The sequence below is a fragment of the Stenotrophomonas bentonitica genome, from assembly GCF_013185915.1.
GTDB lineage: Bacteria > Pseudomonadota > Gammaproteobacteria > Xanthomonadales > Xanthomonadaceae > Stenotrophomonas > Stenotrophomonas bentonitica.
In genome coordinates, this window is sequence record NZ_JAAZUH010000002.1 from 163,241 (window position 1) to 277,826 (window position 114,586).

Consider the following 114,586-nt stretch of genomic DNA (forward strand, 5'->3'; position numbering starts at 1 on the left):
ATCAGCAGCGCGCTCTGGTCGCCAGGCTGCAGCGGAATGGGTTGGGTGCGTTCCTTCTTCAGGTCGCCCAGCCACTGCGCGGTGCCGGCCTTCCAGTCGTAGGTGCCGGTGACCTTCTTGCCCAGGAACAGGCCCTTGCGCACGGTGGCCTGGCTCAGCGGCACGTAGGTGGCGCCCTGCTTTTCGAAGACCGTGCTCTGTTCCAGGTTCAGGCCCAGCACGCTGGCAAAGCCATGCCGGCCCACCACCTGCATGTCCACCCGCCACTGGTCGCCACCGGTGTGGGTGACGCGCATGGTGGCATCGCCGGCTTCCTTGCCCTTGTACAGGGCCTGGTAGGTGGCGGTGAACGGCTCCAGCGGGGGCGGTTCCCACGCGGCCGGCGGCGGCAGCACGGTCAGTTCCGGCGCGGGCGGCGCAACGGGTGCGGGCGTTTCCTGCGCCTGGGCGATGGCCACGGTGCAGAGCAGGGACGCAAGCAGCAGCACGGGCTTGGACAGGATCTTTTTCATACGCGCGCAGGAGCGGGGGAGTGGGGAGGATGCCAGCGCCCGGGTCAGCGGCGCGTGTGCGCCAGTGCTAACGGGTATGCATTCCGGCGCAATCTAGGCGGAGAGGACTGAACAGGGGGTTGCCATCGACCTCGAGCTGTCCCTCCCGTTCAGCTACGCGACCGGCCACCAGCCACTGCAGGCTGGCGATCAGCAGCGGGTGTTCGACCGCGAGTACCCGCTGGGCCAGCGTGTCGGCCGTGTCGCCGGGCAGCACCGGCACCCGGGCCTGGGCCAGCACGGTGCCGGCATCCAGTTCGGGAACCACGAAGTGCACGCTCGCCCCGGCCTCGGCGTCGCCGGCCTCCAGCGCCCGCGCATGGGTGTGCAGGCCCTTGTACAGCGGCAGCAGCGACGGGTGGATGTTGATCAGGCGCCCGCTGAAGCGCTGCACGAAGGCCTCGCCCAGGATGCGCATGTAGCCGGCGCACACCACCCAGTCCGGCGCGAACCCGGCCAGCGCATCGCCCAGCGCGGCATCGAAGGCGGCGCGGTCGGCGTACGCCTTGGGCGACTGCGCCCAGCGCCGCTCCGGCGGCACCTTGTTCAGTGCCGAGGCGTCGGGCTTGTCGGACAGCACCGCTACCACTTCGGCGTGCAGTGACCCCGCAGCGATCGCGTCCACGATCGCCTGCAGGTTGCTGCCACGGCCCGAGGCCAGTACCGCGATGCGGCTGCGCGGCGGGAGGGCAGACACCACGGGGTGCCTCAGCCGATCCGCACGCGCTCGGTGCCGCTGGCGGCGGTGACCTTGCCGATGGTCCACTGGGCCAGGCCCTCGGCTTCGACGGCCGCCGAAACGGTGGCGACCTGGTCCGGGGCGACGATCAGCACGAAACCGATGCCGCAGTTGAAGGTGCGCCACATCTCGCTGTCGGCCACGGCGCCTTCCTTCTGCAGCCACTGGAACACCGGCGGCAGGGTCCAAGAGGCGGCGTCGATGTCCAGGCCCAGGCCTTCGGGCACCACGCGGATGATGTTCTCGGTCAGGCCGCCACCGGTAATGTGGGCCATGCCGTGGATGGCCGGGCCGTGCGCCTTGAGCAGGGCCAGGATCGGCTTGACGTACAGGCGGGTCGGCGCCATCAGCGCGTCGACCAGCTTGACCCCGCCTTCCAGCTCCAGCTCGGCCGGCTGGCCGGCGCGGTCGTAGATGCGGCGCACCAGCGAGTAGCCGTTGGAATGCGGACCCGAGGAGGCGATGCCGATCAGCACGTCGCCTTCGGCCACGCTGGCGCCGTCCTTCAGCTCGCTCTTTTCCACGCCGGCCACGGTGAAGCCGGCCAGGTCGTACTCGCCCGGGGCATACATGTCGGGCATTTCAGCGGTCTCGCCGCCGATCAGCGCGCAGCCGGCCTCGGTGCAGCCGTTGGCGATGCCGCCCACGACCGCCGCGGCGGTGTCGATGTCCAGCTTGCCGGTGGCGAAGTAGTCCAGGAAGAACAGCGGCTCGGCGCCCTGCACCAGCACGTCGTTCACGCACATGGCGACCAGGTCGATGCCGATCGTGTCGTGGCGGCCCAGCTGTTGTGCCAGCTTCAGCTTGGTGCCGACGCCGTCGGTGCCCGAGACCAGCACCGGTTCGCGGTACTTGCTGGACAGGTCGAACAGGGCGCCGAACCCGCCCAGGCCACCCATCACTTCCGGCCGGAAGCTCCGCTTCACCAACGGCTTGATGCGCTCGACCAGTTCGTTGCCCGCGTCGATGTCGACGCCGGCGTCGCGGTAGGTCAGGGGGGAGGGGTTGGACGGGGAATTGGTCACGGGCGTCGGGCTGCGCTGGGGTGAAAGCGGGATTTTAACAGGCCACGTTGGCGCGCAGGCCCTATTCGGGCAACAATTCCCCCCGTATACGCTCAATGGAAGTCCTGATGCGCCGCAGCCTATTAGTAATGATGATCCTCGCGCTTTGCCTTCCGGTGGCCACGATGGCCCAGAGCGGCCTGCGCACCGAAGGCGACGTGGCCACGGCCAGCGGTGCCTACGAGGCCGAAGTGCCGGTCAACAGCCAGGGCGAAGCCGACCGCAACGGGGCCCTGGCCCGCGCACTGGGCAACGTGCTGGCCAAACTGTCCGGCGACCGCAGCGTGATCACCCGCCCGGGTGTGATGCAGTCCCTGCGCGACGCCAGGAACTACGTGGCCAGCTACGACTACCGCCAGGACCAGAGCACCTCGGCCAGCGGCGCGCCCAGCTACCGCACCATGCTGGTGGCCCGGTTCCGCCAGGACGACGTGGACGGGCTGATCTCGGCCCTGGGCCTGCCGCTGTGGCCGCAGCCGCGGCCCAAGCCGGTGGTCTGGCTGGCCATCGACGACGGCAGCGGCCCGCGCCTGGTCACCGTGCAGCAGGCCAACGCGGCCCGGCCGCTGCTGAACCGCGCCATCGAGCGGGGCTACAAGCTCGGCCTGCCCACCGGCAGCGCCGCCGAGCAGGCCCTGGTCGGCGCGATCTGGCGCCAGGACACCGCCGCGGTGGCCCGTGCCTCCTCGCGTTACTCCCCGCCGATGCAGCTGGTCGGCAAGCTGTACCGCGACAAGACCGGCGGCTGGGTGGCCGACTGGGTGTTCGTGGATGGCGGCAGGGAGCTGAACAAGTGGACCACCAATGACAGCGACGCCCGCCGCGCGATGGCCGGCGGCGCCGACGGCACCGCCGATGCATTGGTGCGCCGCTACGCCAAGGCCGGTGCCGCCACTGGCGCGGCCGGCACCTACACCATCGTGGTGACCGGGCTGAACAGCGCCGAGGACTACCTGCGCCTGGCCGCCGGCCTGCGCGAGAGCCCGGTGGTGCGCAACATCACCCCGGTCCGCGCCTCGGGCAACCGCCTGGAGCTGGCGCTGGAGCTGACCACCGGCCTGCCCGGGCTGAACCGCATGCTCGGCGAGAACGGCGTGATCGTGCCGCTGGCGCCGCTGCCGGTGCCGATCGACGAAGATGCCGCGCCCGGCACCCCGCCGCCTCCGGCCAGCAATGAGTACCGCCTGCGATGATCCTCACTCCGGAAGCCGAGATCGCGCAGTTCCTGCGCCGTATCAAGTACATCCTGTTTGCACTGGCGGTCGGTTGGGTGGTGTGGCTGCTGGCCCCGATCCTGACCCCGTTCGTGCTGGCCTTGGCTCTGGCCTGGCTCGGCGACCCGCTGGTCGACCGGATCGAGGCCACCGGCCGGTCGCGCAACACCGGTGTGATCCTGGTGTTCCTGGCCATGGTGCTGGTGATCACCGCCGCGCTGCTGATTCTGGTGCCGATGATCGAGCGGCAGATCTCGACCCTGATCGCGGCCATTCCGCAGGTCCAGCAGTGGCTGATGCAGAACGCCATTCCCTGGTTCGAGCAGAAGACCGGGATGGAGATCATGCCGTGGCTGGAACCGGACCGGCTGATCGACTGGGTGCGCAGCCACTGGGAACAGGCCGGCGGCGTTGCCAAGACCTTCTTCGGCTACGTCTCGCGGTCGGGCTTTGCGATGGTGACCTGGGTGGTCAACATCCTGCTGCTGCCGATCCTGGCGTTCTACTTCCTGCGCGACTGGGACAAGCTGGTCGAGCGCGTGGCTTCGACCATTCCGCGCAACCACGTGGGCACCATCACCAAGCTGGCGCGTGAGTCCAACGACGTGCTGGGGGCGTTCATCCGTGGCCAGTTCCTGGTCATGGTGGCGCTGGGCCTGATCTACGCGATCGGGCTGTCGCTGGTGGGCCTGAAGCTGGGCCTCTTGATCGGCCTGGTTGCCGGCCTGATCAGCTTCATTCCGTACCTGGGCGCCACCACCGGCATCGTCATGGCGGTGTTGGCCGCGCTGGTACAGGCGCAGGGCTTCGACCTGAAGCTGCTGATCCTGGTCGGCGTGGTGTTCACCGTGGGCCAGCTGCTGGAAAGCTACGTGCTCACCCCGCGAATCGTCGGCGACAAGATCGGCCTGCACCCGGTGGCGGTGATCTTCGCAGTGATGGCCGGGGGCCAGCTGTTCGGCTTCCTCGGCATGCTGCTGGCGTTGCCGGTGGCGGCGGTGAGCAACGTGCTGCTGCGTTATGCGCACCTGCGCTACCGCGAGAGCGAGCTGTACGCCGGTGAGCCGAACGCGATCGTGATCGAAACGCATGTCGACCGGCAGACCGTGATCATCGACACGTCCAAGGGCCAAGACCTGAAGTGAGTGTTGTTCCGCAGCTGCCGCTTGCCCTGCGCTACCCGCAGGACGAGCGACTGGAAACCTTCATCGGCGCACCCGACGGTGCGCTGGCGCAGCTGCGCGCGATCGCCGTGGGCGCGGACCAGCACTGGGTGTACCTGGAAGGTGCGGCCGGCACCGGCAAGACCCACCAGGCGCTGGCGATGTGTTCGCTGGCCGAACAGGCCGGGCGGCAGCCGACCTACCTGCCGTTGAAGGCGGTGGTGGGGCGCACCCGCGCGGCGCTGGAGTCGCTGGAAGGTCGCGACCTGGTCGCGCTGGACGGGCTGGATGCGGTGGCGGGGCATCGCGAGGACGAAGTGGCGCTGTTCGATTTCCACAATCGTGCGCGCAGCGCCGGCATCACCCTGTTGTACACCGCACAGCACGCGCCGGACCGGCTGGGACTGGTGCTGCCGGACCTGCGCTCGCGCCTGCAGCAGTGTGTGCGCGTGGTGCTGCAGCCGCTGGACGACGAAGGCCGCGCGGCGGTGCTGCGCGAGCGCGCGGCGCGGCGTGGCTTGTCGATCGATGAAGCGGCCATCGAATGGCTGCTGACCCGCACCGGCCGCGAGCTGGGCAGCCTGGTCAGCCTGCTGGACTGGCTGGACCGCGAATCGCTGGCCGCGCAAAGGCGGATCACGGTGCCGTTCTTGCGGCAGGTGGTGGAAGAGGGTTCGCATATCCGGTAGAGCCACGCCCTGCGTGGCTGGGTTTTGGTCGGATGTCGCAGCCACGCAGGGCGTGGCTCTACCGCAGGGATTCGTCCAACTTGGCCAGGCGCTCTGGCGTCCCGACATCGGTCCAGCGCCCGTCGTGATGCTGCCCGGTCACGCGGCCGTGTTTCATCGCATGCCGCATCATCGGTGCCAGGCCGAACTGCGGCGGGGTGGCTGCCGCACCTTCGGTGGGGCCGATCACGTCGCGCCATCCATTGAGGATGGTGGGGCGGAAGATTCCCACGCCCGCATAGGTGAGCCGCGGCGCATCGCCGGTGTCACTGACATGGCTATCGGCGTGCAGGATGAAATCACCGCGCGGGTGCTGCACGGGGTTGTCGACCAGCACCAGGTGCGCGTCGCCTGCAGGGTCGCGGGGCAGGGTGGCGAAGTCCACGTCCGTCCACACGTCGCCATTAACGACCAGGAACGGTGCGTCGCCCAGCAGCAGCAATGCGTTGAGGATGCCGCCACCGGTCTCCAGCGGCACCGCGCCTTCGTCGACGAAATGCAGGCGCACGTTCCAGCGGCTGCCGTCGCCCAGCGCCGGTTCGAACTGGTCGCCGAGCCACGACGTGTTGATCACCACGTCGTCGACACCCGCCGCCGCCAGCCGTTCCAGGTGCCATACGATCAACGGTTTGCCACCGGCCACCAGCAGCGGCTTGGGCGTGGTGAGCGTCAGCGGACGCATGCGTTCGCCCTTGCCGGCGCTGAAGATGATCGCCTTCATGCGCGGCTGGACACCGGCAGCGCCAGTGCCGCCATCGCGGGTTTGATCCGCTCCTGCAGCAGCGTGTTCAACCCGGCAAGCTCCGGGTGGCGCGGCAGCACTTCGTCCAGGTAGCGGATGAAGCGCGGCGCGTCGGCGAAGTAATGACCCTTGCCGTCGCGGTCGCGCAGGCGCACGAACAGGCCGAGGATCTTCAGGTGGCGCTGCACGCCCATCCAGTCGGCGTCGCGCAGGAACTGCGGCCACGGGCGCACCGGCAGCCCGGCGGCCAGCGCCTGTGCGTGATAGCGCGCCAGCCAGGCGTCGACCTTCTCCAATGGCCAGCTCAGGAACGCATCCTTGAACAGGCTGACCGGGTCATAGGCAATCGGCCCCCGCACCAGGTCCTGGAAGTCGAGCACGGCCGGGCCGGGCTCGACCGGCATCAGGTTGCGTGGCATGAAGTCGCGGTGGGTGAGCACCTGCGGCTGCTGCAGCGCGTTGTCCATCAGGCGCCGATGCGCCAGCTGCAGCTGCTCGATCTCGCCGCAGTCCAGCTGCAGGCCGAGGTGGCGTTGCAGGAACCACTCGTCGAACAGGCCGGCGTCGCGTTGCAGCAGCGCCTCACCGAACGAGCCCATGCCCTCCGGCACCGGGATCGACTGCAGGCGGATCAGCTGCGCGAAGGCGGCGTCGAACCACGCGTCGGCGTTGTCGTCGTCGATATGCCGGGCCAGGGTGGGCCCACCCAGGTCTTCCAGCAGCAGGAAGCCCTGCTCTTCATCGCGGGCCAGCACGCGCGGCACGCGCACGCCGTTGGGTTCCAGCAGGTCGTGCATGCGCAGCCACGGGCGCACATCTTCCAGCCCCGGTGGCGAGTCCATCACGATGTGGCTGCCGTGCGCGCTGGTGGCGCGCCAGTAGCTGCGGAAACCGGCATCGACCGAGGCCCGGTCCAGATGCAGATCGGGGTCGCCCAGCGCGGTGGCGGTCCACTGCCGGCGGAGTTCGGCGCGCAGCGGGTCGGAAGCGGGATCGTTCATGGACAGGTACGTCGAAGCGGCGCCGGGAGGCGCGCGTGGAAGGAAAGGGGAGGGGGATCAGCGTTTGCCGCTGAACAGCCGGAGCACGGCCAGTACCGCGATCGCACCGAGGATGGCGCCGACGAAACCGGCCGGTTCACCGCGCGAGTACCAGCCCATGTACTGGCCGAACCAGCCGGCGACCAGTGCACCGACGATGCCGAGCACGATGGTCAGCAGGCAGCCCATGCGGTTGTTGCCGGGCATGAAGAAGCGCCCGAACAGGCCGACGATGAAACCGACCAGGATGATGTAGAGCCAGCTGGAGCTGCCGAACAGACCGTCCATCGTGTGATTCCTGCGGGAGATGGACGCAGCCTATCAAAAGGCTGCGTCCCTCCGCGTCTACCTGTCAGCAGCAACCATGCCCACCGTGGCGGGTACCGCTGTCGGCCGCCACCGGCGAACCGCTGGTCTCACCGCGCAGGCTGGCCGCGTAGTGCTCGCTGATCACCTTGGACACGCACGCGGTCACGCGCTTGCCCATCGGGATGTGCAGGAACTCGTTCGGGCCGTGCGCGTTGGAATGCGGGCCCAGCACGCCGGTGATCATGAACTGCGCACCCGGGAACTTCTCGCCCAGCATGCCCATGAACGGGATCGAGCCGCCTTCGCCCATGTACATCGCCGGCTTGCCGAAGAAGGTCTGGCTGGCATCGTCGATGGCCTGGGTCAGCCACGGCGCCATCGCCGGTGCGTTCCAGCCCGACGAGGCCTTTTCCAGGTCCAGCTTCACTTCCGCGCCGTTCGGCGGGTCGCGCAGCAGTGCTTCCTTCAGCAGCTCGCCGCAGGCCTTGCCGTCGGCGGTCGGCGGCAGGCGCAGCGACAGCTTCACGGCGGTATGCGGGCGCAGCACGTTGCCGGCCGAGGCCAGCGGCGGCATGCCGTCCACGCCGGTCACCGACAGCGCCGGGCGCCAGGTGCGGTTGAGCACCAGCTCGGTCAGGTCGTCGTTCATCGGACGCAGGTCGTCGACCATCGGGAACTTCTCGAAGATCTCGGTATCCACCACCTCGGCGGCGCGCTTGGCCTGGGCCTGGCGCTCTTCCGGAATCTCCACGTGCATGCCGTCGAGCAGGATGCGGCCGGTGTTCTCGTCCTCGATGCGCGAGAGCAGCTGGCGCAGCAGGCGGAAGCTGGACGGCACCACGCCGGAGGCGTCGCCGGAATGCACGCCTTCGTTGAGCACCTTCACCGAGAAGTTGCCGCCGGTCAGGCCGCGCAGCGAGGTGGTGCACCACAGCTGGTCGTAGTTGGCGCAGCCCGAATCCAGGCACACCACCAGCGACGGCTTGCCGATGCGGTCGGCCAGGTGGTCCACGTAGGCCGGCAGGTCGTAGCTGCCCGATTCCTCGCAGGCTTCGATCAGCACCACGCAGCGCGCGTGCGGCAGGTTCTGCGCCTGCAGCGCCAGCACGGCGGCCAGCGAGCCGAAGATGGCATAGCCGTCATCGGCGCCGCCACGGCCATACAGCTTGTCGCCGCGCAGCACCGGCAGCCACGGGCCCAGGTCGTCGTCCCAGCCGGTCATTTCCGGCTGCTTGTCCAGGTGCCCGTACAGCAGCACGGTGTCGTCGCCGGTTTCGGCGCCGGTGGCGGGAATTTCCAGCAGCAGAAGCGGCGTGCGGCCTTCCAGGCGCACCACCTCGACCTGCAGGCCCGGCAGGTTCTGGGCCTTGGCCCAGCTTTCCATCAGGGTGACGGCCTGCTCCATGTAGCCGTTTTCGACCCAATTAGCGTCGAACATCGGCGATTTGTTGGGAATGCGGATGTATTCGACCAATTGCGGAACGATCTCGCTGTCCCACTTGTCATTGACGAATTGGCCGAGCTTGGCGCTGTCCATCAGGTAACTCCGAGTGCATGTGGCTGATTCCGCCATTCTACGCCTGAGCGAGGGGTAGGGATTTCCCTACACGACGTCAGGTATTTAGCTGGCTGTGTGAAGGTGATGTCGACGATAGGCTGTGTGCATGTGGCGAGGGACACTGATTGCTCCGACGGGATGCCGGCAGCAGAGGGGTCCGAAGTCACAGGGAGCTACACGGTGGGGCCTTGGTTTTCGTGGAAGGCGCTGGTGCTGGGACTGATGTTGGCGGGAACCGCTTCGGCGGCCGACCGGATCGACATCAACACCGCCGATGCGTCGACGCTGCAGCAGGGATTGACGAACGTGGGGCCCAAAAAGGCCCAGGCGATCGTCGCGTACCGGCGACAACACGGACCTTTCCTCCGGGTCGAGGACCTGGCACGGGTGAAAGGGATAGGGACAGCAACGGTCGAACGGAATCGACGACGGATGACGGTGGGGGCCATGACGGCGCCCACGGTGGCACCGCCCAGGAGGGCAGCGCCGACACCCGTTCCAAGGCGCTGACGTAACAGGATGGGTCGCGACCGGCATGACGTCGGTCACGGTGGCCAGGCAGGAGCCGGCCGCCACGACAGCCGCACGGAGGCGGCACGCACGGACGCAGCGCGGAAGGACTGGCGCGGATCCACCAGGACGGTGGCATCCAGACCCGGGAAGGGGAGGGATGGCGGAACAACATACGGCCGAGTGCATGGAGCATGGCCGGCACCCACACTGGGCAGGACGCACAGGGGGAAGGCGGGATGCCGACAAGGACGTGACGATTGCCCGGTCCGCACAGGGATGTGTGACCGGGCAATTTCTTTTTGGGTGTAGCGTAGACCCCTCCCCACACGGAACGACCCGATGCCCTCACGCCGCAGGTTGCTGACGTTTGCCTTGACCTCACTGGTAGCCGGTTCAATGGCGCCTGCATGGGCAGCCACCACGCCCACCATCAAAGAACCCGCCGGCCCTACCGACCTCAAGCCCGGCCAGTTTCTCTGGCATCCGGAGATTTCCCCGGCCGGTCCAATCGTGCTGGTGGTAAGCCTGGATGAGCAGCGCGCCTACGTGTACCGCAACGGCATCGCCATCGGCCTGAGCACGATCAGTTCGGGCAAGCCCGGGCATGAAACGCCTACGGGCGTGTTCACCATCCTGCAGAAGGACAAGGACCACAAGTCCAACCTCTACAACAGCGCGCCCATGCCCTACATGCAGCGCCTGACCTGGGACGGCATCGCGCTGCACGGCGGCAACCTGCCCGGGCACCCGGCGTCGCACGGCTGCGTGCGCTTGCCGCAGGCGTTCGCGCAGAAGCTGTTCGGCGAAACCCAGCGCGGCGACACCGTGGTGGTGGCCGACGCAAAGAGCGCGCCGATGACCCTGGCCTACCCGGCGGTGCTGGCGCCGGTGAACAGCACCGGCAAGGCGCTGGTCGAGACCACCGATGCGCCGGACCACTACTGGAATGACGGCGCGGCGCCTGCGGGGCAGGTCGGCATCCTGGTCAGCCTGCACGACCAGCGGCTGTACGTGCTGCGTGATGGCGTGCTGATCGGTGAGTCGCGGCTGGAAGCCAAGGCGCTGCCCGCGTTCGAGGGCACCACCCTGTTCGTGATGCAGCAGGGGTATTCGGACGTGGCCAGCCCCCTTGATTCGACCCAGAAGCTGCACAAGTGGACCGCGTACCCGCTGCTGGGGCAGAGCGCGGGCAATGCCAGCCCGGACCTGCTGGCCACGCCCAGCCTGCCGATGGCGCTGCCGCCGTCGTTCGCCGCGCAGCTGTACAAGGCGTTGGTGCCCGGAACCACGTTGCTGGTGACCAGCCTGCCGGCGGTACGCCCGGTGGCAGATGAACAGAACCTGCAGCCGGTATTGGAATCCGATGCGGCTGGAGCCACCTTGTAGGGATGGCCTATCGGATTTCGCTTTCGCTGTTGGGTGTCCTGACGCTCGCAATTCCCAATGCGTCCGGTAGCGCCGGCCGTTGGCCGGCCCAGGCGGTGTCGGGAGCCGGCCAGCGGCCGGCACTACCGGTGGGTCGGGTGGTGGCCGAGTCCGGTCGTCGACCGGCGCTACCGGCAGACCAGATGGCCGAGATGATGGCGCGGGCGGCGCCCAATGCCGACCGCAAGGTGCTGAAGCTGGCGGCGCAGGCGATGACCTGCGCGCTGCGGCGGCCGGAGCTGGGTGTCGATCCGGGCCGTCTGAGCGTGATCGATTATTCGCGCCCGTCTACCGAACAGCGCATGTGGGTGTTCGACCTGGCCCGGCAGAAGCTGCTGTTCGAGGAATGGGTCGCGCATGGCCGCAACAGCGGCAGCAATGCAACCGAGCGCTTCTCCAACCGTGACGGCAGCTTCATGTCCAGCATTGGCGCGTTCACCGCCAAGGAAACCTACATGGGCGGCAACGGCTATTCGCTGCGCCTGGATGGCCTGGAGCCGGGCTTCAACGACAACGCGCGCGACCGCGCCATCGTCATCCACGGTGCGCCGTACGTGAACCCCACCATCGCGCGCCTGCAGGGCCGGCTCGGCCGCAGCCTGGGCTGCCCCGCCGTGCGCCTGACCGTGGCGCGACCCCTGATCGACAGCCTGCAGGGCGGGGCGATGGTATTCGCCTACTACCCGGACAAGGACTGGCTGGCGCGTTCGAAGCTGCTCAGCACCGACTGCGGCTGAGGCACAATGGCGGCATGTCGACCGCCCCTGACCTGAGCGCCGCCACGCGCGTCATTCCGAGTTTCGAGTATCGCCGCGAGCGCTGGCGCAACGGCCTGGGCTGGACGCGCGAGATCCTGCGCGTGCCCGACAGCGACGACTGGCAGGTGCGGTTGTCGATCGCCGAGATCGAACAGGATGCGGCGTTCTCGTCGTTCCCCGGCATCGAGCGCGAGCTGGTGCTGCTGCGGGGTGAGGGGTTGCGGCTGCGCTTCGCCGACGGCGCCGTTCATACCTTGATGCCGCCGCACGACCGGCTGCGTTTTGCCGGTGAAGCGCAGGTCAGCGGCGAGCTCGTGGACGGGGTGACGCACGACTTCAACCTGATGTGGCGGCGCGACCAGGTCCACGCTGAACTGCTGCACCGTCCGCTGGTAGGCAGCATGTTCTTCTTCACGGAGCCGGACACCGCGTGGGCGATTCATCTGTTGGCCGGGCAAGCGGAGTTCGAGGGAGAGCCGGATATGCCTGCGTTGCAGCAGGGCGATACGGCATGGCTGGCGGCGGGCGAGCGACGCCGGTACGCATTGCGCGGAGGCGGCGAAGTACTGGCAATCCGTCTGGAGCAGCGGTAGGGTCGCATCCCAATCGACCGCACGTATGGATGATCGGCGCGGCGAAGGCATGACCTGTGCCGGAGAAGGTGTTCGTCGTTGGTCATGGCCCCAAAGAACGTTGCACCGTTATCGGCGGTCGATCGGGATGCGACCCTACCGGCGATGTGCGCCGGTCAGTACACGTCGCGGCGATAGCGGCCTGCCACGATCAACGCTTCCTTGCCGTCGCGGCCCAATGCCTGCTCAATAACGGCGTCCACCGCCGGGGCCATGCCCTGCAGGCTGCCGCAGACCAGGATCGTGGCGCCTTCGCGGACCCACTGGCGCAGGGTGTCCAGCTCGGCCAGCAGGCGGTCCTGCACGTAACGGTGGGCGCCACCGTCGCGGCTGAAGACCGTGTCCAGCTTCGCGATCATGCCTTCGCGCTGCCAGCGCTGGATGTCCTGGCCGAAATGGAAATCGTGCGCGGCGGTGCGCTCGCCGAACAGCAGCCAGTTGCGCGTGGCGCCGAGCTCGACCCGCGCGCGCAGGTGCGCACGCAGCCCCGCTATGCCGGTGCCGTTGCCGATCAGGATCAACGGAACTTCCGCCGAGGGCGCATGGAAATTAGGATTGCTGCGGAAGCGCAGGTCGATGCTCCCGCCCAGCTGTGCGTAGTCGCACAGCCACCCACTGCCCAGCCCGGGCGTGCCATCCGGCCGCAACAATCGGCGCAGCAACAGTAGAACCTGGCCTTCGGCCGGCGTGCTGGCGATCGAGTACTCGCGGTGCGGCAGCGGTTTGAGTGCGGCCACCAGCGCGGCGTCATCGGCCGGTACCGAGTCGGGTAACACCGGCAGGTGCGAGCGCGCCAGCCAGTCGTGCATCGACCGCCCTTCGACCATCGCAGCACCGTCGCGCGCATGCCGCGCCAGCCATGCATCGACCTCGGCCGCGCCATGCTGCGGCCCGATCTCGACCACGTCGCCGGCCTGCCACGGCGGCAGCACGCCGTCGGCGGGGACCAGCGCGACCTGCCAGGTGGCCGCGCCCGGGCTGCCCGCGTTGACCTGTTCGCGCGCGCGCAGCTGCCAGTGCTGGTACTGCGCCGGCGCCCAGTCCGGCAGGTCGGTGGCGTTGCCGCCGAGCTGGCCGAGCAGTTGCTGCCAGTGGCGCAGCGCGGCCGGGTCGGCGTTGTCCACCTCCACGGTGTCGAACAGCGGGTGCGCGCCGTGCTGGCGCAGCCAGGCATCGAGCTGGTGGCCGAACGCGCAGAAGTGGCCATAGCTGCGGTCGCCCAGCGCCAACACGCCGTACTGCAGGTGTGGCAGTGCCAGCTCCTGCGGCATTACCCGGCGCAGGAACGGCAGTGCATGGTCGGGCGCGTCGCCCTCGCCGGTGGTGCTGGCGATCAGCAGCATTCGAGTGGACTGTTGCAGCAGCGGCGCATCGACCTGGTGCAGGCCCCGAACCCGCACGGACATGCCGGACGCACGCAACACCTCGGCGCTGCGTTCGCACAGCTGCTGCGCGAAGCCGGTCTGGCTGGCCCAGACCAGCAGCAGCGGTGCCTGTCCGTTGTCGGCAGGCGCGTCATCGCGGCTGCGACCGCGCCACCACAGCAGCGCGCACAGTGCGGCGTAGGCGGCGATGCTGCCGGCCGCCCAGCGCCAGTGCGAGGCCAGCGGCGCGGCGCGCCACCAGTCTTCCTGGAGATGCAGGCGCAGCAGCAGCCAGGCGAGCAGCGCCAGCGCGATCATCACCGCGACATTGCCCAGTACCGCCCGCGACGGGCTGCGCTTCATGCGGCCTCGCCCTGTTCGGCGAGCAGGTGTGCGAATGCATCGCTCAGGTGTTCTTCAACGCCGTGCGCGGTGCGGGTGACGAAGCGCGCTGCCAGTCCGTGTGCATTGGCAAAGGCGAGGCCTTCGTCGTGGCCCATCACGGTCAAGGCAGTGGCCCAGCCGTCCGCGTGCATGGCCTCACGCGCCACCACCGTGAGCGCGGCGGCTTCGCGGCTGACCGGTGCCCCCACGCGCGGGTCCAATGTGTGGCTGTACTGCGCGCCATCCGCGGTGAACTGATGCCAGCGGTCGCCGGAGGTGGCCACGGCAAGGTCATCCAACGCGAGGACGCGTGGAGGATGGGTCAGTTGCGCCTCTTCTTCGGGGCCGGCTTCGACCAGCACGCGCCACGGGTGGCCGTCCGGCTTGCGGCCGTAACCGTGCAGTTCGCCGCCCACTTCAACAAGCGCTGCGGCAATGCCCTGCGTGCGCAGCCAGCGGCTGACCAGGTCGACCGCGAAGCCTTTGGCGATGGCGGAGAGATCCAGCTCCAGCCCGCCCGGTTGCAGCAGCGCGGCGTCCTGCATGTGCAGGCGCTGCCAGCCGCAGCGGGCGCGGGTGGCGGCCAGCAGGTCCGGATCCGGTACACGCTGTGCGTGCGCCTGGGCACCGAAGCCCCACAGGGCCACCAGCGGGCCGACGGTGGGATCGAAGGCGCCATTGCTGCGCTCGGCGACATCGAGTGCGCAGCGCATGACCTCAGCGAAGAGTTCCGGCAGCGGCACGGTGGTGCCGGCCGCTGCGCGGTTGAAACGCGATATGTCGCTTGCCGCTTCCCACGTGCTCATCTGTGCCACCACGGTGTCCAGCTGCGCCTGGATGCCCGCATGCAGCGGGTGCAGGTCGCGGTTGGGCGAGGCGGTCAGTTTTACCTGCCAGGTGGTGCCCATGGTGTGACCACCGAGGCTGGCGATGTCGTGGGGCACAGACGTCATGGGGTTATTGCGGGAGCACTTCCAGGGTGGCCACATAGTTCAAACGACGGGACTTCGCCTGCTTCAGCGTGGTCTTCTTGTCCTCGCTGCTGGTTTCCAGCCAGTACATGCCGGCTTCCGGCCAGGTCACGCTGAACTCGCCGTTCTTGTCGCTGGTGACCTTGATCTCGTCCTGGGCGTTGCGATAGCGCGTACCGCCGCGGGTGATTTCGAAGGCCAGGCCGGCGCGCGGCTTGCCGTCGACCAGCACGCGGAACTTCGCTTCCTCACCGGAGAACAGGTCGTTGGGGTGGCCCAGCGCGACCAGCTCGATGCCCACCTTGGTCGGCGCCAGCGCGGTGGCGTTCGGGGTGCCGTTGGTGACGAAGGTTTCGATGCGGTTGACCGACTGGCTGACCTGCAGCTTCTTCGCCTTCTTCGGCACTTCGGTGGCGAAGGTCGCCACGGTGCCGCGCCAGCGCTTGGGCTTGCCGTCTTCTTCCCAGCTGGCCGAGAGGCCGTTGTTGACCGAGGCCAGGCGGTAGGTGCCCTGCTGGGTCAGTTCGACGTCGAACACGCTGCGGAACTTGCCGGTGGAGGCGTTCTGCGGCTGCACGGTGGTGCCGTCCGGCGCGGTGATGACCAGGCTTTCCAGGCGCAGCGGCACGTGGTTGAAGTAGAACAGGTCGTTGGACACCGCCGCGTCGACGGTGATCCAGGGGTGCTCACCGGCGATGACGGTCTGCGACGGCTGCAGCCAGGCCTTGTGGGCGAGGGCGGAGAACGGAAGTGCGGCGGCCAGGGCGGCGGCCAGGACGAGCGAGCGCTTCATCAACAACTCCATGACGGGTAAAGGGCGCCCTTCCACGGGGAAAGGCGGCGGGAAGATCAGGGCTTGGCCGACAGCGTGACCAGGCCCAGCTCGGTGCTGCCTTGGGCCTTGCCGCTCTGCGGCGCGGTCGCCGGCCAGGTGAAGGGAACCTTGAGCAGCTCGCGGCCGCCGACTTCGCGCACCGCTTCCACCACCAGGGTGTAGTTGCCCGGGGCGAGCGACTTCAAGGCCGGCTGCTTGTCGGTGAACGACAGCGCGTGGGTGCCGGCCGGCTTGGTCGGACCGGTCACGCCGTCCACCGGCACCTTCAGCTCACGCCCGCTCTTGCGCCACCACTGGCGCAGGTCCGGGAGCCACTTGGTGCCGTGGCCTTCGCTGTTGCCGGTCTGCTGGTACCAGACCGCCAGGCTGGCTGCGACCTTCTGGTCGGCGCCTTCCAGCCACACCGCCACGTAGGGCCGGTGGTACTCGGCCACGTTGAGCTTGGGCACCTCGACGTTGATGTCCAGGGTGGTGGCGTAGGCCGGCGAGGTGGCCAGCAGGCCGCTCAGGGCGATGGTGAGGGTGACGCGCATGGTGCGGCTCCGGAAGGGTGGGGTAGGCGGGTCAGTGGATCAGGATCAGGGCGATCAGCAGCGGCACCATCAGGCCGAGCCCGACCAGTGGCCAGGTCATGCGCCGTTGGCGGGCATGCAGGTGCAGCAGGAACAGGCCGGTGATGCAGAACACCAGGCAGGCCACCGCGAAGATGTCGAGGAACCAGCCCCAGGCCGGCCCCGCGTTGCGCCCCTTGTGCAGGTCGTTGAAGTACGACACCCAGCCACGTGAGGTCGCTTCGTACTCCACCGCGCCGCTTTCGCGGTCGATGCTCAGCCAGGCGTCGCCACCGGGGCTGGGCATGGAGAGGTAGATCTCCTCGGGGGACCACTCGGCCGGCCGGCGGCCGACGGAAATGCCCAGTTCGCGATCCAGCCAGCGCGCGGCGGGGCGGGGCACCGGGGCGTTGCCATCGGTGCGGTCGCCGAGTTGGCCGAGCAGCTCGGCCGGCAGTTCCAGTTGCCGGTTGACCACCTGCGGCGTGGCCTCGATTCTGGCCGCGTGATTCAGGGTGATACCCGTGGCCGCGAACAGCAGCATGCCGATCAGGCACACCGCTGAGCTGATCCAATGCCATTGGTGCAGGGTGCGGAGCCAGAAGCCCCGGCTCTGCTGTTGCTGCACGGCGGTGGAAGGAGCGCTGGTGGCCACGGGCACGGAAAGGGGAGCGAATAGCGAATTACACCATTAATGAGAATGGTTCGCAATTATTGCCGGTCCGCCCCCTCCGCGCGTCAGAACTTCGCGTTCAACGAGATCCAGTAACTCCGACGCTGGTCCTTGGTGGCGTAATCGTCCACGCAGTTGAACTCGCTGTCGCTGATCAACACACAGGACTGCGAAACGAAGTCCTTGTCGAACAGGTTGTTGACCCGCGCGTTGACGGTCAGCCACTGGTTGATGTTCCAGCTGCCGCCCAGGTGGAAGATGGTGTAATCCTCGTAGTAGCGCACCTGCGAATTGCTGACGCCACCGACAGTGGTCACCAGCGTGTCCCGGCAACGGTCATACCGCCCTTCGCCGATCAGCGACAGGCTCACCGCGTCGCTGACCTGCCAGTTGAGGCTGGCATTGGCCATGTGTTTGGCCGGGGTGGTGGTGCCACCGACCGGCTTGCCCTTGTCCACACCACTGGTCTGCTCGGACTTCGTATACGTGTAGTTGCCGCGCAGCTGCAGCGACTCGAGCAGGTCCACGTGCGCCGCCGCTTCCACGCCACGTGTTTCGGCGGTGTCGATGTTCACGCTCTGGCTGAAGGTGCTGTAGCCGAGCGCTGCCCAGCCCGGGCCCACGTCCACGCAATACCCGCTGCCTGCCGGGGCCACTTCGCAGTTCGGGAAGGTGCCGCCGCTGGCGATCTTGTCGTCGAACTTGTTGAGGAAGCCGGTGATGTTGAAGCCCCAGCGCTCACCTTCGTAGTAACTGGCGATCTCGTAGTTGGTGCTGGTTTCCGGCTGCAGGTTGGGTGACCCCACCAGCGGCAGTACGCCCTGCCCACCGAATCCGGTCACGCCGGGGAACAGCTGGTCCGGGCGCGGGGTCTTGTACCCGGTGCTCACGCCGCCCTTGAAGGTCCACGCATCGCTGGCATTCCACACCAGGTACGCACGCGGACTGACATGGCTGCCGAAGATGTTGTGGTCGTCATAGCGCACGCCCAGGGTGGCGGTGAGCGCGTCGGTCAACGCCCAGTTGTCCTCGGCGAACACCGACCACATGCGGTGCTTCTGCTTGACGTTGTCGCGGTAGCCGGCGCCGTCCATGCCGAACACGCCGTCGATCATGTCGGTATCGGTGTACTGGCCGCCCAGGGTCAGCTTGTGCGCGTCGAAGCTCATGTCCAGCATCGTGTCCAGCACGTAGCCTTCCAGCTCCATGGTGCGCATCGGACGCGGCAGGAACGCTTCCAGCCGTGCCATCTCGGCCGGGTTCAGTGCGGTCAGCGCGTTGCTGCGGCCGGCCGCGCAGTTGTTGGCCGCACCGGTGCGGCGGCACACGTCGTTCCAGAGCGTCTGCAGGTCGGCGCGTTCGTCCAGGGTCAGCGGCAGCGAGCGGCCCAGGTTGTTGCTCTTGGTCTGGGTCAGCGTGGTCTGCCAGGTGCCGAACGCGTATCGGCCCTGGTGGCTCAGTGCCAGCTGGTCGCGCTCGTAGCGCTGGTAGGCGGTGTAGCCCACGCGCGGCTGCACCACGCGGCGGGTGATCGTGCCAGTGCCGTTCGGGTTCGGAATGGTGGCATTGCCGACGCGCCACAGGCTGGCCAGGCTGTCCAGGGTACCGGTCTGGCCTTCGCTGTTGTCGTACTTCTGGCGTGATACGTCGTAGTCCAGCGACAGGTCGTGGTCGTCGTTGATCGACCAGCTCAGGCGCAGGCCGGTGTTCCAGTTGGTGTTCGCCACCGCCTTGCCGCCACCGCCGAAGCCGATGCTGCGCTCCCACAGGGTGCCGTCGGGCAGGGTCAGTGCCTCCCATTCCGGGTTGGAGGCCTTGGCGTCGTAGTAGCTGCCGCGCACGGCCACGTCCAGTCGTTCCTTGACCAGCGGGCCGGTCAGGTACACGTCGGTGGTGCGCGCGTCGCCGAACTGGTCGTCCTGCTGCACGGTGAAGCCCTGGGTGACCGAGCCGTGCCAGCTGTCCTGGTTGCGCCGGGTGATGATGTTGATCACCCCGCCCATCGCGTCGGAGCCATACAGCGTGGACATCGGGCCGCGCACCACTTCAATGCGTTCGATGGAATCCAGCGGCGGCAGGTAGGCGAACTGGCCACCGCCGAAGTTGTTCGGGTACAGCTGGCCGACGTTGCTCTGGCGGCGGCCATCGATCAGCACCAGCGTGTATTCGGACGGCATGCCGCGCATGGAGATGGTGGCGCGGCCGTTCTTGTCGGTGGTTTCCATGCCCACGTCGATGCCTTCCACGTCGCGCAGCGCGTCCACCAGGCTGGTGTACGGACGCTTGCTGAGTTCCTCGCGGCTCACCACGCTGATGCTGGCCGGGGCGTCGGTGATCTTCTGCTCGAAGCCCGAGGCGGTGACCACCACCTGGTCCAGGGTCTTGGGGTCGCCGGCGGCATCGCCACTGGCGAAGGCGGGTGCGCTGAGCGCGCCAAGCAGGGCGACGCTGAGGGTGCAGCGGGACAGGGACGTGCGACGACGATGGCGCTGGGCCATGGGGTTTACCTCGAAAAGAGTGCGAACGCGGGAACACCGCGGCCGGCGGCCGCAGAGGAAGGTGGGAATCAGCAGAAGGCCCGGGGGTGCGGGCGGTGCGGCACGGGCGTCCGCAGGCGTGCGCACGCTATGGTGCGCGACCGCCGGGATCAGCCCTGCGGCGGGGCCTGCCCGCGCTGCACGCGCAGGCCGGGAGCCGCAGGCAGCGGCGTGGTCGGTGCGGAATCGATCGACGGTGCGCGCTGCGGTGGCAGCTCGGCCAGGGTGGCCATCAGCGCGTCGAGCGATTCGGTGAGCGGGGTGGGCGGCAGGCGCGGCGGAAGTTCCGCCGGCGTTGCAGCGGACATGCGGCGCGGCTTGGCCGGTGTCTCTTCCTGCAGACGGATGTCACCGGGACTGCGTTCTTCGGCCGGCAGCTGCAGCACCAGCGCGGCGGTTCCGGGCAGGTGCGGTTCGAGCAGGGGCAGGGCGCCGAACAGCATCGAGAGCAGCGCCAGCCACCCCAGCACCGTCGCCAACGCCGGGCGCTGCCCGCGCACGGCGGGGGCAAAGCTGCGGTGGTGGTGCGGATGGCGCAAGACGGATTCCCTGTCGAAGGCGCGCCGGCAGGTCCGGTGCGGCGCAGATTGTAGATAGCGCCTGTAACAAACGCAAATAGGAATGATTTACATAACAGCCCTTACCTGTCGGTAGAGCCACGCCTTGCGTGGCTGCTCGCGGTGCTCAGGTCTCGCTCCAGCGTCGCAGCAGGTTGTGATAGACCCCGGTCAACTGCAGCACGGCGCCCGGTTCGGCCCCGGTGATCCGCAGCTTCTCGATCGCCCCGTCCATTTCCAACAGCATCCGCCGCGCACTGTCGTCACGCACCATGCTCTGCACCCAGAAGAACGAGGCGACCCGCGCACCGCGGGTCACCGGGTTCACCTTGTGCAGGCTGCTGGACGGGTACAGCACCAGGTCGCCCGCAGGCAGCTTTACGTCATGCTCGCCGTAGGTGTCGCTGATGACCAGTTCGCCGCCGTCGTAGTCCTCCGGCGCGTTGAGGAACAACGTGCACGAAACGTCCGAGCGCAGGTGACTGCGCTGGCCGTCCGAGCCGGTGATCATCACCGCGCCATCCACATGGAATCCGTACTCGCCGCCGCCCTGGTAGCGGTTGAAGCGGGGCGGCAGGATGCGCAGCGGCAGTGCAGCGGCGAAGAACAGCGGGTGCCGTTCCAGCGCCGCCAGCACGATCCGCCCCAGTTCGGCCTTCAGCGGCGAGGCGTCGGGCAGCTGCTGGTTGCGCTTCACCTGCGCGCCCTGCACGCCCACCGTCTCGCGGCCGTCGGCCCAGTCCGCCGCCGCCAGCGCGCGCTGCAGGTGGGCCAGCTCGTCGGCAGTGAGGACATCGGGGACGTGCAGCAGCATGGCAGGGTCCTGGCGGGGATCAGAAGCGGAAGTCGGCGCTGAACAGCACGCTGCGCGGAACGCCCGGGGTATAACGGTAGCCGCTCTTGTTGATCGCGGCCACATACTGCTTGTCGAACAGGTTGTAGGCGTTCAAACGCAGCACCAGGTGGTCGTTGATCGCGTACGAGGCCACCGCGTCATACACCGTGTAGGACTTGGTGAAGGCCGGCGTACCCACCGCACCGTCGGTGCCGCGATGCATCTGGCCGGCATAGCGCACGCCGCCGCCCAGGGTCAGCCCGAACGGGAAGGTGTAGCTGGTCCAGCTGGTGAAGGTCGCGCCCGGCGTGTAGGTCAGGTTGCGGGTGCCGTCGGCGGCCACATTGGCGCCTTCTTCGACTTCGGTGTCCAGGTGGCTGTAGCCGGCCGACACCGACCAGTTGTCGGTGATGCGGCCGACCGTGGAGACTTCGATGCCCTGCACCGACTTCTTGCCGGTCTGGGTCGGGTTGCCGGCGTCGTCCAGCACCTGGGTGTTGATCTCGTTGCTGACCTCGGTCTTGAACAGCGCCACGTTGAAGGCCAGCGCGTCATCCAGGAATGCCCACTTGGTGCCCACTTCCAGTGTCTTGGCCTTCTGCGGATCCAGGCTGGGGTTGTCGGCGCTGCTGGCAGACGTGCTCAGCTGGAAGTTGTTGCCGCCCGGGGGCTGCTGCGACAACGCGTAGTTGCCGTACAGGCTGACGATGTCACCGACCTTGTACACCGCGCCAATCTTCCAGTTCAGAAGGGTGTCGCTGTGCTCCAGCGACGGGTTGGCGAGCACCGTGCCGACCGGACTGCTGCCGCAGGCCGGGCCGCGGCCGCCGCACACCGCGGCACTCTGGTACTCGGTCCTGTAATGGTCCGCGCGCAGGCCGGCAGTGACCAGGAAGCTCTCGGTGAAGTGCAGCGTGTCGAACAGGTATACCGACGAGGTGGTGGTCTCGCCACGGGTGTTGGCGCCGTTGTGCGCCCAGGTCAGGCCGGTGGCATTCCAGTCCGGGTTGTACAGGTTGGCAGCCGACCAGGTGGTGCCGTTGGTGGCGGCCTGCCCGAAGGTCTTGAGCTCTTCGCGGGTGAATTCCAGCCCGGTGCTCAGGTTGTGCGCGATGGCACCGGTGTTGAAGTCCGCGCGCAGGTTGAGCTGGTCGGTGAGGATGGTGTTCTGCTGGTCCTTGAAGGTCGGCAGGCTGCGCGCGATCGTATAGGTGTCCAGGTTGTTGCGGTCGGTGTAGCGGATGTTGCCGGTCGGAGCGCCATTGGCACCGCGCGTGCCGGTGCCCATGAACGCGGTCAGCAGGTAGTCCTGGTCGGTACGACCCCAACGCGCGGTGTTGGTCAGCTGCAGGCCGTCGTTGAAGTCGTGCTCGATGCGGAACGTGGCCATCTTCGCGGTGACATCGTCATGGTCGGCGCGGGTGCCGTAGAAGTTTTCCGGGTTCACCGGATGGCCGGCCAGCTGTTCCAGGGTCGGCTGCGGGGTCCAGCCCGGCAGGCCGAGCGTCGGCACGCCGCCGTCGGGCACGTTCTGCTGGTCGACGTACAGCAGGTTGAGGATGTAGCGGGTGTTGCTGTCCAGCCCGAACACCAGCGACGGCGCGATGCCCCAGCGCGAATTGTTGACGTGGTCGCGGCCTGGCTGGTCGCTGTCCTGCCACATGGCGTTGAGGCGCAGCGCACTGCTGGCGCCCAGGGTCTGGTTCCAGTCGGCGGTACCGCGGAGCTGGCTGTCGCTGCCTGCGGACAGGGTGCCGCTGACCGCGTCATGCAGGTTGGCCTGCTTGCTCACCATGTTGATCGAACCGGTCGGGGCCGAGCGGCCGTTGTCAGTGCCGGCGGGACCCTTGGACACTTCCACCTGTTCGGTGTTGAACACATCGCGCGAGATCGAACCGACGTCGCGCACACCGTCCACGAAGATGCTGCTGGAGGTGTCGAAGCCACGCATGAAGATGCTGTCGCCGGTGTTGGTGTTGCCGTTTTCGCCCACGTAGAACGTACCCACGCCCGGGCTGTTGCGCAGCGCATCGGTCAGCGTGGTCGCGCCCTGCTGGGTGAACAGGTCGCGGGTGATGACCTGGATGGTCTGCGGGGTGTCCTGCAGCGGCTGGGTGAACTTGGGCGAGGCGACCTTGTCGGCCTTGAAGCCGCGCGTGGCCAGCACGTGCACCTGGTCCAGCGTCTGCGCAGTGGGGTCATTGGACTGGGCCTGCGCGGCCACGGGCAACACGGCCAGGCTGAGGCCGGTAACCAGGCTGGCGGTGGCCAGGCTGGCGGCGCTGCGGGCGGGGGAAGAGTGCTTGCGGCTCTTGATCATGGTGGTGGAAGACCTGGAAACGGATGAAGGGAAGCCGCGTACACGCACGGGGGGATGCGCGCACGCAGGAGCATGGACGGTCGATCGGCTACGGAAAGACGGAGTGCGGACAGCAGTCGGCGGCACGCGCGGCGGCAGGCCAGCGCGGCGGGTCGATCAGGCGCGGACGGGAGGCGCCTGTGACAGGTGCGAGCGCAGTGGGCGCGTCGGGACGGAGATCAGTGCCGGAAGGGCAGGTGTCACGCTGCTGCCTGCACCGGACAGCAGGCTCAGTGTCCAGACCGGTGCGCCGGTCTTGCCGGGCCGTCCGCTTTCCGCTTCCTTTTCGCCCGCCACGCAGGCATGCACGGCGGCGTTGAGGCGGCCTGGCATGGGGTCGCCGGATTGACTGCGGTCGTCGCTCGATGACGTGCTGACCGTGGCCCCCGCCGATCCAGCCGCCACATCCAGGCCCGGCCAGCCGACGAAGGCAGCAAGCAGGCAGAACATCGCCGCTGCAGTCAGCAGCAGCGGGGTCCAGCGGGCGGAGGTGGCGTCTCGGGCGGAAGCCATGAGGCGGGGATCGGTCAGGCCGTGGCGGCGAAGAACGCTAAATTAACAGAAACAATAATGATTCGCATCCGCGATCATGTCGCCATCATCCCCGTTCTGGCGCTGAACAGGGCCGGATATCGAAAACTGTGGGCTCAGTCGCGGTCGTCGCGGGTCCAGACCGCGTCGTGCTCCCGCTTCACCGGGAACTTCGGCACCGGGCTGTAGGCCGGTGCGCACAGGGCGCGGCCGTCACGCACGTCGAAGCGCGCGCTGTGCAGCACGCACTCGATGCTGCCCTCGGTGGTGTCGAAGGTGCCCGAGGACAGCTCGAACTCTTCGTGCGTGCACTGGTCTTCCAGCGCGTACAGCTCGCCGTCCAGGTTGAACACCACGATCGGCGTGCCGGTGACCTCGTCGAAGGTGCTCTTCATCTCGCCCGGCAGCAGTTCTGCGGTGGCGCAGACGAACGTCCAGGCCTCGCTCATGCGTGTGCCGCCAGCGGCTTTTCCAGCACTTCGAAGCGCAGGTCGTCGCGCTTGGGAATGCCGAAGCGCTCGTCGCCGTAGGGGAAGGGCTTCTTGATCCCGGTGCGCTGGTAGCCGCGGCGCTCGTAGAAGGCGATAAGCTCGTCGCGGATGTCGATCACCGTCATCTGCATCACCGGCACCGCCCATTCGCGTGCGGCATGCGCTTCGGCGGCATCCATTACCTGCTTGCCGATGCCGCCGCCCTGCTGGGCCGGGTCCACCGAGAACATGCCGAAGTAGCCCTTGCCGTGCTCGTCTGCCACGTGGGCGCAGGCCAGCAGCTGGCCGTCGCGTTCGGCCAGCAGCACGGTGCTGCGCGGGCGCTCGATGTCGGCCTGCAGGCCGGTGGCGTCGATGCGCGCGCCGTCCAGCATGTCTGCTTCGGTGGTCCAGCCGGCGCGGCTGGCGTCGCCGCGGTAGGCCGAGATGACCAGGGTGATCAGGGCGGGAATGTCGGCCAGCGTGGCCGCACGGAAGGTCAGGGTGCTCATGCCGTCATTCTAGTGGCGGCTGCCAGTGGCGGGTAGTTCGGCGGCGCGGGCTCAGCGGATGAAGAACTCGACCGGGAACGACAGCTCCACCGGCGCCGGCCGGTCGTCCGGCACGGCTGGCAGCGGTTCGGCGCGGCGGAAGGTATCCAGCGCAGCCTGGTCCAGCATCGCGTAACCGGAGCTTTTCTCCACCGACAGCGCCAGCAGGTGGCCGTCGCGGGACAGGGTTACCCGAACCTGCACCACCCCTTCGTGGCGGCGTGCACGCGCGGCATGCGGGTAGCGACGGAAGCGCTCCAGCTGGGCCATGACCCGGCCTTCCCAGCTTTCGCGACCGGGCGTGGCTTCGCTCGGGCCGGGCGGCAGCGGCGGGCTGGGCGGAGAGGCGGCAACGGAGGCCTGCTGCTGCAGCGGTGCCGGGGCGTCGGTTCTGGGCTGCGGCGGGGTAGGCGGCGGGATGACCCAGTTGGCGGCGTCCCGCGGCGGCGTTTTCGGAAGATCGCGCGGCGGCTCGGGTTTCTGGTGTTGTACCGCGGCTGCCATGCTTGGCGTGGGCGCGACGATGTCTTCCAGCGGCACCTGGGGCGCGCGCGGTGGCAGCAGCAGGAGCTGGGTGCGGTCCGCGGGAGGCGGCGGAAGAACCGGCATGCTGCCTGCATGGTTCCAGAGCAGGAGGGCGATGGCGGCCACGTGGGCCAGGATGGTCAGGCTGGCGGCAAGCTTGCGGCCGTGACGCTCGGTGAACGGTGCGGCGGCGGTTGCGCTGCCACGCGGCGGCACCGGCGGCAGGCGCTGCAGGTAGTCGTGCAACGAAAGGCTGCTTGCGGCACTGGGGGCGACCGATGACATCCGACAGCATTAATGAGAAGGGTTCTCATTATGACATAGGCAGTTCGGCGTATGCTGCGGCGATCCAGTGCACGACTGTGAGGGGGGGCAGGATGATGACTGAGATGGAAGTGTTGGTTGACCGGTACCGGGTGTTCTTCGGGATCCTCGCTGTCGTCGTCTGGGTCAGCACGCTGGCAAGCCTGGTTGTCCTGCACAGGCTTCGAAAGCACCGGCCCGAAAAGCTGGCCCAGGTCGGCATCCAGCATATCGACTGGTGGTTTGCATGCTGGCGGGGGATTGGACGTCTTGCCTTCAGCACGCACGGCGATGACCTGACGATGCGTGAGCGGTTGGCGCTGCAGGTGATGACTGTGAGCTGCGCAGTGTTTCTGGTTTCAATGCCACTGCTGCGGGTCGTCGACCAGCTTCGCGCGCTTGCTTATGCTGAATGAAATGCGTCGGTATTCTCATGTTCCCAGATACATCGCTTCATGGACTGCCGCATCGGGCCTAACGGGTCACGCTGAGAGGTGAAGCTGTCAACGGAGAAGCCAGCCTGAACATGGCGGCTGTGAGGCCCCCGCCGCCGGTGATCTGATGAGGAAAGGACTTGTAACGATGGTTGCCATCTCCCAGTTGCTCCAGCTCGAACAAGACGCAATTGCGCTCCTTCTGCATGGCGAGGGTGTACCTCGTGAACTTGTGGCACAAACAAGCAGGGTTGAGTCGGTAGTGAGAGACGAAACCCCTGCTGGCGTCTACGTCGACTTTGTTCTCACGACCGGTGCCATTCCGCTGGAGGGACGGCGGGATTTCCACATCGCGGACTTGAGCTTTGTCACCGGCGATTTGAAGGAGCTGGAATTCATTCTCTACGTTCGAAGGGGGTTCATTGCCTGCTTTGAGGTCTACTCAGTCTTTGACGTGCTCCCCTCTTATGAATCCGTCTTCGGCTCATTCAGCGGAGTTCCGACGGTCTACGAGTGAGTAAATGTGAAGGGCTCTGTTTGCATCAACGGGAATCGATATCTCAGATGAATGACCTGAAGTACTCCGTGCCTTCCTCATCGACTGGTAGGCGAATTTTAAAAATCGCGGCGGTGTCAATCGGGTTGGCGGTGTGCGCGTTGGTCGTTGGCGCGCCGCTTGGCTACTTTGAAGCCGAGTTGAGTGCCAGCGTTGATCCCATGAGGCTGCTTCTTCTCAATGAGGCCTCGTTCGCGCTTGCTTACTTCCTGTGCTGCTTTGCTTTTGCGCGTAAATGGCCAGACGGCGCGGCATTCAGGACCTTGCTCGCCTTCGCTGTGCTTCAATTGCTTTCGGTCGCCCTGGTTGCGGCTACCGGTGCTGGGTTCCCGCCCAGAGCTGTTCTTGTTCTCAGCATTGTCAGCGGCGCGGCATGCTCACTATTGGGCGCCGTTGTGGGCAGCTGGGGAGTGGCAGGTTCTGGATCTACTCTGGAACAGCGTCCTTTGTGTGCCTGTTCTCGGATCTTGAGGGACTGAAGTGACTGACGAACCGAGAGAGATGCGGCTTCGAATGATCAATCGGACGTTGGCAGTAGTTCGCACGTCTTCAGTAATGCTGCTCCTGTTCTTCATGAATGGTTGCCAGTGGATTGGAGGTGCGGTTGTCTCTGTCGAAAACACAGGAACCCGAGCGATCGACCAGGTTCAAGTTGAGGTCGGCGGCGGAATCGTGGAGCTGGGGCAGCTCGCACCGGGAGCATCCAGGCGGCTTACTCCCGAGATCAAGGCCGACTCAGCTATCCGGATTCGCTAAGTGGATGAAGGAAAGGCTTTGACCTGTGATGGTGACGTCTACTTTACGGGGAACATCTACATCCGTGTTGAGGTGGAGATCGGTGGCGGTGCATGCCGTGTCGCTGATGTGACACCCGTTTGATTCGAGGGCGCTCCAAGTGACGAACAAGAGCTGGGATGAGGTACGTAAGCGACGAACCTTGTTGGCCGATGAGAGGGAGCGCGTGCACTTGAGGTCACGCCACGGCCCTGCCTTGGTCCAGGCCATCAATGAAGCGGCCTCCTGCAGTCTGAGTATCGATGACTTCCGGGCCAGCACACTCGAGTGGGACATTGTATGGCCGCAGGATATTCGTGATGCTCCAGGCCTGGTTCGTGCCTATGTGGGCCAGGCCGAAGCACTCAGGGTCATGCAGTGCGTCGAGCGCAGACTGGGTCCACTTGACGGAGAGATCGGCTTTCACGAGAAGGCCTATCTTGGATTCGCGCCCGTGAGCGGGTTCGCCGTCACCTCGATGGTGGCAATCGCGGCCTCCACCGGGGACTCGGCTCTGTTCCACTCTGAATCCGCTGGGGTTGTGATGCTCGTGGACTGTTACGGAAACACTGCCGATGAGCAGTTCAGCGTGATGATCCAGGGGGCAGGGGTGCCGCCAGGCCTTGCAGTGAGCTTCCCGGCGAAGCGTTGACAGCAGCGCAGGCGCCGATAACCCGTGGCGATTAGTGAGGAAGCCGAACCAATGCCTGCTTCGTGCCAAGTCAGCCTGTACATCAAGGGCGATGCGCTTGATCCGGATCTCATCTCGGGGATCCTGGCCGTCCAGCCAACCAGGGCTCACAGGATGGGTCACGCATGGACGACGTCCGGTGGCTCTGGCGTAGTGGAGAAAACGGGACTCTGGAGGTTGACGCTGCAAGGCGACGATGCCGAAGTTTCTGCACTGATCGCTGTCATGGATCGGATCGCGATGAGTGGGGAAACTGCGTTGGCGAGCCTGCCCGGAGTTGAGTCTGCGTTCGTGGACGTGCTTCTGCTTACGGACGTGGATGAGCGGGGTGGAGGTACGGGGCAACTTACTCTCGACTCAAGCGCAGTCCAGATCCTGGGGCGTCTTGGCTTGCCTGTGGAATTTACTTTCGCGGCTGTTGTCCCTTGATGGTGTGTAACAGCGAAGCGGTTGGCGTTCTCCAGCCAGGTATTAGGGGTATCTGGTAGAGTCGCGAGGATGCGTGCGTCTATCGAAGGGAAGCGAGGGTGATGACGACTGATTGGTTGAATCTCATCGAGTCCATCGTGCTTCCGACGATGCCACCTGACCTGCCGTTCGCGACTCAGGGTTGGGCGGGAATGGCTTTCGACCGAACGTTGCATGAGGATCTGGCGCCCGATATTGTTTGGAGTTGCTGGCTGGCGGCGCACAACGACGGGGCCGGATATCCATCTGGCCTCGGTGCGGCCAGGTACAGAAACGCGGCTGATTCGGGGTCCATGGTTCACGTCAAGGCAGACATGGACTCAGTTCGGGCGTACTGGGACGAGAATGCCAATTTTCTGCGCGACCACTATGTCTTTTCGCTCGACAAGCGTTGGATTGTCCGGCTGGATCAGGATACGACGCTGTTTCTGGGGCGACTGGAATTCATGCAATCTGTGACGAAGAGGTTGGGCGGGATCGCTGAAGTGCGGAAGATGATGGATGACGATCTCATCGGTGGAGCTGTAGATGTCGTTGGGCTTGGAGGCTATATCGATGGGCTGCTTGATCCGCTGTCACGGCGCTGAGTCGTTTTATCAGTGATTCGCACAGGCGACGCGATTGTGGACCCTATGTGAGCGTTACGGGGCAGGATGAGTCGGTTCAGCGATTGGATTGAGATCTAGGTAGTTTGGTATCGCCCTCGACCGTGTCGTCGGGTGTAACTACTGGGCGTGGATTCGGCTGAGGAGGCTTATGGAGAAGTCGGTTGATCTGCTGGTGAGAGATCATCAATGGGTTGCATGGTTGTCTGTGGTGTCCCTCGTCTCTTTTGCTGCGAGCGTTGTGACTGTCGCAATCGTGGGGGGAGACACCGGCAGGCATGGGCTGGAAATTCTGGCTGGCTGCATGATGGCGGTGCTCGTGACGAGCTCCTTCGTTGCGATGGTCGGCGCTACGATTGCGGTAGTGCGTAACCGGGCGCGACTGGCAGACTGGGGCATGTTCCTGATCTTCATATGGTGCGTGCCGTATCTGGGAGTGACGTTCTATCTCAGTCCGGTTTTCCTCATGGGATTGCTGAGGCGCCGCTCGCGAGTGAGCTTTGGTGCGGGCGATCCCTGAGGCGACGTGGCGGCGGCAAGTGACCCAGTCGTGCATGAGGCGCAGTTGGAGGCCCGGCCTTGAGTGGGCTTTGGTTTCGCTCTTGCTGCTTGATCAGGCATCTGGAGGGCCGGCCAACGGCCGGCGCTACCGGTGCGGAGCAACGCGCGGTGTTACCGATGGGTTCGGGGATGGTGCGCGTCCGCAGGTGGCAGTCGGCGCACGACCAACGGTCGTGCGTTAACGAGTCAGCCCAGCAGCTTGCGGACCTTGTTCAGCGCTGCGATGAAGCGCTCGATTTCGGCGTGGGTGTTGTAGAACGCCAGCGAGGCGCGGCAGGTGGCCGCTACGCCGTAGTACTGCAGAAGCGGGTGGGCACAGTGCTGGCCGGAGCGGATGGCGACGCCTTCCAGGTCGAGCAGGGTGGCCAGGTCGTGCGCGTGCGCGCCTTCGATCAGGAAGGAGACCACCGCCGCCTTGTCCGGCGTGGTGCCGAACATGCGCAGGCCTTCGATCTTGTTGAGCTCTTCGGTGAAGTGCGCGAGCAGTTCGCCTTCGCGTGCTTCCACGTGCTCGAGGCCCAGCGATTCCAGATAGTCCACCGCCACGCCAAGGCCGATGAAACCGGCGATGTTCGGGGTGCCGGCTTCAAACTTGTGCGGGGCATCGCTGAACACGGTGCCTTCAAAACTGACTTCCTTGATCATCTCGCCACCGCCGAGGAACGGCGGCATGGCATCGAGATGCTCGCGCTTGGCCCACAGCGCGCCGGTGCCGGTGGGGCCGCACATCTTGTGGCCGGTGATGGCGTAGAAGTCGCAGCCGATGGCGGCAATGTCGACCTTGCGGTGCGGCACGGCCTGCGAGCCGTCGACCACGGTGATGATGCCGCGCTTGCGCGCTTCACGGCAGATTTCGCGGACCGGGTTCACCGTGCCCAGCACGTTGGAGACGTGAGCGACGGCGAGCAGCTTGACCTCGGGGGTCATTGCCCTGCGCAGCGCGTCCAGGTCGAGCGCGCCTTCCGGGGTGATCTCGGCCACGCGGATCGTGGCACCGGTGCGCTGGGCGACCAGCTGCCACGGCACGATGTTGGCGTGATGCTCCATGCGCGAAACCAGGATCACGTCGCCGGCCTTCAGGCGCGGCAGCGCCCACGAGTAGGCCACCAGGTTGATCGCGAAGGTGGTGCCGCTGCACAGCACCAGCTCGCTGGCGCGCACGTTGAGGAAGCGCGCAAGCTTGGTGCGCGCGCCCTCGTAGGCGTCGGTGGCCTCGGTGCCCAGCGCGTGCACCGCGCGGCTCACGTTGGCGTTGTAGCGACGGTAATACTCGTCCACCGCGCCGATCACCTGCACCGGCTTCTGCCCGGTGTTGGCGTTGTCGAAGTACACCAGCGGCTTGCCGTGCACTTCCCGCATCAGCAGCGGAAAGTCCAGGCGCACGCGGTCCCAGTCGGGGGCGACCGCAGTGTCGGTCGCCGGGCGCGGGGTGGAGAGGTTCATGCCACGCCCGCCTTGGCCAGCGCGATGTCCAGCTGGCGGCGCAGCTGTTCGGTCAGGCGCGCGTCGAGCATGTTCAGCGGCTCGTGGCAGAACGCGGCGCTGAGCAGCTGCTGGGCCTGTTCGGCCGGCAGGCCGCGCGAGCGCAGGTAGAACAGCGCGTTGGCGTCGAGCTGGCCGACGGTGGCGCCGTGCGCGGCCTTCACTTCGTCGGCGTCGATCACCAGCGTGGGCTGGGTGTCGATCTCGGCGTCGGCCGAGAGCAGCAGGTTCTTGTTGGAGAGGTTGGCGTCGGTGCCGTCGGCACCGGCCCGGATGTGGATGCCGCCGTGGAAGACCACGCGGCTGCGGTTGGCGGCGACGCCGCGCCAGACCATTTCCGAGGCGGTGTCGCGCGCGATGTGCTCGATGCCCAGGCGGGTATCGACATGGCGGCGGCCGTTGCCGAGCAGCACGCCATTGGCGGTGAGCTGGGCGTTGTCGCCTTCCAGGCGCACGTTGAGTTCGTGGCGGCTGAGCGCGGCGCCCAGCTCCAGGTCCACGCGGCGGTACTGCGCGTCGCGGGCCAGCACGGCGTCGGTGCGCAGCAGGGTGGTGGCGCGGGCGCTGTCGGCCTGCACGCGGGCATGCGAGAGCACCGCGTCCTTGGCCAGGTGCACGTGCACCAGGGTGTTGCCGAAGTGCGCGGCATCGCCCAGGTCCAGGTGGTGTTCGACCACGCCAAGTGCGGCACCTGCGCGCAGCTCGATCAGGTGGCGGTGGTGCCAGGCCAGGTCGGCGGCACCGGCGGCGCTGATGAAGACCAGCTGCAGCGGTGCTTCGACCTGCACGCCGTCATCCACGCGCACCAGCACGCCTTCGTCGGCCAGCGCGGCGTTGAGGCGGGCAAAGATCTCTTCGCTGCGCTCGAAGCGGCGGCCAAGGAAGCGCAGGGCGTCGTCGCCGGCGTGCAGCGCGGAAGACAGCGTCTGCACCTGCACGCCGTCCGGCAGCGCGGCCAGGTCGCTATGCGCTTCGGAAGGACGGCCGTTGACGAACACCAGCCGCGGCGACGGGATGTCGGCCAGCAGGGCAGGGTCGATCTCCGGCGCGGCCAGCGGCGCCGGCAGGAAGCTGCGGCGTTCCAGCTGGCGCAGCGAGGTGTACTTCCAGGCTTCGCTGCGCGGGCCGGGCAGGCCGGCCTGCAGGGCCGCGTCGAGCTCGGCACGGCGCGCGTCGCTGCCGCAGAAACCGGCGGCAAGGGAATCCAGCAGGGCGCTCATCAGACCGCTGCCTCCGGCACCACGCGGTCCTTCAGGAAGTGGTAGCCGTGCGCTTCCAGTTCCAGGGCCAGCTCGGGGCCGCCGCTCTGCACGATCTTGCCGTCGGCCAGCACGTGCACCACGTCCGGCTTGATGTAGTCGAGCAGGCGCTGGTAATGGGTGATGACCAGGAACGAACGGTCCGGCGAGCGCAGCGCGTTGACGCCGTCGGCCACGCTCTTGAGCGCGTCGATGTCCAGGCCGCTGTCGGTCTCGTCCAGGATCGCCAGCTTCGGCTCGAGCACGGCCAGCTGGAAGATCTCGTTGCGCTTCTTCTCGCCACCGGAGAAGCCTTCGTTGACGCCACGGTGCAGCAGTTCGTCCTTCAGGTGCAGCACGGCCAGCTTCTGGCGCACCAGCTTGAGGAACTGCATGGAGTCCAGTTCTTCCTCGCCGCGCGCCTTGCGCTGGGCGTTGAGCGCGGCGCGCAGGAAGTAGGTGTTGTTCACGCCGGGGATTTCCACCGGGTACTGGAAGGCCAGGAACAGGCCGGCGGCGGCGCGTTCTTCCGGGGCCAGCTCGAGCAGGTCGCGGCCTTCGAACTGGATGCTGCCTTCGCTGACGTCATAGCCGTCGCGGCCGGCCAGCACATTGCCCAGGGTGGACTTGCCGGCGCCGTTGGGGCCCATGATGGCGTGCACCTGGCCCGGCTTCACGTCCAGCGAGAGGCCCTTGAGGATTTCTTTTTCGCCAATGCGGGCGTGCAGGTTGTCAATCTTCAGCATGATACGAATCCGGGTAGTGCCACGCCCTGCGTGGCAAAAAATGTAAACCAAAGGCGCGGCAGATCAGCCCACGGAACCTTCAAGGGAAACTTCCAAAAGCTTCTTGGCTTCCACCGCAAACTCCATCGGCAGCTCGCGGAAGACCTGCTTGCAGAAGCCGTCCACGATCATCGACACCGCGTTTTCCTGGTCGATGCCACGTGCGCGGCAATAGAACAGCTGGTCGTCGGAAATCTTGGAGGTGGTGGCTTCGTGCTCCACCGTCGCACTCGGGTTCTTGACCTCGATGTACGGGAAGGTGTGCGCGCCGGAGGTCTTTCCGATCAGCAGCGAGTCGCACTGGGTGTAGTTGCGCGCGCCATCGGCATTCCGGTCGACCTTGACCAGGCCCCGGTAGGTGTTCTGGCCACGGCCGGCACTGATGCCCTTGCTGACGATCTTGCTCTTGGTGCGCTTGCCGATGTGGATCATCTTGGTGCCGGTGTCGGCCTGCTGGCGGTGGTGGGTCAGCGCCACCGAGTGGAACTCGCCCACCGAGTCGTCGCCGAGCAGCACGCAGGACGGGTACTTCCAGGTGATCGCCGAACCGGTCTCGACTTGGGTCCAGGTGACCTTGCTGCGCGCGCCACGGCATTCGGCACGCTTGGTGACGAAGTTGTAGATGCCGCCGACGCCGTTCTCGTCGCCCGGATACCAGTTCTGCACCGTGGAGTACTTGATCTCGGCATCTTCCAGCGCGACCAGCTCGACCACCGCGGCGTGCAGCTGGTTCTCATCGCGCATCGGCGCGGTGCAGCCTTCCAGGTAGGACACGTACGCCTTGTCCTCGCAGATGATCAGGGTGCGCTCGAACTGGCCGGTGTGGCCGGCGTTGATGCGGAAATAGGTGCTCAGTTCCATCGGGCAGCGCACGCCCTTGGGAATGAACACGAAGCTGCCGTCGGAGAACACGGCCGAGTTCAGCGCGGCGAAGTAGTTGTCGCCGACCGGGACCACGGTGCCCAGGTACTTCTGGACCAGCTCCGGGTGCTCCTTGATGGCTTCGGACATCGAGCAGAAGATCACGCCCTTCTCGGCCAGTTCCTTGCGGAAGGTGGTGCCGACCGAGACCGAGTCGAACACCGCGTCCACGGCGACGCCGGCCAGCTTGGCGCGCTCGTGCAGCGGCACGCCCAGCTTGTCGTAGGTGTCCAGCAGTTCCTTCGGCACGTCGTCCAGCGAGGCGTACTTCGGGCCCTTCGGCGCGGAGTAGTAGCTGAGCGCCTGCAGGTCGATCGCGGCGATCTGCAGCTTGGCCCAGTTCGGCATCGGCATGGTCAGGAAGTGGCGGTAGGCGTCCAGGCGCCACTGCGTCATCCACTCCGGTTCGTCCTTCTTGGCCGAGAGGGCACGGATGGTGTCCTCGTCCAGGCCGGGCGGCAGCGAGTCCGATTCGATGTCCGTGATGAAGCCGGCCGAATATTTGCGGCCGAGCTGCTCATGGATCTCGCGGTTGGGGGTGTCGCCGGGGGCGACGGTGTCGAGGGTATCGGTGGCCATGGGGGCTGCCTGTGGATCAGGAGACGACATCCGCCGCGATCACGCGGCGGGGGGCGTCAACAAGGGGAAGAGGGGGCAGGATCTGCGCCAGGCTGACCTTGCGCAGTGCGTCGGACACCACGTCGTTGATCAGCCGCCAGCTGCTGCGCGCGCCGCACTGCAGCTCGCGTCCGCACTGGCTGTGGTCGTGCGCGCACTCGGTCAGGCCCAGCGGCCCCTCCATGGCTTCGACGATCTCGAACAGGCTGATCTGGTCGGCGGCGCGGGTCAGCCGGTAGCCGCCGCGCACGCCGCGCAGGCCTTCGACCAGGCCGGCCTGGGCCAGCGGCTTGAGCAGCTTGCTGACGGTGGGCGGCTCGAGGCGGGCATATTCAGCCAGTTCGGTCGCACTGAGTACCTCGCCCGGGCGCGCGGCTAGGACGGTCAGGACGACGGTGGCGTAATCGGTGAGCTTGGTGACGCGGAGCATGGGGAGGGCGGAGCCATAAAGCGGACTGAAATTGTACGCTTTTATGCGCGGGCATCCAACCCGTCGTGTTCAGGTAGGCATCATCACGACTATTAAGCGAGAATCGACCATCCCAACGTAACGGCCAGCCTGATGCCCAAGAAGATCCAAGCCCGCAAATCCTCGATCCACGGCAATGGCGTGTTCGCGCTGGCGCCACTGAAGAAGGGCGAACGGGTCATCCAGTACAAGGGCCTGCTGCGCAGCCACGCCGATGTGGACGCCGATGATACCGGGGATGTGGAGAGCGGTCACACCTTCCTGTTCACCCTGAACGACAACTACGTGATCGACGCCAACTACAAGGGCAACGATGCGCGCTGGTTGAACCACAGCTGCGACCCGAACTGCGAGGCGGTGATCGAGGAAGCCGAGGGCGACAACCGCCGCGAGGACAAGGTGTTCATCGAGGCGATCAAGGACATCGAGCCGGGCGCCGAGCTGACCTACAACTACGGCATCACCCTGGCCGAGCGCCACACCGCGCGCCTGAAGAAGATCTGGGAATGCCGCTGCGGCTCGAAGAAGTGCACCGGGACGATGTTGCAGCCCAAGCGCTGAGCGCGAGGGCTGTAGTGCCGGCCGCTGGCCGGCTCCAGGCAAATCCAACCGAAAGAGGAGCCGGCCGTTACTTCCCCAGCACCCCGGCCGGCACCATCGCGCCCAGGTCCTGGTTGAAGGTCACCACCAGCTTTCCGTTCTGCACCTGGGCCGACTGCACCTGCAGCGCGCCGAGCAGGGCGCCGACGGTCGGGTCGATTTTGTAGATCGGCTCGCGGCGGGCGTAGTCGGTCAGGAACACGTTGAGCAGCTCGCGGGTGCGCGAGTCCAGCCGACCGCCGTTGTTGGCCGGGGTGAAGTCGTCCACGGTCGGCTGGTCCAGGTGGAAACCCTGGGTCTGCGCGTCGTAGCGCAGGCCGCTGCTCAGCTTGACCTTGCCGAGCGGCGCCGGCGCGCCACCGGCGGTCGCCAGCGCCACGTCCATGCCCAGGTCCAGCCGGTTGCCCTGCGGCAGGGTCAGCTTGGGATGGCTCATGGTCATGGCGATCAGGCCGCCCAGCGCGTCCTGGGTGCGCGGGAAGCTGCCATCGAGGTACTGCTGCACGTCGGCGGCACCCACCGACAGGTTGCGGCCGGAAATGCTGGGGGCGGCCTGTGCGCCGACCGCAGCGGCGATCAGGACGGTGCAGGCGGCAAGGCGGGCGAACGCGGGGCGTAGCTTCATGGGAGCAGGCGCAGGGTTGGGATGCCCACACGATAGCGGGTCTGGATGAATCGGTGCTTCATGGCTGGCGCCAGAAGCATCCACGCAGGGCGTGGATCTACCGCAGCATGTTCATTGCACCACCGGTTGCAGGGACGCGCTGTGGATTTCCCAGCCGCTGCCGTCGGGGCGCGGTTGCAGGCGGTACCAGCCCTGGAAGACGAAGGTGCCCGTACCGGTAGTCGCGCGGACCCGGACCGGGACCTCGCGCAGGCGCGAGGGCTGTTCGGTGTCGCGGGCGATGGGACTGTCGGTGTCGATCCGCAGGTTGCGCAGGTCGGCGATGTCGCGCAGGACCGCGTCGTCGGGCCGGGAGCTGGTACGGCCGCCGCTCCAGTAGGCGTCCGACGCGCTGCGGTCGCGGTTGAGCAGGGCATGCACGTAGTTGCGGACGGTGGTCCCTTCGTCCGCGGCGCCGGGTGCCACCGCGCTGAGCGTCGGCGACGCCACGCTGGAGAGCGTGCCTTCCGCGGGCGGCGTTGTGTCCGCCGCGGGCGTTGCGTGGGCGAGGGGAGCGGCATCCGGCCGCGCGCCATCGGCGACCGGGTCGGGCTGGCATGAGCATCCTGCAAACAACAGCGGCAACAGAAATACGACTCGACGCATGGCGCACCCTCCCCGGTGGAGGGCAGAGTGTAGCGGTGCTTCAGGGTGCGCGCTGTATTCCATCCAGGGCGCTGAGCACCTGGTCCAGCTGTGGCTGCAGTGCGGTCAGCGGGTGGCTGGGCTGGTCGGCGTAGCGCTGCGCGAGGTCCTGCAGCAGCTGGGTGGCGACAATCGCGGCAGCGCGCTCGTCGCCGCTCAGGCCGGTCTGGCGCCGCGCCACTTCCAGCAGCCGCATCCAGTCCTGCTGGGCGCGGTGTTCCAGTTCGATGGTGCAGCGTCCGCTGCACTGCAGCCCGTCCTTTTCGATCGGGGTAACGGTGATGCGATAGCGTTGCGAGGGGCTGGCCATGGCGGTGCACTGTGGGGGGATGGACCCACCATAGGCGTGGCGACGGGCCGGGGCGACAGGCGCGGCCGCACGCAGTGTTCCACCTTGTGCGTTCCGCTTTTGCGCGGATCCTGCGTGCAGCCCGTGGCGGCAGGGTCTGCACCGGCGGGACGGGTTCCGCCCGGGTCTGGCAACGCTGTGTTTCGCCGCCGCTGCGCTGCCCCAAACGAGAACGGGACGGCCAAGGCCGTCCCGTCCGGGTGCTGCAGGAAGCGCGCAGATTACAGCGCGGCGTCCTTGAGCTTCTTGAGCGGACGCACCTTCAGCTTGGTGGTGGCCGGCTTGGCGGCGAACCACTGCTCTTCCTTGGTGAACGGGTTGATGCCCTTGCGCTTCGGCTTGGCAGCAACGCTGACGGTGGTGATCTTCAGCAGGCCCGGCAGGGTGAAGCTGCCAGCGCCCTTCTTGTGCACCGAGGAGGCCACGGCGGTTTCCAGCGAGGCCAGCACCGCGCGGACGTCCTTGGCGACAACGCCGGAGGCTTCTGCGATGTGTGCAACCAGGCCGGACTTGGTCAGCACTTCCTTGATCGGCTTCGGAGCTGCCGGCTTTGCGGCGGCCTTCGTAGCGACTTTCTTCACTGCCTTCTTCGGGGCAGCCTTCTTAGCGGTCTTTGCCATGGTTTCCTGTTCCGTGATCGGTTGGTTGGGTGGTCGCGCCGAACCCATCGGCAAGCGAAATGTAGGGCAACAATGCGGCGCCGCCAATAGGCAAACGCATAAAAATTCGGCTTTTCTGCAAATTCGATTACCGCAGTGCATCAGGACATGCCCGGAAATGCGGTCGCGGGACGCCCTTCCGGGCCGGTTTGGCAGCCCCGCCCGGCCAGACACGGCGCTAACGCCCCCCGGTCTACGCTGTGCGTGCCATTCACCCACAGAGGAAGAACCGATGGGCATTTCGCGTCACGCCACCGCGCACTGGGAAGGTGACCTCAAGACAGGAAAGGGACAACTGAGCACGCCGCAGAGCGGCCTGCTGGACAAGACCCGCTATGCCTTCAGCAGCCGCTTCGGCGACGAAAAGGGCACCAACCCGGAAGAACTGATCGCCGCCGCGCATGCCGGCTGCTTCACCATGGCGCTGTCGGCCAAGCTCACCGAAGCCGGTTTCGTGCCGACCTCGCTGGACACCGAAGCCAAGGTCGACCTGTCGATGGAAGGCGGCCCGCAGCTCTCGCAGATCACCCTGAAGGTCAAGGCGGTGGTCCCGAACATCGACGCGACGCAGTTCCGCGCGATCGCCGACGACGCCAAGCAGAACTGCCCGGTGTCCAAGGCCTTGAGTGCGGTGCCGATCAGCCTGGAAGCCGAATTGGGCTGATGGGTGTTCTGGGGTGCCGGCCAGAGGCCGGCACTAGCCAGGGCGCCGCGTAGCGACACGCCATGCGTGTCCCATGTGGTGCCGGATACCCCGCAGGACACGCGTGGCGTGTCTCTACCAGGTGATTGTCCCCTCGATTACGGTCTGCACCTGGCCGCCGGACCAGACCTCGCCGTCTGCATCCACATGCAGCGTCAGCCGCGCATCGTGGCCCACTTCGCGGCCCTGGCTGACCACGTAGTTTCCCCCGCGCCCGGGCAGCGCATCGCGGCTGTCCAGCCACGCCGCCAGCACGGCATTGGCCGCGCCCGAGGCGGCATCTTCAAAGCGCCGACCGTTGCCGACGAATGCGCGGACCGCCAGGTCGTAGTCGCCACCCGCAGCGCCTGCGTAGGCGAACACACCCATGCTGTCGGTGCTTTCGGCCAGTTCCGCTACCGCATCCCAGTCCGGCGACAGGGCGCGCAGCGCGGCTTCGTCGGCCAGCGCCACCACCCACCAGCTGCGGCCACCGGACATGCGCGCCGGCGGCAGGTCGCCCAGGGTCCAGCCCGCCAGCGCGGCCTGCAGGCGCGGGTCGCTGGCAGTGGTGACTTCCGCCACCGCCGCGCGCGGGGTGCGGATCGCGATGCTGCGCGCGGCGCCTTCGCCCACCACCCGCAAGGGCAGGGCACCGGCAATGCCGTCCTGTACCAGCACGCCATCCACCGGCGTGGCCAGGCCGGCGTCCAGCACCGCGTGTGCGGTGCCGACGCTGGGGTGGCCGGCGAACGGCACTTCCTTCTGCGGGCTGAACATGCGGATCCGGTAGCTGGCGCCGGCCGCCTGCGGGGCGAATACGAAGGTGGTTTCCGGCAGCCGGCTCCAGCGCGCAATCGCCTGCATGCGGGCGTCGTCGAGGCCTTCGGCGTCCAGCACCACGGCCAGCGGGTTGCCCGCGCCGGGATAGGGGGAGAACACGTCAAGCTGGAGGAAGCGGCGGGCAGTCATGGCAGGTCGGTCAGGCAGAACGGTCGGGCAGCTTAACAAGGCCGGCCGGGTCTGACGGGGGCGGCGCGTTGGCATAGAATCAGAGGTTCGGCCCGGCGTGCCGGGTCGATCCCCCCACTACCTACCCATTCCTACCTCCATGTCAGCTTCCCCCCTTGTCGATCGCTGGATCGTACTGAAGTTCGGCGGCACCTCCGTGTCGCGTCGTCACCGCTGGGACACGATCGGGAAGCTGGCGAAAAAACGTGCGGAAGAAACCGGCGCGCGCGTGCTGGTGGTGGTCTCGGCCCTGTCCGGGGTCACCAATGAACTGACCGCGATCGCCGATGGCGCCGCCGACAGCCGTGCCCGCGTGGACGCGCTGGTGGCGCGCCACCGCGAGTTCCTGGCCGAGCTGGCGCTGGACGCCGGCACGCTGGACGCGCGCCTGGCTGCACTGCAGGGCCTGCTGGACGACCCGCGTGCGGCCACCCGCCCGCTGGACTGGCAGGCCGACGTGCTTGGCCAGGGCGAGCTGCTGTCGTCCAGCATCGGCGCCGCGTACCTGCGCGCCGGCGGCCTGGATTTCGGCTGGATGGACGCGCGCGAGTGGCTGCAGGCACTGCCGCCGCAGCCCAACCAGAGCGACTGGTCGCAGCGCCTGTCGGTGAACTGCCAGTGGCGCTCGGACGCCGGGTGGGCCGCCGGTTTCCGCGCGCAGCCGACCCGCATGCTGATCACCCAGGGCTTCATCTCGCGGCATGCCGACGGCGGCACCGCCATCCTCGGCCGCGGCGGCTCGGATACCTCGGCGGCGTACTTCGGTGCGCTGCTCGGCGCCAGCCGGGTGGAAATCTGGACCGACGTGCCGGGCATGTTCAGCGCCAACCCGAAGGACGTGCCCGACGCGCGCCTGCTGACCCGCCTGGACTATTACGAAGCGCAGGAAATCGCCACCACCGGCGCCAAGGTGCTGCACCCGCGCTCGATCAAGCCGTGCCGCGACGCCGGCGTGCCGATGGCGATCCTGGACACCGAACGCCCGGAACTGCCGGGCACCAGCATCGACGGCAACGCCGCGCCGGTGCCCGGGGTGAAGGCGATCAGCCGCCGCAACGGCATCGTGCTGGTGTCGATGGAAGGCATCGGCATGTGGCAGCAGGTCGGCTTCCTGGCCGATGTGTTCGGCCTGTTCAAGAAGCACGGGTTGTCGGTCGACCTGATCGGTTCGGCCGAAACCAACGTGACCGTGTCGCTGGATCCGTCCGAGAACCTGGTCAACACGGACGTGCTGGCCGCGCTGTCGGCCGACCTGTCGCAGATCTGCAAGGTCAAGATCATCGTGCCGTGCGCGGCGATCACCCTGGTCGGGCGCGGCATGCGCTCGCTGCTGCACAAGCTGTCGGACGTGTGGGCGACCTTCGGGCGCGAGCGCGTGCACATGATTTCGCAGTCGTCCAACGACCTGAACCTGACCTTCGTGATCGACGAAGCCGACGCCGACGGCCTGCTGCCGATCCTGCACGCCGAGCTGATCGACAGCGGCGCGATGCCGGTGGAAGAGGGCGAGGTGTTCGGCCCGCGCTGGCGCGAGATCGCCGGCACCATCCGCCCGCGCGAAACCGCCTGGTGGCGGGGCCAGCGCGAGCACCTGCTGCACCTGGCCCAGGCCGGTACGCCGCGTTACGTGTACAACCTGGCCACGGTCCGCGCGCGTGCGCGGGCGCTGGCGGCGATCAAGCCGATCGACCAGCGTTACTACGCGATCAAGGCCAACAGCCACCCGGCCATCCTGGAACTGCTGGAGCAGGAAGGCTTCGGCCTGGAGTGCGTCTCGCACGGTGAGCTCAAGCATGTGTTCAACGTGCTGCCGACGCTGTCGCCGCGCCGGGTGCTGTTCACCCCCAGCTTCGCGCCGCGTGCGGAGTACGAAGCGGCGTTCGCGCTGGGCGTGACCGTGACCCTGGACAACGTGGAAGCGCTGCAGCGCTGGCCGGATCTGTTCCGCAACCGCGAGCTGTGGCTGCGCGTGGACCTGGGCCGTGGCGAAGGCCACCATGCCAAGGTCCGCACCGGCGGCAAGGACTCCAAGTTCGGCCTGCCGATCGCGCGCGTGGACGAGTTCGTGCGCCTGGCAACGGACCTGGGCACCCGCGTGGTCGGCCTGCACGCGCACCTGGGCAGCGGCGTGGAAACCGCGCAGCACTGGCGCCTGATGTGCGACGAACTGGCCGGCTTTGCGCGCCGCATCGGCAGCGTGGAAACCATCGACATCGGCGGTGGCCTGCCGATTCCCTACAGCGCCGATGACGAGCCGTTCGACCTGGACGCGTGGGCCGTGGGCCTGGCCGAGGTCAAGGCCGTGCACCCGGCGTTCCGCCTGGCGATCGAACCGGGCCGCTACCTGGTGGCGGAATCGGGCGTGCTGCTGACCACCGCCACGCAGGTGGTTGAAAAGGACGGCGTGCGCCGGGTCGGGCTGGATGCGGGCATGAACACGCTGATGCGCCCGGCGCTGTACGACGCCTGGCACGACATCGAAAACCTCAGCCGCCTGGGCGGGTACTCGGAGGCGATGTTCGACGTGGTCGGGCCGATCTGCGAGTCCAGCGACGTGTTCGGCAAGCGCCGCCGCCTGCCGGCCACCACCGCCCCGGATGACGTGATGCTGATCGCCGATGCCGGCGCCTACGGCTACGTCATGGCCAACACCTACAACCAGCGGGAGCTGCCGCGCGAGGACGTCATCGACGATGTTCCCTGAGCGCCGCCCGCTGTTTTCCCTCATGCCCCACCGGACCCACCATGACTGCTGCATTCGATAAACACCAGGTTGCCTGCTTCCGCTTCGTCCGCTGCGACCTTGCCGCGGACACCGGCGTGGCGCAGCTGGTCTACGCCTTCGACAACGGCCCGGAACTGGTCGAGACGGTCACCATTCCCGGTGCGCCGTTCGTGCTGGAAGGGGCCCGTGCCGAGGCGGTGCAGCGCGCGCTGCGCCTGCTGCACCTGATCGCCGGTGTCAGCTATTACAAGGCCGGCGTGCCGGAGCAGGTGCGGATCGACAGCTACACGGTCGACGCCGACACCGCTGCGCTGGTGGAAACGGTGTACCTCAACGGGCTGGGCGAATTCGCCTACCGCAACGGCCTGAACCTGCGCGGGCGGTTCCGCCTGCCGGTGGAAGGCGACGCGGTTGCCGCACCGGCGGTGGGCCTGCGCGAGCACGCGCTGGTGGCCATTGGCGGCGGCAAGGATTCGCTGGTCAGCATCGAAGCGCTGCGCACGCTGGGCATCGCCGAGACGGTGACCTGGATCGGCGGCTCGCAGCTGATCCGGGCCTGCGCCGAGCGCACCGGCCTGCCGATGCTCAACATCGGCCGCACGCTGGCGCCGGAGCTGTTCGAGCTCAACCGCCAGGGCGCCTGGAACGGGCATATCCCGGTGACCGCGGTGAACTCGGCGATCATGGTGCTGGCCGCGCTGCTGCAGGGCGTGGACCAGGTGGTGTTCTCCAACGAGCGCTCGGCCAGCTATGGCAGCCAGATCCCCGGCACCGGTGAAGTGAACCACCAGTGGTCGAAGGGCTGGGCGTTCGAGCAGGCCTTCGGCGAGCACCTGCAGCGCCACGTGGCCGCCGACCTGCAGTACTACTCGCTGCTGCGCCCGCTGTCGGAGCTGGCGGTGGCGCGGCAGTTCGCGAAAACCGATTTCTACGACGCGCACTTCTCCAGCTGCAACCGCAACTTCCACATCCTGGGCGAGCGCCCGGTGAACCGCTGGTGCGGGGTGTGCCCGAAGTGCCACTTCGTGTTCCTGGCGCTGGCCCCGTTCATGCCCAAGACCCGGTTGGTGCGCATCTTCGGTCGCAACCTGCTGGACGATCTGGAGCAGGCCGGCGGTTTCGACGCGCTGCTGGAGTTCCAGGACCACAAGCCGTTCGAGTGCGTGGGCGAAGGTCGCGAGTCGCGGGCGGCGATGGCGACCCTGGCCGCGCGCCCGGAATGGAACGAGGACGCGCTGGTGAAGCGCTTCATCCAAGAAATCCAACCGCAGCTGGACGGCGCCGAGCTGCAGATCGAACCGCTGCTGGTGCTGGAAGGCGAGCACCGCATTCCGGCGGCGATCTGGGAGCGCCTGCGTGCGAATTTCGCAGCTTGAGGGCAAGCGGGTCGCGCTATGGGGCTGGGGGCGCGAAGGACGTGCGGCGTTTTCGGTTCTTCGGCAACGCCTGCCCGCGCTTGAACTGACCCTGTTCTGCCCCGAGGCCGAGGCCGCCGCCGCGCGCGCCGAAGCCGGCAGCACGCTGCAGGTACGTTCGGACGTAAGCGGCGATTCGCTGGCCGGGTTCGAGGTGGTGATCAAGTCGCCGGGCATCAGCCCGTACGGCGAGGCTGCGCTGGCGGCCGCCGCGCGTGGCACGCAGTTCATCGGCGGCACCTCGCTGTGGTTTGCCGAACACGCGGCTGCCGACGGCACGGTGCGCGACACCGTGTGCGTGACCGGCACCAAGGGCAAGAGCACCACCACCTCTCTGCTGGCGCACCTGCTGCGCGCTTCGGGGGCGCGCACCGGGCTGGTCGGCAACATCGGCCTGCCGCTGCTGGAAGTGCTCGATCCGCAACCGGCGCCGGCGTACTGGGCGGTGGAGCTGTCCAGCTACCAGACCGGCGAAGTGGCGCGCAGCGGCGCGCACCCGCAGGTGGCGGTGGTGCTGAACCTGTTCCCCGAACACCTGGACTGGCACGGCAGCGAAGCGCGTTACATCCAGGACAAGCTGGCGCTGGTGACCGACGCGGCGCCGCGCATCGCCGTACTCAATGCGGCCGATCCGCACCTGGCCGGGTTGTCGTTGCCGCATAGCGAAGTGGTCTGGTTCAACCAGTCGCAGGGGTGGCACATGCGCGGCGAGATCGTGTATCGCGGCGACCAGGCGGTGTTCGACACCGCCAACACGCCGTTGCCGGGCCGCCACAACCGCGGCAACCTGTGCGCGGTGCTGGCCGCGCTGGAAGCGCTGGGCCTGGACGCGGTGGCACTGGCCCCGGCGGTGCAGGATTTCCGTCCGTTGCCCAACCGGTTGCAGACCATCGGCACGCGTGACGGCCTGCGTTTCGTCAACGATTCGATCAGCACCACTCCGCACGCCAGCCTGGCTGCGCTGGAGTGTTTCGCCGGCCAGCGCATCGCGCTGCTGGTGGGCGGACACGACCGGGGACTGGACTGGCAGGACTTCGTGGCGCACATGGCGCACGACGTGCCGCCGGTGGAGATCGTGACCATGGGCGCCAACGGCCCGCGCATCCACGCGCTGCTGCAGCCGCTGGCCGATGCCGGCCGGTTCGGCCTGCATGCGGCGGGGGACCTGGACGAAGCGGTGCGGCTGGCCTGCGCCGCGCTGGGCGGGCAGGGCGGGGTGGTGTTGATGTCGCCGGGTGCGCCGAGTTTCGGGGTGTACCGGGATTACGTCGCCCGTGGCCGACATTTCGCCGAACTGGCCGGGTTCGACCCGGACCAGATCACCGCGATCCCGGGGATCGGGATCGCCTGATACGGCACCGCGAAGCCACGCAGGGCGTGGCTCTACCGGGCGTCACATCGCATGTGGTTTCATGTTCCTTTCCCCGAACGGAGCAGGCGCATGAAGCAGCAATGGCGGTGGGGTGCGGCACTGGTGCTGGGCATGACCGCGTTGCCGGCGATGGCCGCGATGCAGGCCAAGCCGGTCGAATGGCAGCATGAAGGCACCACCTTCAGCGGCGTGCTGGTCTACGACGACGAAGACAACGACAAGCGCCCCGGCCTGGTGATGGTGCCGAACTGGAAGGGCGTGAACGACTCGGCCATCGCCAAGGCCAAGCAGCTGGCCGGCGACGACTACGTGGTGCTGGTGGCCGACGTGTACGGCAAGGGCGTGCGCCCGAAGACCGATGCCGAGGCGGGCCCGATTGCCACCAAACTGCGCAACGACCGCCCGGTGCTGCGCGCGCGCGCGCTGAAGGCGCTGGACGTGCTGAAGGCCCAGGCCGGCAGCGCACCGCTGGATGCGACGAAGATCGGCGCGGTGGGCTTCTGCTTCGGTGGCACCACGGTGCTGGAACTGGCCCGCGCCGGTGCACCGCTGGCGGGCGTGGTCAGCCTGCATGGCGCGTTGAGCGCGCCGGTGCCGGCCAAGGCGGGGGACACGCACCCGTCGGTGCTGGTGCTCAACGGGGCCGACGACAAGAGCGTCAGTGCGGAAGACATCGCCGGCTTCCAGCAGGAAATGAACGCGGCAAAGGTGGATTGGGAATTCACCAACTACAGCGGCGCGGTGCACTGCTTCGCCGAAGCCGACGCCAACAGCCCGCCGGGCTGCGTGTACAACGAGCGCGCGGCGAAGCGGGCGTGGAAGAGCCTGGATTCGTTCTTCGAAGGCCTGTTCGACAAGCGATAATCGCAGACCGAGGTGCCGGGCTCTGCCCGGCACCTCGACCTCAATGCGAGCGCTGCACCGCGTAGCGGGCCAACCCGCGCAATGCGGACACTGCGTCGTTGTCGGCCAGGCCGTCCAGCGCACGCTCGGCGGCCTCGGCGTATTCCTCGGCACGCTTGCGGCTGTACTCCAGACCGCCGGTGGCATGGATCGCCGCCAGGACGTCCGGCATCGCCCCGGCGTCGCCGTTCTGCACGATCTCACGCAGGCGCTCACGGGTAGCCGCATCGGAATGGGCCATGGCGTGGATCAGCGGCAGGGTGGCCTTGCCCTCGGCGAGGTCGTCGCCCAGGTTCTTGCCCAGCTCGTCGGCATTGGCCGAATAGTCCAGCACGTCGTCGGCAATCTGGAACGCGTAGCCCAGGTGCATGCCGTAGTCGTACAGCGCCTGCTGGGTGGCCGCGTCCACGCCGCTGGCCAGCGCGCCCAGTCGGGTCCCGGCGGCAAACAGCACCGCGGTCTTGCGCTCGATCACGCGCAGGTAGGCGGCTTCGTCCGTATCCGGGTTATGCACGTGCAGCAGCTGCAGCACCTCGCCTTCGGCGATCCGGTTGGTGGTGTCGGCCAGGATCTGCATGACCGGCATGCGGTCCAGTTCCACCATCAGCTGGAAGCTGCGCGAGTACAGGAAGTCGCCCACCAGCACGCTGGGCGCATTGCCCCACAATGCATTGGCGGTGCTGCGGCCACGCCGCAGGCTGGACTCGTCGACCACGTCGTCGTGCAGCAGGGTCGAGGTGTGGATGAACTCGATGATCGCCGCCAGCTGGTGGTGCTCCGGGCCGGCCTGGCCGACCGCGTGGCCGGCCAGCATCACCAGCATCGGCCGCAGGCGCTTGCCCCCGGCGGAGATGATGTGGTCGGCGATCTGGTTGATCAGCACGACATCCGAAGACAGTCGGCGGCGGATCAGTGCGTCCACGGCGGCCATGTCGGGCGCGGCGAGCGACTGGATCTGGGGCAGGCCCAGCGCGGGGCGGGTGTCTTCGATGGTGGTCATGCGGTCTGACTTTCAGGCTTGGGCGGAATTATAGGCGGTGCGGACGTATTCCGCCCGCGAAGGCGTCCGGCGGCCGGGGAGGGCGTGAATACGTATGCATGTGGCGCCACCGCCAAGGGCCCCCCGCTAAGCTTGTCGGGTACGTTCTGGCCCGGAGGGGGGCCCCTCGATGTCGCAGACTCCATGGTGGCGCGGTGCCGTCATCTATCAGATTTACCCGCGCAGTTTCCTCGATGCCAACGGTGACGGCGTGGGCGACCTGCCCGGCATCATCGAGCGCCTGGACTACGTGGCTTCGCTGGGCGTGGACGCGATCTGGATCTCGCCGTTCTTCACCTCGCCGATGGCCGACTTCGGCTACGACATCGCCGACCACCGCGACGTGGACCCGCTGTTCGGCACCCTGGCCGACTTCGACCGGCTGCTGGCCAAGGCGCATGCGCTGGGCCTGAAGGTGATGATCGACCAGGTGTTCAGCCATACCTCGATCGAGCACGCCTGGTTCCGCGAGAGCCGCCAGGACCGCACCAATCCCAAGGCGGACTGGTACGTGTGGGCCGACCCGCGCGAGGACGGCACCCCGCCCAACAACTGGATGTCGATCTTCGGCGGCGTGGCCTGGCAGTGGGAGCCACGCCGCGAGCAGTACTTCCTGCACAACTTCCTGGCCGACCAGCCGGACCTGGACTTCCACAACCCGGCGGTGCAGCAGGCGACCCTGGATTACGTGAAGTTCTGGCTGGATCGCGGCGTGGACGGTTTCCGCCTGGATTCGATCAACTTCTGCTTCCACGACCAGGAACTGCGCGACAACCCGGCCAAGCCGCTGGAGAAGCGCCTGGGCCGTGGCTTCAGCGCGGACAATCCGTACGCCTACCAGTACCACTACTACAACAACACCCGGCCGGAAAACCTGCCGTTCATCGAGCGCCTGCGCGGGCTGCTGGACCAGTACCCGGGTGCGGTCAGCCTGGGCGAGATCTCCGCCGAGGACTCGCTGGCGACCACCGCCGAGTACACCGCGCCGGGCCGCCTGCACATGGGCTACAGCTTCGAGCTGCTGGTGAAGGACTACAGCGCCGCCTACATCCGCGACACCGTGTCGCGGCTGGAAGCGACCATGACCGAAGGCTGGCCGTGCTGGGCGATCTCCAACCACGACGTGGAGCGCGCGGTGACCCGCTGGGGCGGCCACCCGGCGCAGCCGCGCCTGGCCCGCCTGCTGGTGGCGGTGCTGTGCTCGCTGCGCGGTTCGATCTGCCTGTACCAGGGCGAAGAGCTGGGCCTGGGCGAGGCCGACGTGCCGTTCGAGGCGTTGCAGGATCCGTATGGCATCACCTTCTGGCCGAACTTCAAGGGCCGCGACGGGTGCCGCACGCCGATGCCGTGGCTGGACGCGCCGCTGGCGGGGTTCACCACCGGTACGCCGTGGCTGCCGATCCCGCAGGACCACCAGGTTCGTGCGGTGGCGGTGCAGGAGCATGACCCGCATTCGGTGCTGAACGCCTTCCGCCAGTTCCTGGCCTGGCGCCGGACCATGCCGACGTTGCTGCTGGGCGACATCCGTTTCCTGGAGACCGCCGAGCCGGTGCTGATGTTCGAGCGCACGCATGGGGAGGAGACCCTGCTGCTGGCGTTCAACCTGTCGGCTGAAGCCACCACGGTGGCGTTGCCGGAAGGGCAGTGGCACGCGTTGCACGTGCCGGGTCCGGATGCAGGCCAGGCGGAAGGTACGCAGCTGCAGCTGCCGGCCCAGGCGATGTACTGCGCACGTCGCAGCTGATTCACGATTTCCGGTGGTATTGAAGGGCGGAACCGCAAGGTTCCGCCCTTTTTTTCGCGCGTTCGAATGCAGCCACGCAGGGCGTGGCTCTACCGTGCCGGGTGGTAGAGCCACGCCCTGCGTGGCTGCGCGACCCGCCCAACAAAAAACCCGCTGCTCGCGCAGCGGGTTTTCCGTATATCACTACCGCAGGGATCAGAACTTGTAGTTCACACCCAGCATGTAGGTCCGGCCCCACTCGATGTACTCCAGCGGACGGTCCTTGGTGCCCGCATAGGTGCGGTACGGCTCGTTGGTCAGGTTGCTGCCCTGCAGCAGCAGGGTCAGTCCGTGCAGGCTGCTGCTGTCGGCGAAGGTGTAGCTGACCTGCGCGTCGGTCACGTTCTCGCCGACCACGTAACGCAGGGTGCGGTTGCCGTTGAAGTTGCCGATTTCACCGATGAAGTCCGAACGACGGCGCTGGCTCACGCGTGCTTCGAAGCCATTGCGCTCGAAGTAGGCGGTGAAGTTGTACACGCGCTCGGACAGGCCCGGCAGGCTGATCGGATCGCTACCCACGCTGGAGGCGCTTTCCGGGTCCAGGATCTTGATGTCGCTGTCGTTGAAGGTGGCGCTGGCCTGCACGCCGAAACCACGCAGCGGCTCGGCGATCATTTCCAGCGGGAACGAAGCGGTCAGTTCCAGGCCACGCAGGGTGCCGCCTTCGCCGTTCTGCGGCGCCGAGAACGTACCGATGGTCTGCACCGGCGCAATCATCCCCGGCGGCGGCACGTAGTTGGCCAGCAGGTTGCTGAAGTCGTAGTCGTCCACCGACTGGGTGTAGACGTAGCTCTTCAGGTCCTTGTAGAACACCGCAGCCGCCACGTACGCCTTCTCGCCGAAGTACTTTTCGTACGAGAGGTCGATGGCGTTTGCGCGCCACGGATCCAGCAGCGGGTTGCCGCCACTGCCGCCCGGCTTGCCGGTGGCGGTGTCCACGCCGAACTCCAGGCCGGCGCGCATCTGGTCCACGCGCGGACGCGCCACCTGCTTTGCCACTGCGAAGCGCAGGGTCTGCTGGTGCGGGAACATGAAGGCCAGGTTCAAGCTCGGCAGCCAGTCGGTGTAGGTCTTGCCTTCGTCGATCGGCAGCACTTCCTGGCCGGCCGGGCGCGAGCGGTCGAAGTAGTTCGACTGCGAGCTCTGGTCGGTGCGGATCATCTGCACGCCCACGTTGCCGCGCACGCCCACTTCACCGATATCGGTGTTGATGTTGGCACGCACCCACGCGGTGGTGGTCTTTTCCTGCACCACCCACGACTTCGGAATCAGGTAGTCCAGGTTGGTGACCGGGTTGAACACCATGTAGCGGTCGACCGCGGCCGGCACGTTCCAGGCCGGGATGTAGCCGATGCCGGCAAAGCCCAGGTTGACCGGACGGTACTGAAGGTCGCTGCCGACGTTGGCGTCGCCCTGCGCACCGAGCAGGATGTTGCCTTCGGCCTGGGTCTTTTCCTTGCGGCGGTCCGCGTAGTTCACGCCCACGTCCACGTCCTGGAACCAGGACAGCGCCTCGGGCATGTTGAACGTGCCCTGCAGGCGTGCACCCTTCAGGCGGTCTTCCACCTGCGGCACCTTGCCGTAGCCCGAGCCGTAGATGGTGTTGGTCAGGTACAGGGCTTCGGGATTGGAGTAGTCCAGGCCCGGGCGGATCTGCGAGAAGCCATCGCCATTGACGGTCAGGCCGATGGTGTCCAGCTGCGGCATCGGGGTGAGCTGCAGGTTGTTCTCCAGGTTCAGCTCGTCGCGGGTGGCCTTGGAGTAGTTCACGTCGGCGGTCAGCTTGAAGCTGTCGAAGGTCAGCTCGTTGTTCCAGCCGAACGCATCGATCTTGTCTTCGCGCTTGTTGTACATGCCGCGCACCAGCGGGTACACGCCGCTGGCGGTGCCACCGGTGAAGGTACCGTTGCCGTTGACCTGCGGGTTGCTGATGAACAGGCCCGGGCTGTAGCCGCCGTTGTAGTTGCTGAGGTTGACCTCGAACTGGTTGGCGGTGTCGATCTGCTCGGCTTCGGTGTGGAACAGGTCCAGCGTGCTGGTCCACGTGTTCGACGGGCGGAACTGCACGGTGGCCATGTAGCCGTCGCGCTTGGCGTTGCCGGTACGGCGCAGCGCCTTGATGCCGTCGGAGAACGCGGTGCCCGGCGCAACACCCGGGCGGTTGCCCTGGTCGGTCTGCTCGGTGGTCCACGGCTCGTACAGGCCGACCTGGTTTTCCTGGATCGGGTTGTCGCTGTGCGCGTAACCGATCGCCAGGCCCCAGGTGTTGTCGGCGAACTGGTCGATGTAGCTGGCGCTGAAGCGGTTGCCGAAGGCGTCCACGTTGGCGGCCTTGCCCAGCGAGTTCTTCGAGTAGCGGCCGCTCAGTGCGATCACGCGTTCGCTGAAGGCCAGCGGGCGCACGGTCTGCATGTCGATGGTACCGGACAGGCCCTGGCCGACCAGCGCCGCGTCGGGGGTCTTGTACACGGTCACGCCGTTGACCAGTTCGGACGGGTACTGGTCGAATTCGACGCTGCGGTTGTCGCCGGTGCTGACCACTTCACGCCCGTTGAGCAGGGTGGTGGCGAAGTCCGGGGACAGGCCGCGCACGCTGATCACCTGGGCACGGCCGGCCACGCGCTGTGCGGCCAGGCCGGGCAGGCGGGCCAGCGACTCGGCGATGCTGACATCCGGCAGCTTGCCGATGTCTTCGGCCGAGATCACTTCGACCACCGAGGTGGCGTCCTGCTTGATCTGGATGGCGTTTTCGATGCCGCGGCGGATGCCGGTGACCTGCACGGTGTCCAGGTCGGTGGCGGCGGTACCGGCCGGCGGCGCGGTGCTCGACGTGGTGGTGGACTGCGCCGACGCCAACAGCGGCGTCAGGGCGACGGCCAGCGCGATACTCAGCGCGCTGCGCTTGCGATTCAACATTTTCCCCTCCCAGGCAATGTTGCCAAACATGTTGTGATCAACGGCGATGCGTTGCCGCAGGTGTCATGGCGCGGTGGCCGTTGACTGCGTGGCTATGGTAGGCAGCGCGCCTCCGGCGTGAATCACCCTGCATACGTATTCAATGGATATGCAGGGATTGAAACCGGTTACATCGGGCTGAACCGGATGGCTTGACCGCCGCCCGGTGCCAGCACGATGGTCAGGGTGTCGGCGCTGGTCACCTCGCGGGTTTCGCGCGCGAATGCGAACGGGTTGCGCTGGTAATCGGCGCCCTCTCCATCGCGGTAGATCTCGGCGCGGTAGCGCACGCCCGGCTCCAGGAACGACAGCGGTACCGGCAGCGCGCGGCCGTGTTCGTCGGTGATGCTGCCCAGGAACCAGTCGCGGCTGTTGCGGTCCTTGCGGGCGATGGTCACGTAGTCGCCGACTTCCCCATCCAGCACCCGGGTGTCATCCCAGTCCACCGCCACGTCTTCGATGAACTGGAACGCCTCGCGGTGCTGTTCATAGTGTTCAGGCAGGTCCGCGGCCATCTGGATCGGGCTGTAGATCACCACGTACAGCGCCAGCTGGCGGGCCAGGGTGCTCGGAATGGCCTGTCCGTGGCGGCCCTTCAGGCTGAGGATGCCCGGGGTGTAGTCCATCGGCCCGGACAGCATGCGGGTGAATACCAGGTTGACCTCGTGCTCGGGCGGGTTCGGCGGCTGGCCCCAGGCGTTGTATTCCATGCCGCGGGCACCTTCGCGCGAGATCCAATTGGGGTAGGTGCGGCGCAGGCCGGTGTCCTTGATCGGCTCATGCGGGTTCACCGCGATGTGCCGCTTCGCCGCTTCCTGCACGACCTTCAGGTGATGGCGCGCCATGAACTGCCCGTCGTGCCACTCGCGCCACAGCGGGCCGCCGGCCGGGTTGCGCCGGTCGACCTGGCCGTCGTCGCAGACATAGCCGCTCTTGAACGAGTCCACGCCCAGCCGTGCATACAGGTCCAGCGCCGCGCCGAGCTGGTCTTCGTAATGCTCGATCGCACAGCCGGTTTCATGGTGGCCGATCAGGTGCACGCCCTTTTTCGCCCCGTAGGCCGACAGCGCGTCGATGTCGAAGTCGGGGGTGGCCCGGGTGAAGTCGAAGTCGTAGCCATTGCCGACCCAGTTGCCGTCCCAGCCCGGGTTCCAGCCTTCCACCAGCACGCCGCGGAAGCCGTGCTTCGCGGCAAAGTCGATCACCTTCTTCGTCTTGGCCGTGGTCGCGGCATGCTTCGGACCGGTCGCCCAGCTCTCCTGGTCCAGGTGCATCGACCACCACACGCCCAGGTACTTGGACGGTTTGACCCAGCTCACATCGCCCAGCACGTTGGGCTCGTTGAGGTTGAGGATCAGGTTGGACTCGACCAGGCCGCCGGCCTGGTCGCTGATCTGCAGGGTGCGCCACGGCGTGCTGAAGGGCAGGGTGCGGCGCACCTTCCAGCCTTCGGCCGACGGCGACAGCTGCGCACGCAGGCGCTGGCCGTCGGTACGGCGCAGCCACATGCCGGCGTAGTCGACCAACGCGGCTTCATGGATCGCCACGTGCAGCCCGTCGCGGCTGCGCAGGGTCAGCGGGGTGTGTGCCAGCGGCACCTGGTCCAGCGGGGTGCGCTGGTACAGGTATTCGTAATGGATCGGCTCGCCGGCGGGGATCCACCACGCGGTCGACTCGGGCGCGATCGCGAACTCGGTCAGCTCGTCGTCGATGATCGCCTCGCGCAGGCCCGGCTGTTGCGGGAAGTGGTAGCGGAAGCCCAGGCCGTCGTCGTAGACGCGGAACACCACGTCCAGCAGGCGCTTGGCGCCACTGCGCTCGCCCAGCTGCACGGTCACTTCGTTGTAGTGGTTGCGCACGCTGCGGCGTTCGCCCCACGGTTGTTCCCAGGTGTCGTCGACACTGCGCGTGTCCTGCCCCAGCACTTCCAGGTCGCGGTCGAGGCGGCCGTCGCGCAGCTGGAAGCCCAGCTTCGACTCGGCCACCACGGTCTGGCCCAGCCGCTCGACCCGGTAGCTCGGGTTGCCACCGTCGAGCTGCAGCGACACCTTCAGCACCTTGCCGGGTGAACTGGCACTGGCCACGGTGACCGGCTCGGCCTGCGCAGCCACCGCGCAGAACAGCAACGACATGGCCAGCCAGGCCAGCGGACGGGGCGCACGCAACGCGCGCGGCAACGCAACAACCAAAGGCATTTCCCCTCCCAGGGCAGCCGGAACCTGCCCCGGACTATAGCCACGCGGTCCGCCGCATCACCGCGCCAGGCCATGAATACGTATGCAAGCGGGCGGCAACCGGCGTGTCTCGCCTACCATGCAGGCAGGCACCCTGGGAGGGGGCCGCGAGGACAGCGCTCCGGCGCTGTTGAACCACACCGCGTGCAAGAAGGGAGGAAGGCAGACGGGCAAACGCCGGTCGGCCGCTTTTCGATGCTGAAGACGATCTGCCTGACCGCTGCCCTTGGGGCGGCGCTGTTGTCCACCGCTGCTGCGGCGGACCTCACCTTCGATGGCCGCAGTGCGCGCGCCAGCGTCGCCGCCGATGGCAGCTTCACGCTGCTGTCCGATGGCACGCCGGTGGCGATCGCCGCCCAGCCGATGCGCAGCCAGACCGGCAGCGTGATGTTCGACGCCCTGTTCGCGCTGGCCCAGCAGGAAATGGCGGCCAACCGCGTGGACGCGATCCGCGATCCCGCCTTCAACTTCGGCAAGCCAGTTAACTGCGAGTGCTTCGAGACCGGCGCGCGCTGGCCGTATGTGTGGACGCGCGATGTGAGCTTTGCGGCTGACCTGGCGCTGGCCCGGCTGGATCCGGTGCGTACCCGCCAGTCGTTGCAGTTCAAACTCTCCAAAGCCCGCGACGGACATACCCCCGGCCTGTTCGTGGCCCAGGACACCGGCTCGGGCGGCAGCTGGCCGATCAGCAGCGACCGCGTGGTGTGGTTCCTGGCCGCGCGCGACCTGCACGACAACGCCGCGTTCACCGAGCAGACCTGGCAGGCCCTGCAGGCCACGCTGGCGCAGGACCGCGCGATGGTGTTCGACCCGCGCACCGGCCTGTACCGGGGCGAGACCTCGTTCCTGGACTGGCGCGAGCAGACCTACCCGGACTGGACCCGCGAGGACGTGCGCTTCATCGGCGACTCGTTCGCGCTGTCCACCAACGTGCTGCACTACCAGGCGCTGCGCCTGGCCGAGCGCTTCGCACGCGAGCGCGGCGACGGTCGCGCCACAGAGTACGCCGCGTGGGCCGATGCCCTGGCCACGCAGATCGACGCGCGCTTCTGGCGCGAAGACGCCGGCATGTACATGAGCTACATCGGCGAAGCCGCGCATCCGGTGCCCTACGCCAAGTACGACCTGCTCGGCATTTCGCTGGGCGTGCTGGCCGAGGTGTTCCCGGCCGACCGTGCACGCCGCGCGCTGGCCAACTACCCGTATGTAGAGGGCGGCAGCCCGGTGGTATGGCCGCAGGAAGCGCAGCAGCCGATCTACCACAACCGCGCGGTGTGGCCGTTCGTCAGCGGCTACTCGCTGCGCGCCGCCCGCAAGGTGGGCGATGCCATCCGCATCCAGCGCGAGATCGAATCGCTGATGCGCGGCAGCGCGCTGGCCGGTTCGAACATGGAGAATTACGAGATGCGCACCCTCGCGGTGCACGTCGACGAAGGCGCGCTGAGCGGCCCGGTGGTCAATTCCCCCCGTCAGCTGTGGTCGGTAGCGGGTTATCTCTCCATGGTGCTGGAAGGCGTGTTCGGCGTAGGGGCCGACGGCAGCGTGACGCCCCAACTGCCGACGGCCCTGGTCCCGCAGCTGTTCGGCACCCGCACCAGCATCCAACTCAACGACGGCACGACCACCTATGTTCTCCAGCGCCCCGAGAGGCTGGAAGGCACCCTGCTGGTCGCCGAGAGCGTGAAGCGCAACGCCAACACGGTCACCGTGAAACTGCGTAGCGACACGCCACGCGTGTCCCACGCATCCCCCACCGAAACCAACCTCTTCGCCCCACCCACACCAAAGGCTCCGGTGCTGGTCGCCCAAGCGGACAACGCCTGGGTCGCCACCATCCCCGCCAACCATCTCCTCTGGCAGGACGGCAAACAGGTACCCGGTGCCACCACCTACACGTTGACCGACGACGGCTATCGCCACTGCTTCACACTCACCCGTCGCGAAGGTGCGTTGGAATCCCTGCACAGCCCCATGACCTGCGTCGGCCCGCAGCACACCCTGGCCGGCGCCACCCACTGGACCTGGTCCGCACCCGCGCCCACCCGCGTCCGCCTGCGCCTGCGCTACGACAACCCCAACGGCCCGATCAACACCGGCGTCACCGCCGCGGTGAAGCAGCTGGCCGTGCAATGCAGCGGCCAGCCGCCGCAGCGCGCCACCGTGGTGATGCCACACAGCGTCGGGCTTCAGGACTCCACCGCCGCCGAATTCGACCTGCCCAAGGGCAGCTGCACGTTCACCCTGGAACCGGGCTTCAACATGAGCGCACTGGAACACTTCGCCCAGTACAACGGCGGCAAGGGCGGGCGCGACGGCGTGCTCAATGCGGCCAACGTCAGCGCGCTGCTGCTCGCGCCCGTTGCCGGCGACGTGGAGGCCGCACGATGAGCCGTCCCGCCAAGCCCACACTGTCGTTCTGGCAGATCTGGAACATGTGCTTCGGCTTCCTCGGCATCCAGTTCGGCTTCGCCCTGCAGAACGCCAATGCCAGCCGCATCTTCGAAACCCTGGGCGCGCCGATGGACGCGGTGCCCGGGCTGTGGATCGCCGCGCCGCTGACCGGCCTGCTGGTGCAGCCGATCATCGGCTATCTGTCCGACCGCACCTGGACCCGCTGGGGCCGACGTCGTCCGTACTTCATGATCGGCGCGGTACTCACCACGCTGGCCTTGCTGGTGATGCCGAACTCGCCGACGCTGTGGATCGCCGCCGGCACGCTGTGGGTACTGGACGCGTCGATAAACGTCTCGATGGAACCGTTCCGCGCCTTCGTCGGCGACAAACTGGCCCCGCGCCAGCGCCCCACCGGCTACGCGATGCAGAGCTTCTTCATCGGCGTGGGCGCCATCGTTGCCAGCTTCCTGCCGTTCATCCTGGCCCACTTCGGCGTGGCCAACACCGCCCCGGCGGGCGAGATGCCGCCCACCGTGCGCTACGCGTTCTACTTCGGCGCCGTCGTGCTGCTGGCCTCGATCGCCTGGACCGTGTTCAGCACCCGCGAGTATTCGCCGGCCGAGTTGGCCAGCTTCGATGACGCCGAACCGCCGGCGGTGCATCAGTCCGCGCCGCTGGCCGGGCCACCGCCGCTGCTGCAGATCGGGGCGTGGATCGTGCTCGGACTGGCCCTGGCCGCCGCCATCGCCTGGCGCGACGGCGACAAGATGCTCTACGTACTGGCCGGGCTGTGCATGGGCTACGGCCTGCTGCTGGGCGTGGCGCGGGTACTGCCCGGCCCGCACATGCTGGCCACCATCGTCGGCGACCTGCGCAGCATGCCGCGTACCATGCGCCGGCTGGCGTGGGTGCAGTTCTTCTCGTGGTTCGCACTGTTCGCGATGTGGATATACACCACCGCGGCCGTGGCCGGCACCCACTTCGGTTCCACCGATCCGGCGTCGGCCGCATACAACGAAGGCGCCAACTGGGTGGGCGTGCTGTTCGGTGCCTACAACGGCTTTGCCGCGCTGGCCGCGTTGCTGATCCCGCTGATGGTGCGCTGGATGGGCCTGCGCCTGAGCCACCTGGTCAACCTGTGGCTGGGCGGCCTGGGACTGATTTCGCTGATGCTGATCGACGACCCGAAGTGGCTGCTGCTGTCGATGGTCGGCGTTGGTTTCGCCTGGGCCTCGATCCTGTCGCTGCCGTACGCGCTGCTGTCCGACAGTGTGCCGGCGGCCAAGATGGGCGTGTACATGGGCCTGTTCAATTTCTTCATCGTCATTCCGCAGCTGGTTGCGGCCAGCGCGCTTGGTTTCATGCTGCGCCTGTGGCTGGGCGGTGACCCGATGCACGTGCTGGCGCTGGGAGGCGCCAGCCTGCTGATCGCCGGGCTGTGCGTGCTGCGTGTTCCGTCCCACCAGGAGGTTGTCTGATGCTGTGCCGTTCGCGTTTGTCGCTGGGTCTTTGCTTCGCCCTGATGGCCGGCAGTGCCGTTGCCGCGCCGCGCCCGGAGTACGTGGGTACGCTGGAGCCGTTCGCCAGCGACGCGGTCTACTTCGTGGTCACCGACCGTTTCGTCAACGGCGACCCGTCCAATGACCACCGCGACCAGGGCGGCAAGCACCCCACCTTCGACATTCCGGTGCCATGCCCTGACAAGGTGGACGGCAACATCGGCTACCTGGGCGGCGACTTCCGCGGCGTGCTCGACAACGCGGACTACATCCGCAACCTCGGCTTTGGCGCGGTCTGGATCACCCCGATCATCGACAACCCAGACGAAGCCTTCACCGGCAGCAAGCCGATCAGCTGCACCAGCACCCTGACCGACCGCGGCAAGACCGGCTACCACGGTTACTGGGGAATCAACTTCTACACGCTCGACGAACACCTGCCCAGCAAGGACCTGGATTTCGCCGGACTGACACGTGGCCTGCACGACGCAAAGCTCAAGGTTGTGCTGGACATCGTCGGCAACCACGGCTCCCCGGCATGGACCATGCCGGTCAGGCAGCCGCAGTTCGGCCAGATCTTCGACAAGGACGGCAAGCTCATCGCCGACCACGAGAACCTGCCGCCGCAGCAGCTGGACCCCAAGCACAATCCGCTGCACGCCTTCTACAACAACATCGGTCCGGTCGATTCGGCCAAGGGCTCGATCTTCGACGGCAACCTGGCCGAGCTGGGCGACTTCAACCAGGACAATCCGGCGGTGATGGACTACCTGGTCGGCGCCTACCTGCAGTGGACCGCGCAGGGCGTGGATGCGCTGCGCATCGACACCATCGGCTGGCTGCCGCATCCGTGGTGGAACGAATTCGTCAAGCGCATCCGCGCCGAGCACCCGGGCATGTTCATGTTCGGCGAAGCGTTCGACTATGACGCGGCGAAAATCGCCGAGCACACCTGGCCGGCCAATGCGAACGTGAGCGTGCTCGACTTCCCGCTGCGGGGCGCGATGTCCAGCGTGTTCGGCAAGGAGCAGAAGGGCTTCGAGGCGCTGGCCGAGCCGCTGCACCTGGTCGGCGGGCCCTATGCCAACCCGTACGAGCTGATGAGCTTCTACGACAACCATGACATGGCGCGGCTGGATGCCACCGACGACGGCTTCATCGACGCGCACAACTGGCTGTTCACCGCGCGCGGCATTCCGGTGCTGTACTACGGCTCGGAAACCGGATTCATGCGCAGCCGCGCCGAACACGCCGGCAACCGTGCCTACTTCGGCCAGCCGCGCGTGGACGCCGCGCCGCAGAGCCCGATCTTCGGGCCGCTGCAGCGCATTGCCAAGCTGCGTGAAGCCACCCCAGCGCTGCAGCGCGGGCTGCAGGTCAACGAGCGCCTGCAGGGCGACGAAGCGGTGTTCTTCCGCGTGCTGCAGCATGGCGACACCGCGCAGACCGCGCTGGTGCTGCTGAACAAGGGCGACAGCGCGCGCAGCATTGAAGTGAGCCGGTACCTGCAGGCAGGCAGCTGGCGCGATGCGCTGGGGCAGGGGAGCGTGACGGTGAAGAGCAGCCTGAAGGCCGAGGTGCCCGCGCACGGGGTGAAGGTGTATCTGCTGGACGCCCCGATCAAGCAGAAGGCGCTCGAAGCCGAGCTGGGCCGCGCGATGGCGGACCAGGCAGCCCGCACGCAGCGCCTCCGGTAGAGCCGGCCCCTGGCCGGCTGCACCGGGTAAAATGGCGAAATGACCGATCTCGCCCCCCAGAATCCTCTCGAAACCCTGCTCAAGTCCGCCATGGACGGGCAGGTTCCGCTCAAGGCCTTCATGCAGGCCTTCATGGCGTCGGAGGTGGTGCTGCTGACCGGCAGCCTGGTCACGGCCGATGGCAGCGGTTTCGACCCGCTGCTGTTCGCCATCAACGATGTGGTGCATGTGGCGGTGTTCACTGACGCGGCGCGCGTGGGCGATTACCCGCAGGAGGCGCCGCACATCATCCGCATGCGCATGCTCGAGGTACTCAAGCGTGTACCCGGTGGCTACGGCGTAGTGGTCAACCCGGGCACCTCGCTGGGCCTGGAGCTTTCCTGGCAGGGCATCCAGGAAATCCTCAGGGACTTCGCCTGAGCAGCGCGGTGGTGTGCACGTCGACATCACGTTGACGTGCATGAACACGCCCTCAGCGTGACGCGCTGTAGAGAACGCGATCACACAATCCCTACACAGAACCGGTTGCTAGACTCCTCCCCGTCAAACAGGGCGGACCTTCATGCAGACACAGTCTTCGCGCGTCACTACCGGTGTGCAGGGCCTCGACACCATCCTCAGCGGCGGCCTGCCGCAGGGGCGCCTGTACCTGTTGGAGGGGCCGCCCGGTTCGGGCAAGACCACGCTGTCGCTGCAGTACCTGCTGCAGGGCCTGAAGAACGGTGAGCGGTGCCTGTACGTCACGCTCTCTGAAACCGCAGAAGAACTGCGCGAAGTGGCCAGCGCGCACAACTGGTCGTTGGAGGGGCTGCACCTGTTCGAGCTCGGCTCGGCGGAAGATGCACTCGGCAACGGACGCCTGCAGTCGGTGCTGCATTCGTGGGAAGTGGAGCTGGATGAAACGGTCAAATTGATCCTTGCCGAAGTGGAGCGCGTGCGCCCGAGCCGGGTGGTGTTCGATTCGCTGTCCGAGCTGCGCCTGCTGGCCCAGGATTCGCTGCGTTACCGACGCCAGATCCTTGCGCTCAAGCAGTACTTCGCGCCACAGAGCATCACCGTGTTCCTGGTCGATGACCTGACCTCTGGCGCCGACGACCGCGACGGCCAGCTGCACAGCCTGTGCCATGGCGTGATCTCGCTGGAGCGGCTGACCCTGGATTTCGGCGCCGCGCGCCGCCGCCTGCAGGTGCAGAAGCTGCGCGGCGTGAACTTCATTGCCGGTTACCACGACATGGCGATCCGCACGGGTGGGCTGGAAGTCTTTCCGCGCCTCATCGCATCCGACCACCATGCCGAGTTCGGCGAGGAAGTGCTGGCCAGCGGCGTGGCCGAGATCGACAACCTGCTCGGCGGCGGCCCATTGCGCGGCACCAGCACGCTGCTGACCGGCCCGGCCGGCTGCGGCAAGACCAACGTAGCGTTGCAGTACGTCTGGGCCGCCTGCGAGCGCGGCGAGAAGTGCTGCATCTTCGAATTCGACGAGCGCATCGGCACGCTGCTCATCCGGGCCAAGGCGCTGGGCATCGACCTGCAGCCGCACGTGGCGTCCGGTTGCCTTGAGATCCTGCAGATTGATCCGGCCGAAGTGTCTCCCGGTGAGTTTTCCTGGAACGTGCAGAAGGCGGTCGAAGATCGCGGCTGCAGCGTGCTGGTCATCGACAGCCTCAATGGCTATGTGGCGGCCATGCCACAAGAGAAGCAGCTGATGCTGCAGCTGCATGAAATGCTCTCGTACCTCAACCAGAAGGGCGTGGCCACCTTCCTGATCAATCCGCAGGCCGGGTTGGTCGGCAGCATGAACACCGGCGCCCTCAACGTCTCCTACATTGCCGACGCGGTGATCCTGTTCCGCTTCTTCGAAGCGCAGGGGCGCATCCGCAAGGCGATCTCGGTGATCAAGAACCGCGGCGGCGCCCACGAAGACACCATCCGCGAGCTCAAGATCAACCGCGACGGCATTGCGTTGAGCGGGCCGCTGAAGGAATTCAAGGGCATTCTCACCGGCACCCCGGAGTTCGTGGGCGACTCGGCATCGCTGCTGAGTCATCCGTATGCAGGATGATTGCCGTGGCGGCATCGTCCACATCGTGGCTCCGTTCGGTCGCGATGCAGTCAGCATGGCGTCGGTGCTGGCCACCGCCGGGCTGAGCACGCGCGTTTCCGCCAGTCTGGAAGCGCTGGCAGCGGCGCTCGACGAACAGGCGGGCGTGGTCCTGATTACCGAGGAAGCGGTGGCCACCGGTACCGGCGTGCTGGCGGCGGCGCTCGACGACCAGCCAACCTGGTCGGACCTGCCGGTGATCCTGCTGCGCTCGCCACGCGCCCATCGTCGTTCGCCATTCGACACGCTCCTGCCCAAGACCATCAACGTGGTCGAGCTGGACCGCCCGCTGGGCGGCATTTCGCTGCTCAGCGCCGTGCAGGGCGCGTTGCGCGCCCGCCAGAAGCAGTTCCAGGTGCGCGACCAGATGCGCGCACTCGCTGACAGCCGCAGCGCGCTCCAGCGCAGCGAATCGGAGCTGCGCCTGATCGCCGATGCGATGCCGGTACTGATCGCCTTCGTCGACCGTTCCATGCATTACCGCTTTGCCAACAAGGCCTACGAGACCTGGTTCGACCTGCCCGTGGGCGAGGTGATCGGCAGGCACATCAGCGACGTGGTCGGTGTGCGTGTGTGGGAAGAGCGCCTGCCGATCATGGAGCGCGTGCTGGCCGGTGAAGAACAGTTGTTCGAGATCAGCTGGCCCACCGCCGACGGCCGGCGCCGGGACTGCGAAGTCCGGTATTCGCCGCGTGTGGCGGCTGCGGGCATGGTCGATGGTTTCCACGTGTTTGTTACCGACATCACGGTGACCAAGCGGGCGCTGGAGGCCAGCCAGCAGCACGCCGTCGAGCTGGAAACGGTGGTCGCCGAGCGCACCCGCGAGCTGGAAGCGCAGATGGCGGCGCGCGAAGCCAGCGAGGCCGCGCTGCGCCAGTCGCAGAAAATGGAGGCCATCGGCCAGCTCACCGGCGGCATCGCGCACGACTTCAACAACATGCTGACCGGCATCCTGTCGGCGCTGGACATCGTGCGCATGCGCCTGGAAATGGGTCGGGTGGACGACCTCGAGCGCTTCCTGGACGCGGCCACCACCTCCAGCCAGCGCGCAGCAGCCCTGACCCAGCGCCTGCTGGCGTTCTCCCGGCGGCAGTCGCTGGACGCACGCCCGGTGGACGTCAATACGCTGGTCGAAGCAATGCAGCCCCTGCTGCGCAGCTCGTTGGGTGAAAGCGTGCGCATCACCACCGATGTGTCCGCCGAGCCGCTGCATGCCGCGCTGGACAGCAATCAGTTCGAAAGCGCCCTTTTGAACCTGGCCATCAATGCGCGCGATGCGATGCCCAGCGGCGGCGAGCTGGCCCTGCGCGCGTACGCGCTGCAGCTGGCCGAGGGCGCGCGTGCCACCGTGCCTGCCGGTCACTACGCGGTGGTGGCGGTGTCCGATACCGGCACCGGCATGCCGCCGGAAGTGGTGGAGCGCGCTTTCGAGCCCTTTTTCACCACCAAGCCGATCGGCAAGGGCACGGGCCTGGGCATGTCGATGGTGTATGGCTTCATGCAGCAGTCCGGCGGCCATATCGACATCGAATCGACGCCGGGGCAGGGCACCACCATTTCGCTGTACATCCCGCTGGCCGACGCGGCGGCAGACGCCGGGGTGGTGCAGGTGCCCGCGCAGGTGGCCAAAGGCCACGGCCAGTCGATCCTGGTGGTGGAGGACGATCCGCAGGTCCGCATGCTGGTCACCGTGGTGCTGGAAGACCTGGGCTACGCGGTGGCGGTGGTTGGCGACGCCGATGGCGCCATTCCGATCCTGTCCTCGGCCCGGCATATCGACCTGCTGGTCACCGATGTCGGGCTGCCCGGCCTCAATGGACGGCAGCTGGCGGAGATCGCCCGGCAGTCCCGCCCGGGGCTCCCGGTGTTGTTCATGACCGGCTATGCGGAGAAAGCGCAGGAGCGCGCCGCGTTCCTGGACGAGGGCATGAGCATGATCGCCAAGCCGTTCCCGCTGGACGCGTTCAGCGATGCGGTACGGGAAGCGCTTGCGCCAGCCGGATAGACGACTCGCGCAGCACCAGTTTCACTGGAATGGTCTGGCTTTCCACCGGCTCGCCCTGGATCAACGCCAGCAGCCGTTCCACCAGCAGCTGCCCGGCCTGCTTGGTGTCTTGCTGCACGGTGGACAGGGTCGGCGAGATCGAGGCCGCCAGCGGGATATCGTCGAAACCGACCAGCGCCACGTCCTGCGGGACGCGCAGGCTGTGCTCGCGCAGGGCGCGCAAAGCGCCGATGGCGATCAGGTCGCTGGCCGCGAACACCGCATCGATGGCTGCACCGTCGGCCAGCAGCGCCTGGCAAGCGTCGTAGCCGGACTGTTCGGTTGTGATCGCATCGAACTGCAGGGCGGGCTCGGCGGCCACCCCGCGTGCTGCCATGGCTGCAACGTGGCCGCGATAGCGCTCCTCGAACTCCGGGTAATGGCTGGAGGCGTGGCCGACAAAGGCGATGCGCCGGCAGCCCTGGTCCAGCAGGTGGGCGGTGATGTCGAAACCGCCCTGGAAGTTGTCGCAGCCGATCGACACCCCCGGCTGGTCCGGCAGCGCCGCGCCCCAGCGCACGAAGTGGGTGCCCTGTTCGACCAGCCGCTGCAGCCGCTCGCGCGACTCGTGGTAGTCGCCATAGCCGAGCAGGATGATGCCGTCGGCCTTGTTGCTGTCCTCGTAATCGGCCTGCCAGTCGGTGGACAGCTGCTGGAACGACACCAGCAGGTCGTAGCCGCGCAGCGCGCAGGCCCGGGTGATCGAGCCCAGCATGGCGTGGAAGAACGGGTTGATCAGCGAATCGTCGTTGGTCGGGTCTTCGAAGAACAGCAGGGCCAGCGTGCCGGCATTGCGCAGGCGCAGGCTGGAGGCGTTCTTGTCCACCTTGTAGTTCAGCTCCCGGGCGATCCGCAGGATCCGCTCCCGGGTCTCCGGGTTGACCATCGGGCTGCCCCGCAGCGCCCGCGACACGGTCGGCTGGGACACCCCGGCGAGGTGGGCGATGTCCAGGGAGGTGGCTTTGCCGCGGATGGTCATGGAGGGCAGGGCTGGGACGACGGAAGCCATGATGCCATGGCCATGACGGGCCCGGGCGCTGGCACCGTGTGGGCCTTGTCCTATAAGGGCTGGGCCGAAATCCGAGATTCAGGAGGGGCATCCCCGACAGGGCCCGGGCGCACGGCGGTGATAGAATACGTCGTTCAGTCATCCCTCGGACAACCGAAGAGCACCCTATGGCGCGCGGCATCAATAAAGTCATCCTGGTCGGCAACCTCGGCAACGACCCGGACGTGAAGTACACCCAAGGCGGCATGGCGATCACCCGCATCAGCCTGGCCACCACCAGCGTCCGCAAGGACAAGGATGGCAACCAGCAGGAGCGCACCGAATGGCACCGCGTGGTGTTCTTCGGCAAGCTCGGTGAAATCGCCGGCGAATACCTGCGCAAGGGCAGCTCGGTCTACGTCGAAGGCAGCCTGCGTTACGACAAGTACACCGGCCAGGACGGCGTGGAGAAATACTCCACCGACATCATCGCCGACGAAATGCAGATGCTGGGCGGCCGCGGTGAAGGCGGCGGCGGTGGCGGTGCAGGCGGCGGTGGTGGTGGCGGCAACTACGGCGGCGACCGTCCGCAGCGCCAGCAGGCCCCGCGCCAGGAGTACGGCGGCGGTGGCGGTGGTCAGCGCGGCGGTGGCGGCGGTGGTGGCTACGGCCAGCAGCAGCGCCCGCAGCAGCCGCAGCAGTCGGCTCCGCCGATGGACGACTTCGCAGACGACGACATTCCGTTCTGATCGAAGCGAAAAAAAGGCCCTTGCATTGCAAGGGCCTTTTTTTTGTGCAGCCTACGTGGATCAATCCTCATGAACATTCGTCCTCTTCAGACCGAGCATGACTACCATCAAGCCAGGCAACAGCTTGCTGCTTGGTTCGATGACTTGCCTGAGCCGGGCAGTGAGGAAGGTGACGCCTTTGAGGTCATGCTGGTCCTCGTGGCCAACTACGAGAATGCCCATTTTTCCATGGAGTAGTCAGATTCCAGGCGCTGGCCAAAAACATCGTGCTGGCCCGACTGGTGCAGGAATGGGCACTGCGCAAGAGCGTCACACCGGCGCAGCTGGCGCTGGCCTGGCTGGGCACCGTCAAGCCCTGGATCGTGCAGGTCCCCGGAACCACCAACATCGTGCATCTCCAGCAGAACGTTGCAGCGGCGTCCGTCTCGTTTACTGATGCCGAGCTTGCGGAGCGGAAGGCGGGCCTGCAGGCGGTACATATCAATGGGGAGCGGTTGCCGCCGCCTGTGTTGAATTCGACTGGGGTAGAGGCTCCGACCAGACCCTGATGGCGCTGAGACATCATTTGACGGCAACTACCGACCGACCGCCTTGGCCGCTTGCAATTAGACGTATATCTCTAATAGTCGCAGCATTATTCCATTCATTAGATGTATACGTCTAATTCAAACGCTGTGAATTCAGATCCCGAACGCTGCTTGTTGCCCTTTCAGCCCAGCGCGTGGAGCTGGAGTTAAAGGGCGGGGGGGGGGGCGCTGGTTCCCTCACCGTGGATGTGGTCGTGCAGCCGACGAAAGCCTGCTTGTTGAGCCTGTTCTTGCCCGAACAACGCTTTACCGAATAGTGCGAGTCCTGCCTCGTGATTTCCAGTTTCGTAATGTAATCACTGAAGAAACACCTCTTGTTGAACTCAATCAGCTCGGCCCCCTTGCGCCATCCTGGGAATGTGATGTTGGTGATGACGACCTTTCCGTCACCACCGCACTCCCCCGTTGCTTGTGGTGGCATCACTTCGACCGAAACTTCTGGCCCTCCTTTGCATCGAAACGTCTGTCTGCCTTCGTGCGCGTGCTGATAGCCGTCCTTGTCCGGGCCGGGTGCAGTCGTGGAGAGATCAGCGGTGGTTGCAATGATGGTCATGTGTGCATTGCCCTCGCACCTGTAGGCGGCGCTTGGCTGTGAGACTGTCGGGCGAGGGCTCGAGCCATGAGCGCAGACCGCCGTCATCGACAGCGCTAGAGTCAGCCAGTAGGTTCTGATCGTCATGGGCCTACCTTCAATGATGACGCTTCCGAGGGCAAGCCACGCAGGGCGTGGCTCTACCGGGTTTTTCATCCTGCCCGACGTAATCGCCCGCCAGCTTCGCGGCGTGCTTTGTGCCCTGCAGCATGCGTTTTCGTGCACTGCGTCTTGCAAAAAATCGGACTTTGCATCTATGGTGCAATCGATTGCATTGCTCCGAATTGTTGCGTTTGATACCGGTTGGGAGGCCGGAGTGCGAATGTCCGACCGTTCGATTGGATCGTTCCAAGGTTCGCGGTTCTCGCGACGGGATGCGTTGCGCATTGCCGTCGCCGGAAGCGTGGGCCTGGGAGCTTCGGGCGTGCTGCCGGCGCTGGCCGCCGTCGCGCCGCTCAAGGGCAACATCAAGCATTCGGTCGCCCGTTGGACCTTCCCGCAGCAGTCGGTCGCCCAGCTTTGCCAGACGGTCAAAGGCATCGGCTTTGCCGCCATCGATCTGGTCGGCCCGGAAGACTGGCCCACGTTGAAGGCACATGGAGTATATAGCTCGATGTGCAACGGCGCGGAACTCGGGCTGACCAAGGGGTTTGCCGGCAGCCAGTTCCACGATGAGCTGGTGGCCCGCTACATGCGGCAGATCGACCTTGTCGCAGATGCCGGCTACCGCAACCTCATCTGTTTCTCAGGCAACCGCAACGGCATGGAACCGCAGGAAGGCCTTGCCCATGCCGAGGCCGGGCTCAAGCGCATCCTTGGCCATGCCGAGAAGCGCGGCGTGGTGCTGGTGATGGAGCTGCTGAACTCCCGGGTCGATCATCCCGATTATCTGTGCGACCACTCGGCATGGGGCGTGGAGCTGTGCCAGCGGCTCGGTTCGGACAACTTCGGCCTGATCTACGACATCTACCACATGCAGATCATGGAGGGCGACATCATCGCCACCATCGGTCGGCATCATGCGCATTTCAAGCATTACCACACCGCGGGCGTACCTGGCCGACACGAGATCGGGGACCAGCAGGAACTGAATTATCCCGCCATCTGTCGCGCGATCCGCGACACCGGTTTCGATGGGTATCTGGCGCAGGAATTCAGCCCTGTGGCCGCCGATCCCGTCGGTTCGCTGCGCGAGGCGATCCGCCTCTGCGACGTCTGAAACGATATCCACCAAGGTGAAGTAGAACCCATGGCAGACAATCATTACGACGCCATCGTTGTTGGCTCGGGAATCAGTGGCGGTTGGGCGGCAAAGGAATTGACCGAGAAAGGGCTCAAGGTGCTGATGCTCGAACGCGGGCGCAACATCGAGCACGTCAAGGACTACGTCAATGCGATGAAGGAACCGTGGGACTTCCCGCATCGCAATCGACCGACCCAGGCGATGAAGGCGGATTTCCCGGTGCTGATGCGCGATTACGGCCTGGCTGAGAACCTTGACGGCATGTGGGCGGACGAAAAAGAGTCCCCCTACGTTGAGACCAAACGCTTCGACTGGTTCCGCGGCTATCACGTGGGCGGCCGCTCGCTGATGTGGGGGCGGCAGAGCTATCGCCTGTCCGACCTGGATTTCCAGGCCAACCTCAAGGAAGGCATCGCCACCGACTGGCCGATCCGTTACGCCGACATCGCGCACTGGTATGACCACGTAGAGAAGTTTGCCGGCATCGCCGGCACGCGCGAAGGATTGGACGTGCTGCCGGACGGCGAGTTCCTGCCGCCGATCCCGCTCAACATCGTCGAAAAGGATGTCGCGGCGCGGATCAAGCAGGCGTTCGGCGGCACCCGGCACATGATCCACTCGCGCACCGCGAACATCACCCAGCCCAAGCCGGAGCAGGGCCGCGTCAACTGCCAGTACCGCAACAAGTGCATCCTCGGCTGTCCGTTCGGCGCCTACTTCTCCACCCAGTCGGCGACGCTGCCGGCGGCGATGAAGACCGGCAACCTGACCCTGCGGCCGTTCTCGATCGTCAAGGAAGTGCTGTACGACAAGGACCGCAAGCGCGCACGGGGCGTGGAGGTCATCGATGCCGAGACCGGCCAGACCTACGAGTACACGGCCAAGGTGATCTTCCTCAACGCCTCCTCGTTCAACTCGACCTGGCTGCTGATGAATTCGGCCACCGACATCTGGGAAGGCGGGCTGGGATCGTCGTCGGGCGAGCTCGGGCACAACGTGATGGACCATCACTTCGGTGCGGGTGCTTCCGGTCGCGTCGAGGGTTACGACGACAAGTACTACTTCGGCCGGCGTCCCTGTGGTTTCTACGTTCCGCGCTTCCGCAACGTGGCCGCGGACAAGCGCGGCTATACACGCGGGTTCGGCTACCAAGGCGGCGCGAGTCGCAACGGGTGGTCGCGCGAGATCGCCGAGCTGAACATCGGGGCCGACCTGAAGGAAGCGCTGACCCTGCCGGGCGACTGGCGCATCGGCATGACCGGCTTCGGCGAGATGCTGCCGCACCATGACAACACCATCCGCCTGGACCCGGAGCGAAAGGACAAGTGGGGGCTGCCGGTGCTGGCGATGGACGTTGCACTGCGCGCGAACGAGAAGGCCATGCGCAAGGACATGGCCGCCGATGCCGCCGAGATGCTGGAGGCCGCCGGGGTGAAGGACGTGGAAATGCACGACAACGACTATGCCCCGGGCAAGGGCATCCACGAGATGGGCACCGCCCGCATGGGCCGAGACCGCAAGAGCTCCGTGCTGAACCAGCACAACCAGGTCTGGGACGCGCCGAATGTCTACGTGACCGACGGCGCCTGCATGACCTCCAGCGCCTGCGTGAATCCCTCGCTGACCTACATGGCGCTGACTGCGCGGGCAGCGGACCATGCGGTGCGCGAACTGAAAGCGGGGAACCTGTAATGGACCGTCGCGACCTCCTGAAGATGATCGTCGCCGCCACCGGCGCGGCGATGGTGGGCCTGCCTGCGCTGGCCAGTGGGAAATCGCCGGGCGCGGGGAGCGCCTCGTTCTCTGCGGCCGACATCGCCACGCTGGATGAGATCGCCGAGACCATCCTGCCGCGCACGAAGACGCCGGGTGCCAAGGAAGCGGGTACCGGTGCATTCATGGCCACGTTCGTGACCGACTGCTACACGGCCCGCCAACAAGCTGCGTTCCATGCAGGCCTGGCCGACATCGACAAGCGCGCCGGCGGCCGCTTCGTCTCGCTCGCGCCGGACGCCCGCGCCACGCTGCTGCGCGAGTTGGATGCAGAGGCGAAGAAGCGCAATGTCGACGTCAGCGCAACCGGTGAGGCGGACGCGTCCGAGGCGACGCCGCATTACTTCACGATGATCAAGCAACTGACCATCTTCGGTTTCTTCACCTCGAAGGTGGGTGCGACCGAAGTGCTGCAGTACGTTGCGGTACCGGGTCGCTACGACGGCGACCTGGCCTATGCCCCCGGTACCCCCGCCTGGGCGACCGGCTGATGGAGTGCAAAGACACGATGACCCGACCCCTGTTGATGGCGGCCTGCCTGCTGGCTGCCCCCGCGTTCGCGCAGTCCAGCGGCGACCCCGCGCGCGATCCGACCAGGACCGAAGTGTGGACGCCCGTGCCTGGGGTCGTGGCCACGCCGACGGGCGGTGCGCCTTCCGATGCGATCGTGCTGTTCGGCGGCAAGGACACGTCGGCGTGGGAGTCGGAGCAGGGCGGTCGCGTGCCGTGGACCGTTGCCGACGGCGCGATGACCGTGGTCCCGGGCAGCAAGGGCATCCGGACCACGCAGAAATTCTGCGACATCCAGCTGCACGTGGAGTGGCGCACGCCCACGGATACCAAGGGCTTCGACGGCCAGCACCGGGGCAACAGCGGCATTTTCCTGCAGGAGGTGTATGAGCTGCAGGTGCTCGACAGCTACAACAACCCGACCTATCCCAACGGGCAGGCTGCTTCGCTGTACAAGCAGGCCATTCCGCTGGTGAACGCCTCGCGTGCGCCGGGGCAGTGGCAGGCCTATGACATCATCTGGAAGGCGCCGCGCTTCTCGGCGGGGGGCGGACTCACTTCGCCCGCGCGCATCACCGTGCTGCACAACGGCGTGCTGGTGCAGGATGACACCGTGCTTTCGGGCAAGACCGAGTACATCGGCGCTCCCTCGTATGCGCCGCATGACTGCGCACCAATCTACCTGCAGGAGCACGACTCCAAGGTCAGTTACCGCAACATCTGGGTGCGCGCGCTGTAACGCCCGCGCACCCCTGGCGCCGGCTTTCTATTTGACCAGGAAGCTGGCGATGTCGTTGATCTCCTGCGGCGACAGCTGCGCAAACGGCGGCATCAGGCCGCCGCCCTTGGTGATCCTTTCCTTGATCTGCGCGGGTTGCAGGCGCTTGCCAACGTCGGTGAGCGCGGGGAACGCAGGCGGAACGCCTGCGCGCTCCGCCCCGTGGCAGGCGACGCAGTGGGTGGCGTAAAGCTTCGCGCCAGCCGCAGGGTTGTCTTCGCACCACGCTGCGTTGGCAAACGTTGATCCACAGAGCAGTACAGCCACGGTCAGAATCATTTTCAAGCAGAACTCCTTCACGTACTAGCGCTGCGCACGCGCCGTCAGGTGGGCACGCAGGTAATCGGCGCCGGCCTGGATGGCCTTGGCCGGATCATGCGGTTGGTCGTGTTCGACGATGTACCACTGCACGCCGTCCGCCGCGGCCGCAGGCAGGATCGCATTCCAGTCGAGCACGCCCTGGCCGACTGCGGCGAAGCCGCCTTCGTCTTCGGCCTGGCCCTTCGGCGCGTTGTCCTTGGCATGGACGGCGAACAGGCGGCCCTTGAATTTGCCCAGCATTACCACCGGGTCATGCCCTGAACGCTGCACCCAGGCCAGGTCCAGCTCGGTCTGCAGGTCGGGGCCGGCGGCGGCGAACAGCAGTTCAAGGCCGGTCTTGCCGTTGAAGTCGACCAGCTCGAAGTCGTGGTTGTGGTAGGCCAAGCGCATGCCCTGGGCGCGCACCCGTTGTGAGATCTGGCCGAGCTCCTTGCCCAGCGCGGTCCAGCCCGCTGCATCGGTGGGGCGATCTTTCTCGTTCAAGTACGGCACCACCAACACCGTGTTGCCGATCGCGCGGTTGAAGGCGACTGCCGCGTCCAGGTCGTTGCGCAGATCCGCCAACTGCACATGCGATGAAATGGCCTTGATGTCATACCGATCCAGCAGCTGCTTGAGCTCCGCCGCGCTGACGTTCTGGGTGCCCACCGTTTCCACCGCATGCACGCCCGCGTCGTGGACGATCTTCAACTGCTGGTCGAGCGAGCCGGCATTGCGCAGCGTGTACATCTGCACCGCGATGGGCGGTTGCGGTCCGGCTGGGTCGCCAGCGAAGGCGGGCAGGGCGACCATCATCAACAGCGCGAGCGTTGCAGTCCTGCGTGCAGCAATCTTCATCCGGAAGTCCTCAGGGAATTCAATCGATGGCGGTCCAGGCACGGGACCTGGCCGAGGCGATGACGCGGTCGACGATCAGCGCCGAGCGCGCGCCGTCTTCAAAGGTGGGCAGGCCCTCCGGGCGTTCGCCGTGGATGGCGGCATACGTGTCGGCCACGAAGGCCTCGAAGCAGTGGCCGTAGCCCTGCGCATGCCCGGGCGGCAACACCGAGAGTCGCCGCTGCTCGGCACTGCCGGCGCCCGGGCCGCGCACGAAGAACTCCTCGCGCTGGTCGGGTCGGCCGATCCACAGCCGCTCGGCGTCTTCCTGGTTGAAAGCCACGCTGGCGTTGGCCGCGTCGATCTCGAACCAGAGGCGATTGTGGCGGCCCGCCGAGACCTGGCTGACCGTCAACGAGGCCAGCGTTCCGGCGCCGGTCTGGAACAGTGCCGCTGCCACGTCCTCGCTGGAAACCGCCTGCATCGCGCCGCCGGCGGCGGGCGTGGTGAAGCTCTGCCCACCGCTCGCGCCGCGCTCGCCGATCACGGTGGCAAAGGCTGCGCTGACGTCGACGAAGCGCTCGCCGCTCACCCATTCCACCAGATCGCACCAGTGCGAGCCGATGTCGGCGAACACGCGCGAGGTGCCGCCCAGTGCCGGGTCCACGCGCCAGTTGTTGCTGGCAGGGTCCAGCAGCCAGTCCTGCAGGTAGCTGCCATGGATGAGGTGCAGCGGCCCCAGCTCGCCCTGCGCGATCCGCGCGCGCGCTTCGCGGACCACCGGGTGGTAGCGGTAGACGAACGGGACGGTGGCCACACGCCCGGTGGAGGCGGCCAACGCCGCCAGCACCTGCGCATCTTCCAGTGTCGTTGCCAGCGGCTTCTCGCAGATCACGTGCTTGCCGGCTTCCAGCGCGGCCTGCGCCATGGCACGGTGCAGATGGTTGGGGGTGCAGACGTGCACGACCTGCACCTGCGGGTCGGCGAGCACCTCTTCGATGTCACGGTACCCGCGCGGCACGTTCCACGCGTGCGCCACCTCGGTAGCGCGTTCCGGTGACGACGCGACAACGCCGCGTACGTCGGCGCCGGCGAGCAGGGCGGCGCGACGGTGTACGGCGCCGATCATGCCGGTGCCGACGATGGCGATTCCAAGCTTGGGCATCGGGTGCGGTCCTCAGTTCGTGGCAGGCGAGGCCGCCACCACTGGGCGGTCGCGGAACAGCGCCAGGAAGGCGATCAACACGACCAGGGCGACGCCGGCGGGGAACAGCCAGATCTGCTGCCAGTCCGGACCGGCCGCCGTGGTGTAGTGCTCGACCACCGCGCCGGACAGGAACGTGCCGATCAGCATGCCCACGCCATACGTGGCCAACGTGATGAAGCCCTGCGCGCTGCTGCGCGCGTCCGGGCCGGCATGCGCGTCGGTGTAGATCTGGCCGGTGACGAAGAAGAAGTCATAGCAGATGCCGTGCAGCACGATGCCGATGACCAGCAGCGAGAAGCCGCCACCGGCGTCGCCGAAGGCGAACATCACATAGCGCACCACCCACGCGGCCATGCCGACCGCCAGCATGGTCTTGACCCCCAGCCTGACGAACAGGAACGGCATGGCCAGCATCAGCAGCACTTCGGAGACCTGGCCCAGCGACTGCAGGCCGGCCGCGCCGCGCACGCCAAGGTCGTTGAGGTAGGGGTTGGTGAAGTTGTAGTAGAACGCCAGCGGAATGCAGATGGCGATGGAGGCCAGGAAGAACACCAGGTACGAGCGCGACTTCAGCAGTTTCAGCGAGTCCAGCCCCAGGATCTGCCCCAGCCCCGCGTCGCGCTGCTTCGCCAGCGGTGGCGTGTGCGGCAGGGTGAAGGCATACAGGCCCAGCGCCAGCGACGCCAGCGCCGCCATCTGGAAGGTCAGCTCCAGCCGGTGCGCCTGTTCCCAACCCAGCCAGCCGATCAGCACGCCGGCGACGATCCAGCCGATGCTGCCGGCCACCCGCACCGGGGGAAACTGCTTCTCAGGCGATTGCATGTGCCGCATCGCCACGCTGTTGGCCAGCGCCAGCGTGGGCATGAACAGCAGCATGTAGCCCATCACGCAGGCGAAGAACGTATTGAAGTCCGTCGCCGTGGACGCCAGCCACATCAGCACTGCACCGAGCAGGTGCAGCACCGCGAGGATGCGCTGCGCGGCGAAGTAGCGGTCGGCCACCAGGCCCACCAGGAACGGCGCGACGATGGCGCCGATCGACTGGCTGAGGAAGGCGGTCGCGACCTGGCTGGCGCTGGCCTTGAGCGGACCCTGCACCAGGTACGTGCCCAGGGTGACGAACCAGGCGCCCCAGATGAAGAACTGCAGAAACATCATCGCGCCCAAACGCGACATGGTGTGCTTCATGACGTGCCCTCCCGGGGCGGTGATGGCTCAGATGCCGAGCATGCGGCGCAGTGAATGGGGATCGGTGCCGCCCTCGGCGAAGTCGTCGAAGGCCCGTTCGGTGACGCGGATGATGTGGTCGCGCACGAAGGCGGCACCTTCGCGGGCGCCGTCTTCCGGATGCTTCAGGCAGCACTCCCACTCCACCACCGCCCAGCCGGGGAAGTCGTACTGCGCGAACTTCGAGAAGATCGCCTTGAAGTCGATCTGGCCGTCGCCGAGCGAACGGAAGCGGCCGGGGCGGTCGATCCAGTCCTGGTAGCCGCCATACACGCCGCTGCGGTCGCTCGGGCGGAACTCCGCGTCCTTGACGTGGAAGATGCCGATGCGCGGGTGGTATCGGTCGATGAAGCCCAGGTAGTCGATCTGCTGCAGCAGCAGGTGGCTGGGGTCGTACAGCATCTTCGCGCGGGGATGGTGGTCGACCACCTCGAGGAAGCGCTCGAACGTCGCACCGTCGTGCAGGTCTTCGCCCGGGTGGATCTCGAAGCACAGGTCCACGCCGCAGGCGTCGAACGCGTCGAGGATGGGGCGCCAGCGGCGGCCGAGTTCGGCGAAGGCTTCCTCCACCAGGCCAGGCGGGCGCTGCGGCCACGGATAGAAGTACGGCCAGGCCAGCGCGCCGGAGAACGTGGCATGCGCGGTCAGCCCGAGACGCTGGCTGGCCTTGGCCGCGAGCAACAGCTGCTCCACCGCCCAGGCCTGGCGGGCGGCGGGATCGCCGCGCTTGTCCGCAGGCGCGAAACCGTCGAACAGGCTGTCGTAGGCAGGATGCACGGCGACCAGTTGCCCCTGCAGGTGGGTCGACAACTCGGTGATCTGCAGGCCGTGTCCGGCCAGCATGCCGGCGAGGTCGTCGCAGTAGTCCTGGCTGCGCGCGGCTTCGGCCAGGTCGAACAGATGCGGCGCGCCGGTCGGCACCTGTACGCCAGAATAGCCCAGGCCGGCCGCCCAGCCGGCCAGCGTGTCCAGCCGATCAAACGGAGGTGTGTCGCTGATGAACTGCGCCAGGAACAGCGCCGGACCCTTGAGCGTCTTCAATGGGATTCGCCCGCGATGCAATCGATTGCATTACCCTAGCAGGGACTTCCGCAAATCCCGTTGTGCACTGCACAGCGGCAACCACACCTGACGCCATGGCCACCATCTACGACATTGCAAAACACGTGGGCGTCTCCGCCGGCACCGTCTCTCGCGCGCTTTCGCGGCCGGACAAGGTGCTGCCGGCCACTCGCACGCGCATCGAGCAGGCGGCCCTGGCGCTGGGCTATGTGCCCAACACCGTGGCGCGTACGCTCAAGACCCAGCGCAGCGGCAAGCTGCTGGTGACCGTGCCGGACATCGCCAATCCATTCTTCGCGCAGATCCTGCAGGGCGCCGAGGACGCGGCGCAGGCGGTGGGCTACGCGGTGCTGCTGGGCGACACCCAGCACCTTCCCGAGCGCGAGGAGCGCTACGCGCAGATGCTCCGCCGCAACGAGGCCGACGGCCTGATCGTGCTGGGCCATCGCCTGCCGCCGACCGCGCGGGAGATCGTGCAGCAGCAGGGCGTCACGGCGCCGGTGGTGAATGGCTGCGAGTTCGACCCTGCCCTGGGCATTCCCAGCGTGCACATCGACAACGCGGCTGCCGCGCGCGCGGTGATGGAACACCTGTATGGGCTGGGGCACGAACGGATCGCGGTCGTGGGTGGGCCGCCGGACAACCCGCTGCATCAACAGCGGCTGGAAGGGGTGCGAAGCGCGGGCAAGGCACGTGGCCGCCTGCGCAGCCTGAGCGTGGTGCCGGGCGATTTCTCCCTGGAGTCCGGCCATGCCGCCGCAAGGGCGCTGCTGGCCGGTGGGCTGGCACCCACCGCGATGTTCTGCTTCAGCGACCAGATGGCGCTGGGCGCGATGGCGGCCTGCCGCGACCTGGGCCTGCGCGTGCCGGAGGACCTGTCCATCGTCGGCTTCGACGATCTGGCATCATCCAGCTATCTGTCGCCGCCGCTGACGACCATCCGGCAGCCGATGCGGGAGATCGGCGTGCGCGCGGTCAAGCTGCTGCTGGCCATCATCGAAGGGGTGGACGTGCCGCTGCAGCAGACGCTGGATTTCAGTTTGATGGTGCGGGGATCTACCGGCGTGTCGAAGGGCTGACGTCAGCTCCTGCGCATCAGGATCATCTTTTCCTGGGTCATGTCGCGCATGGTGTACGGAATGCCGCCGGTGCCGTAGCCGGACTCGCGGCGGCCGGCGAACGGCATCCAGTCGGTACGGAACGCGGTGGGGTCGTTGATCATCACCGCCGAGGCGTCCAGGCGGTTGGCGGCGCGCATCGCGATGTCCATGTCCTGCGCGAAGATGCTGGCCTGGAAGGCGACGGGCAGGGCGTTTGCGCGCGCGATGGCGTCGTCCAGCTCGCCGTAGCGGTACACCGCGACGACCGGCCCGAACACTTCCAGCGTGGAGATGCGCGCATCGGCGGCTGGATCGAGCAGCACGGTGGGTTGGTAGGTGGTCTCGGACAGGCGTTTGCCGCCGGCGGCGAGCTTCGCACCACCCTTGACTGCTTCGTCGACCCACTCCGCAACGCGATCAACTTCACGGGGCTGGATCAGCGGGCCCACCTCGGTGTCCTTCAACGTTGGATCGGCGGTACGCAGTTTTTCGACGCGGGCGACCAGCCGCTCGGTGAAGTCATCGGCGATGGCGTTGTGCACGAAGATGCGTTGCGTGGACACGCAGACCTGGCCGGCATGGTAGTAGCCACCTTTCACGATGGGCTCGATGACCTTGCCGAGGTCCGCGCTGCGGTCGACGATGGCTGGCGCCACGCCGCCATGCTCCAGCGCCGAGCGTGCGCCATGGGCGAGCTTTGCATGCAACGACCAGCCGACCCGTGCCGAACCGATGAAGCTGAGGAAGGCCACGCGCTTGTCCGTCGCCAGCGCCTCAGCCAGTTCGTTGCCGTCGGGCAGGAAGGTCTGGCACCACGGCTCCGGCAGGCCGGCCTCATGCGCCAGCGCGACAAACTCCAGGCAGGAAAGCGGGGTGGCGCTTGCCGGTTTGATGATGACCGGGCAGCCGACCGCAATCGCCGGTGCCACCTGGTGAACGATGAGGTTCAGCGGATGGTTGAACGCCGAGATGGCGGCAACGATCCCGATCGGCTCCTTCGTGGTGAAGGCCCAGCGGTTCTCCGCCGCAGCCGAGAGGCCCATGGGAATTTCCCGGCCTGCGAAATTGCGCAGTTCATCGGCCGCGTTGTGCACGCCGTCGATGGCGCGGGTGGTTTCCACGATGGCGTCGGGCAACGGTTTGCCACCTTCGCGCGCGATCTGCAGGGCTAGATGGTCGCGCCGGGCGTCCATCAATGCGGCCAGCCTGCGCAGGATGGCAATGCGCTGGTGTGGCGGCAGCCAGCCGTCGCGATCCTTGAAGACGCGTTCGGCCGCACGCAGCTTGCGCTCCAGCGCAGCCGCATCGTCGGTGGGGACTTCCGCGATCTGCGCGCGATCAAACGCCTGTACGACCTTCAGCATGAGGGTTCCTTCAAGTGCTCAGCGGCATTCCACGTCGGGGGTGCGGTTGCGCAGCTCGTCGACCAGAACGCGTGTGTTTTCGGAATAATCGATGGGTACATCGACCAGATGCACGCCGCCGCCAGCAAAGGCCGCTTCAATCGTGGGCACCAGCGATTCGGCAGAACCCACCCGCGACCCCTTTGCACCATAGGCCTCGGCATAGCGCACGAAATCGGGATTGCCGAAGCGCATGCCAAAGTCCTCGAACCCGTCCACCGCCTGCTTCCAGCGGATCATGCCGTAAGCGCTGTCGTTGAGGATCACCACCACCAGGTTCAGCCGCAGCCGCACGGCGGTTTCCAGCTCCTGCGAGTTCATCATGAAGCCACCATCGCCGCAGACCGCCATGACCCGGCGCTGCGGGTACAGCATGGCCGCCATCATCGCCGAGGGCAGGCCGGCGCCCATGGTGGCCAGGGCGTTGTCCAGCAGCAGCGTGTTGGCCACGTGGGTGCGGTAGTTGCGCGCGAACCAGATCTTGTACATGCCGTTGTCGAGGCAGACGATGCCGTCGTCGGGCATCACCGCGCGCACGTCGTGGACCAGCCGCTGCGGGGTGACCGGGAAACGGTCTTCCTCCGCACGGTCGTTGAGGTGGGCCAGGATCTTCTGGCGCAGCGTGGCCATGCCGTCGTCGGGCGACAGCCTGCCTTCCAGCTTCTCGGCCAGCGCCTGCACCGAGCCACCGATGTCGCCGATCACTTCGATGTCGGGGTGGTACACCTGCTCGACGGTGGCCGACTGGAAGCCCAGATGGATGACCTTGGGTCCACCAGCGTCCTTCATGAGGAACGGCGGCTTCTCGATGGTGTCGTGGCCGATGGCGACGATCAGATCCGCGCGTGCCACGGCTTCGTGCACATAGTCGCCCTCGGAAAGCGCAGCGGTGCCCATGTACAGATTGGAGCCACCGGTGACGGCGCCCTTGCCCATCTGCGTATTGAAGAAGGGCAGGCGCGTACGCGTCACGAAGCTCGACAACGCGTCGGCCAGGTACGGGCGGCTGCACGCCGCGCCGATCATCACCAGCGGACGCTTGGCGGCCAGGATCGCCGCAGCCGCGCGCTCGAGCGCAGCGGGATGGGCGAGCGGGCGCTCCAGTGGATGCACGGCAATGGGGGAGACCGCGTCGACCTCCTCACCAGCGATGTCTTCGGGAAGTTCCAGGTGCACCGGGCCGGGCCGCTCTTCCATCGCCACACGGAACGCATCCCTGACGATGGACGGAATCGATGCGGGGCTGACGATCTGGCGCGTCATCTTGGTAAGCGGTTTCATCGACGCGACGATGTCGACAATCTGGAAGCGGGCCTGCCTCGCACTCATCACCGCCTTCTGTCCGGTGATGAGGATCATCGGCATGGCGCCGAGATGGGCATACGCTGCACCGGTGGAGAAGTTCAGCGCGCCCGGGCCCAGCGTCGCGAGGCAGACGCCGGGGCGGCCGGTCAGTCGCCCATGCGTGGCGGCCATGAACGCGGCAGCCTGCTCATGCCGGGTCAGCACCAGTTCGATCTTCGAGGTCCGCAGCGCTTCCAGGAAGTCGAGGTTTTCCTCCCCGGGCACGCCGAAAATACGGTCCACGCCCTCGTTCTCGAGCGCTTCAACCAACAGGGCAGCACCGTTGCGCATCGTTCGGTTCCTCATGGATGGAGTCGGTCAACCTGCGAGCGCCTTCGATGCTAACAGGCCCGGACATGATCCAGGTCAAGAGGTGCCTCACGGCAATGCCTAGGCTCTGCTCACCCTCCTGGAGCCCTGTCATGAATCCGCACCGCATTGCCCGCCCCAACCGTCGCGCGCTGTCACTGGCCTTGATGAATGCGCTCGCCGCCACCGGCCTTGCGACCTTTGCCGCGCCAGGCGTCGCGCTGGCCGACGGTTGCCAGCTGTACAGCGTCAACGGCCACATCTCGTGCTATCTCAATTCCAACGGCAGCGCCGGTTCGCCGGCGGGAAGTTCCGGCTCGGACCCGATCTTCGACGACAAGAACGGGTACACCGGCGGACCCGGTGGCCCGGCGGCGGACATCAACCTGGTGGTGGGCTTGAACCCCACGCTGTACGACTACTCCGCCTACAACAGCAAGAACCAGTTGCTGCTCGCCTCTTCGCCGATCAATTCGGTGAGCATCGGTGGCGCCGGTGCGCAGGGCTCGGATGCCACCGCAGGCGGGTTCGACAAGGTCGGCGGCAACGGCGGCCTGGGCAACAGCGGTGGCGCGTTGACCGTCTCGGTGGGACCTCAGGTGACCTCGCTGTCGCAGGACACCGTCAACGGCATCAGCGGCATCACCCTGATCTCGCTGGGCGGTGAAGGCGGCGCGGCCGGCAAGGGCAACATGAGCGGTGAAGACGGCAACTCCGGCGTGGGCGGCGTGGGCGGCAGCATCAACGCGACCCTCGACGGCTATACCCATTCGAATTTCCGCAGCGTGCTGGTGTCGAGCCAGGGCGGCGCAGGCGGCCGGGGCCGCGATTACGGCACCGGGCTGAATTCCCAGGGCGCGGACGCGACTGACGGCATTGGTGGCAACGGTGGCACGGTCACCGCGAGCTTCACCAACACCAGCAACAACGCCAACAACGGCTTCGTGGGCACCGCCGGCGTGATGGTCCAGAGCGTGGGTGGCAATGGCGGCAACGGCGGTTCCGCGGAGGATGTGGACGGTTCGCAGGGCGGCGACGGTGGCCTGGCCGGCAACGGCGGCAACGTTGGCGTGACCGTGGCGTCGAACGTGATCATGGTGGAAACCGGCGACAACGACGCGGCGTTGCATGTGCTGTCGCAGGGCGGCGCCGGCGGCCAGGGCAACAGTTCCGGCGGCTCCGGCGGCAATGCGGGCGCTGGTGGCAATGGCGGCAATGCCAGCCTCATCATCGATGGTAGCGCCGGCAGTGGCGGCGCCATCGCCGCCAACGGCACCTACGCGCCTGCGGTGCTGGTGCAGTCGCTGGGCGGCAACGGCGGCGACGGCGGTACGCCCTCGCAGTTCGTGATCGGGCCCAACGGCGGTTCCGGTTCCGATGGCGGTACCGCAGGCACGGTGTCGGTGACCGGTAGCGGCCTGCTGGCACGCACCGGCTCGTATGTCGACCCGACCGACTTTGAAGGGTCACCGGGCGTGCTGGCGCAGTCGATCGGTGGCGGCGGTGGTTCCGGTGGCGTTTCCAAAGGAATCTTCGCCGTGGGCGGCGAAGGCGCCAACGGCGTGAACGGCAACAGCGCCACCGTTGCGCTGCAGTCGAACGTGGAAACCTTCGGGTTCGGTTCGGACGGCCTGGCGGTGCAGTCCATCGGCGGCGGTGGCGGCAAGGGCGGCGACGCCAGCGGCGACAGTGTTGGCCTGCAGTACGTGATCGGCGGTTCGGCCGGTGGCGGTGGCGACGGCTACAGTGCGTCGCTGACCAGCCAGGCCGGCAGCACCGTGCTGACCCACGGCGTGCACGCGCCGGGTCTGCTGTCGCAGTCGATTGGTGGCGGTGGCGGCCAGGGCGGTTCGGCCTACAGCAAGTCCACTTCGGCGGGCTTCGGCGCTTCGATGGCGGTGGGCGGCAGCGGTGGCGCGGGTGGCAATGCCTGCGGCAGTGGCTGCAGCGGCACCCTGGCGCAGAACGACGGGCGCATCGGCACCGACGGTTCGGATAGCTATGGCATCCTGGCCCAGTCCATCGGCGGCGGTGGCGGCGCCGGTGGCGCGTCCACGGCGAAGTCGAAGGTGTATGCCGCCGAAGACGTCAGCATTTCGCTGAGCGCCTCGCTTGGAGGTTCCGGTGGCCAGGCCGGCAGTGGCGGCCTGCTCACCGCCACCAACACCGGCCTGGTCACCACCGGTGGCCAGGGCGCGGTGGGCATGCTCGCGCAGTCGATCGGCGGCGGCGGCGGTGCCGGTGGCGACTCGTCGTCGGCCTCGACCGCCACCGGTGGCGAGTTCGACATCAGTGCTTCGATGGCGCTGGGTGGCAAGGGCGGCACCGCCGGTGACGGCGGTGCGGCGACGGGTACCAACAGCGGCGTGGTGCTGACCACCGGCGAATCGGCAGCGGGCCTGCTGGTGCAGTCGGTCGGCGGTGGCGGTGGTGCCGGTGGCACCGGCGATGGCCAGGCCTCGGCGACCGGCGGTGAGACCAAGATCTCCACCACGTTGACCATGGGTGGCACCGGCGGTTCGGGCGGCGATGGTTATGCGGCCACCGCCAACAACATCAACGGGTCCATCATCACCCTGGGCGACGGCGCGTTCGGCATCGGCGCGCAGTCGATCGGCGGTGGCGGTGGTGCGGGCGGCGGTGCAGCCGGCTCGGCCAAGGGCGAGTACGTGGCCACCGTGACCATGGGCGCGAACGGCGGCAAGGGCGGCAACACGTATCACACCGATGGCAACGGCAATGAGATCGACGGCGTGTCGGTGCACAACGACGCCACTTCTACGGTGGTGACCTTCGGCGCAGACGCCAACGGCATCGTGGCGCAGTCGATCGGCGGCGGTGGTGGTGTCGGCGGAAAGGCCGGCTCCAACATCGCCAGCAAGAAGTCCGACGGCGCCGGTGGCAACAAGGGCAGCAACGCGGGCACCGCGACCAGCACGCTCACCGCCGCCTACGATGCCAATGGCACGGCGGCGCTCAACGACTATCTGGGCCTCAACAACGCAGTCACGTTTACCAACAGCCTGCTCGCCGACAGCACTTCACAGGTGGCAGCGCGTGCGCGGTTGGCAGCCGTGAGTGACGGCGACCTGGACGACGACCTCAACGATGCCGCCGAGTCGAAAGGCGACACCGACGACGACAACGAGTCCACCAGCATCCAGCTCTCGGTGGCGCTGGGCGCCTCCGGCGGCAGCGGCGGTACGGCGGGCCTGGTCACGGTGACCAACGACGGCGGGATCGCCACGCTGGGCAACCACGCCGACGCGATCCTGGCCCAGGCCGTCGGCGGCGGTGGCGGCAAGGGCGGCGCGGCCAGCACCGCCTCGACCAACGACTACAGCGGCAACCTGTCCGTGGGTGGCTCGGGCGCCGGAGGTGGCTACGGTGGCCAGGTGATCGTCAACAACACCGGTGCGATCTACACCAAGGGCGCGCTGGCGGCGGGCATCGTGGCCGAATCGATTGCCGGCGGCGGTGGCGTCGGCGGTGTCTCGGCGTCGTCGGTGAAGGCCAGCAGCAGGAACTCCGGGGACGACGACGCCAACGATGGCGCGTTCAAATCGATCTCGCTGTCGGTCGGCGGCAATGGCGGCGCCAGCTACGACTCCGGGCAGGCCAAGGTGACCAGCAGCGGTGCGATCTCCACCGCGGCGCACGATTCCAGCGGCATCATCGCGCAGTCCATCACCGGCGGTGGCGGCATCGCCAAGACCCTGGCCAGCGACCTGGAAGGCGCAGGTGGCAGCGCCAGTGCGAAGGGTGGCGACTACGACGTCATGTTCAAGTTCGGCGGCAGTGGTGGCGAAGCCTCCGGTGGCAGCGGCCTGGTCAACGTCACCACCGCAACGGGAGGATCAATCACCACCAAGGGCGACAACAGCCACGGCATCCTGGCCCAGTCGATCAGCGGCGGCGGTGGCCTGCAGTTGGGCGGCACCGTCAGCGGCAGCACCGTGGCCGATTTCTTCGGCTCCGGCAAGACCACCGGCAGCGTCAACAATGACGGCGTGAACAGCCCGACAGCCGGCAACAGCGGCCTGTCGGTGACGGTGGGCGATGCGATCAGCACCGCCGGCGCCAACGCGGTGGGCGTGCTGGCACAGTCGATCGGCGGGGGCGGCGGCCTGGCCGGTGGCATTGCCGGCCAGACCAGCCTGGCGGCTGCACCGCAGTACTTCAGTGGCAGTCGCAACGCCTCGGGCAATGGCGGGGTGATCACGGCCACCGTGGATGCCGGCGCATCGATCAGCACCACCGGCAGCAATGCACCGGCGATGCTGCTGCAGTCGCTGGGCGGCGGCGGTGGCCGCGTGATCACCGACAACGCGATCTACATGGGCAGCGCGGGCGGCAGCGGCACCGGCGCGGCGATCACCGCCACCATCAACGGCACGGTATCGGCCACCGGTTCGGGCTCGGCGGGCATCGTCGCGCAGAGCATGGGCGACAGCGCCTCCAATGCGCCGATCAGCATCACCATCGCCTCCACCGGCAAGGTCACCGCCGGTCAGCAGTCGGTGGCCACCTCGCCCAATGGCAGCTCGGCCGGCATCTACATCGACCACGGCGGTACCGGCAAGAACGGCAGCAACGGCACGCCGGTGGTCAACACGGTCACCAACAACGGCACGCTGTACACCTACGGTTCGCAGGCCAACGCGGTGGCGGTGTACAGCACCGCGGGCGACACCCAGGTGATTAACAACGGCACCATGGGCGGCGACGTGCTGCTCACCAATGGTGGCGGCACCGGCTGCTTCACCAACAACGGCACCTTCAACGCCGGCGACAGCGTCACCGTGGGCAAGTGCGGGGTGACCAACAACGGCGTGATGGACATCCGCGCCACGCCGCTGGCGGTGCAGGGCAACCTGCTCAACAACGCCGGCGGTCGCATCGTCGTGGCCGCGGACTTCTCCGGCAAGGCCGCCACGCCGTTGACCGTGGACGGCGACGCCACCATTGCCGGTACGGTCGAGGTACGCCCCACGCTGATGCGCCGGAACACGGTGACGCTGGCCAGCGCCACCGGCACCCTGCAGCTGGATCCAACCCTGGCGGCGGTGCACAACGACCATCTGTTCGACTACCGCTTCGATACCGACGGGCAGAACCTGCGGGTCACCCCGAGCGCCCTGTTCAGTGCGCAGGCGGCGGGCATGGGCGCCAACAAGCGCGCGGTCGGCAACAACCTGCAGTCGATCTTCGACAGTGGCGCGGCGATGGATACCGGCTTCACCCGCTTGAGCAGCGTGGCCGACGGCGCCGAGTACGAGCGCAGCCTGGCGGCGATGTCGGGCAAGGCGCTGGGGGCATTCGGTGCATACCGGGTCAACAGCAGCCGCGACTTCGCCGTGAACCTGTATGGCGGCTGCTCCAGCGCGCCGGTGGCCAGCAAGAGCACCGACAGCTGCGGCTGGGGCCGGGTGATCGCCAATGGCTCGGAGCAGAAGGAAACCAACGACGCGCTGGGTTACAAGGTCGACGCGTCGGCGTTCCAGGCCGGCGGCCAGCTGCAGCTGTCGCCCAACCTGGCCCTGACCGGCTCGCTGGCGTACGAGAACAGCCGCCTGCGCGACGCTGACGGCAGCGCGCGGGTGAAGGGCGACGCGGTGCTGGGCGGGGTGGGGCTGCTGTACGACGCGGGCAGGATGGAGCTGTCCGGCGGGCTGGACGCAGCTTCGGGCAAGTACCGCTCCACCCGTGACGTATCAGTGGGCGGCTTCGACGATGAAGCCAAAGCCAGTCCGAAGCAGTGGCAGGCCGGCGCGCACCTGCGTGCGGCCTACAGCGTGCCGGTGGGCCGCGAGGGCTTCGTGCGCCCGTTCGTGGAAGGGCATGCCATTCGCGTGGAGAACAAGGCATTCACCGAAGATGGCAACTCGCCGTTCCGCCTGGCCGTGGAAGGCAACGCAGACACCGCGCTGATCGGCGCGGTCGGGGTCGAGCTCGGCAACAGCGTGCACTTCAACAACGGCATGACGCTGCGGCCCTTCGCCAGCGCCGCGGCCGAATTCAGCAACAACCGCGACTGGACCACCACTGCGCGCTTTGCCGACCAGCCGCAGAGTCAGTCTTTCGATGTCACCACGGCGGGGCCGGGCACGATTGGACGCTTCGCGGTAGGTGCCGATCTGTATGGCTCCAACCACCTCAACCTGTCGCTGCAGTACGTGAAGGAAGTGGGCCAGGGCTTCGATGCCAATACCGGGCTGGCGCGCCTGACGTACAGTTTCTGACAGTAGAAATACTGGCGCGCTCTGCGTAGAAGTCAGCATTGGCCCGGCGGTGCTGCCGGGCGATGCTGTCAGGGTCGATCCGCAAGGAGCAGCTCCATGGCAACAGCACGTGCAAAGAAGGCGGCACCCAAGGCGTCGCCCGCCACCAGGAAACGGTCTACATCCAGCAGCGCGAAGCCTTCAAAGCCCGGTAAGCGCCCCAACATCCTGGTGATCTGGGGCGACGACATCGGCATCAGCAACCTGAGCTGTTACAGCCATGGGTTGATGGGCTACCAGACCCCGAACATCGACCGTCTCGCGCGCGAAGGCATGATGTTCACCGACTCCTACGGCGAGCAGTCCTGCACCGCAGGGCGCTCGTCCTTCATCACCGGCCAGAGCGTGTACCGCACCGGGTTGTCCAAGGTGGGTCGCCCCGGCGGCAAGGAAGGACTGCAGCCCGAGAGCGTGACCATCGCCGAACTGCTCAAGGAGCAGGGCTACGCCACCGGCCAGTTCGGCAAGAACCACCTGGGCGACCTGAACAAGTACCTGCCCACGGTGCACGGCTTCGATGAATTCTTCGGCAACCTGTACCACCTCAATGCCGAGGAAGAGCCGGAAATGTACGACTACTTCCCGGAGCAGGACTTCCCCAACTTCCGCAAGCAGAACGGTCCGCGTGGCGTGCTGCACTGCTGGGCGCAGGACAAGGACGACCCGACCGACCAGCCGCGCTGGGGCAAGGTAGGCAAGCAGAAGATCAAGGACACCGGCCCGCTGACCAAAAAGCGCATGGAAACCTGCGACGACGAATTCGTCGCGGCGGCGCAGAAGTTCATCCGGCGCCAGCATGAGGACGACCAGTCGTTCTTCGTCTGGTTGAACACCACCCACATGCACATGTTCACCCATACCAAGAAGTCCAGCCTCGGCCAGGCCGGACGCTGGCAGTCGCCGTACCACGACACCATGATCGACCATGACCGCAACGTGGGCGAGATGCTGGACCTGCTGGACGAACTGGGCATCACTGAAGACACCCTGGTGCTGTACTCCACCGACAACGGCCCGCACCGCAACTCCTGGCCGGACGCCGGCACCACGCCGTTCCGCAGCGAAAAGGACACCAACTGGGAAGGCGCGTTCCGCATTCCGCTGCTGGCGCGCTGGCCGGGTCGGATCGCACCCGGGGCGATCGCCAACGGCATCGTGCAGCACCACGACTGGCTGCCCACGTTCCTCGAAATGGCCGGTGCGCCGCAGGTGGTGGAACAGCTGAAGACCGGCTACACCACCAACGGCAAGACCTTCCGCAACCACATCGACGGGACCAGTCTGCTCGGATATCTCACCGGCAAGGAGAAGGAGAGCCCACGCAAGCTCTTCATGTACTTCAGCGACGACGGCGACGTGCTGGCAATGCGCTATGACAACTGGAAAATCGTGTTCATGGAACAGCGCTGCCAGGGCACGCTGCAGCTCTGGGCCGAACCGTTCACCACGCTGCGACTGCCCAAGCTGTTCAACCTGCGCACCGACCCTTACGAGTACGCAGACATTACGTCCAACAGCTATTACGAGTGGTTCCTGTACCACGACTACCTGCTGTTCGGGGCGTTCGGGATCGCCGACCAGTTCGCGCAGACGCTGGTCGAGTACCCGCGCGTGCAGGAGCCGGGCAGTTTCACCATCGATGACGCGCTGGCCAAGATGAGCGCGATGTCGTCGAAGGACTGAGGCGCAGGGGGCGGCTCAGCCGCCCCTGTACGGTCGACCCGGCGGCGCCGCCTTGCTGCGGCGCTGTTCGGTGCGGCGCTCCTGGTAGCGCTGCATGCTGAGTTGCAGTTCTTCCAGTGCATCGCCCGGCAGCCACAGCTGGCGGGTGCCGCGGGTCATCGCGGTGTACGCCGCGCGCACCGGATTGTGCGCGTACTGGCGGGTGAATCCAGTGCGGAAGCAGCAGCGCGACATCGCCACGCTGGCGAACTCGGCGTTCTTGGCGTGCTCCACCAGCATCAGCTGCAACGCTGCGTCGTGGAAGGGCAGCAGGCGCTCCATAAGCTCCACGAATCGCTCGCGGTTGTAGCCCCGCATGAACATGCGCGGGATCTGCGCCAGGTCCTGTTCCTCGCATTCGGCCAGCAGGTCTTCCCAGCGCTGGCTGCTGCCGCCGTGTGCGGTGAGCTCGCGATAGGCTTCCGCTCCCCGGGTGACCTCGCGGCCGAGCGTGGCCAGCGAATCGGGATGGATGGAGAAGGCGGCGCCCGCTGCGGCCAGACGCTGCGCTTCCTCCAGCAGCCGCCAGGGGCTGCCGTAAATGCGTGCGCCAGAGACCGGTACGTCGCTCCACGCGGTGTAGGTGCTGGACAGCGTCGGCTGGTCCGCCGAGCCGACGAAAGGGGCTTCGTAAAGGTTGCCGGGATCCAGCGCCAGCGTGTCGTTGACCAGCTGCTCCACCAGGCGCCCCTGGCGGACCGACTGGTCGATCTCCAGCGTCATGCCGGTGGCGAAGCGCGGCGCATGGCCTACCAGGCGCTGGTTGGGATCGCCCAGGCTGATCACCGCGCCCTCATAGCTGGAAAGCAGGGCTTTCCACGCCGGGCTCAGATCGTGGCCTTCGTCGATCAGCAGGGTGCCCCAGCTGGCCGGCACGCTGACCTGGTGCAACGCCAGCCATTTGCCGATGTGGTCCACGTTGACGCTGAGCAGCGCATGGCGCTGCAGCTGCGGGTCGAACATGCTGCGCCAGACGTGCTCGGCGGCCGCCATCAGCGCGGCGCTGTCGATCATCGTCCACGGCACTGCGCGCGCGAAGTGGCGCGGCGCCAGCTGCAGCGTGGTCGAGCGGCACCACGTGGCAATGCCTTCCAGTGCGATACGCAGCACGCTGGCAGGCGCGAACGAGCCGATGGACTGCAGCTCGATCCGTGCGGCGATGTCGCGCAGCGCGTGCTTGCTGATCTGGAACACGGGCCGCCAAGCGGTACGCAGCAGGCCGCGGCGGAACGCGTCACCGGCTACATGGTTGGCGAATGCGATCTGCGAGATCACCTGGACCGGCAGTGCCGCGCTGAGCCGCTGCCGGAACGCCTGCACCTGTCCGGCGCGCGGTGCGATGTAGGTGTAGCGGCGCGCGCCGCTGTCGAGCAGCTGCAGGATCAGGTGGGTCTTGCCGGCGCCGGCGTAGGCGTCCAGGTCGATGTGTTCGTCATCGTTGGCGATGATCGCGCGCAGCGCACGCGCCTGTTCCTGGGTATAGGAATGCGTGCGCTCCACGAACGCGGGCGCGCGCAGGCTGTCGTCGGCCACGTGGCCTTCTTCGGCATATGCTGCTTCGGTGGCGAAGCGCAGCGTGTGCGGTTCCAGTGTCACCTGGCTGTCGGTCTGGAATGCATCCACCGGATAGGCGTCGGGTGAGGCCTGCGCATAGCGCGCCACCACTGCGTCCGGGCCCAGCACCACGCCCTGCGCGGCCAGACCGTGCAGCCAGGCGTCTGCAGCGGGAGGCAATGCACTGCGCAACGTCTGGAACTGACCGGCAGCCGCCTCCGGCTGCGCCACGAACAGCGCGCAGGCGTCATCGAGCAGCCGGGTCAGCGCAGCCGGATGATGCGGGCGCTGCTGGCACAGCGCGGCGGCAAACAGCCCGGCGCTTTCCAGCGCGGTCACTGGAATCGCGCCGGTGTCCAGAAACGCGCGCAGTGCGGTTTCGCTCAACGGCAGGGCATAGGCGGCGGGGGAAGACACGGCAGGCATGCGCAATGATACCGTGCGGCCCGGATCCGGCTCTGTCCCGTCGCTTACTGCGCGCTGGCGATCGGCGTGTTCCGGCGCGCCTCGGCCTCGGCCTTCATCGCCCGCCACCATGGCGTACCGGCATGCGGCGCGGCCAGGTCCAGGCGTTCGCCCATTTCCGGCGTGGACAGGGCGATGCCGCGCGCTGCCGCCAGCGCGCTGACGCGCACGAACGGTTCTTCCCAGCGGTGCATGGCCAGGTCGAAGGTGCCGTTGTGGATCGGCACCAGCCACCGGCCGCGCAGGTCCTGGTGGGCCTGGACGGTCTGTTCGGGCTGCATGTGCACGTACGGCCACTTGACGTCGTAGGCACCGGTTTCGACGAAGGCCACGTCGAACGGCCCGTAGCGCTCACCGATCTTCTTGAAGCCGTCGAAGTAGCCGGAGTCGCCGCTGAAGAACACGCGCAGGTCGTTGTCGATGATCACCCACGAGCCCCACAGCGTCTTGTTGCTGTCGCGCAGCCCGCGGCCGGAGAAATGCTGGGTGGGGGTAAGCGCGAAGCGTACGCCGTCCACCTCGGTTTCCTGCCACCAGTCGAACTGGCGCACCTTGTCGCGCGGCACGCCCCAGTCGACCAGGCGGTCGCCCACGCCCAGCGGGGTGAGGAACACGCCTACGCGGCTGGCCAGGAACTTCACCGTGGCGCGATCCAGGTGGTCGTAGTGGTCGTGCGAGAGCAGCACGCCGCGGATCGGCGGCAGGTCTTCGAGCGCGATTGGCGGGGCGTGGAAGCGCTTCGGCCCGATCCACTGGAACGGCGAGGCTCGCTCCGAGAACACCGGGTCAGTGAGCCACCAGCCACCACGCAGTTTGATCAGCAGGGTCGAGTGGCCGAGCCGGTACACGCTGCGGTCCGGGGCCTCGGCCAGCGCCTGCGCGGTGAGCGCATGCACCGGCGTGGCGACGTCCGGCACCGTGCCGGACGGGCGGTTGAAGAAGAATTCCCAGAACAGCTTGATCGTGGCGCCCAATGATTCCCTGGGCTTGGCCACGACGTTGGTGAACTGGTCGTCCGCACGCTGCGGCGACGTTTCGTAGGAGGCGATAGGCACTTTAAGGGTCATCCCGATCAGAACGGCAAGGGCGAAGGCGACAGCGAGAAAGGACAGAATGCGCATGCGTCTCCAGAGGGTAGGGGAGCTAGTTGAGTGCGTAAGCACTCACTTAAAAGCACAGAAAACATCAACGTTGGATGCCCTTCCAGAACAGATCGAACCCGGCCTGCTGCAGGACATCGCGTTGTTCCGGCTGGGCCGCCATGGCTTCCAGCGTGGTTTCCAGCAGGGTGATCAGTACCCGGCCCAGATAGAACGACAGCCGCTCCGGGTCCACGTGCCGGGCCAGGCTCGCTTCCAGGGTCTGCAGGGTGGTGCCGAACAGGCCGGCGCAATGGGTGCGGGTGCAGTCGGTGATCCGCTCGGACACCTTTAGCTGGCGCAGCGCCATGCGGTCCACCGGGTGCGCCGCGCCCCAGACCAGCAACGCCTTCCACACATGCAGCAGCTGCTCGCGGACCTCGGCGTCGGACGGGAAGCTGCCGCTCACAGCCAGCGCCAGGCGCTCTTCAAGCCGTACGAACAGTGCATTGAGCAGCACGTCCTTGGTCTCGAAGTACGTGAACACCGTGCCCTCGGCCACCTTGGCCGCCTTGGCGATCTGCGCGGTCGACGCACCCACGCCCTGCGCAGCCACCAGTCGGGCGGCGGCATCCAGGATGGCGGTACGTTTTGCGTCGCTGAGCGGGCGGGCCATGGGACTATTTAGCTGAGTGGTTGCTCATTTATAGGCGCCATCGCGGTCCAGATCAAGCCCGCCGACCGCTGACAACGGCATCCGTTCAGGCACTATAGGCCGGGTAGAGCCGGGCTCTGCCCGGCCGAGGGAAACCCATGGCCACCTCCAACACCCCCGCGTCTCCGCGCCTGCTGGCCGGCGGCAACCCCCAGATTCCCAAAGGCGAGGGCGACGCCCCGGTCCAGGCCTGGATCGCCGCAGTGCCCGGCTGGAAGCAGGAAGCAGCCCGCCAACTCGATGCCCTGGTCGTGGCGGCGGTTCCCAAGGTCCACAAAGCGGTCAAGTGGAACTCGCCGCTGTACGCCGCCGAAGGCAAGGACGGTTGGTTCCTCAGCATGCATTGCTACGCGCGCTACATCAAAGTCGCGTTCTTCCGCGGCGCGTCGCTGGACCCGATGCCGCCGGAATCCTCCAAAAGCCAGGACACCCGCTACCTGCATGTGTTTGAGGATGTCCCGCTGGATGCCGCCCAGTTCACCCGCTGGGTGAAACAGGCCATGCGGCTGCCCGGCGAACGCATGTAGGCCGCTGCCGGAACCCACCTTTCCACTCGCCTGCGGTGGCAGCGGCAATCAACTTGGGCAAAGATGGTGCGCTGCATGATCGCCGATGGCGGTCATGCGTCCCCCATTGAAGACGGAACTGCCTGTGCTGAGTGTTGTTGGAGTCGTGCTTGCGTTGTATGTGGTGTGGCGGCTGATCTGGCCGTTGCGGGTGCCGGTCTCGGTACGTGGTCCGCTGGGCCTGCTGGTGCTGGCCCTGGCGCTGCACCACCGGATCGTGGCCCGGTTCGCCGGCACCATGGCCTCACCCGAAATTCCGAAGGTCGCCATCGCCATCCTGGCCAGTGGCTTCACCGCCCTGCTGCTGGTCGCCGTGTTCCTGCTGGTGCTGGATATCCTGCTGTTGCTTGCGCGCCTGCTGCGCCAGCCGCGTGTTGCCGACGCGTTGCGTCGCAGCTGGCTGCGTCCAGCCGCCGGTGTGTTGGCCCTGGCGCTCGGCATCTATGGCGTCCAGCAGGGCATGGCCGTACCGCAGGTGCGGCAGGTCGATGTCGCCATCGCCGGGTTGCCTGCGGCATTCGACGGTTACCGGGTACTGCAGCTCACCGACATCCACGCCAGCCGACTGCTCACCGGTGACTGGGTGACCAAGGTAGTTGCTGAAAGCAACGCACTGAAGCCGGACCTGGTGGTGATCACCGGCGACCTGGTCGACGGCAGCGTGCGCGCGCGCGCCAATGACGTGCGCTCGCTGGGCCAGCTGCAGGCACCCGACGGCGTGATCGCCATCACCGGCAACCATGAGTACTACGGCCAGTATGCGCAGTGGATGCAGGCCTTCCGCGGCCTGGGCATGACGGTGCTGGAAAACAGCCATACCCCGGTCATCCGCAACGGCGCGTCGCTCACCATCGCCGGTGTCACCGACCCGGTGGCCGCGCGTTACGGCCTGCCGATGCCGGACCTGAAGGCCGCCCTGTCGGGCGCAGATCCGAACGCGTCGGTGATCCTGCTGGATCATCGACCGAACCAGGCCGCTGCCAATGCCGCGCAGGGCGTGAAGCTGCAGCTGTCGGGGCATACGCACGGTGGCCATATCGTCGGCATGGACCAGTTGGTCAAGCGCGCCAATGGCGGCTATGTCTCCGGTCGTTATGAAGTGAACGGCATGACCCTATACGTGAGCAACGGCGCCGGGTTGTGGCCCGGCTTCGCGGCACGCATCGGCGTGCCGTCGGAAATCACCGTGTTCACCCTGCGGCGAACTGCAGCGGCAGGCTCGGGCTGAGTTCCGGCGCCACGGCATGGGCGACCGCCATGCGCAGCATCGTTGGGCTGATGTAGCGGCGGTGGGTACGGTCGATGGCGGCCATGTAAAAGCGGCCGAATGCGTTGTGGGTGCGCACGCGCGTGCCCAGCGAAATACGCACCTGGCCGTCGTCCAGCCGCTCCACCCGCACGCAGGAGCGGAACCGCAGGTGCCGGTCATCCGCGCCGAGCAGGACTTCGGCACTTCGGTCTTCGCGGCCCACCCGCTGCGCCAGTACCGGGAAGCGACCGGCGAACAGCTGGCCGCGGTCTTCGGACAACAGCGAGGAGACCGGGCAGCCCAACGGTGAGGTGCGCAGCCGCAGTGGCGCCACCAGCACGTTACGCACCGCCATCAGGCGACCCACATTGGCCGGTGGGTTGAGGATGAATCCTTCCAACACCGTTTCCAGCAGCTTCCGGGCCGAGTGGCCTGGCACCGCATGCGCGGGCAGCAGCAGCGAACCGTAATCCTGGTGATGGCTGCCTTCCGGCAGGGCCGCCTGCAGTAGGGAGTCGGCCGGCGCGGCACGCTGCTGGTGCAGGGGATACGCGTTCGGAAGACGGCTGACATAGCCGCGAATCGGGCGCAGCCGATGAAGCGCCGCACGCAGCCTGCCCACGTGGTCGCGGCTGTGTGCGCACAGCCGCCCGGCACACGAGCGCGACGGTGCATGCAGCGAAAGACTCACGCACGGCACGCGCTGCGGGTCGGTCTGGTCGAGCAGCGATTGCAGTGCGGGCGGCAGGGTGTCGGTGAGGCTGGGAAGGTCGGCGCTGTTGTCGGCCACCCGCGCGCGTTGCGCATCACTTAGCGGTCCGTGCTGGTCATTTGCATGGCAGGACAAGGCGAACAGTGCCGCGTGCGGCGCGCGCTGCGATACGAACTGGTGCCACGTGCCGCTGCCGAAGCGCACGGTAAACAGGCAGTCCGGTGGAATCTCCACGAAGCGAAGCGCCTGCACGAAGGCTGCTGGGTCGTGGTCCAGCTGGGTATCGGAAGCCGTGGAAAAACGCAGCTGCGCGCCGCCACTGCCAGACACGGCGGTGAACATGCGCGTACCGGCATGGCGATGGAACGGGTGGCCGTGCGGACCCACCGCAAACGAGTACAGCGACGACGGGTCCTGGTGTTCAACGTGCATGCCGCCAAGACGCGCCGAAGGTTCATCCAGTGCATCGACGAAGCGCGGATGCGCCGCCTGGCGGATGCCGGCGTCGCGCACCAGCTGGTCGCCGGCGCCAATGCCGAGCTGGGTGATGAGGGTCACTTCGACCGGGCTGCCGCCGCTGAAGGAGGGGAGGCTGATGCTTGGGAATGAACGGTCCGTGCGGGTCACTCCGGGCATGGCGGGCTCCTCAGTCCTGGGCGGGATCGGAATTCTTGCGGTTACGCGCCTTGGCGCGGCTTTCGCGTTGCAGCGGTCCGCCCACGGGGCACACCTCGGCGGCCCACGCGAACAGGGTGTTCGCCAGTCGTGCGGGCACCTGGCGGAAATACACGAACTGGCCGCGCTTTTCGCGTTCGATCAACCCCGCGTCCTCGAGGATGCGCAGGTGGCTCGACAGCGCCGGCTTGCTGAACTCGAAACGATCGCCCAGCTCGCCCGCGCTCAACTCGCCGCCATTGAGGTAGGCCAGGATCTGGCGGCGGGCGGGGGAGGCCAGGGCCTCGAAGATGCGGTCCATTCGGTTAGTTAATTAATTCGTTAACCAATTCTGCGCCCGGTCCTGCACCGCTGTCAAGCGGGTGCTGCGATGCAGGGCCGTCACCACCCCGTAACACTGAGCGCTTACCTTGCGCCGCACTTCAGGCGCGGGGCGGCACAGTGGCCGAGCAGGCAAGAGGGCGGCTGGCGCGGATGTTCGAGCAACATGCGCCGGTGCTTCGGGGGTTCTTCGTGCGCCGGGGGGCGCGACAGGACGCCGAGGACCTGGTGCAGGAGACGTATCTACGTCTGCTGCGTGCGCATGCGGGGCCTGGCGAGTCGATCGCCAACCCCGAGGCGTATCTGTTCACCGTCGCGCTGAACCTGGCGCGTGAGCAGGCCAGTCGCAGGCGCTGGGCCACCTTGCCGATCGAAGACATCGAACAGCTGGGCCAGGGCCTGGCCAGCGGGGAATGCGTGGAAGACGCCGCCGAACGCGAACAGCGCCGCCAGCGCCTGCAGGCACTGCTGGGAACGCTGCCCGAACACACCCGCGCGGTGCTGGTGATGCAGTACCGCGACGGGCTGAGCTACAAGCAGATCGCCGAGCGCATGGGCGTCTCCCCGCACATGGTGAAGAAGCACGTGGTGCGCGGGCTGTCGGTATGCCGCCGCGCGATGGGCGATGAGGAGGCACTGCGATGAGCGGGCCCACGCTGCACCCTGCCGCGCTGACCCAGGCCGCCGCGCACTGGCACGCGCTGCAACGCCAGGGCAATGTGTCGCCTGCGCAGCAACGCGCCTTCCTGGACTGGCTGCTGGTCTCGCCCGAACATCTGCGCGAGTACCTGGTCATCAGCGAAACCGCCGGCGCGTTGGGTGAGGCGCTGCGCGCGATGCCCGACGACCTGGACGTCCTGCTGGCCACGCCGGTGCCGCGCAGCGCCGACGACAACGTGGTGCAGCTGCCTGTACGTGGTGCGCCTGCGACCGCCCCGACGCAGCGTCGCAGGCGCCGTTTGCCGGCCCTTGCCGCCGCCGCCGCGCTGGTGCTGGCGGTCGGCATCGGCACGCCGCTGGCGTGGCCGCGTACCAGCCACTACGTTGCCGCCCACGGTCAGCCGCAACAGATCCGGCTGAGCGACGACAGCCTGGTCCATCTCGATGCCGACAGTGAACTGTCCGTACGCATGAGCCTGTTCGCGCGCCGGGTGGAACTGGAGCGCGGCCAGGCCAGCTTCGTGGTGGCGCCGGGCCGGCGCCCCTTCGCGGTGCATGCCGGCGGGCTCAAGGTGACTGACATCGGCACCACCTTCGACGTCTCGCTGCTGCGCGAGCAGGCTCGCATCGCGGTCAGCGAGGGTCGGGTGCAGGTGCGCGGCGACAGTGGCCGTGGCCGCCTGCTGGCCGACCTCTGGGCAGGCAAAGTGGCGCAGGTGGACTACCGCGACCAGCGCGTGCGGATCCTCGACGAAGACGCGGCCAGCATGACCGCCTGGTGGCAGGGCCGCGTGGTATTCCGCGACGAGCCACTGCGCGACGTGGCTGATCGCTTCAACCGGCGCAACACGCAGCGCCTGCGCGTCAGCGACGACGCAGGCACGCTGCGCATCACCGGCAACCTGCGTGCCGACGACCTCGGCTCGCTGCGCGCGTTCCTCGACCAGCAACCGGCGTTGCAGACCTCGCAGCAGGGCGGCCTCATCGATGTGCGCATGCGCACGCCGGGCACCGACGCTGTCAAAAAAAATTCATCGAAATAGCGGTGCCCGATCCGCGCGCTGCGGCCTCGTAGTTGGGGAAAGCCACCGCCATTCCCTCACTGGATCCCACGATGCGCCGCACTCTGTTCCTTTCGATCGCCCTTGCCCTGCAGGTCACCGCGACCACCGCTGCCGCCGAACCCACCCGTGTTTCCGCCGAGGCCATCGCCTCGCAGCCGCTGGACCGGGCGCTCAACGCGCTGTCGCGCCAGACCGGCCTGCAGTTCGTCTACAACACGCAGACCGCCGGCAACCCGCGCACGCCGGCGGTGCCGGCCGGGCTCTCCGCCGACGCGGCACTGGGCCGCCTGCTGGCCGGTACCGGGCTGCGCTACCGCTACCTCAACGCCACCACGGTGACGATTGAGTCGGACGCCGCGGGCACCGAGCCGAGCTCGGGGATGGCCACGCCAATGGCCGTGGCAGGCGCCCAAGGCGCACCGCTGCAGGCCGCCGCCACGGGCGAAGGCGTCAATCCGCAGAACCTGGAAACCATCCAGGTCACCGGCAGCTACAGCCGCAGCCTGGAGCAGGCAGTTGACCTGAAGCGCACCAACATCGGCTTTTCCGATTCGATCGTCGCCACCGACGTGGCCGACTTTCCGGAACAGAACCTTGCCGAAGCGCTGCAGCGCGTGCCGGGCGTAACCATCGAACGCAGCAAGGGGCTGGGCACCAAGGTCAACGTGCGCGGCCTGCCGTCGGAGTACACGCTGGTCTCGATCAACGACCTGGCTACCGCGTCGGGCAGCGGCGGCCGCGACGTCGAGTTCGACATGTTCGCTTCCGAGATCATCCAGCAGGTGACGGTGCAGAAGTCGCCGACCGCCGCCGACGAGGAAGGCGGCATTGCCGGCTCGGTGAAGATCAGCACCGCGCGTCCGTTCGACTACAACGAGCGCAAGCTGGTGGTGGCGGCCGAAGCCGCGCACAACAGCATCTCCGAAGAAGTGGATCCGCGTTTCGCGTTCCTGGCCGCCGACACCTGGGGCGACTGGGGCGGCCTGGTGTCGTACTCGCAGTCCAAGCGTACCAACCGCACCGACTCCACCTCGGGCATCAATTTCCGCCCGATGTCGCGCTTCCTCAGTGCCTCCGGCACCCGCGGCACCCAGGCGCAGGCGGTGCTGGCGCGCGACGCCGGGGTCAACATCGTCAACCGCAACGACACCGATGAAACCAACCTGGTCGTCTTCCAGGACAAGGTCGGCGACCGCGTGTACCTCAACGAACAGGACAAGTGGGGCGCCACCGCCTCGCTGCAGTACAAGCCGAACAGCAGCTTCAGCCTGACCTTCGACGCGATGCTGGGCGGCTACGATTCCACCGAAGACGAGTACGATGCCGCCGCGTACTCCGCTTCCAGTCGCAGCACCCTGGACACCATCCACGAGTACGACGCCACCACCCTGTCCGAGTACGGCATGGTGGTACTACGCGATGTCTCCTACACCGCCACCCAGCACGAGATGCTGAGCAAGGAGCGGATCAACAAGACCGACTACAGCCAGTACAGCGTTGCGATGGACTGGAAGGGCCAGGACTGGTACGTGGACGCCATGGCCGGTTACTCGGGCGCGGAGAAGACCTCGGACTACTCCAATCTCAAGCACGTGGCCTATGCGCCGTCGCGCACCCGCTGGACCGGCCGCAGCGGCGAGACCGTTCCCAGCACCCCGGGTGGCTTCGACATGTACAACGCCTCGGACAAGTACCTGTTCGAGGCGTACGAAACCACGCTGGAGAAGGTGGACGACGACAAGTACGCCACCCAGGTCAACGTGACCCGCATGCTCGACCTGGCCTTCCTGCCGGCGCTGCGCGACATCAAGTTCGGCGCGCGCTATACCGACCGCTCCAAGCAGCGCCAGTACGGTGAGCTGAAGATCACCGGTCCCGGCCCGGGCAGCAGCGCGTGGGTGAACACCCGCACCATGGCCGACAGCCCGTTGCAGTCGATCGGCGACATCGTCCCCGGCGGCGGCTACACCATCAAGGACCTGGACTGGCAGCAGGTCTCCAACGACTACGCACGCCGCGCGTTCCGCTATGACGGCTTCTACACCCCGTTCGACGCCGGCCAGTTCTACCAGGTCGACGAGAAGGTGATGAGCCTGTACGCCATGACCGACTTCGCGTTCGACATCGGCCACGTGCCGGTGACCATCAATGCCGGTGCGCGTTACGTGGACACCAAGGTCAACTCGTTCGGCTACCACCCGATCCAGCGCCCGGACGGGAGCACCGGCTACACCGACGCCCCGGTCTCCAAGGACGGCAGCTACGACGACCTGCTGCCCAGCTTCAACATGACCGCGGAACTGTCGCAGGGCCTGCTGCTGCGCGCTGCGGCGTCCAAGGTGATGATGCGCCCGGCACTGACCGACATCGCCTACAAGCGCACCGCCAGCTGGGGCTCGTACCGCTTCACCGACGGCAACCCGGAGCTGAAGCCGACCTATGCCAAGCAGTGGGAAGTCGGCCTTGAGAAGTACCTGGACAACGGTGCGCTGTTTGCCGCGTCGTACTTCCGCAAGAACATCGACGGCGTGGTGATCAACTCGCTCACCGGCGTGGTCGAAGACGTGGCGGTATACAACGCCAACGGCACCCTGAACGGCATCTTCGACTTCGACGTGTACCAGCCGGTCAACGCCAAGGGCTCCTACCAGGTCGACGGCGTGGAACTGGTCGCGCAGCTGCCGCTGGGCATGTTCACCCCGGTGCTGGAAGGGTTCGGCATCAATGCCAACTACACCATGCTGGACAGCTCGCTGGCCGGCGAGTCCGACCTGGGCATCCGCACCCCGATGCCGGGCCTGTCCGAGAAGACCTGGAACTTCACGGCCTACTACGAGAACGACCGCTTCGACGCGCGCGTGTCTTACAACCACAAGGACGAGTACGTGGAGTCGATCGGCTATGACATGTACCCGATCTGGCGCGATGCGTATGGCCAGATGGATGTCTCGATCGGCTACCGGATCACCGACAACATCAAGATCAGCCTGAAGGGCATCAATCTCACCAACGAGATCACCAGCGGCTACACCATGGACCCGTCGTTCCCGACCATGTACGAAGCCTCGGGTCGCCGCATCAGCCTGGGCCTGCGTGCCGACTTCTGATTGATCTCCCCCTGCCTGTCGCCCGCGCGGCAGGCAGGGGGCCTGCAAGGAACCTTCATGCGTACTCTTCTCCTGCTGGCGCTGCTCGCGCCGGCCCTGGCCAGTGCGGCCAACACCGACCCCGATGCCGGCCGCGACTGGCAGCCCGGCGACCATCACGTCCATAGCGAATGGAGCATGGACTGGGACCGCAGCACCACGCCGCCCACCCCGATCCGCGGGGGCGATTCGTCCTACACCCGTACCCGCAACGCGCAGCAGGCACGCCACTTCGGCCTGCGCTGGATGGTGCACACCGACCACGGCGGCCCCGGCCACTCGGCGGTGACCCGCGACCACGCCTATCCCGCATTGCTGCAGGCCCGCCGCGACGTGCCCGACCTGATCCAGTTCAACGGCATGGAGTTCGACGTGCCGGCCGGCGAGCACGCCTCGCTGATCATTGCGCCCGGTCCGAAGGAAGGCGAGCAGTTGTTCGCCATCGAACGCGACTACAGCCGCGGTGAGCCGCTGCAGGAAGGCAGCCGTGACACCCACCAGCACATGCTCGACGCGCTGGCCCACATGCGCGGCCTGCAGCCGCTGCCGGTGATGCTTATCAACCACCCTTCGCGAACCGCGACCGGGGTGGGGCAGTGGGGAGAAGTAACGCCGGCCGAGCTGGTCGCGTGGCACGCCGCAGCCCCGCACGTACTGGTCGGCATGGAAGGCGCACCGGGCCACCAGGCCACCCGCACCGAGCGGGGCCTGTACCGCAATGCGGCGGCGCCGACCTTTGGTGGCTTCGACCAGATCACCACGCAGGTGGGCGGCGTGTGGGACCAGATGCTGGCCGCCGGCACCCGGTTCTGGATCACCGCCAGTTCCGATTCGCATGTGAACCAGCGTGATGGGGGCAGCGACTTCGACCCGGGCGAGTACAGCAAGACTTATGTGTGGGCACGGCCTGAGGCCGGGGACATCATGGGCGGCGTGCGGGGCGGCCGCATGTTCGCCGTCACCGGCGACCTGATCGATGCAATGGAGTTCAGCGTGCGGGCCGCAGACGGCGGCAAGGTAGCGCGTATGGGCGACGCGTTGGCGATCCCGGCTGGCAAGCCGATGCGGATCCAGCTGCGCGTGCGCCGGCCGGAATCGGCCAACGCGGTGGGCCAGCATCCGGCGCTGCGGCAGATCCAGCTGATCGTCGGCAGTGGCGGTGCAGATGCACCGAAGATGCAGACCCGCCGCTTCACCGCGAAGGACTGGACGCAGGAAGGCGAGTGGTACCAGATCGCGTGGGAGCTGCCTGCACCGGCCGGCGGCAGTTTTGTGCGTGCGCGCGGCAGCAACACCGATGAACCCACGCCGCTGGCCGATATCAAGGGCGAGGATCCGTGGCAGGACCTGTGGTTCTATTCGAATCCGGTGTTCATCACGCGGTGAAACGCTGCGGGCGGTGGAAGCGCCGGGCGTTGCCCGGCCGGTTTCGATCAACGGTCATGCGTTACCGGGCATTGAACATCTATCGGCGGTTGTTTGGGAACCAACCCTACCGATGCGGCATTCCGGCGTTCTGGCATGCCGTCGTCCGTCGGCATGCGTACGGGGCAACGGAACGCGAGGTCATCCTCCGACGCGCACGATGCTTCGTCGGTAGGGTCGCATCCCGATCGACCGCACGTAACGGCGCCACGCCCGATGGGGCGTGACCTCTGAACGCAGTAGCGCTCTGCCCCGTGAACGCCGTGACAGCACCCCTGCACGACCCGGTCACGGCCACGCGCTGACCCTTGGTTCACACGTTTCCCGGAGCCATCGATGACCACCCTGACCCTGCATGACCTGGCCAAGAAAATGGCCGGTATCGACTTCACCATGCTGCAGACGTTCGCCGACAACGGTGAGATCGCCGGTCGACCGATGAGCAACAACGGCGATGTCGACTACGACGGCGACAGCTGGTTCTTCGCTCTCGACAGCACCGACATGGTCCGCGAGCTGCAGGCCGAACCCAAGGTGGCGCTGAGCTTTACCGGCAGCAAGGGCCTGCTCGGCAAGCCGCCGCTGTTCGTGTTCGTGCAGGGCAAGGCCCGCCTGGTGCGCGACAAGGAGGTCATGCGCGAACACTGGCAGAAGAGCCTGGAGCGCTGGTTCGAGCAGGGCATCGATACGCCGGGTCTGGTCCTCATCCACGTCCACGCCCACCGCATCCACTACTGGGACGGCGAAGACCAGGGCGAGATGCGGCTTTGAGGCCATGCATGCGGTCACCCGCCCGCTGATCGGCTGCGCCGGCTGGTCCATCCCCAGCCGGTACTCCGACCTTTTCGGCCCGGGCGAGAGCATGCTGGCACGCTATGCCACCCGCTTTCCGGTGGTGGAGATCAACTCCTCGTTCCATCGCCCGCACAAACTTGCGACATACGAGCGCTGGGCGGCCACGGTGCCCCCCGCGTTCCGCTTCTCCGTGAAGCTCCCGCGCACCATTTCCCACGATTCGGGCCTGGTCGGGGTAGGCAGTTTGCTGGATCGTTTCCTCGATGAATCCCTGGGGCTAGGCACCAAGCTGGGCGGATTGCTGTTGCAGCTCCCGCCGTCACTGGCACTGGATCCGCGCAGGGCCGCCAGCTTCTTCCGCGCACTGCGCCGACGCACCGCCGTGCCGCTGGTCTGCGAACCCCGGCACGCCAGCTGGTTCACTGCACCTGCCGATGCGCTGCTGCTACGCCATGATGTTGCGCGCGCAGGCGTGGACCCTGCACGGGTACCGTCGGCCGCGCACCCAGGCGGCGCGTCCCGTTGGCGCTACTGGCGCTGGCATGGATCGCCGCGCATCTATTACAGCGACTACGGCGAAACTGCGCTCGCCGATCTGGCCGATCTGGCCGATCAGGTGGGGGCGGTGGCAGCGTCGCCGCCGTGGGTCATCTTCGACAACACCGCGCACGGCTTCGCCGTTGCCAATGCTGCACGCCTTCAGGAGCTCACCGCCGATGCCTGAGGGCCCTTCCATCGTCATCCTGCGCGAGGCTGCGGCGAAGTTCCACCGCAAGACCGTACGCCGCGCCATCGGCAACAGCAGCCTGGACCTGACCCGAATGGAAGGCCGGCGTGTGTTGTCCCTGCGCAGCTGGGGTAAGCACTTCCTGATCGAGTTCAGCGGCTTCAGCCTGCGCGTGCACATGCTGATGTTCGGGAGTTACCGAATCGACGAGCGCAAGCCCGCGCCCCCTCGTGTCTCGTTGCAGTTCGACAACGGCGAGCTCAACATCTACGCCTCTTCACTGAAGTACATCGAAGGTCCGCTCGACGACAGCTACGACTGGCGGACCGACGTGATGAACGATGCCTGGGATCCCCGGTTGGCCCGGCGGCGGCTGAAACTTCAGCCCGATACGCTGGTCTGCGATGCGCTGCTCGACCAGGACCTCTTCGCCGGGGTCGGCAACATCATCAAGAACGAAGTGCTGTTCCGCCAGCGCGTGCACCCCGAGTCGCGGATTGGCGACCTTCCGCCGCGGGTGCTGGGCAGGGTCATCACCGACGCCCGCGAGTACAGTTTCAGGTTCCTTGAGTGGAAGCGTGCCTTCGAGCTGCGCAAGCACTGGCAGATCCACACGAAACGAACCTGCCCCAACTGCGGCGGGCCGGTCTCAAAGACCTATCCGGGCAAAAGCAAGCGGCGCACGTTTTTCTGCCCGAACTGCCAGGTCCGTTACTGAGCCGCCTGCCGATGACGCCGTGACGACACGATGTGGAGGCCGGATGGCGTAGGCTGCGGCCCCATGACCCATCCCACCCCCGCCGCCCCCACGCACGCAGTAGCAGCAAACGCGCCCGTTGCGTCCGCGACACCGACCCGCTCGATGATTGTGGCGGGCCTCTCCACCGTGGTGGAGTGGTACGACTTCACGCTCTACCTGTACCTGGCCACGGTGCTGTCGCGGGTGTTCTTCGGCGGTGGCGAAAATGCGTTGCTGGCCACCTTGGCCGGATTTGCGGTCTCCTACCTGATGCGCCCGCTGGGTGCGCTGTGCTTCGGCCACCTGGGCGACCGCTTCGGACGGCGGTACATGCTGCTCGCCTCGATGGCGTTGATGACCGTGGCAATGCTGGCCACCGCCTTGCTGCCCACCTTCGACAGCATCGGCACCACCGCAGGCGTGCTGTTGCTGCTGCTGCGCTGTGTCATGGCGTTCTCGGTCGGCGGCGAATACACCGGCGTGGTCGCCTACCTTCTGGAATCGGCACCGCTGCGCAGGCGCGGGCTGGTCACCTCGCTGGCGTCGGCCGCGAGTGAGGTCGGGGCGCTGCTCGCGGTGGCCCTGTCAGCGCTGACCGTTGCCCTGCTCAGCACCGCGCAGCTGGACGGCTGGGGCTGGCGCATTCCCTTCTTCGTCGGCGCCGCCTTGGCGGGCGGCATCCTGCTGGCGCGCTCGACCATGCACGAGTCGCCCGAGTTCGAACGCCAGGTGGCAGCCGGCACCGTGCCGACCTCGCCGATCCGCGATACCTGGCGCTTCCATCGTGGCGCGGTCGCCCGCACCTTCGCCATTTCCGCGCTGGGCTCGATCACCTACTACGTGGGCATCACCTACGTGCCCGCGTTCCTCGGCTCGGCAAGCGACATCGGCGAATCGCAGGCGCTGTGGTTGTCCACCGGCGCGGCGGTGGCGGTGATCCTGGTGACGCCGATGGCCGGCGCGCTGTCGGACCGGGTAGGGCGCCGACCTGTGCTGATCGGCCTGGCGCTGCTGTCGGCCCTGTTGCCGTTGACCATGTTCGGCGTGATGGCCAGCGGTACGGCCGTGCAGATCGGCCTGGCCGCCGTGGTGCTGGCCTGCCTGGCCGGTGGCGTCAGCGCGGTGGCCGCACCGGCCACCGCCGAGCAGTTTCCTGGTGAAGGCCGGCTCAGCGGCCTGGCCCTCGGCGTGACCATGGCCACCGCCTTCTTCGGCGGCGCCACGCCGCTGATCGCCGAACTGCTGGTACGCCACACCGGTTGGGCCGCAGCACCGGGCGCGATGATCGCCGCGGTGGCGTTGCTGGTGTTGCCGGTGATGTGGGGGCTGCGCGAAACCCGCCCGACCTGACGCCGGGCGACGCCGGTAGAGCCAGGCCCTGCCTGGCTACCGCAGCGGGGCAGAGCCCCGCTCTACCGCCCTGGGTCAGAACTTCCAGCGCAGGCTGGCCGACACGAACCGCGGCTCACCGTAGTTGTTGTAGTCCAGGTTCGCCCAGTAGGTTTTGTCCAGCGCATTGCGCACGTTGAGCGACGCGCTCCAGCTGTCATTGATCGCGTAGTTGGCGTGCAGGTTCACCAGCATGTAGGCCGGCTGTTTCACCGTGCGCGTGCCGCCCAGCGGGTAGGGAATGTTGTAACCCTCCACCTCGCTCTGCCAGGAGAAACCACCGCCCACGGTCAGCTTGTCCAGCACGCCGGGCAGGCGCACGCTGGTGTTGAGCTGCAGCAGGTCTTCCGGCGGATTGGCGTACAGCATGTCGGTGGCGGCGCGGGTCACCTTGACGTGGGTGAAGCCGGCATTGACCGTCCAGCCCGGCATCACTTCACCGTTGATGTCCATTTCCCAGCCGCGTGCCTTGGTGCCGTTCACGCCGATGTAGGCCGAGCTGCCATCGCTGAGGCTGCCGTCCGGCACGCTCATGTCGCGCACCGCGTAGTTGTCCTGCTTGGCTTCGAACACCGCGGCATTGGCGGTCAGGCGGCCGTCGAACCACTGGGTCTTCAGGCCGGCTTCCAGGTTGGAACCCTGCACCGGGGCCAGCAGGTTCTCGTTGCGGTCCTTGTAGTTCTGCGGGTTGAAGATTTCGGTGTAGCTGCCGTAGACCGACACGTTGGGATTGATGTCGTACACCAGGCCGACATTCGGGGTGACTTCGTCGCTGACCTTGTAGGCACCGCTGGTGGCGGTGTACGCACCGGCGGCATTATATGCACGGGTCAGGGTTTCCCAGCGGCTCAGGCGTGCACCGGCGATCAGTGAGAGCGGATCGGCCAGGCGCAGGCGGGTGGCCAGGTAGAAGCCGCTCTGGGTGGTGTGGGCGACGCGGCGCGCGCCGGTACGGCTGTAGGTCACCTCGGAGATGTCGCCGTTCCAGGTGTACACGTTCGGGATGTAGTAGCAGCGCTCCGTGCCGCAGCGGGCCCAGTCGCTCGGGTAGCGCAGCGCGATGGTGTTGGTGGTCCCTTCGAGGTCGGACCACTGCGCGCCGACGGTGAGGTCGTGCTCGCGGCCGAACAGCGGGAAGGTGCCGCTGAGGTAGGCGTCGACGTTGCGGCGCGTGTCTTCGGAGTCGCCGGCGGCGGCGCGCAGGAAGATGCCGGCGCCGGTGTCCGGGTTCGGGTTGCCGGTGCCGTACAGGCGCACGTTCTGCACGTTGCCGCGGGTGTAGGCGGTATTGATCTTCAGCAGCCAGTTCTCGCCGAAACGCTGCTCGAGGTTGGCGAAGGCGGTGCTGGTTTCGCGCTTCCAGTAGCTCCACTTCGGCGACAGGTTGGTTTCGCGCGGCAGGTGGGCGAAGTTGCCCTGGCTGTCGAAGAACGGCACGGTGCCCCAGGTGGAGCCGTACGGGTTGTTGTCCTGGGTCTGGTAGCCGACGGTGACGATGGTGCTGTCGGTGAGGTCGCCTTCCAGCACGGCCATGCCGGCCATCTTGTTTTCGTCGTAGCGGTCGTAATACAGCCCGCGGTCGGTGTAGGCGGCGACCACGCGGCTGCGGAAGCGGCCGTCGGAGGTCAGCGGTGCGTTGACGTCGGCTTCCATGCGGCGGAAGTCCCAGCTGCCGGCGCTGACCGCGAAGGAGGCGTCGAAGTCCTTGCCGGGGCGCTTGCGCAGCAGGTTGACGGTGGCGGAGGGAATGCCGGCGCCGCTGAGCAGGCCGTTGGCGCCGCGGATGACCTCGATGCGGTCATAGAAGGCGGTGTCGTATTCCTGGTTGGTGGAGCCGCTGTAGGTGGGGATGCCGTCGACCTGGAAGTCGGTGATGGCAAAGCCACGGGCGTAGTAGAGGGGGCGCTGGGTGTCGTAGAAGGACACGCTGACGCCGGTGACGTTGCGCAGGACGTCGTTGATGCTGAAGAGGGCTTCGTCCTGGATGCGCTGCAGGCCGAGCACGGTGGAGGACTGGGGGGTCTCCTGCAGGCTGATCGGCAGGCGGGTGGTGCTGGAGGGCGCACGCTGGGTGCTGACCACGTTCACCTTGTCCAGGGTCTTGGCGTCGCCAGCGGCGTCAGCGGTCTCGGCCAGTGCCAACGGCGAGGCAAGCGAGAGGACGGCAAGGACTGCCAGACCGAGCGGGGCGCGGCGGACGGGGCGGGACAGGGGCGAACGGAAGGACATGTGGGGGGTCTCAGCGGCAGGAGGCGGTGCACAACGGGACGCAAATGTAAATCGTTCGCATTCTAATTACAATAATTTAACGTAGCTGAAAGCGTCGGCGCGTCGCTTCTATCGCTCGGGGGCGCGGGGCGGTAGGGCATAGCGGGGCACGCGTGAACCCATCCATGGGGCTCTTCGCAGCTCCTGCTGCTCAAGGCCCCGCTATGCCCTACCGCCCCGCGCCCCCCACACATTGGGGTGGCGGACGGGCAAGCATGAAAAAACCGGCCAGTGGCCGGTTTTTCTTTACTCGTAGAGCGGGGCTCTGCCCCGCTGCTCTGATGCTGGCTTACAACGCCTGCATCTCTTCGTTGGCGTTGCGCTTTTCCTTCACCGGCGCGGCCGGGGGCGGGGTCAGCATCACCGCCGGGCTGGTTTCCACCGGCACGTCCAGGTACGGAAGCTTCAGCGCTTCGCTGGTCTGGCGGCGCACGTCGTTGGTCAGCGCGGCGCTGTCATTGAGCTTGCGGCCGTAGGACGGCACGATCTCGCGCAGGCGGGCTTCCCAGCCCGCGGCCATCTGCGCGGGGAAGGCTTTCTTGAGCAGGTCCAGCATGATCGGCGGCGAGGTCGACGCGCCCGGCGAGGCGCCGAGCAGGGCGGCCAGGGTGTGGTCCTGGTCGGTGACGATCTCGGTGCCGAACTGCAGCACCGCGCCCTTTTCGGGATCGCGCTTGATGATCTGCACGCGCTGGCCGGCCGTGACCAGCTTCCAGTCTTCGCGCCTGGCGTTGGGGAAGTACTTGACCAGCTCGGCCTGGCGGTCGTCGTCGTTCAGGCGCGCCTGGCCCATCAGGTACTTCACAAGGTCCAGGTTCTCCATGCCGACGTCGAGCATGCCGGCCACGTTGTTGTGGTTGACCGAGGAGTACAGGTCGAACCACGAACCGTGCTTGAGGAACTTGGTGCTGTACAGCGCGAACGGGCCGAACAGGACCACCGGCTTGCCATCCAGCTTGCGCGCGTCCAGGTGCGGCACCGACATCGGCGGCGAACCGGTTTCGGCCATGCCGTAGGCCTTGACGCTGTGGCGCCCGGCGATCTCCGGCGACTGGAAGGCGAGGAACTGGCCACCGACCGGGAAGCCGGCGTAGTTCTTCGATTCGGGAATGCCCGAGAGCTGCAGCAGCTTGAGCGCGGCACCACCGGCGCCGATGAACACGAAGCGCGACTTGAGGGTGGACTCGGTACCGGCGTTGAGGTCCTTGACCGTCACGTTCCAGGTCTTGTCGTCGTTCTGGCGCAGCGCCCGCACTTCATGCTCCAGGTGCAGGCTGAAGTTCGGGTTGCGCTGCAGGCCGGCGGTGAGCTGGCGGGTGATCACGCCGAAATTGACGTCCGTGCCCAGCGGCATCCAGGTCGCGGCGACCTTCTGGCCGGGGTCGCGGCCTTCCATCAGCAGCGGCGCCCACGCCTTGATCTGCGCAGGATCTTCCGAGTACTGCATGCCGTAGAACAGCGGGTTCTTCACCAGCGCCTGCTGACGCTTGTGCAGGTAGGCGATGTTGTCAGCGCCCCACACGAAGCTCATGTGCGGGGTGGGGTTGATGAAGTCCGAAGGCTGGCTCAGGCGGCCTTCCTTCACCTGGTGCGACCAGAACTGGCGCGAGATCTCGAACTGCTCGGCAATGCCGACCGCGCGCTTGGTCTCGATGCTGCCATCGGGCAGTTCCGGGGTGTAGTTCAGTTCGGCGAAGGCCGAGTGCCCGGTGCCGGCATTGTTCCAGCCGTCCGAACTTTCCAGGGCAACGCCGTCGAGGCGCTCGAACACCTGGATGTTCCAGTCCGGCTGCAGTTCCTGCAGGAAGGTGGCCAGGGTGATGCTCATGATGCCGCCGCCGACCAGGACCACGTCCACCGGCTTGTCGTTGCTGGCGGCCGGGACCGAACGCTGGTGCAGCGGCCAGTACAGGAAGACGGCGGCGGCGATCAGCAGCAGGGCGAACAGGGCAAGGACAACCTTCGCAACCTTCCTGCGACCGGCGCCCTTGGCCGGGCGTCCATCGGAACGTTGCTGTGCGACGTCCGAAGGCGTTCCAGACGATTTCGTCATGGGAATTCTCTTCAGTGGGGAGAGGGGGGCAGGATGGCCACGTTCCGGGGAAGAAACGTGAAGAAACAAGCGTTTGGCGCATCCAGACCGCTATTTTAGCCCGTTCCGGTACGGATTTGGTGCAACGCAGCATCGCGTCAATCGTTGCCCATCGTGAAGTATTCGGCCAGGAAGTAGCCGCACTGATAGAGCAGGGCGAGTGCCGCGAGGACCAGATGCCACTGTCGCGAACGGCTTGCGATGCCCATTCCGGCGATCGCCAGCATGATCCCGGTGTGCACCGGGTAGGCCTCGCCCAGCATCTGCCAGCGGCTGTGGCCCTTGATCGCGGTGTCGCCCAAGTCGAGCAGGGTCACCAGTGCCAGCATGCCGAAGAAGCCTGCCCGCCGTTGCAGCAGGTACTGCTCGTAGCTGCCGTATTCGCGCAGGTCGTCGGGAAACAGCAGCACGCACAGCATGTACCAGCTGGCGCTGTAGGCGATCACGAACAGGTACAGGCCGAACGTCCATTGCCGCACGCCGGCCAGGCGGAACTCCCACCACCAGAAGGTCACCACCGACACCAGCGTCCACAGCACCCAGCACAGGTGGATGCCCGACCAGCCGCCGCGCCGCGCCGGGTGCTCGATGATCGAGGCCAGGCCCTTCACCAGCGTGGTGATGCTCAGGCCGAGGATGATGCTGAGCACCACCCGGATATGCAGGTAGACCGGATCCGATTCCATCGTCACGCCCCCGCCGGGAATGGCGTCAGCCTGCACGACCCCGCGTCACGGCGTCGTCACCGCCTGCGCCGCACCAGCGTGGCCGATGCCGCCAGCACCGCCTTGGTCAGCAGCGCCATGGTCTGCACGTCGCCCTTCCAGTGCTGCCAGTACAGCGGCACGTCTTCCCAGGCGCGCGGTTTCATCAGCACCAGCCGCCCGGCCTCCAGGTGACGCTTGACCAGCGGCAGCGGGTTCATGGTCCAGCCCAGCCCGCCGAGGTTGGCCTGTACGAAGGCGCGGGTGGAGGGAATCCACCAGGTCGGCGCGGTCGCGGGCAGCTCTTCGCCGGCCAGGCGACGGGCAAAGCGCGCCTGCAGGTCGTCCTTGCGGTTGAACACCAGCACCGGCGCCTGGGCCAGCGACTGGGCGTTCACCCCCTTGGCGAAGTACTTCTCATGGAACGCCGGGGTGCAGGTTGCGGCGTAGCGGATGCTCCCCAGCGGGTGGATCTGGCACCCCTGTACCGGTTCGTCCAGCGTGGTCACCGCGCCCAGCACGGCGCCCTGTCGCAGCAGCGCCACCGTGTGGTCCTGGTCTTCCAGGCGAAGGTCCAGCGTGGTGCCGGTCTGCTCGGCAAAGCGCAGCGCGGCGTCGGTGAACCACGTTTCCAGGCTGTCGTGGTTGACCGCCACGGGAATGCTGGCGTGGGGCAGGTCCTCGTCGGCGATGCCCATCCGGTGCAGCGCGTCGTGTTCCAGCAGTGCGGTCTGCTCGGCCAGCTGCACCAGCACCTGGCCCTCCGGGGTCGCCACTGCCGGCGAGGCGCGCTTGACCAGCAGCCGGCCGACCCGGTCCTCCAGCGCCTTGACCCGCTGCGAGACCGCGGAGGCGGTGACGTTGAGGGACTGCGCGGCACGGTCGAAGCTGCCCTCGCGGATCACCGCCGCCAGGGCGCGGAGCTGGGCATGGTCGATACGCATCGTCTTAAGTTCCGCTAAAGATGGTTAAGTAAGTTTAGCTCTACTTTTTCATGTTGCGGCGCGACAATACGCGCCATCCGGTGCTGTACGCCTTGGCGAGGCACCGCCCCCCGCACTACAGGTGGCAACCATGTTCTCCTTCATTTCCGGCGGCCCCGGTCTGGCCGCGTGGTTCAGTGGCGCCGCTGCCGGCATCGGCCTGTTCGCCGTGGTCGGCGCGCAGAGCGCCTTCATCCTGCGCCAGGGCATCCTGCGCCGGCACATCGTGCCGGTCGTGGCGACCTGTGCCGCGATCGATGCGATCTTCATCTTCGCCAGCGTGGCCGGCCTGAGCACGCTGACCCGCGCGCTGCCGTGGCTGACCACGGTGGTGCTGTGGGGTGGCGTCACCTTCCTGGCCTGGTACGCCTGGCAGTCGGCGCGCCGCGCGCTGGCCGGTACCGGTGGCATGCAGGTCGACGACAGCGACAACAGCTCGCGCCGCGCGGTGCTGACCGCTGCGGTCGGCTTCTCGCTGATCAACCCGCATTTCTGGCTGGACATGATGGTGATCGGCTCGATCGCCGACAACTTCGGCAATGCGCGCATGGCCTTCGCCGCCGGCGTGGTCACCGCCAGCTGCCTGTGGCTGACCGCGCAGGGCCTGGGCGCGCGCATGCTGGCCCCGTTGTTCACCAAGCCGAAAACCTGGCGGATCCTGGACGGCACCATCGCCGTGATCCTTTCCATCCTGGCCCTGAGCCTGGCGTTCCGCGGCGTGCATTGATCTCTCTCTCTCTCCGTCAATGCACGTCTAAATGGCACCGCTCGCGGTGCCATTTTCTTTTTCAGGACCGTTCCCGTCGCTGACTGCCGGGACTGGCTCACCGAAGGTGGATCTGTCTACACTTCTTCTTCACGGACAGGGTGTCCGGAGGGAGGGGAAGGATGAAGTACTCGAAGTGGGTGGCCCTGGCCGCCATGGCCCTGCTGTGCGGGCCCGTCACCCAGGTGGCCGCGGCCGGGCTGGACCTGGAGCACTATCTCAAGCGCGAAACGTTCACCGACATCAAGCTGTCGCCCGGTGGCGACTACTACGCCGCGACCGTGCCGATGGAAGACCGCACCGCGTTGGCGATCCTGAGTCGCGCCACCGGCAAGATCACCGGCTCGTTCGTGCCGCCACGCAACAACCACGCCTCGGACTTCTACTGGGTCAGCGACAAGCGCGTGCTGATCGGCCTGGCCGAAAAGTCGGGCAGCCTGGACACCCCGCGCCTCACCGGCGAACTCTACGCGATCAATGCCAATGGCGGCGGCGGCGAGCTGCTGGTCGGCTATCGCGTGGAAGGCAACGGCCCGGGCACCCGGATCCAGCCGAAGAAGGTCGAAGCGGTGGCCGCGTTCCTGATCGACTCCATGCCGCAGGAAGAGCGCAATGTGCTGGTCTCGGTCTGGCCGTTCTCCGAAGACCCGTATACCCGCGTGGACCGGCTGGACATCTCCAGCGGCCGGCGCGTGACCGTCGCCCGCTCGCCCGTGCGGCGCGCTGACTTCACCAGCGACCCGGGCGGCCAGATCCGTTTCGCACACGGCGCCGGTGCCGACAACGTCAACAAGCTGTACTACCGCGACGCCATCAACGATTCCTGGAAGCTGGTCAACGATGAGGCCGACACCGGACGCATCGAAACCGCGATGGGTTTCTCCGAAGACGGAAAGACCGCCTATCTGCGCGTGCAGCAGGCCGATGGTCCGGACGCCATCGTCAGCTGGGACCCGGTCACCGGCACGCGCAAGCCGCTGCTGCGCGACCCCGTGGTGGACCCGGACCGCCTGATCTACCGCCCCGGTACCCGCGTGCCGGTGGGCGCGCTTTACTTCGGCGACACCCCGCGCACCCGTTTCTTCGACGAGACGTCGGCAGATGCGCGCCTGTACCGCAGCATGGAAGCCGCGTTCGGTGGCGATGCGGTGTTCATCACCTCGAGCACCCGCGACGGTCGCCACGTGCTGGTTGAAGCGTGGTCGGGCCGCAATCCGGGCGACTTCTACATCTTCGACACCGTGGATAAGAAGGCCGAGCACCTGATCAGCCGCAGCGACTGGGTCGACCCGGACAAGAGCGCAAAGGTGCAGCCGTTCGCGTTCAAGGCGCGCGACGGCATGGAGCTGCATGGGTACCTGACCCTGCCGACCGCAGCGGCGGGCGCCAAGCCGCCACTGGTGGTGATGCCGCACGGGGGGCCGTTCGGCGTTTTCGACGACGGCAACTACAACACCGAGGCGCAGATGCTGGCCGCGGCCGGTTACGCCGTGCTGCAGGTCAACTTCCGTGGCTCGGGAAACTACGGGCGCGCCTTTGAGCATGCCGGCGCCAGGCAGTGGGGCGCGGCGATGCAGGACGACGTCACCGACGCTACCCGCTGGGCCCTCGCGCAGGGCCACGCCGATGCCGGCAGGGTCTGCATCTACGGTGCCAGCTACGGGGCGTACGCGGCCATGATGGGCGCCGCCCGCGAACCGGGCCTGTACCGCTGCGCGGCCGGCTACGTCGGGGTGTACGACCTGCCGATGATGCACACCACCGGCGACATCCAGAAAAGCGGCTCCGGCAGCACCTACCTGAAGGAATGGCTGGGCAGCCCTGCCGAGCTGGCCAGCGTGTCACCGGTGAACATCGCCGAGCGCATCCAGGTGCCGGTGTTCCTCGCCGCGGGTGGCGAAGACGAACGCGCTCCGATCCAGCACACCAAGCGCATGGAAGCGGCGCTGCAGAAGGCGGGCGTGCCGGTGGAATCGCTCTACTACGGCACCGAAGGGCACGGCTTCTACACCGACCCGCACCGCCGCGAGTACTACGGCAAGCTGCTGGCGTTCCTGTCGCGCAGCCTGGGCGGCAGCACTGCCGCCGCAGCGGCGCCGGCGTCGCCCTGATCAGTGTGGTCCCGCAATGACCCGGCGGCACCTTAGGGTGCCGCTTTTCGTTGTGCGCACAATCGGCCTAGAATCGCTGGCCGGGCAGGGGGTCCGGTTCAGGGGGACGGGATG

Annotated in this window: 100 protein-coding genes (2 of these 100 cut by a window edge); 49 read left to right on the forward strand and 51 right to left on the reverse strand. The window is 67.0% G+C overall.

Going from position 1 to position 114,586, the window contains the following annotated elements; all coding sequences use genetic code 11:
• The 3 genes from HGB51_RS11845 to purM form a co-directional block, all read right to left on the reverse strand.
• A protein-coding gene (locus HGB51_RS11845) for a DUF3108 domain-containing protein (RefSeq protein WP_070206672.1) crosses the window boundary here: on the reverse strand, positions 1-512 show its 5' portion. Its footprint begins 286 nt before the window's first position; 512 of the gene's 798 nt are visible here — the first part of the coding sequence; its start codon is at positions 510-512; its stop codon lies beyond the left edge, outside the window.
• 67 nt (positions 513-579) lie between these two features.
• Positions 580-1,248: a phosphoribosylglycinamide formyltransferase gene (gene purN / locus HGB51_RS11850; protein WP_070206707.1), complete on the reverse strand. Its 669-nt coding sequence runs from the start codon at positions 1,246-1,248 to the stop codon at positions 580-582.
• Positions 1,249-1,259: 11 nt separating this feature from the next.
• Positions 1,260-2,285 carry a phosphoribosylformylglycinamidine cyclo-ligase gene (purM, locus tag HGB51_RS11855; RefSeq protein ID WP_171966881.1) on the reverse strand — a complete coding sequence of 342 codons (1,026 nt, stop codon included), beginning with the start codon at positions 2,283-2,285 and terminating at the stop codon, positions 1,260-1,262.
• Between the two features lie 137 nt (positions 2,286-2,422).
• Between purM and HGB51_RS11860 the strand changes: the two genes are divergently transcribed.
• From HGB51_RS11860 to hda, 3 genes are read left to right on the forward strand one after another with little or no spacing between them, the layout of a single operon-like run.
• Positions 2,423-3,547 (forward strand): DUF2066 domain-containing protein, encoded by a 1,125-nt coding sequence (locus HGB51_RS11860; RefSeq protein ID WP_246233573.1) that lies wholly within the window; start codon positions 2,423-2,425, stop codon positions 3,545-3,547.
• Entirely contained in the window at positions 3,544-4,713 is a 1,170-nt protein-coding gene (locus HGB51_RS11865) for an AI-2E family transporter (RefSeq protein ID WP_070206669.1), read from the forward strand. Before HGB51_RS11860 ends, HGB51_RS11865 begins: the two co-directional genes overlap by 4 nt.
• Positions 4,710-5,420 (forward strand): DnaA regulatory inactivator Hda, encoded by a 711-nt coding sequence (hda, locus tag HGB51_RS11870; RefSeq protein ID WP_070206668.1) that lies wholly within the window; start codon positions 4,710-4,712, stop codon positions 5,418-5,420. The genes HGB51_RS11865 and hda overlap by 4 nt, the downstream gene beginning before the upstream one ends.
• Before the next feature lie 58 nt (positions 5,421-5,478).
• On the opposite strand, the gene murU is transcribed toward hda, so the two are convergent.
• The 4 genes from murU to HGB51_RS11890 all read right to left on the reverse strand — a co-directional run bounded on the left by murU (position 5,479) and on the right by HGB51_RS11890 (position 9,087).
• Positions 5,479-6,180, reverse strand: a complete 702-nt coding sequence (gene murU, locus HGB51_RS11875; RefSeq protein WP_070206667.1) for an N-acetylmuramate alpha-1-phosphate uridylyltransferase MurU — start codon at positions 6,178-6,180, stop codon at positions 5,479-5,481.
• A complete protein-coding gene (locus HGB51_RS11880; RefSeq protein WP_070206666.1) occupies positions 6,177-7,202 on the reverse strand; it encodes an aminoglycoside phosphotransferase family protein in 1,026 nt (341 codons plus the stop codon). Before HGB51_RS11880 ends, murU begins: the two co-directional genes overlap by 4 nt.
• A gap of 57 nt (positions 7,203-7,259) precedes the next feature.
• A complete protein-coding gene (locus HGB51_RS11885) occupies positions 7,260-7,529 on the reverse strand; it encodes a GlsB/YeaQ/YmgE family stress response membrane protein (RefSeq protein WP_070206665.1) in 270 nt (89 codons plus the stop codon).
• 64 nt (positions 7,530-7,593) lie between these two features.
• Positions 7,594-9,087 (reverse strand): M20 family metallopeptidase, encoded by a 1,494-nt coding sequence (locus HGB51_RS11890; RefSeq protein WP_070206664.1) that lies wholly within the window; start codon positions 9,085-9,087, stop codon positions 7,594-7,596.
• A 243-nt stretch (positions 9,088-9,330) separates the two neighbouring features.
• On the opposite strand from HGB51_RS11890, the gene HGB51_RS11895 reads away from it, so the two are divergent.
• From HGB51_RS11895 to HGB51_RS11910, 4 genes are all read left to right on the forward strand, one after another.
• A complete protein-coding gene (locus HGB51_RS11895) occupies positions 9,331-9,618 on the forward strand; it encodes a ComEA family DNA-binding protein (protein WP_171966882.1) in 288 nt (95 codons plus the stop codon).
• 342 nt (positions 9,619-9,960) lie between these two features.
• Entirely contained in the window at positions 9,961-11,007 is a 1,047-nt protein-coding gene (locus HGB51_RS11900; RefSeq protein WP_070206663.1) for a L,D-transpeptidase, read from the forward strand.
• Positions 11,008-11,009: 2 nt separating this feature from the next.
• Positions 11,010-11,783: a murein L,D-transpeptidase catalytic domain-containing protein gene (locus tag HGB51_RS11905; protein WP_084738826.1), complete on the forward strand. Its 774-nt coding sequence runs from the start codon at positions 11,010-11,012 to the stop codon at positions 11,781-11,783.
• Positions 11,784-11,797: 14 nt separating this feature from the next.
• On the forward strand, positions 11,798-12,397 hold the full coding sequence (locus HGB51_RS11910) for a HutD/Ves family protein (RefSeq protein ID WP_070206662.1): 600 nt from the start codon (positions 11,798-11,800) through the stop codon (positions 12,395-12,397).
• Positions 12,398-12,552: 155 nt separating this feature from the next.
• Here the strand turns inward: HGB51_RS11910 and HGB51_RS11915 are convergent, their stop codons facing one another.
• The 13 genes from HGB51_RS11915 to HGB51_RS11975 all read right to left on the reverse strand — a co-directional run bounded on the left by HGB51_RS11915 (position 12,553) and on the right by HGB51_RS11975 (position 25,825).
• Entirely contained in the window at positions 12,553-14,163 is a 1,611-nt protein-coding gene (locus HGB51_RS11915; protein ID WP_070206661.1) for a sulfite reductase subunit alpha, read from the reverse strand.
• Entirely contained in the window at positions 14,160-15,137 is a 978-nt protein-coding gene (locus tag HGB51_RS11920) for an FAD:protein FMN transferase (RefSeq protein ID WP_070206660.1), read from the reverse strand. The genes HGB51_RS11915 and HGB51_RS11920 overlap by 4 nt, the downstream gene beginning before the upstream one ends.
• A 4-nt stretch (positions 15,138-15,141) precedes the next feature.
• Positions 15,142-15,948, reverse strand: a complete 807-nt coding sequence (locus tag HGB51_RS11925; protein ID WP_070206704.1) for a DUF4198 domain-containing protein — start codon at positions 15,946-15,948, stop codon at positions 15,142-15,144.
• A gap of 56 nt (positions 15,949-16,004) precedes the next feature.
• The gene (locus HGB51_RS11930) at positions 16,005-16,523 is read right to left on the reverse strand and encodes a DUF2271 domain-containing protein (RefSeq protein ID WP_070206659.1); all 519 of its coding nucleotides are present in this window, start codon (positions 16,521-16,523) and stop codon (positions 16,005-16,007) included.
• A gap of 31 nt (positions 16,524-16,554) precedes the next feature.
• The gene (locus HGB51_RS11935; protein ID WP_070206658.1) at positions 16,555-17,196 is read right to left on the reverse strand and encodes a PepSY-associated TM helix domain-containing protein; all 642 of its coding nucleotides are present in this window, start codon (positions 17,194-17,196) and stop codon (positions 16,555-16,557) included.
• Between the two features lie 83 nt (positions 17,197-17,279).
• Positions 17,280-19,712 carry a TonB-dependent receptor domain-containing protein gene (locus HGB51_RS11940; RefSeq protein WP_070206657.1) on the reverse strand — a complete coding sequence of 811 codons (2,433 nt, stop codon included), beginning with the start codon at positions 19,710-19,712 and terminating at the stop codon, positions 17,280-17,282.
• A gap of 149 nt (positions 19,713-19,861) precedes the next feature.
• Positions 19,862-20,290: a hypothetical protein gene (locus tag HGB51_RS11945; protein ID WP_070206656.1), complete on the reverse strand. Its 429-nt coding sequence runs from the start codon at positions 20,288-20,290 to the stop codon at positions 19,862-19,864.
• Positions 20,291-20,435: 145 nt separating this feature from the next.
• Complete coding sequence (locus HGB51_RS11950; protein ID WP_070206655.1) at positions 20,436-21,122, reverse strand: Fe2+-dependent dioxygenase; 687 nt, start codon at positions 21,120-21,122, stop codon at positions 20,436-20,438.
• Positions 21,123-21,141: 19 nt separating this feature from the next.
• The gene (locus tag HGB51_RS11955; RefSeq protein WP_070206654.1) at positions 21,142-23,463 is read right to left on the reverse strand and encodes a catecholate siderophore receptor Fiu; all 2,322 of its coding nucleotides are present in this window, start codon (positions 23,461-23,463) and stop codon (positions 21,142-21,144) included.
• Positions 23,464-23,619: 156 nt separating this feature from the next.
• Positions 23,620-24,015 (reverse strand): hypothetical protein, encoded by a 396-nt coding sequence (locus tag HGB51_RS11960; RefSeq protein ID WP_070206653.1) that lies wholly within the window; start codon positions 24,013-24,015, stop codon positions 23,620-23,622.
• 134 nt (positions 24,016-24,149) lie between these two features.
• Positions 24,150-24,482, reverse strand: coding sequence for a non-heme iron oxygenase ferredoxin subunit (locus HGB51_RS11965; protein ID WP_070206652.1), 333 nt, complete (start codon positions 24,480-24,482; stop codon positions 24,150-24,152).
• Positions 24,479-25,015 (reverse strand): GNAT family N-acetyltransferase, encoded by a 537-nt coding sequence (locus tag HGB51_RS11970; RefSeq protein ID WP_070206651.1) that lies wholly within the window; start codon positions 25,013-25,015, stop codon positions 24,479-24,481. The genes HGB51_RS11965 and HGB51_RS11970 overlap by 4 nt, the downstream gene beginning before the upstream one ends.
• Positions 25,016-25,066: 51 nt before the next feature.
• On the reverse strand, positions 25,067-25,825 hold the full coding sequence (locus tag HGB51_RS11975; protein ID WP_171966838.1) for an energy transducer TonB: 759 nt from the start codon (positions 25,823-25,825) through the stop codon (positions 25,067-25,069).
• 143 nt (positions 25,826-25,968) lie between these two features.
• Here HGB51_RS11975 and HGB51_RS11980 point away from each other — a divergent pair, with 143 nt between their 5' ends.
• From HGB51_RS11980 to HGB51_RS12005, 6 genes are all read left to right on the forward strand, one after another.
• Entirely contained in the window at positions 25,969-26,298 is a 330-nt protein-coding gene (locus HGB51_RS11980; RefSeq protein ID WP_171966839.1) for a hypothetical protein, read from the forward strand.
• A 166-nt stretch (positions 26,299-26,464) separates the two neighbouring features.
• Positions 26,465-26,833, forward strand: a complete 369-nt coding sequence (locus HGB51_RS11985; protein ID WP_070206649.1) for a hypothetical protein — start codon at positions 26,465-26,467, stop codon at positions 26,831-26,833.
• A gap of 47 nt (positions 26,834-26,880) precedes the next feature.
• A complete protein-coding gene (locus HGB51_RS11990) occupies positions 26,881-27,351 on the forward strand; it encodes a hypothetical protein (protein ID WP_141739003.1) in 471 nt (156 codons plus the stop codon).
• A 416-nt stretch (positions 27,352-27,767) separates the two neighbouring features.
• On the forward strand, positions 27,768-28,298 hold the full coding sequence (locus tag HGB51_RS11995) for a hypothetical protein (RefSeq protein WP_141739002.1): 531 nt from the start codon (positions 27,768-27,770) through the stop codon (positions 28,296-28,298).
• 569 nt (positions 28,299-28,867) lie between these two features.
• Entirely contained in the window at positions 28,868-29,392 is a 525-nt protein-coding gene (locus HGB51_RS12000; RefSeq protein WP_246233622.1) for a hypothetical protein, read from the forward strand.
• A gap of 169 nt (positions 29,393-29,561) precedes the next feature.
• Positions 29,562-29,930: a hypothetical protein gene (locus HGB51_RS12005; protein WP_070206645.1), complete on the forward strand. Its 369-nt coding sequence runs from the start codon at positions 29,562-29,564 to the stop codon at positions 29,928-29,930.
• A 227-nt stretch (positions 29,931-30,157) separates the two neighbouring features.
• On the opposite strand, the gene HGB51_RS12010 is transcribed toward HGB51_RS12005, so the two are convergent.
• From HGB51_RS12010 to HGB51_RS12030, 5 genes are all read right to left on the reverse strand, one after another.
• On the reverse strand, positions 30,158-31,414 hold the full coding sequence (locus HGB51_RS12010; protein WP_070206644.1) for a cysteine desulfurase: 1,257 nt from the start codon (positions 31,412-31,414) through the stop codon (positions 30,158-30,160).
• Entirely contained in the window at positions 31,411-32,673 is a 1,263-nt protein-coding gene (gene sufD, locus HGB51_RS12015) for a Fe-S cluster assembly protein SufD (protein WP_070206643.1), read from the reverse strand. The genes HGB51_RS12010 and sufD overlap by 4 nt, the downstream gene beginning before the upstream one ends.
• A complete protein-coding gene (gene sufC, locus HGB51_RS12020) occupies positions 32,673-33,437 on the reverse strand; it encodes a Fe-S cluster assembly ATPase SufC (protein ID WP_070206642.1) in 765 nt (254 codons plus the stop codon). The genes sufD and sufC overlap by 1 nt, the downstream gene beginning before the upstream one ends.
• A gap of 63 nt (positions 33,438-33,500) precedes the next feature.
• Entirely contained in the window at positions 33,501-34,976 is a 1,476-nt protein-coding gene (sufB, locus tag HGB51_RS12025; RefSeq protein WP_070206641.1) for a Fe-S cluster assembly protein SufB, read from the reverse strand.
• A gap of 16 nt (positions 34,977-34,992) precedes the next feature.
• Entirely contained in the window at positions 34,993-35,445 is a 453-nt protein-coding gene (locus HGB51_RS12030; protein ID WP_070206640.1) for an SUF system Fe-S cluster assembly regulator, read from the reverse strand.
• A 132-nt stretch (positions 35,446-35,577) separates the two neighbouring features.
• Between HGB51_RS12030 and HGB51_RS12035 the strand changes: the two genes are divergently transcribed.
• Positions 35,578-36,045: an SET domain-containing protein gene (locus HGB51_RS12035; RefSeq protein ID WP_070206639.1), complete on the forward strand. Its 468-nt coding sequence runs from the start codon at positions 35,578-35,580 to the stop codon at positions 36,043-36,045.
• A gap of 67 nt (positions 36,046-36,112) precedes the next feature.
• Here the strand turns inward: HGB51_RS12035 and HGB51_RS12040 are convergent, their stop codons facing one another.
• The 4 genes from HGB51_RS12040 to HGB51_RS12055 all read right to left on the reverse strand — a co-directional run bounded on the left by HGB51_RS12040 (position 36,113) and on the right by HGB51_RS12055 (position 38,362).
• Positions 36,113-36,709: a YceB family lipoprotein gene (locus HGB51_RS12040; protein ID WP_070206638.1), complete on the reverse strand. Its 597-nt coding sequence runs from the start codon at positions 36,707-36,709 to the stop codon at positions 36,113-36,115.
• Positions 36,710-36,820: 111 nt separating this feature from the next.
• A complete protein-coding gene (locus HGB51_RS12045) occupies positions 36,821-37,354 on the reverse strand; it encodes a hypothetical protein (protein WP_070206637.1) in 534 nt (177 codons plus the stop codon).
• Positions 37,355-37,394: 40 nt separating this feature from the next.
• A complete protein-coding gene (locus HGB51_RS12050; protein WP_070206636.1) occupies positions 37,395-37,703 on the reverse strand; it encodes a DUF3861 family protein in 309 nt (102 codons plus the stop codon).
• Positions 37,704-37,963: 260 nt separating this feature from the next.
• Complete coding sequence (locus tag HGB51_RS12055; protein WP_070206701.1) at positions 37,964-38,362, reverse strand: HU family DNA-binding protein; 399 nt, start codon at positions 38,360-38,362, stop codon at positions 37,964-37,966.
• Positions 38,363-38,633: 271 nt separating this feature from the next.
• On the opposite strand from HGB51_RS12055, the gene HGB51_RS12060 reads away from it, so the two are divergent.
• Positions 38,634-39,065 carry an OsmC family protein gene (locus HGB51_RS12060; RefSeq protein WP_070206635.1) on the forward strand — a complete coding sequence of 144 codons (432 nt, stop codon included), beginning with the start codon at positions 38,634-38,636 and terminating at the stop codon, positions 39,063-39,065.
• A gap of 114 nt (positions 39,066-39,179) precedes the next feature.
• Here the strand turns inward: HGB51_RS12060 and HGB51_RS12065 are convergent, their stop codons facing one another.
• On the reverse strand, positions 39,180-40,055 hold the full coding sequence (locus tag HGB51_RS12065; protein ID WP_070206634.1) for a PhzF family phenazine biosynthesis protein: 876 nt from the start codon (positions 40,053-40,055) through the stop codon (positions 39,180-39,182).
• Positions 40,056-40,194: 139 nt separating this feature from the next.
• On the opposite strand from HGB51_RS12065, the gene HGB51_RS12070 reads away from it, so the two are divergent.
• From HGB51_RS12070 to HGB51_RS12085, 4 genes are all read left to right on the forward strand, one after another.
• Positions 40,195-42,798, forward strand: a complete 2,604-nt coding sequence (locus HGB51_RS12070) for a bifunctional aspartate kinase/diaminopimelate decarboxylase (protein ID WP_070206633.1) — start codon at positions 40,195-40,197, stop codon at positions 42,796-42,798.
• A 41-nt stretch (positions 42,799-42,839) separates the two neighbouring features.
• Positions 42,840-44,195: a UDP-N-acetyl-alpha-D-muramoyl-L-alanyl-L-glutamate epimerase gene (gene murL, locus HGB51_RS12075; protein WP_070206632.1), complete on the forward strand. Its 1,356-nt coding sequence runs from the start codon at positions 42,840-42,842 to the stop codon at positions 44,193-44,195.
• Positions 44,176-45,585 (forward strand): UDP-N-acetylmuramoyl-L-alanine--D-glutamate ligase, encoded by a 1,410-nt coding sequence (murD, locus tag HGB51_RS12080; RefSeq protein ID WP_070206631.1) that lies wholly within the window; start codon positions 44,176-44,178, stop codon positions 45,583-45,585. The genes murL and murD overlap by 20 nt, the downstream gene beginning before the upstream one ends.
• A 90-nt stretch (positions 45,586-45,675) precedes the next feature.
• Positions 45,676-46,470 carry a dienelactone hydrolase family protein gene (locus HGB51_RS12085; protein ID WP_070206630.1) on the forward strand — a complete coding sequence of 265 codons (795 nt, stop codon included), beginning with the start codon at positions 45,676-45,678 and terminating at the stop codon, positions 46,468-46,470.
• Between the two features lie 40 nt (positions 46,471-46,510).
• Here HGB51_RS12085 and HGB51_RS12090 read toward each other — a convergent pair whose 3' ends face one another.
• A complete protein-coding gene (locus HGB51_RS12090) occupies positions 46,511-47,509 on the reverse strand; it encodes a polyprenyl synthetase family protein (protein ID WP_070206629.1) in 999 nt (332 codons plus the stop codon).
• A 169-nt stretch (positions 47,510-47,678) separates the two neighbouring features.
• Here HGB51_RS12090 and HGB51_RS12095 point away from each other — a divergent pair, with 169 nt between their 5' ends.
• Complete coding sequence (locus HGB51_RS12095; RefSeq protein ID WP_070206628.1) at positions 47,679-49,292, forward strand: alpha-glucosidase family protein; 1,614 nt, start codon at positions 47,679-47,681, stop codon at positions 49,290-49,292.
• Between the two features lie 195 nt (positions 49,293-49,487).
• Here HGB51_RS12095 and HGB51_RS12100 read toward each other — a convergent pair whose 3' ends face one another.
• Together HGB51_RS12100 and HGB51_RS12105 are read right to left on the reverse strand one after the other, a co-directional pair.
• Positions 49,488-52,247: a TonB-dependent receptor gene (locus HGB51_RS12100; RefSeq protein WP_070206627.1), complete on the reverse strand. Its 2,760-nt coding sequence runs from the start codon at positions 52,245-52,247 to the stop codon at positions 49,488-49,490.
• Positions 52,248-52,414: 167 nt separating this feature from the next.
• The gene (locus tag HGB51_RS12105) at positions 52,415-54,481 is read right to left on the reverse strand and encodes a glycoside hydrolase family 97 protein (protein ID WP_070206626.1); all 2,067 of its coding nucleotides are present in this window, start codon (positions 54,479-54,481) and stop codon (positions 52,415-52,417) included.
• A 234-nt stretch (positions 54,482-54,715) separates the two neighbouring features.
• Between HGB51_RS12105 and HGB51_RS12110 the strand changes: the two genes are divergently transcribed.
• The 6 genes from HGB51_RS12110 to HGB51_RS12135 all read left to right on the forward strand — a co-directional run bounded on the left by HGB51_RS12110 (position 54,716) and on the right by HGB51_RS12135 (position 64,216).
• Positions 54,716-56,908, forward strand: coding sequence for a glucosidase family protein (locus HGB51_RS12110; RefSeq protein WP_070206625.1), 2,193 nt, complete (start codon positions 54,716-54,718; stop codon positions 56,906-56,908).
• Positions 56,905-58,392 (forward strand): MFS transporter, encoded by a 1,488-nt coding sequence (locus tag HGB51_RS12115; protein WP_070206624.1) that lies wholly within the window; start codon positions 56,905-56,907, stop codon positions 58,390-58,392. Before HGB51_RS12110 ends, HGB51_RS12115 begins: the two co-directional genes overlap by 4 nt.
• The gene (locus HGB51_RS12120; RefSeq protein ID WP_070206623.1) at positions 58,392-60,110 is read left to right on the forward strand and encodes an alpha-amylase family glycosyl hydrolase; all 1,719 of its coding nucleotides are present in this window, start codon (positions 58,392-58,394) and stop codon (positions 60,108-60,110) included. The genes HGB51_RS12115 and HGB51_RS12120 overlap by 1 nt, the downstream gene beginning before the upstream one ends.
• 39 nt (positions 60,111-60,149) lie before the next feature.
• A complete protein-coding gene (locus HGB51_RS12125) occupies positions 60,150-60,530 on the forward strand; it encodes an SseB family protein (protein ID WP_070206622.1) in 381 nt (126 codons plus the stop codon).
• 142 nt (positions 60,531-60,672) lie between these two features.
• Positions 60,673-62,172 (forward strand): DUF7125 family protein, encoded by a 1,500-nt coding sequence (locus tag HGB51_RS12130; protein WP_171966840.1) that lies wholly within the window; start codon positions 60,673-60,675, stop codon positions 62,170-62,172.
• Positions 62,162-64,216, forward strand: a complete 2,055-nt coding sequence (locus tag HGB51_RS12135) for a hybrid sensor histidine kinase/response regulator (RefSeq protein ID WP_070208955.1) — start codon at positions 62,162-62,164, stop codon at positions 64,214-64,216. Before HGB51_RS12130 ends, HGB51_RS12135 begins: the two co-directional genes overlap by 11 nt.
• Here HGB51_RS12135 and HGB51_RS12140 read toward each other — a convergent pair.
• Positions 64,176-65,234: a LacI family DNA-binding transcriptional regulator gene (locus HGB51_RS12140; RefSeq protein ID WP_070208954.1), complete on the reverse strand. Its 1,059-nt coding sequence runs from the start codon at positions 65,232-65,234 to the stop codon at positions 64,176-64,178. The two genes, HGB51_RS12135 and HGB51_RS12140, sit on opposite strands and share 41 nt — an antisense overlap.
• A 197-nt stretch (positions 65,235-65,431) precedes the next feature.
• Here HGB51_RS12140 and HGB51_RS12145 point away from each other — a divergent pair, with 197 nt between their 5' ends.
• The 3 genes from HGB51_RS12145 (at position 65,432) to HGB51_RS12155 (ending at position 66,540) form a co-directional block, all read left to right on the forward strand.
• Positions 65,432-65,992 carry a single-stranded DNA-binding protein gene (locus HGB51_RS12145; protein ID WP_070208953.1) on the forward strand — a complete coding sequence of 187 codons (561 nt, stop codon included), beginning with the start codon at positions 65,432-65,434 and terminating at the stop codon, positions 65,990-65,992.
• A gap of 69 nt (positions 65,993-66,061) precedes the next feature.
• Complete coding sequence (locus tag HGB51_RS12150; RefSeq protein WP_141739207.1) at positions 66,062-66,229, forward strand: transcriptional regulator; 168 nt, start codon at positions 66,062-66,064, stop codon at positions 66,227-66,229.
• A 26-nt stretch (positions 66,230-66,255) separates the two neighbouring features.
• On the forward strand, positions 66,256-66,540 hold the full coding sequence (locus tag HGB51_RS12155) for an aldo/keto reductase (RefSeq protein ID WP_343034384.1): 285 nt from the start codon (positions 66,256-66,258) through the stop codon (positions 66,538-66,540).
• A gap of 112 nt (positions 66,541-66,652) precedes the next feature.
• Here the strand turns inward: HGB51_RS12155 and HGB51_RS12160 are convergent, their stop codons facing one another.
• Positions 66,653-67,132, reverse strand: a complete 480-nt coding sequence (locus HGB51_RS12160; RefSeq protein ID WP_141739206.1) for a hypothetical protein — start codon at positions 67,130-67,132, stop codon at positions 66,653-66,655.
• A 463-nt stretch (positions 67,133-67,595) separates the two neighbouring features.
• Between HGB51_RS12160 and HGB51_RS12165 the strand changes: the two genes are divergently transcribed.
• The 4 genes from HGB51_RS12165 to HGB51_RS12180 are packed head-to-tail and all read left to right on the forward strand — an operon-like array spanning position 67,596 to position 71,436.
• Positions 67,596-68,390 carry a hydroxypyruvate isomerase family protein gene (locus HGB51_RS12165; RefSeq protein WP_070208956.1) on the forward strand — a complete coding sequence of 265 codons (795 nt, stop codon included), beginning with the start codon at positions 67,596-67,598 and terminating at the stop codon, positions 68,388-68,390.
• Positions 68,391-68,420: 30 nt separating this feature from the next.
• Positions 68,421-70,106 carry a GMC oxidoreductase gene (locus tag HGB51_RS12170; RefSeq protein WP_070208951.1) on the forward strand — a complete coding sequence of 562 codons (1,686 nt, stop codon included), beginning with the start codon at positions 68,421-68,423 and terminating at the stop codon, positions 70,104-70,106.
• The gene (locus tag HGB51_RS12175; protein ID WP_070208950.1) at positions 70,106-70,678 is read left to right on the forward strand and encodes a gluconate 2-dehydrogenase subunit 3 family protein; all 573 of its coding nucleotides are present in this window, start codon (positions 70,106-70,108) and stop codon (positions 70,676-70,678) included. Before HGB51_RS12170 ends, HGB51_RS12175 begins: the two co-directional genes overlap by 1 nt.
• A gap of 17 nt (positions 70,679-70,695) precedes the next feature.
• Positions 70,696-71,436, forward strand: a complete 741-nt coding sequence (locus HGB51_RS12180) for a 3-keto-disaccharide hydrolase (protein ID WP_171966841.1) — start codon at positions 70,696-70,698, stop codon at positions 71,434-71,436.
• A 27-nt stretch (positions 71,437-71,463) separates the two neighbouring features.
• Here HGB51_RS12180 and HGB51_RS12185 read toward each other — a convergent pair whose 3' ends face one another.
• The 5 genes from HGB51_RS12185 to HGB51_RS12205 are packed head-to-tail and all read right to left on the reverse strand — an operon-like array spanning position 71,464 to position 76,087.
• Entirely contained in the window at positions 71,464-71,760 is a 297-nt protein-coding gene (locus HGB51_RS12185; protein WP_171966842.1) for a c-type cytochrome, read from the reverse strand.
• An 18-nt stretch (positions 71,761-71,778) separates the two neighbouring features.
• On the reverse strand, positions 71,779-72,633 hold the full coding sequence (locus tag HGB51_RS12190; protein WP_070208947.1) for a sugar phosphate isomerase/epimerase family protein: 855 nt from the start codon (positions 72,631-72,633) through the stop codon (positions 71,779-71,781).
• 19 nt (positions 72,634-72,652) lie between these two features.
• Entirely contained in the window at positions 72,653-73,777 is a 1,125-nt protein-coding gene (locus HGB51_RS12195; protein ID WP_070208946.1) for a Gfo/Idh/MocA family protein, read from the reverse strand.
• A gap of 12 nt (positions 73,778-73,789) precedes the next feature.
• Positions 73,790-75,007 (reverse strand): nucleoside permease, encoded by a 1,218-nt coding sequence (locus HGB51_RS12200; protein ID WP_070208945.1) that lies wholly within the window; start codon positions 75,005-75,007, stop codon positions 73,790-73,792.
• A gap of 27 nt (positions 75,008-75,034) precedes the next feature.
• Positions 75,035-76,087: a sugar phosphate isomerase/epimerase family protein gene (locus HGB51_RS12205; RefSeq protein ID WP_070208944.1), complete on the reverse strand. Its 1,053-nt coding sequence runs from the start codon at positions 76,085-76,087 to the stop codon at positions 75,035-75,037.
• 95 nt (positions 76,088-76,182) lie between these two features.
• Between HGB51_RS12205 and HGB51_RS12210 the strand changes: the two genes are divergently transcribed.
• Positions 76,183-77,187: a LacI family DNA-binding transcriptional regulator gene (locus tag HGB51_RS12210; protein WP_070208943.1), complete on the forward strand. Its 1,005-nt coding sequence runs from the start codon at positions 76,183-76,185 to the stop codon at positions 77,185-77,187.
• A 2-nt stretch (positions 77,188-77,189) separates the two neighbouring features.
• Here the strand turns inward: HGB51_RS12210 and HGB51_RS12215 are convergent, their stop codons facing one another.
• Positions 77,190-78,572, reverse strand: a complete 1,383-nt coding sequence (locus tag HGB51_RS12215) for an aldehyde dehydrogenase family protein (protein ID WP_070208942.1) — start codon at positions 78,570-78,572, stop codon at positions 77,190-77,192.
• A gap of 18 nt (positions 78,573-78,590) precedes the next feature.
• On the reverse strand, positions 78,591-80,246 hold the full coding sequence (locus HGB51_RS12220; protein ID WP_070208941.1) for an acetolactate synthase large subunit: 1,656 nt from the start codon (positions 80,244-80,246) through the stop codon (positions 78,591-78,593).
• Between the two features lie 131 nt (positions 80,247-80,377).
• Here HGB51_RS12220 and HGB51_RS12225 point away from each other — a divergent pair, with 131 nt between their 5' ends.
• Entirely contained in the window at positions 80,378-86,506 is a 6,129-nt protein-coding gene (locus tag HGB51_RS12225; protein ID WP_171966843.1) for an autotransporter outer membrane beta-barrel domain-containing protein, read from the forward strand.
• 96 nt (positions 86,507-86,602) lie between these two features.
• Positions 86,603-88,228, forward strand: a complete 1,626-nt coding sequence (locus HGB51_RS12230; RefSeq protein ID WP_084738845.1) for an arylsulfatase — start codon at positions 86,603-86,605, stop codon at positions 88,226-88,228.
• 15 nt (positions 88,229-88,243) lie between these two features.
• On the opposite strand, the gene HGB51_RS12235 is transcribed toward HGB51_RS12230, so the two are convergent.
• The 3 genes from HGB51_RS12235 to HGB51_RS12245 all read right to left on the reverse strand — a co-directional run bounded on the left by HGB51_RS12235 (position 88,244) and on the right by HGB51_RS12245 (position 92,041).
• A complete protein-coding gene (locus HGB51_RS12235) occupies positions 88,244-90,238 on the reverse strand; it encodes a hypothetical protein (protein WP_141739045.1) in 1,995 nt (664 codons plus the stop codon).
• A gap of 53 nt (positions 90,239-90,291) precedes the next feature.
• Positions 90,292-91,407, reverse strand: coding sequence for an MBL fold metallo-hydrolase (locus HGB51_RS12240; protein ID WP_084738846.1), 1,116 nt, complete (start codon positions 91,405-91,407; stop codon positions 90,292-90,294).
• Positions 91,408-91,471: 64 nt separating this feature from the next.
• Positions 91,472-92,041: a TetR/AcrR family transcriptional regulator gene (locus tag HGB51_RS12245; protein WP_070206805.1), complete on the reverse strand. Its 570-nt coding sequence runs from the start codon at positions 92,039-92,041 to the stop codon at positions 91,472-91,474.
• Positions 92,042-92,178: 137 nt separating this feature from the next.
• Here HGB51_RS12245 and HGB51_RS12250 point away from each other — a divergent pair, with 137 nt between their 5' ends.
• Together HGB51_RS12250 and HGB51_RS12255 are read left to right on the forward strand one after the other, a co-directional pair.
• Positions 92,179-92,607: a DUF1801 domain-containing protein gene (locus HGB51_RS12250; protein ID WP_070206806.1), complete on the forward strand. Its 429-nt coding sequence runs from the start codon at positions 92,179-92,181 to the stop codon at positions 92,605-92,607.
• Positions 92,608-92,701: 94 nt separating this feature from the next.
• Positions 92,702-93,874 (forward strand): metallophosphoesterase, encoded by a 1,173-nt coding sequence (locus HGB51_RS12255; RefSeq protein WP_070206846.1) that lies wholly within the window; start codon positions 92,702-92,704, stop codon positions 93,872-93,874.
• Here the strand turns inward: HGB51_RS12255 and HGB51_RS12260 are convergent.
• Positions 93,837-95,243 (reverse strand): DUF2867 domain-containing protein, encoded by a 1,407-nt coding sequence (locus HGB51_RS12260; RefSeq protein WP_070206807.1) that lies wholly within the window; start codon positions 95,241-95,243, stop codon positions 93,837-93,839. The genes HGB51_RS12255 and HGB51_RS12260 overlap by 38 nt on opposite strands.
• A gap of 10 nt (positions 95,244-95,253) precedes the next feature.
• Positions 95,254-95,583 (reverse strand): metalloregulator ArsR/SmtB family transcription factor, encoded by a 330-nt coding sequence (locus tag HGB51_RS12265; RefSeq protein ID WP_070206808.1) that lies wholly within the window; start codon positions 95,581-95,583, stop codon positions 95,254-95,256.
• A 173-nt stretch (positions 95,584-95,756) separates the two neighbouring features.
• On the opposite strand from HGB51_RS12265, the gene HGB51_RS12270 reads away from it, so the two are divergent.
• From HGB51_RS12270 to HGB51_RS12305, 8 genes are all read left to right on the forward strand, one after another.
• Positions 95,757-96,248: an RNA polymerase sigma factor gene (locus HGB51_RS12270; RefSeq protein WP_070206809.1), complete on the forward strand. Its 492-nt coding sequence runs from the start codon at positions 95,757-95,759 to the stop codon at positions 96,246-96,248.
• Positions 96,245-97,306, forward strand: a complete 1,062-nt coding sequence (locus tag HGB51_RS12275) for a FecR family protein (protein ID WP_070206810.1) — start codon at positions 96,245-96,247, stop codon at positions 97,304-97,306. Before HGB51_RS12270 ends, HGB51_RS12275 begins: the two co-directional genes overlap by 4 nt.
• A gap of 71 nt (positions 97,307-97,377) precedes the next feature.
• Positions 97,378-100,434, forward strand: a complete 3,057-nt coding sequence (locus tag HGB51_RS12280) for a TonB-dependent receptor (RefSeq protein WP_070206811.1) — start codon at positions 97,378-97,380, stop codon at positions 100,432-100,434.
• A 57-nt stretch (positions 100,435-100,491) separates the two neighbouring features.
• Entirely contained in the window at positions 100,492-101,859 is a 1,368-nt protein-coding gene (locus HGB51_RS12285; RefSeq protein WP_070206847.1) for a CehA/McbA family metallohydrolase domain-containing protein, read from the forward strand.
• 375 nt (positions 101,860-102,234) lie between these two features.
• The gene (locus HGB51_RS12290; protein WP_070206812.1) at positions 102,235-102,669 is read left to right on the forward strand and encodes a pyridoxamine 5'-phosphate oxidase family protein; all 435 of its coding nucleotides are present in this window, start codon (positions 102,235-102,237) and stop codon (positions 102,667-102,669) included.
• Between the two features lie 4 nt (positions 102,670-102,673).
• The gene (locus tag HGB51_RS12295; protein ID WP_070206813.1) at positions 102,674-103,417 is read left to right on the forward strand and encodes a DUF72 domain-containing protein; all 744 of its coding nucleotides are present in this window, start codon (positions 102,674-102,676) and stop codon (positions 103,415-103,417) included.
• Complete coding sequence (locus HGB51_RS12300; protein ID WP_070206814.1) at positions 103,410-104,138, forward strand: DNA-formamidopyrimidine glycosylase family protein; 729 nt, start codon at positions 103,410-103,412, stop codon at positions 104,136-104,138. The genes HGB51_RS12295 and HGB51_RS12300 overlap by 8 nt, the downstream gene beginning before the upstream one ends.
• Positions 104,139-104,282: 144 nt before the next feature.
• Positions 104,283-105,509: an MFS transporter gene (locus tag HGB51_RS12305; protein ID WP_070206815.1), complete on the forward strand. Its 1,227-nt coding sequence runs from the start codon at positions 104,283-104,285 to the stop codon at positions 105,507-105,509.
• 75 nt (positions 105,510-105,584) lie between these two features.
• Here HGB51_RS12305 and HGB51_RS12310 read toward each other — a convergent pair whose 3' ends face one another.
• The 4 genes from HGB51_RS12310 to HGB51_RS12325 form a co-directional block, all read right to left on the reverse strand.
• Complete coding sequence (locus tag HGB51_RS12310) at positions 105,585-107,777, reverse strand: TonB-dependent siderophore receptor (protein WP_070206816.1); 2,193 nt, start codon at positions 107,775-107,777, stop codon at positions 105,585-105,587.
• 328 nt (positions 107,778-108,105) lie between these two features.
• The gene (mqo, locus tag HGB51_RS12315; protein WP_246233576.1) at positions 108,106-109,869 is read right to left on the reverse strand and encodes a malate dehydrogenase (quinone); all 1,764 of its coding nucleotides are present in this window, start codon (positions 109,867-109,869) and stop codon (positions 108,106-108,108) included.
• 137 nt (positions 109,870-110,006) lie between these two features.
• Complete coding sequence (locus tag HGB51_RS12320; RefSeq protein WP_070206817.1) at positions 110,007-110,594, reverse strand: hypothetical protein; 588 nt, start codon at positions 110,592-110,594, stop codon at positions 110,007-110,009.
• A gap of 56 nt (positions 110,595-110,650) precedes the next feature.
• Positions 110,651-111,556 carry a LysR family transcriptional regulator ArgP gene (locus tag HGB51_RS12325; protein WP_070206818.1) on the reverse strand — a complete coding sequence of 302 codons (906 nt, stop codon included), beginning with the start codon at positions 111,554-111,556 and terminating at the stop codon, positions 110,651-110,653.
• A 130-nt stretch (positions 111,557-111,686) separates the two neighbouring features.
• Here HGB51_RS12325 and HGB51_RS12330 point away from each other — a divergent pair, with 130 nt between their 5' ends.
• The 3 genes from HGB51_RS12330 to HGB51_RS12340 all read left to right on the forward strand — a co-directional run.
• A complete protein-coding gene (locus tag HGB51_RS12330; protein WP_070206819.1) occupies positions 111,687-112,322 on the forward strand; it encodes a LysE/ArgO family amino acid transporter in 636 nt (211 codons plus the stop codon).
• Positions 112,323-112,483: 161 nt separating this feature from the next.
• Positions 112,484-114,472: an alpha/beta hydrolase family protein gene (locus HGB51_RS12335; protein ID WP_070206820.1), complete on the forward strand. Its 1,989-nt coding sequence runs from the start codon at positions 112,484-112,486 to the stop codon at positions 114,470-114,472.
• Between the two features lie 111 nt (positions 114,473-114,583).
• Positions 114,584-114,586: the 5' end (the start) of a hypothetical protein gene (locus tag HGB51_RS12340; protein ID WP_141739046.1), read on the forward strand. It continues 321 nt past the right edge of the window; only the first 3 of its 324 coding nucleotides appear in the window; its start codon is at positions 114,584-114,586; the stop codon falls past the right edge of the window.

Bases quoted from the DNA above. Each gene is read 5' to 3' on its own strand.
- HGB51_RS11860 (WP_246233573.1), top strand. From the start codon at position 2,423: ATGCGCCGCAGCCTATTAGTAATGATGATCCTCGCGCTTTGCCTTCCG.
- HGB51_RS11865 (WP_070206669.1), top strand. From the start codon at position 3,544: ATGATCCTCACTCCGGAAGCCGAGATCGCGCAGTTCCTGCGCCGTATC.
- murU (WP_070206667.1), bottom strand. From the start codon at position 6,180: ATGAAGGCGATCATCTTCAGCGCCGGCAAGGGCGAACGCATGCGTCCG.
- HGB51_RS11880 (WP_070206666.1), bottom strand. From the start codon at position 7,202: ATGAACGATCCCGCTTCCGACCCGCTGCGCGCCGAACTCCGCCGGCAG.
- HGB51_RS11885 (WP_070206665.1), bottom strand. From the start codon at position 7,529: ATGGACGGTCTGTTCGGCAGCTCCAGCTGGCTCTACATCATCCTGGTC.
- HGB51_RS11890 (WP_070206664.1), bottom strand. From the start codon at position 9,087: ATGGACAGCGCCAAGCTCGGCCAATTCGTCAATGACAAGTGGGACAGC.
- HGB51_RS11895 (WP_171966882.1), top strand. From the start codon at position 9,331: ATGTTGGCGGGAACCGCTTCGGCGGCCGACCGGATCGACATCAACACC.
- HGB51_RS11900 (WP_070206663.1), top strand. From the start codon at position 9,961: ATGCCCTCACGCCGCAGGTTGCTGACGTTTGCCTTGACCTCACTGGTA.
- HGB51_RS11905 (WP_084738826.1), top strand. From the start codon at position 11,010: ATGGCCTATCGGATTTCGCTTTCGCTGTTGGGTGTCCTGACGCTCGCA.
- HGB51_RS11910 (WP_070206662.1), top strand. From the start codon at position 11,798: ATGTCGACCGCCCCTGACCTGAGCGCCGCCACGCGCGTCATTCCGAGT.
- HGB51_RS11915 (WP_070206661.1), bottom strand. From the start codon at position 14,163: ATGAAGCGCAGCCCGTCGCGGGCGGTACTGGGCAATGTCGCGGTGATG.
- HGB51_RS11920 (WP_070206660.1), bottom strand. From the start codon at position 15,137: ATGACGTCTGTGCCCCACGACATCGCCAGCCTCGGTGGTCACACCATG.
- HGB51_RS11925 (WP_070206704.1), bottom strand. From the start codon at position 15,948: ATGAAGCGCTCGCTCGTCCTGGCCGCCGCCCTGGCCGCCGCACTTCCG.
- HGB51_RS11930 (WP_070206659.1), bottom strand. From the start codon at position 16,523: ATGCGCGTCACCCTCACCATCGCCCTGAGCGGCCTGCTGGCCACCTCG.
- HGB51_RS11940 (WP_070206657.1), bottom strand. From the start codon at position 19,712: ATGGCCCAGCGCCATCGTCGTCGCACGTCCCTGTCCCGCTGCACCCTC.
- HGB51_RS11950 (WP_070206655.1), bottom strand. From the start codon at position 21,122: ATGCTGCTGCACGTCCCCGATGTCCTCACTGCCGACGAGCTGGCCCAC.
- HGB51_RS11955 (WP_070206654.1), bottom strand. From the start codon at position 23,463: ATGATCAAGAGCCGCAAGCACTCTTCCCCCGCCCGCAGCGCCGCCAGC.
- HGB51_RS11960 (WP_070206653.1), bottom strand. From the start codon at position 24,015: ATGGCTTCCGCCCGAGACGCCACCTCCGCCCGCTGGACCCCGCTGCTG.
- HGB51_RS11965 (WP_070206652.1), bottom strand. From the start codon at position 24,482: ATGAGCGAGGCCTGGACGTTCGTCTGCGCCACCGCAGAACTGCTGCCG.
- HGB51_RS11970 (WP_070206651.1), bottom strand. From the start codon at position 25,015: ATGAGCACCCTGACCTTCCGTGCGGCCACGCTGGCCGACATTCCCGCC.
- HGB51_RS11980 (WP_171966839.1), top strand. From the start codon at position 25,969: ATGGAAGTGTTGGTTGACCGGTACCGGGTGTTCTTCGGGATCCTCGCT.
- HGB51_RS11985 (WP_070206649.1), top strand. From the start codon at position 26,465: ATGGTTGCCATCTCCCAGTTGCTCCAGCTCGAACAAGACGCAATTGCG.
- HGB51_RS11990 (WP_141739003.1), top strand. From the start codon at position 26,881: ATGAATGACCTGAAGTACTCCGTGCCTTCCTCATCGACTGGTAGGCGA.
- HGB51_RS12000 (WP_246233622.1), top strand. From the start codon at position 28,868: ATGACGACTGATTGGTTGAATCTCATCGAGTCCATCGTGCTTCCGACG.
- HGB51_RS12005 (WP_070206645.1), top strand. From the start codon at position 29,562: ATGGAGAAGTCGGTTGATCTGCTGGTGAGAGATCATCAATGGGTTGCA.
- HGB51_RS12010 (WP_070206644.1), bottom strand. From the start codon at position 31,414: ATGAACCTCTCCACCCCGCGCCCGGCGACCGACACTGCGGTCGCCCCC.
- sufD (WP_070206643.1), bottom strand. From the start codon at position 32,673: ATGAGCGCCCTGCTGGATTCCCTTGCCGCCGGTTTCTGCGGCAGCGAC.
- sufC (WP_070206642.1), bottom strand. From the start codon at position 33,437: ATGCTGAAGATTGACAACCTGCACGCCCGCATTGGCGAAAAAGAAATC.
- sufB (WP_070206641.1), bottom strand. From the start codon at position 34,976: ATGGCCACCGATACCCTCGACACCGTCGCCCCCGGCGACACCCCCAAC.
- HGB51_RS12030 (WP_070206640.1), bottom strand. From the start codon at position 35,445: ATGCTCCGCGTCACCAAGCTCACCGATTACGCCACCGTCGTCCTGACC.
- HGB51_RS12035 (WP_070206639.1), top strand. From the start codon at position 35,578: ATGCCCAAGAAGATCCAAGCCCGCAAATCCTCGATCCACGGCAATGGC.
- HGB51_RS12040 (WP_070206638.1), bottom strand. From the start codon at position 36,709: ATGAAGCTACGCCCCGCGTTCGCCCGCCTTGCCGCCTGCACCGTCCTG.
- HGB51_RS12045 (WP_070206637.1), bottom strand. From the start codon at position 37,354: ATGCGTCGAGTCGTATTTCTGTTGCCGCTGTTGTTTGCAGGATGCTCA.
- HGB51_RS12050 (WP_070206636.1), bottom strand. From the start codon at position 37,703: ATGGCCAGCCCCTCGCAACGCTATCGCATCACCGTTACCCCGATCGAA.
- HGB51_RS12055 (WP_070206701.1), bottom strand. From the start codon at position 38,362: ATGGCAAAGACCGCTAAGAAGGCTGCCCCGAAGAAGGCAGTGAAGAAA.
- HGB51_RS12060 (WP_070206635.1), top strand. From the start codon at position 38,634: ATGGGCATTTCGCGTCACGCCACCGCGCACTGGGAAGGTGACCTCAAG.
- HGB51_RS12065 (WP_070206634.1), bottom strand. From the start codon at position 40,055: ATGACTGCCCGCCGCTTCCTCCAGCTTGACGTGTTCTCCCCCTATCCC.
- HGB51_RS12070 (WP_070206633.1), top strand. From the start codon at position 40,195: ATGTCAGCTTCCCCCCTTGTCGATCGCTGGATCGTACTGAAGTTCGGC.
- murL (WP_070206632.1), top strand. From the start codon at position 42,840: ATGACTGCTGCATTCGATAAACACCAGGTTGCCTGCTTCCGCTTCGTC.
- HGB51_RS12085 (WP_070206630.1), top strand. From the start codon at position 45,676: ATGAAGCAGCAATGGCGGTGGGGTGCGGCACTGGTGCTGGGCATGACC.
- HGB51_RS12090 (WP_070206629.1), bottom strand. From the start codon at position 47,509: ATGACCACCATCGAAGACACCCGCCCCGCGCTGGGCCTGCCCCAGATC.
- HGB51_RS12095 (WP_070206628.1), top strand. From the start codon at position 47,679: ATGTCGCAGACTCCATGGTGGCGCGGTGCCGTCATCTATCAGATTTAC.
- HGB51_RS12100 (WP_070206627.1), bottom strand. From the start codon at position 52,247: ATGTTGAATCGCAAGCGCAGCGCGCTGAGTATCGCGCTGGCCGTCGCC.
- HGB51_RS12105 (WP_070206626.1), bottom strand. From the start codon at position 54,481: ATGCCTTTGGTTGTTGCGTTGCCGCGCGCGTTGCGTGCGCCCCGTCCG.
- HGB51_RS12110 (WP_070206625.1), top strand. From the start codon at position 54,716: ATGCTGAAGACGATCTGCCTGACCGCTGCCCTTGGGGCGGCGCTGTTG.
- HGB51_RS12115 (WP_070206624.1), top strand. From the start codon at position 56,905: ATGAGCCGTCCCGCCAAGCCCACACTGTCGTTCTGGCAGATCTGGAAC.
- HGB51_RS12120 (WP_070206623.1), top strand. From the start codon at position 58,392: ATGCTGTGCCGTTCGCGTTTGTCGCTGGGTCTTTGCTTCGCCCTGATG.
- HGB51_RS12125 (WP_070206622.1), top strand. From the start codon at position 60,150: ATGACCGATCTCGCCCCCCAGAATCCTCTCGAAACCCTGCTCAAGTCC.
- HGB51_RS12130 (WP_171966840.1), top strand. From the start codon at position 60,673: ATGCAGACACAGTCTTCGCGCGTCACTACCGGTGTGCAGGGCCTCGAC.
- HGB51_RS12135 (WP_070208955.1), top strand. From the start codon at position 62,162: ATGCAGGATGATTGCCGTGGCGGCATCGTCCACATCGTGGCTCCGTTC.
- HGB51_RS12140 (WP_070208954.1), bottom strand. From the start codon at position 65,234: ATGACCATCCGCGGCAAAGCCACCTCCCTGGACATCGCCCACCTCGCC.
- HGB51_RS12145 (WP_070208953.1), top strand. From the start codon at position 65,432: ATGGCGCGCGGCATCAATAAAGTCATCCTGGTCGGCAACCTCGGCAAC.
- HGB51_RS12150 (WP_141739207.1), top strand. From the start codon at position 66,062: ATGAACATTCGTCCTCTTCAGACCGAGCATGACTACCATCAAGCCAGG.
- HGB51_RS12160 (WP_141739206.1), bottom strand. From the start codon at position 67,132: ATGACCATCATTGCAACCACCGCTGATCTCTCCACGACTGCACCCGGC.
- HGB51_RS12170 (WP_070208951.1), top strand. From the start codon at position 68,421: ATGGCAGACAATCATTACGACGCCATCGTTGTTGGCTCGGGAATCAGT.
- HGB51_RS12175 (WP_070208950.1), top strand. From the start codon at position 70,106: ATGGACCGTCGCGACCTCCTGAAGATGATCGTCGCCGCCACCGGCGCG.
- HGB51_RS12180 (WP_171966841.1), top strand. From the start codon at position 70,696: ATGACCCGACCCCTGTTGATGGCGGCCTGCCTGCTGGCTGCCCCCGCG.
- HGB51_RS12190 (WP_070208947.1), bottom strand. From the start codon at position 72,633: ATGAAGATTGCTGCACGCAGGACTGCAACGCTCGCGCTGTTGATGATG.
- HGB51_RS12195 (WP_070208946.1), bottom strand. From the start codon at position 73,777: ATGCCCAAGCTTGGAATCGCCATCGTCGGCACCGGCATGATCGGCGCC.
- HGB51_RS12200 (WP_070208945.1), bottom strand. From the start codon at position 75,007: ATGAAGCACACCATGTCGCGTTTGGGCGCGATGATGTTTCTGCAGTTC.
- HGB51_RS12210 (WP_070208943.1), top strand. From the start codon at position 76,183: ATGGCCACCATCTACGACATTGCAAAACACGTGGGCGTCTCCGCCGGC.
- HGB51_RS12215 (WP_070208942.1), bottom strand. From the start codon at position 78,572: ATGCTGAAGGTCGTACAGGCGTTTGATCGCGCGCAGATCGCGGAAGTC.
- HGB51_RS12220 (WP_070208941.1), bottom strand. From the start codon at position 80,246: ATGCGCAACGGTGCTGCCCTGTTGGTTGAAGCGCTCGAGAACGAGGGC.
- HGB51_RS12225 (WP_171966843.1), top strand. From the start codon at position 80,378: ATGAATCCGCACCGCATTGCCCGCCCCAACCGTCGCGCGCTGTCACTG.
- HGB51_RS12230 (WP_084738845.1), top strand. From the start codon at position 86,603: ATGGCAACAGCACGTGCAAAGAAGGCGGCACCCAAGGCGTCGCCCGCC.
- HGB51_RS12240 (WP_084738846.1), bottom strand. From the start codon at position 91,407: ATGCGCATTCTGTCCTTTCTCGCTGTCGCCTTCGCCCTTGCCGTTCTG.
- HGB51_RS12245 (WP_070206805.1), bottom strand. From the start codon at position 92,041: ATGGCCCGCCCGCTCAGCGACGCAAAACGTACCGCCATCCTGGATGCC.
- HGB51_RS12250 (WP_070206806.1), top strand. From the start codon at position 92,179: ATGGCCACCTCCAACACCCCCGCGTCTCCGCGCCTGCTGGCCGGCGGC.
- HGB51_RS12255 (WP_070206846.1), top strand. From the start codon at position 92,702: ATGCGTCCCCCATTGAAGACGGAACTGCCTGTGCTGAGTGTTGTTGGA.
- HGB51_RS12260 (WP_070206807.1), bottom strand. From the start codon at position 95,243: ATGCCCGGAGTGACCCGCACGGACCGTTCATTCCCAAGCATCAGCCTC.
- HGB51_RS12265 (WP_070206808.1), bottom strand. From the start codon at position 95,583: ATGGACCGCATCTTCGAGGCCCTGGCCTCCCCCGCCCGCCGCCAGATC.
- HGB51_RS12270 (WP_070206809.1), top strand. From the start codon at position 95,757: ATGTTCGAGCAACATGCGCCGGTGCTTCGGGGGTTCTTCGTGCGCCGG.
- HGB51_RS12275 (WP_070206810.1), top strand. From the start codon at position 96,245: ATGAGCGGGCCCACGCTGCACCCTGCCGCGCTGACCCAGGCCGCCGCG.
- HGB51_RS12280 (WP_070206811.1), top strand. From the start codon at position 97,378: ATGCGCCGCACTCTGTTCCTTTCGATCGCCCTTGCCCTGCAGGTCACC.
- HGB51_RS12285 (WP_070206847.1), top strand. From the start codon at position 100,492: ATGCGTACTCTTCTCCTGCTGGCGCTGCTCGCGCCGGCCCTGGCCAGT.
- HGB51_RS12290 (WP_070206812.1), top strand. From the start codon at position 102,235: ATGACCACCCTGACCCTGCATGACCTGGCCAAGAAAATGGCCGGTATC.
- HGB51_RS12295 (WP_070206813.1), top strand. From the start codon at position 102,674: ATGCATGCGGTCACCCGCCCGCTGATCGGCTGCGCCGGCTGGTCCATC.
- HGB51_RS12300 (WP_070206814.1), top strand. From the start codon at position 103,410: ATGCCTGAGGGCCCTTCCATCGTCATCCTGCGCGAGGCTGCGGCGAAG.
- HGB51_RS12305 (WP_070206815.1), top strand. From the start codon at position 104,283: ATGATTGTGGCGGGCCTCTCCACCGTGGTGGAGTGGTACGACTTCACG.
- HGB51_RS12310 (WP_070206816.1), bottom strand. From the start codon at position 107,777: ATGTCCTTCCGTTCGCCCCTGTCCCGCCCCGTCCGCCGCGCCCCGCTC.
- mqo (WP_246233576.1), bottom strand. From the start codon at position 109,869: ATGACGAAATCGTCTGGAACGCCTTCGGACGTCGCACAGCAACGTTCC.
- HGB51_RS12320 (WP_070206817.1), bottom strand. From the start codon at position 110,594: ATGGAATCGGATCCGGTCTACCTGCATATCCGGGTGGTGCTCAGCATC.
- HGB51_RS12325 (WP_070206818.1), bottom strand. From the start codon at position 111,556: ATGCGTATCGACCATGCCCAGCTCCGCGCCCTGGCGGCGGTGATCCGC.
- HGB51_RS12330 (WP_070206819.1), top strand. From the start codon at position 111,687: ATGTTCTCCTTCATTTCCGGCGGCCCCGGTCTGGCCGCGTGGTTCAGT.
- HGB51_RS12335 (WP_070206820.1), top strand. From the start codon at position 112,484: ATGAAGTACTCGAAGTGGGTGGCCCTGGCCGCCATGGCCCTGCTGTGC.